Source organism: Lampropedia hyalina DSM 16112 (assembly GCF_900129055.1).
GTDB lineage: Bacteria > Pseudomonadota > Gammaproteobacteria > Burkholderiales > Burkholderiaceae_C > Lampropedia > Lampropedia hyalina.
The window spans coordinates 1-82,042 of sequence record NZ_FQUZ01000013.1; the positions used below are offsets into that span (position 1 = coordinate 1).

Annotated in this window: 74 protein-coding genes, 1 tRNA gene and 1 pseudogene; 44 read left to right on the forward strand and 32 right to left on the reverse strand. The window is 62.1% G+C overall.

Translation table 11 applies throughout. The annotated features are described in order from the left end of the window. The 8 genes from BUE21_RS06690 to BUE21_RS06725 all read left to right on the forward strand — a co-directional run. Nucleotides 1-327, forward strand: a 327-nt coding sequence (locus BUE21_RS06690) for an integrase core domain-containing protein (RefSeq protein ID WP_234971076.1), incomplete at its 5' end; no start/stop codon positions are given. Between the two features lie 21 nt (nt 328-348). Continuing rightward, nucleotides 349-750, forward strand: coding sequence for a PilV family protein (locus tag BUE21_RS15180; RefSeq protein WP_073355924.1), 402 nt, complete (start codon nt 349-351; stop codon nt 748-750). Beyond that, a complete protein-coding gene (locus BUE21_RS06700) occupies nt 747-1,541 on the forward strand; it encodes a PulJ/GspJ family protein (protein WP_073355925.1) in 795 nt (264 codons plus the stop codon). Before BUE21_RS15180 ends, BUE21_RS06700 begins: the two co-directional genes overlap by 4 nt. A gap of 22 nt (nt 1,542-1,563) precedes the next feature. Then, on the forward strand, nt 1,564-2,457 hold the full coding sequence (locus tag BUE21_RS14685; protein WP_073355926.1) for a pilus assembly PilX family protein: 894 nt from the start codon (nt 1,564-1,566) through the stop codon (nt 2,455-2,457). Between the two features lie 73 nt (nt 2,458-2,530). Further along, a complete protein-coding gene (locus BUE21_RS14180) occupies nt 2,531-5,983 on the forward strand; it encodes a PilC/PilY family type IV pilus protein (protein ID WP_159435819.1) in 3,453 nt (1,150 codons plus the stop codon). After that, a complete protein-coding gene (locus BUE21_RS06715; RefSeq protein ID WP_327068578.1) occupies nt 5,983-6,429 on the forward strand; it encodes a type IV pilin protein in 447 nt (148 codons plus the stop codon). Before BUE21_RS14180 ends, BUE21_RS06715 begins: the two co-directional genes overlap by 1 nt. 285 nt (nt 6,430-6,714) lie before the next feature. Further along, nucleotides 6,715-10,737 (forward strand): phosphoribosylformylglycinamidine synthase, encoded by a 4,023-nt coding sequence (gene purL / locus BUE21_RS06720; protein ID WP_073355984.1) that lies wholly within the window; start codon nt 6,715-6,717, stop codon nt 10,735-10,737. Between the two features lie 133 nt (nt 10,738-10,870). Then, a tRNA-Leu gene (locus BUE21_RS06725) sits at nt 10,871-10,955 on the forward strand. Between the two features lie 141 nt (nt 10,956-11,096). Here BUE21_RS06725 and recQ read toward each other — a convergent pair. The 3 genes from recQ to BUE21_RS06740 form a co-directional block, all read right to left on the reverse strand. After that, nucleotides 11,097-13,004, reverse strand: a complete 1,908-nt coding sequence (recQ, locus tag BUE21_RS06730) for a DNA helicase RecQ (RefSeq protein ID WP_073355929.1) — start codon at nt 13,002-13,004, stop codon at nt 11,097-11,099. Between the two features lie 122 nt (nt 13,005-13,126). After that, entirely contained in the window at nt 13,127-13,450 is a 324-nt protein-coding gene (locus BUE21_RS06735; protein WP_073355985.1) for a BON domain-containing protein, read from the reverse strand. 150 nt (nt 13,451-13,600) lie between these two features. Then, entirely contained in the window at nt 13,601-14,083 is a 483-nt protein-coding gene (locus BUE21_RS06740; protein WP_234971077.1) for a hypothetical protein, read from the reverse strand. Nucleotides 14,084-14,622: 539 nt separating this feature from the next. Here BUE21_RS06740 and BUE21_RS06745 point away from each other — a divergent pair. The 4 genes from BUE21_RS06745 (at nt 14,623) to BUE21_RS06760 (ending at nt 17,837) form a co-directional block, all read left to right on the forward strand. After that, nucleotides 14,623-15,624 carry an ABC transporter substrate-binding protein gene (locus tag BUE21_RS06745; RefSeq protein WP_073355930.1) on the forward strand — a complete coding sequence of 334 codons (1,002 nt, stop codon included), beginning with the start codon at nt 14,623-14,625 and terminating at the stop codon, nt 15,622-15,624. A 90-nt stretch (nt 15,625-15,714) separates the two neighbouring features. Further along, nucleotides 15,715-16,599, forward strand: a complete 885-nt coding sequence (locus BUE21_RS06750) for an ABC transporter permease (RefSeq protein ID WP_073355931.1) — start codon at nt 15,715-15,717, stop codon at nt 16,597-16,599. 64 nt (nt 16,600-16,663) lie between these two features. Beyond that, nucleotides 16,664-17,458 carry an ABC transporter ATP-binding protein gene (locus BUE21_RS06755; protein ID WP_073355932.1) on the forward strand — a complete coding sequence of 265 codons (795 nt, stop codon included), beginning with the start codon at nt 16,664-16,666 and terminating at the stop codon, nt 17,456-17,458. Nucleotides 17,459-17,564: 106 nt separating this feature from the next. Further along, nucleotides 17,565-17,837, forward strand: a complete 273-nt coding sequence (locus BUE21_RS06760; protein WP_073355933.1) for a helix-turn-helix domain-containing protein — start codon at nt 17,565-17,567, stop codon at nt 17,835-17,837. A gap of 19 nt (nt 17,838-17,856) precedes the next feature. Here BUE21_RS06760 and mrdA read toward each other — a convergent pair whose 3' ends face one another. From mrdA to BUE21_RS06785, 5 genes are all read right to left on the reverse strand, one after another. After that, nucleotides 17,857-19,818 (reverse strand): penicillin-binding protein 2, encoded by a 1,962-nt coding sequence (gene mrdA / locus BUE21_RS06765; protein WP_073355934.1) that lies wholly within the window; start codon nt 19,816-19,818, stop codon nt 17,857-17,859. Then, the gene (mreD, locus tag BUE21_RS06770; RefSeq protein ID WP_073355935.1) at nt 19,815-20,333 is read right to left on the reverse strand and encodes a rod shape-determining protein MreD; all 519 of its coding nucleotides are present in this window, start codon (nt 20,331-20,333) and stop codon (nt 19,815-19,817) included. Before mreD ends, mrdA begins: the two co-directional genes overlap by 4 nt. Further along, the gene (gene mreC / locus BUE21_RS06775) at nt 20,330-21,250 is read right to left on the reverse strand and encodes a rod shape-determining protein MreC (protein ID WP_073355936.1); all 921 of its coding nucleotides are present in this window, start codon (nt 21,248-21,250) and stop codon (nt 20,330-20,332) included. Before mreC ends, mreD begins: the two co-directional genes overlap by 4 nt. 69 nt (nt 21,251-21,319) lie before the next feature. Continuing rightward, nucleotides 21,320-22,360: a rod shape-determining protein gene (locus BUE21_RS06780; RefSeq protein ID WP_073355937.1), complete on the reverse strand. Its 1,041-nt coding sequence runs from the start codon at nt 22,358-22,360 to the stop codon at nt 21,320-21,322. A gap of 13 nt (nt 22,361-22,373) precedes the next feature. Then, nucleotides 22,374-22,598, reverse strand: a complete 225-nt coding sequence (locus BUE21_RS06785; protein ID WP_073355938.1) for a hypothetical protein — start codon at nt 22,596-22,598, stop codon at nt 22,374-22,376. 133 nt (nt 22,599-22,731) lie between these two features. On the opposite strand from BUE21_RS06785, the gene gatC reads away from it, so the two are divergent. From gatC to BUE21_RS06810, 5 genes are all read left to right on the forward strand, one after another. Further along, entirely contained in the window at nt 22,732-23,031 is a 300-nt protein-coding gene (gene gatC, locus BUE21_RS06790; RefSeq protein WP_073355939.1) for an Asp-tRNA(Asn)/Glu-tRNA(Gln) amidotransferase subunit GatC, read from the forward strand. Next, nucleotides 23,031-24,536: an Asp-tRNA(Asn)/Glu-tRNA(Gln) amidotransferase subunit GatA gene (gatA, locus tag BUE21_RS06795; RefSeq protein WP_073355940.1), complete on the forward strand. Its 1,506-nt coding sequence runs from the start codon at nt 23,031-23,033 to the stop codon at nt 24,534-24,536. Before gatC ends, gatA begins: the two co-directional genes overlap by 1 nt. 46 nt (nt 24,537-24,582) lie before the next feature. Then, complete coding sequence (locus tag BUE21_RS06800; RefSeq protein ID WP_073355941.1) at nt 24,583-24,963, forward strand: hypothetical protein; 381 nt, start codon at nt 24,583-24,585, stop codon at nt 24,961-24,963. A gap of 32 nt (nt 24,964-24,995) precedes the next feature. Further along, the gene (gene gatB, locus BUE21_RS06805; protein ID WP_073355942.1) at nt 24,996-26,444 is read left to right on the forward strand and encodes an Asp-tRNA(Asn)/Glu-tRNA(Gln) amidotransferase subunit GatB; all 1,449 of its coding nucleotides are present in this window, start codon (nt 24,996-24,998) and stop codon (nt 26,442-26,444) included. Between the two features lie 73 nt (nt 26,445-26,517). Beyond that, complete coding sequence (locus tag BUE21_RS06810; protein WP_073355943.1) at nt 26,518-27,432, forward strand: TIGR01777 family oxidoreductase; 915 nt, start codon at nt 26,518-26,520, stop codon at nt 27,430-27,432. Between the two features lie 10 nt (nt 27,433-27,442). On the opposite strand, the gene BUE21_RS06815 is transcribed toward BUE21_RS06810, so the two are convergent. The 4 genes from BUE21_RS06815 to BUE21_RS06830 all read right to left on the reverse strand — a co-directional run bounded on the left by BUE21_RS06815 (nt 27,443) and on the right by BUE21_RS06830 (nt 30,484). After that, entirely contained in the window at nt 27,443-28,099 is a 657-nt protein-coding gene (locus tag BUE21_RS06815; protein WP_073355944.1) for a DUF6806 family protein, read from the reverse strand. 155 nt (nt 28,100-28,254) lie between these two features. Continuing rightward, complete coding sequence (rfbC, locus tag BUE21_RS06820) at nt 28,255-28,812, reverse strand: dTDP-4-dehydrorhamnose 3,5-epimerase (RefSeq protein ID WP_073355945.1); 558 nt, start codon at nt 28,810-28,812, stop codon at nt 28,255-28,257. 55 nt (nt 28,813-28,867) lie between these two features. Then, a complete protein-coding gene (murI, locus tag BUE21_RS06825; protein ID WP_073355946.1) occupies nt 28,868-29,674 on the reverse strand; it encodes a glutamate racemase in 807 nt (268 codons plus the stop codon). 54 nt (nt 29,675-29,728) lie between these two features. Next, nucleotides 29,729-30,484 (reverse strand): PP2C family protein-serine/threonine phosphatase, encoded by a 756-nt coding sequence (locus BUE21_RS06830; RefSeq protein WP_073355947.1) that lies wholly within the window; start codon nt 30,482-30,484, stop codon nt 29,729-29,731. Between the two features lie 162 nt (nt 30,485-30,646). Here BUE21_RS06830 and BUE21_RS06835 point away from each other — a divergent pair, with 162 nt between their 5' ends. Then, the gene (locus tag BUE21_RS06835) at nt 30,647-32,689 is read left to right on the forward strand and encodes a DNA repair helicase YoaA (protein ID WP_073355948.1); all 2,043 of its coding nucleotides are present in this window, start codon (nt 30,647-30,649) and stop codon (nt 32,687-32,689) included. Between the two features lie 28 nt (nt 32,690-32,717). On the opposite strand, the gene BUE21_RS06840 is transcribed toward BUE21_RS06835, so the two are convergent. From BUE21_RS06840 to rlmD, 3 genes are all read right to left on the reverse strand, one after another. Then, nucleotides 32,718-33,362 (reverse strand): LOG family protein, encoded by a 645-nt coding sequence (locus tag BUE21_RS06840; protein WP_073355949.1) that lies wholly within the window; start codon nt 33,360-33,362, stop codon nt 32,718-32,720. 11 nt (nt 33,363-33,373) lie between these two features. After that, entirely contained in the window at nt 33,374-33,751 is a 378-nt protein-coding gene (locus tag BUE21_RS06845) for a diacylglycerol kinase (RefSeq protein ID WP_073355950.1), read from the reverse strand. A 123-nt stretch (nt 33,752-33,874) separates the two neighbouring features. After that, nucleotides 33,875-35,371, reverse strand: coding sequence for a 23S rRNA (uracil(1939)-C(5))-methyltransferase RlmD (gene rlmD / locus BUE21_RS06850; protein WP_084522989.1), 1,497 nt, complete (start codon nt 35,369-35,371; stop codon nt 33,875-33,877). Nucleotides 35,372-35,715: 344 nt separating this feature from the next. On the opposite strand from rlmD, the gene BUE21_RS06855 reads away from it, so the two are divergent. The 7 genes and pseudogenes from BUE21_RS06855 (at nt 35,716) to BUE21_RS06885 (ending at nt 42,386) form a co-directional block, all read left to right on the forward strand. Continuing rightward, nucleotides 35,716-35,943 carry a zinc-finger domain-containing protein gene (locus BUE21_RS06855; RefSeq protein WP_073355951.1) on the forward strand — a complete coding sequence of 76 codons (228 nt, stop codon included), beginning with the start codon at nt 35,716-35,718 and terminating at the stop codon, nt 35,941-35,943. A 167-nt stretch (nt 35,944-36,110) separates the two neighbouring features. Continuing rightward, on the forward strand, nt 36,111-36,914 hold the full coding sequence (locus BUE21_RS06860; RefSeq protein WP_073355952.1) for a glycosyltransferase family 2 protein: 804 nt from the start codon (nt 36,111-36,113) through the stop codon (nt 36,912-36,914). Between the two features lie 549 nt (nt 36,915-37,463). Beyond that, nucleotides 37,464-37,955: pseudogene (locus BUE21_RS14965) on the forward strand (O-antigen ligase family protein); the annotation flags it as partial. Nucleotides 37,956-38,246: 291 nt separating this feature from the next. Beyond that, complete coding sequence (locus BUE21_RS14970) at nt 38,247-39,395, forward strand: glycosyltransferase family 4 protein (protein ID WP_073355988.1); 1,149 nt, start codon at nt 38,247-38,249, stop codon at nt 39,393-39,395. Next, nucleotides 39,392-40,441 carry a glycosyltransferase family 2 protein gene (locus tag BUE21_RS06875; protein WP_073355953.1) on the forward strand — a complete coding sequence of 350 codons (1,050 nt, stop codon included), beginning with the start codon at nt 39,392-39,394 and terminating at the stop codon, nt 40,439-40,441. The genes BUE21_RS14970 and BUE21_RS06875 overlap by 4 nt, the downstream gene beginning before the upstream one ends. Further along, a complete protein-coding gene (locus BUE21_RS06880; RefSeq protein WP_073355954.1) occupies nt 40,438-41,418 on the forward strand; it encodes a glycosyltransferase family 32 protein in 981 nt (326 codons plus the stop codon). The genes BUE21_RS06875 and BUE21_RS06880 overlap by 4 nt, the downstream gene beginning before the upstream one ends. Then, nucleotides 41,415-42,386 carry a glycosyltransferase family 32 protein gene (locus BUE21_RS06885; protein WP_073355955.1) on the forward strand — a complete coding sequence of 324 codons (972 nt, stop codon included), beginning with the start codon at nt 41,415-41,417 and terminating at the stop codon, nt 42,384-42,386. The genes BUE21_RS06880 and BUE21_RS06885 overlap by 4 nt, the downstream gene beginning before the upstream one ends. Before the next feature lie 90 nt (nt 42,387-42,476). Here BUE21_RS06885 and BUE21_RS06890 read toward each other — a convergent pair whose 3' ends face one another. Then, nucleotides 42,477-43,673 (reverse strand): amino acid aminotransferase, encoded by a 1,197-nt coding sequence (locus BUE21_RS06890; protein WP_073355956.1) that lies wholly within the window; start codon nt 43,671-43,673, stop codon nt 42,477-42,479. A gap of 190 nt (nt 43,674-43,863) precedes the next feature. Here BUE21_RS06890 and msuE point away from each other — a divergent pair, with 190 nt between their 5' ends. From msuE to purF, 8 genes are all read left to right on the forward strand, one after another. Further along, entirely contained in the window at nt 43,864-44,466 is a 603-nt protein-coding gene (msuE, locus tag BUE21_RS06895) for an FMN reductase (RefSeq protein ID WP_073355957.1), read from the forward strand. A 72-nt stretch (nt 44,467-44,538) separates the two neighbouring features. Then, nucleotides 44,539-45,375, forward strand: coding sequence for a posphoenolpyruvate synthetase regulatory kinase/phosphorylase PpsR (gene ppsR / locus BUE21_RS06900; RefSeq protein WP_073355958.1), 837 nt, complete (start codon nt 44,539-44,541; stop codon nt 45,373-45,375). A 6-nt stretch (nt 45,376-45,381) separates the two neighbouring features. Then, nucleotides 45,382-46,197, forward strand: coding sequence for an adenosylcobinamide-GDP ribazoletransferase (locus BUE21_RS06905; protein ID WP_073355959.1), 816 nt, complete (start codon nt 45,382-45,384; stop codon nt 46,195-46,197). Then, nucleotides 46,194-46,781, forward strand: a complete 588-nt coding sequence (locus BUE21_RS06910; protein WP_073355960.1) for a histidine phosphatase family protein — start codon at nt 46,194-46,196, stop codon at nt 46,779-46,781. Before BUE21_RS06905 ends, BUE21_RS06910 begins: the two co-directional genes overlap by 4 nt. A 122-nt stretch (nt 46,782-46,903) precedes the next feature. Then, the gene (gene folC / locus BUE21_RS06915; RefSeq protein WP_084522994.1) at nt 46,904-48,286 is read left to right on the forward strand and encodes a bifunctional tetrahydrofolate synthase/dihydrofolate synthase; all 1,383 of its coding nucleotides are present in this window, start codon (nt 46,904-46,906) and stop codon (nt 48,284-48,286) included. A gap of 110 nt (nt 48,287-48,396) precedes the next feature. Next, nucleotides 48,397-49,383, forward strand: a complete 987-nt coding sequence (locus BUE21_RS06920) for an SPOR domain-containing protein (protein WP_073355961.1) — start codon at nt 48,397-48,399, stop codon at nt 49,381-49,383. Nucleotides 49,384-49,514: 131 nt separating this feature from the next. Then, nucleotides 49,515-50,057, forward strand: coding sequence for a CvpA family protein (locus BUE21_RS06925; protein ID WP_073355962.1), 543 nt, complete (start codon nt 49,515-49,517; stop codon nt 50,055-50,057). Nucleotides 50,058-50,120: 63 nt separating this feature from the next. Beyond that, on the forward strand, nt 50,121-51,641 hold the full coding sequence (gene purF, locus BUE21_RS06930) for an amidophosphoribosyltransferase (protein ID WP_073355963.1): 1,521 nt from the start codon (nt 50,121-50,123) through the stop codon (nt 51,639-51,641). Nucleotides 51,642-51,704: 63 nt separating this feature from the next. Here purF and BUE21_RS06935 read toward each other — a convergent pair whose 3' ends face one another. The 4 genes from BUE21_RS06935 to BUE21_RS06950 are packed head-to-tail and all read right to left on the reverse strand — an operon-like array spanning nt 51,705 to nt 57,736. Beyond that, complete coding sequence (locus BUE21_RS06935; RefSeq protein WP_073355964.1) at nt 51,705-52,541, reverse strand: alpha/beta fold hydrolase; 837 nt, start codon at nt 52,539-52,541, stop codon at nt 51,705-51,707. Between the two features lie 14 nt (nt 52,542-52,555). Continuing rightward, nucleotides 52,556-53,848 carry an acetate/propionate family kinase gene (locus BUE21_RS06940; RefSeq protein ID WP_084522996.1) on the reverse strand — a complete coding sequence of 431 codons (1,293 nt, stop codon included), beginning with the start codon at nt 53,846-53,848 and terminating at the stop codon, nt 52,556-52,558. Then, nucleotides 53,845-55,239: a bifunctional enoyl-CoA hydratase/phosphate acetyltransferase gene (locus BUE21_RS06945; protein WP_073355965.1), complete on the reverse strand. Its 1,395-nt coding sequence runs from the start codon at nt 55,237-55,239 to the stop codon at nt 53,845-53,847. Before BUE21_RS06945 ends, BUE21_RS06940 begins: the two co-directional genes overlap by 4 nt. Before the next feature lies 1 nt (nt 55,240). After that, nucleotides 55,241-57,736: a DUF3141 domain-containing protein gene (locus BUE21_RS06950; protein ID WP_084522998.1), complete on the reverse strand. Its 2,496-nt coding sequence runs from the start codon at nt 57,734-57,736 to the stop codon at nt 55,241-55,243. Between the two features lie 362 nt (nt 57,737-58,098). Here BUE21_RS06950 and BUE21_RS06955 point away from each other — a divergent pair, with 362 nt between their 5' ends. Continuing rightward, the gene (locus tag BUE21_RS06955; RefSeq protein ID WP_073355966.1) at nt 58,099-59,094 is read left to right on the forward strand and encodes an alpha/beta hydrolase; all 996 of its coding nucleotides are present in this window, start codon (nt 58,099-58,101) and stop codon (nt 59,092-59,094) included. Between the two features lie 263 nt (nt 59,095-59,357). Beyond that, nucleotides 59,358-59,627, forward strand: coding sequence for an SWIB/MDM2 domain-containing protein (locus BUE21_RS06960; RefSeq protein WP_073355967.1), 270 nt, complete (start codon nt 59,358-59,360; stop codon nt 59,625-59,627). 121 nt (nt 59,628-59,748) lie between these two features. Here the strand turns inward: BUE21_RS06960 and BUE21_RS06965 are convergent, their stop codons facing one another. From BUE21_RS06965 to BUE21_RS07020, 12 genes are all read right to left on the reverse strand, one after another. Beyond that, complete coding sequence (locus BUE21_RS06965; protein ID WP_073355968.1) at nt 59,749-60,996, reverse strand: SfnB family sulfur acquisition oxidoreductase; 1,248 nt, start codon at nt 60,994-60,996, stop codon at nt 59,749-59,751. Between the two features lie 168 nt (nt 60,997-61,164). After that, nucleotides 61,165-62,325 carry a sigma-54 interaction domain-containing protein gene (locus tag BUE21_RS06970; RefSeq protein WP_073355969.1) on the reverse strand — a complete coding sequence of 387 codons (1,161 nt, stop codon included), beginning with the start codon at nt 62,323-62,325 and terminating at the stop codon, nt 61,165-61,167. Nucleotides 62,326-62,431: 106 nt separating this feature from the next. Further along, nucleotides 62,432-63,574 (reverse strand): FMNH2-dependent alkanesulfonate monooxygenase, encoded by a 1,143-nt coding sequence (gene ssuD, locus BUE21_RS06975; RefSeq protein WP_073355970.1) that lies wholly within the window; start codon nt 63,572-63,574, stop codon nt 62,432-62,434. An 87-nt stretch (nt 63,575-63,661) separates the two neighbouring features. Further along, nucleotides 63,662-64,837 (reverse strand): sigma-54 interaction domain-containing protein, encoded by a 1,176-nt coding sequence (locus tag BUE21_RS06980; protein ID WP_073355971.1) that lies wholly within the window; start codon nt 64,835-64,837, stop codon nt 63,662-63,664. A gap of 12 nt (nt 64,838-64,849) precedes the next feature. Next, nucleotides 64,850-66,088, reverse strand: a complete 1,239-nt coding sequence (locus BUE21_RS06985; RefSeq protein WP_084523000.1) for an acyl-CoA dehydrogenase family protein — start codon at nt 66,086-66,088, stop codon at nt 64,850-64,852. Continuing rightward, nucleotides 66,085-66,684, reverse strand: coding sequence for an NAD(P)H-dependent oxidoreductase (locus BUE21_RS06990; protein ID WP_073355972.1), 600 nt, complete (start codon nt 66,682-66,684; stop codon nt 66,085-66,087). The genes BUE21_RS06985 and BUE21_RS06990 overlap by 4 nt, the downstream gene beginning before the upstream one ends. A gap of 284 nt (nt 66,685-66,968) precedes the next feature. Then, nucleotides 66,969-67,727, reverse strand: coding sequence for an ABC transporter ATP-binding protein (locus BUE21_RS06995; protein ID WP_073355973.1), 759 nt, complete (start codon nt 67,725-67,727; stop codon nt 66,969-66,971). 52 nt (nt 67,728-67,779) lie between these two features. Beyond that, the gene (locus BUE21_RS07000; RefSeq protein ID WP_073355974.1) at nt 67,780-69,117 is read right to left on the reverse strand and encodes an ABC transporter substrate-binding protein; all 1,338 of its coding nucleotides are present in this window, start codon (nt 69,115-69,117) and stop codon (nt 67,780-67,782) included. 81 nt (nt 69,118-69,198) lie between these two features. After that, nucleotides 69,199-70,266: a branched-chain amino acid ABC transporter permease gene (locus BUE21_RS07005; RefSeq protein ID WP_073355975.1), complete on the reverse strand. Its 1,068-nt coding sequence runs from the start codon at nt 70,264-70,266 to the stop codon at nt 69,199-69,201. 47 nt (nt 70,267-70,313) lie between these two features. After that, on the reverse strand, nt 70,314-71,195 hold the full coding sequence (locus BUE21_RS07010) for a branched-chain amino acid ABC transporter permease (RefSeq protein ID WP_073355976.1): 882 nt from the start codon (nt 71,193-71,195) through the stop codon (nt 70,314-70,316). A gap of 25 nt (nt 71,196-71,220) precedes the next feature. Then, on the reverse strand, nt 71,221-72,039 hold the full coding sequence (locus BUE21_RS07015) for an ABC transporter ATP-binding protein (RefSeq protein ID WP_073355977.1): 819 nt from the start codon (nt 72,037-72,039) through the stop codon (nt 71,221-71,223). A gap of 5 nt (nt 72,040-72,044) precedes the next feature. Then, entirely contained in the window at nt 72,045-73,226 is a 1,182-nt protein-coding gene (locus tag BUE21_RS07020; RefSeq protein ID WP_073355978.1) for an AMP-binding protein, read from the reverse strand. A gap of 348 nt (nt 73,227-73,574) precedes the next feature. Here BUE21_RS07020 and BUE21_RS07030 point away from each other — a divergent pair, with 348 nt between their 5' ends. The 9 genes from BUE21_RS07030 to BUE21_RS07070 all read left to right on the forward strand — a co-directional run. Further along, nucleotides 73,575-74,993 (forward strand): LLM class flavin-dependent oxidoreductase, encoded by a 1,419-nt coding sequence (locus BUE21_RS07030; RefSeq protein ID WP_073355980.1) that lies wholly within the window; start codon nt 73,575-73,577, stop codon nt 74,991-74,993. A gap of 110 nt (nt 74,994-75,103) precedes the next feature. Continuing rightward, entirely contained in the window at nt 75,104-76,366 is a 1,263-nt protein-coding gene (locus BUE21_RS07035; protein ID WP_073355981.1) for an acyl-CoA dehydrogenase family protein, read from the forward strand. Between the two features lie 142 nt (nt 76,367-76,508). After that, entirely contained in the window at nt 76,509-77,591 is a 1,083-nt protein-coding gene (locus tag BUE21_RS07040) for a siderophore ABC transporter substrate-binding protein (RefSeq protein ID WP_159435821.1), read from the forward strand. Nucleotides 77,592-77,684: 93 nt separating this feature from the next. Next, complete coding sequence (locus tag BUE21_RS07045) at nt 77,685-78,710, forward strand: ABC transporter permease (protein WP_084523004.1); 1,026 nt, start codon at nt 77,685-77,687, stop codon at nt 78,708-78,710. A 19-nt stretch (nt 78,711-78,729) separates the two neighbouring features. Then, complete coding sequence (locus BUE21_RS07050; protein ID WP_084523008.1) at nt 78,730-79,752, forward strand: iron chelate uptake ABC transporter family permease subunit; 1,023 nt, start codon at nt 78,730-78,732, stop codon at nt 79,750-79,752. 21 nt (nt 79,753-79,773) lie between these two features. Further along, on the forward strand, nt 79,774-80,535 hold the full coding sequence (locus tag BUE21_RS07055) for an iron ABC transporter ATP-binding protein (protein WP_073355982.1): 762 nt from the start codon (nt 79,774-79,776) through the stop codon (nt 80,533-80,535). A gap of 191 nt (nt 80,536-80,726) precedes the next feature. Further along, on the forward strand, nt 80,727-81,002 hold the full coding sequence (locus tag BUE21_RS07060; RefSeq protein ID WP_073355996.1) for a hypothetical protein: 276 nt from the start codon (nt 80,727-80,729) through the stop codon (nt 81,000-81,002). After that, a complete protein-coding gene (locus tag BUE21_RS07065; protein ID WP_073355983.1) occupies nt 81,002-81,418 on the forward strand; it encodes a type II toxin-antitoxin system VapC family toxin in 417 nt (138 codons plus the stop codon). Before BUE21_RS07060 ends, BUE21_RS07065 begins: the two co-directional genes overlap by 1 nt. A gap of 325 nt (nt 81,419-81,743) precedes the next feature. Continuing rightward, nucleotides 81,744-82,042: helix-turn-helix domain-containing protein (locus BUE21_RS07070; protein ID WP_234971027.1), on the forward strand; the 299-nt coding region annotated here is incomplete at its 3' end.

The window sequence follows — 82,042 nt, forward strand, 5'->3', positions numbered from 1 at the left end:
AGCTTGGCGTTTGGCCAGCGTTGCAAAGAAATGAAGGTAACGCCCTCCATGGGGACGGTGGGTGATGCCTACGACAACGCCATGGCTGAGAGCTTTTTTGCGAGTCTGGAATGTGAGTTGATTGACAGGAGAAGTTGGCCAACAAAGGCAGGAGCCAAGCGCGACATCTTTAGCTGGATCGAGGGCTGGTACAACCCGCACCGGCTGCATTCAGGCATCGGTTACCTGTCGCCTGTAGAGTTTGAAAAAAGGAGGAAAGGCAGCAAGAAATCTGTTTCCAAACCAACGCCAGAAATGGCCGATCCAGTGTTCTATACCCTCCGGTAATGTGGGGGAACTTCAACTTCAGTGCGCATCATCGAAGACCTGGCAGAGCGCATCAAAAGCAACCCCGGTGGCTTCGACCGCCTGAGCGACTACACGAATACAGCTTGGGCAGCCGTGCCGTCTGCACCATCCTCAGGCTGCGACACCAACAGTTGCACTGCCACCCAACTGGCCCAGTGGGATGCAAATCAGTGGTTCAGCCAGATATCTCAGCTCATCCCTGGTGGGCAGGCCCGTACCTTTCTCTCTGCGGACGAAGCCGTTGGCAACCGGCGGCAACTCGGTGTCATGCTGGCCTGGCCTTTGCAGCAGAGGGCGGTATCTGCATTTGGAACGCCTGAAAAGGTGACAACCGGAAGTGGGGCCAATGCTGTGGCTTGCCCCGATGAGCATATTTGCCACCTTCTCTACATTCAGCCATGACCGCTTGCCTGACTATCCACAACGCCGCAAAGCCCGTGCCTGCATCCGGTGGCCATCGCAGTGCCCAGGGTGGTTTCACCCTGCTGGAATTGCTGGTGGGCATGTTCATCGGCCTCATCATCACCGGGGTTGCGCTGGGCACCCTCATGCTCACCCGCGCCACCAGCAGCACCATCAGCGAAGTTGCCCAGCTCCAGCAACAGGCCGCCTATGCCCTGCAAATCATGGGCAACCACATCCGGCAAACCGGTTCCTACGAACTGCAACCGGCATTGAACAGCACCACAGCCTTCACCTTCACCGACTATCCGACGGGATTCACACGCTTTGGTGGAAGCAACGGCACTGGCTCCAAGCCCGATACCTTCACCATTGGCACACAAACCCCGATTGCAGGAGTACGCGACTGCAAGGGGGCGGAAGTTACTGCCACAGCGTATACCACCATCTTCAGCCTCACTAAGGCAGATGGTAATTTACGGTGCAACAGCAGTGTCAAGAACGAAGCACAAGCAATCATCGAAAACGTCACCGACTTTCAGGTCTGGTACCGCAATTACGAGATTGACGCAGTAGGCAACTACAGCTTCCAACGGCAAGAAGCCCCCCGCCCACTCACGGCCACCCGGGGCGTGGCCGCCATTGAAATCTGCCTTGAACTGACAGGCAGCGAAAAATTGCCGAAAACCGACACCAAGTACACCAACTGCCAGGGGGAAGAAAAGGAAATTGGCGAAAACCTGCGGCGTGTCTTCCGCAACGTGTACAGCGTTCGCGTCACTGCCTTCTGACCTTCCATAAAAAACCGCGCCCATGCAGACCATGCCCGCCACCGACCCCACCCGTTGCCAGCCAGCCTTCAGCCCTTGCAGGCCATGCACATTCGCACCGGCACAGCAAGGCATTGTGCTGTTCATCGTCATGATTGTTGTGCTCATCACCAGCCTGCTGGTCATCTGGGCATCGCGCAGTTCCTTCTTCAACGAAATTGTCACCGGCAATGAAGCCGACTACCAGCGCGCCTTCGAGGCCGCTCAGGCCATGCTGCGCGATGCCGAACTGGACATCATGGAAACCCGCACCGATGGCACTGCCATTGCGCGTTGCGGTGAACCGAATGCGTTGCCATCGTGCCGCCCCAAAGCATTGCCTGCCAACTTTGTCAGCAAAGGGGCGAATGAAGATAAAAGAGCCTATTTCCCTTCCAGCTACAGCCTGGATGATGATGACGGTGGCGACCTGATGGTGCTGGAAGGCTTGTTGGCTGATTTCAAGTTCAGCAGCAAGGTGCGGGGTAACGAAGTCGGTTGTCTGGCGGCCATCTGCGTGGGCGGTATCACCCGCATTGATGACCCCGCCCCTGCCGATCCAGAAAAACCAGTTCTGAACCCGTTCTGGAGCAACGCCACACTGCTGGACGAGATGAAGAAAACTGCTGCCAGCTATGGCCAATACACCGGCGCAGAATCGGGAAGCTCTGCCAACCCCCTGTTGAGCGACCGTGCATGGTACTGGGTGGAGCCTTTGGTTTACCAGGCCAATCTGGCGCATGAAGCTGCCAGCCGCTTTGCACCGCGCGGCGGATATATCGGCAACACCCCCGGCATTGTTTACCGCATTACCGCCTATGCCGAAGGTCGAAAACCAGGCACGCGGGTGGTCTTGCAAAGCATTCATGTCAGGCAGGAACAGAAAACAGCCCAATGAATGGCAGGGTCTCTGCACCTGCGTTCGATTGCGCAGATTCCCGAATCACCGGAAAAATACAGGAACATTTGCCATGAAATACATCCAGTCCATTCCTTTTTCCCCAGGAATTATTTGCGTAGCGATTGCCGCTGCCATGACTCCCGGCCATGCCGATGAACTGAACCTCAGCTACGCACCAGCCACCAACACCCATAAGCCACCTGCGCCCAATGTGATTATTTCGGTGGATGATTCGGGGAGTATGGCAACTAAAGATGTAGGCAATAAAACCAGAATGAAAGTCTTGCAGGATGCATTGAATGAGACTTTTAAAGCTGAAAATGTACCGAATAACAGTATCCGCCTGGGCTGGATGAGTATGAATGCGAAAAATAGCAATGGTACTTTTCCAGGATCCTCGCCGACCATAAAAATTCTTGATAAAGCGGTTCGGGATGATTTTTTACAATGGATTAATGACCTGAAGGCAGAAGGAGGAACGCCTGCTCATCGCATGTTATATCGCGCTGGTGAATACTTGAAAAATAATACTGCTCCCTGGGCTACATACCCAAATGGAAGTATTCCAGTCGGTCAAACACAGCAATATCTTGGGTGCCGTCGATCATACAATGTATTCTTGACAGACGGTTCATGGAATTTTCCAGATATGGACAATGGCTCTAACTTAAATAAATATGGTCCAAGCTGGTTAAGGCAAGTCGCCAGTCTTGCAGACCTGGAATCTATAGGGAATGCCGATGGAAAAAATCAAACCTTCCCAGATGGGAAGTCATATAATTATTCATCCGATCAGGCAAGAATATACAGCGACAAATATGGTAAAACCAGTGCTACTGTATCATTCAGTGGTGCTTCTACTCCAATATCTACATGGGCTACCAATCGCATCAGTAAACCAACCACGTCCCGTGCCTATGAAGACCAAGAGGATATTTATGGATCCATTTATCAGTGCAATGAGGAAAGCAGAACAACGGGTTCTGGAAGGAATCGTAAAACCGAATATAGATGGACCTGCACAGAGCGAGTGCTAACATTTACAAGCTATCCAACCCTTTCGGATTTGGCATTTCATTATTGGGCTACAGACCTTCAGCCTCAAATTGCGGCGGCCAATGGTGGGAAATTCACCCTGAAACCACAAATCAGACACAGTGGATCAGAGACGATTACTGTATCTGGCAAAACATTGTCTTTGCAGGAGTACTGGAACCCAAGAAACAACCCTGCAACATGGCCACATATGACCATGTTCACGGTAGGTTTTGGCCCTGGGGCTTCAATCAGTAAGCCCGATTTTGGTTCTGACACATGGACAGGTGGTGATTATAAAAATCTCTTGCTAGGTAGCTCAACAACGGCTGGTGATAAAAAATGGGGAGACCCTGAGCTTTCCATAAGCACCAGTGGTGGTCATGATGGGGTTGGTAGGCGCGCAGAGCTCTGGCATGCCGCCATCAATAGCCGGGGTACTTTTGTACCTGTATCCAAGGCAGAAGACCTTGTAGCCACGTTCAAAACCATCTTGAACCAGATCATTGCTGAAAATACCTTGCCAATGACATCAGTCACGCTGACAGCCAGCACGCTGCGGCGCGATTCCAATATGTTTGTCAGCAGCTACGAACCTTCCAACTGGACTGGATCGGTCACGGCCTATGCCGTGGAGGCAGAAACCGGCAATGTATCCAAAGAGCCTGTCTGGGATAGTGCGAAAAAAATGGACGCTATTTCAAATTACCATCAAATCAGAAAAGTTTTTTCTCATAATGGAGATGATGGAATTGTATTCGGCTGGGGTAATTTGAGCTCCATACAAAAAACCTTAATATCCAACAACAATCAAACATTGGGCGTGGAGAGAATTGATTTTATCAAGGGTAAAAAGGTCACCAATTATCGCCAGCGCAATTCCATTCATGGAGATATAGTCAATTCAAAGGCCTGGTACCACAATGGTGATGCTGCTTATCTGAGCAAAACAGGCAAGGAAAAAGACCTGAGTAAGCAGACGCGAAAAATCGTCTATGTTGGAGCCAACGATGGCATGCTCCATGCCTTCAATGCCAGTAACGGTGTGGAGGCGTTTGCCTATATTCCCCAAGGGCTTTACGCAAAGTTGCCGGAATTGACGAAAACCGATTACGTTCACCAATATTATGTGGATGGTTCGCCTTTTGTCTCGGAGGTCAAGATTGGGGCTGATTGGAAAGATTATCTGGTCGGTACGCTGGGTGCAGGTGGCAAGGGCTATTTCATTCTCGATGTCACCAATCCGGCCAGTTTTTCTGCCTCTGATGTGAAGTTGGATGTAACCGGTACTGCCGATGCCGATATTGGCTATATTTTCGGTGAGCCTACTGCCGACCAGGCCAGTCCCACCCGAGCCACACAATTGACCCAGTTGAACGATGGCCGCTGGGCTTTTGTCACTGGCAATGGCTATAACAGTACCAACCAAAATTCAGTGTTGCTCATTCAGTATCTGGATGGCACACTGAAAAAACTCACGGCTACGCCATCCAGCAAGGCTGTGGGTAATGGCCTTTCCGCACCACGCCTGATCGACCTTTCGGGTGATGGCATTCCCGATGTCGCCTATGCCGGGGATTTGAGCGGCAATCTCTGGAAGTTTGACCTGACTTGCGCACTGGATGGCAGTGGCAAGGCCAAGGAAGGCAATGCTTGCTCCAACGATTACAAAGTGGCATTCAGCGGGAAGCCGTTGTTCACGGCCAAGGACACGCTCAACCAGGCACAGCCCATTACCACGGCTCCGGCATTCATCCGGCACACTTCAGCACCGGGGCTGATACTCACCTTTGGCACGGGCCAGAACCTGACCAATGATGACCGCACCACCAACTACCAGCAGACTTTGTATGGCATTCACGACCGTACGGGCTGGACGGTATCTACCAGTGGCACGGTGTCATGGACGACACCGGAAAAGGATGATGCAGAGCGGGCCTATCAAACCAGTGAATATCCCATCAAGCACACGGAACTACAGACCATGAGCCTGACCCGGACGACCGAGGAAAACGATGATGGCGAACGGGTGGCAGCATGGAAGGTCACAGGTGAGGTGCCTTACTTCAACCAATCTTCCGGTTCTTCTACCTTCAAAAAAGGCTGGGCTTTGAACCTGCCGGTGAACAAGTCTCGGGTACTTGGCAATATCGAATGGGTGTCGGGTGAGTTGTTCCGTGTCCGGTTCATGGTTCCTGCCGAAGGGGGAGCAGGAGGCACCACCGACCTGATCGAAACCTGCGAAGCGGTGTACAGCGAGCGGGAAGATTATGTCGGGCTGTTCAATGCCATTTCCGGCAAGTCCTACAAGAGCAACAGCACGGATTATTTTGGTTTTGGTGAAGACCCGTCACAGGGCTTGTCCGTATTCCTCAGCACGGGAGATGGCGGCTTGAAATCCGTTACCCCACCGGGTGTGGAGAAGGGCGAAGATTTCGCAGCTCCTGGCATGATTGGCTTGAAACCCAACTGGCGGCAGGTGAATTGATGATGTATTGCACTTTATCAACAACCGGAAAACGCCAGCGTGGCTTCACGCTGATCGAGATCATGATTGTGGTGGCGATCATCGGCATTCTGGCGGCGATTGCTTTCCCCAACTACACCGAGTATGTGCGCAAGGGCCGCCGTGCCGAGGCACGCACGGCCTTGCTGAAAGTCTCCCAGTGGATGGAGCGGTCGTCTGTTTCCACAGGGTTGTATCCAAGCAGTTTGAATGGAGCACCCACGACCGTGGAATCTGGTGGGTACAGGATTGATTTTGCCAAGGATGGCGATGGAAAAGATTTGCGCGATGGCAGAAGTTACACCCTGCAAGCCACCCGCCAGAATGCCCAAACGGGGGATAAATGCGGCGATTACCGGCTGACGCATACTGGTGAGAGACAAATTGTCAATCAACAATCTGGTGTGACGGTAGGCCAGTGCTGGTAGTGTGTTGTGTAGCGCAGCCCCGGTAGGGCGGGAATAACCTTTTTATTGATCGTTCCTGCGCTCCTGCGTGGGAACGGGGTATCGGGACGCTCCAGCGTCCATGGCATGCCGCTGGAGCGGCGGGGAGGCGTTCCAGCGCGGGAGCGCAGGAACGATCACACCCTCCTTACAGCCTACTGCTTACAGCTAAAATGACGGTTTTATCCACCATGCCGTTGCCTGCCGTCGCCGATGCTGTCGTGTGCCGGGGCATGGTTTTCCCGGCTGCCATTTTCTGGACTGTCTGTGTCTCTTACCATCACCTTGCTGGAGGGCGGCAACGCCCTCAGTGCGTTCCGTGCGCAAAAGCTCCTGCCGCTGTTGCAGGCCGTTCACCCGAAGATCGAAGGCGTTGCCGCCCGCTACCTGCACCTGGTGGCGACCGAATCGGCTCCCGATGCCGCATTGTCTGCACAATTGGCCAGGCTGCTGGACTATGGCGAGCCGTTTGCTGCCAATGCGCAGGATGCGGCTGCCGTGGTGCTGGTCACGCCGCGCGTGGGCACGGTGAGTCCCTGGGCTTCCAAGGCCACCGATATTGCCCATAACTGCGCATTGGCGGTGCGGCGCATCGAGCGCGCCGTGGAGTATCGCATCCACCTGAAGAAGGGCCTGTTCGGCAAGACCGACACTTTGGATGCTGCGCAATGGCAACAGCTTGCCGCGCTGCTGCACGACCGCATGACCGAGTCCGCGCTGGCCAGCCGCGAGCAGGTGCAGGCCTTGTTCGATGCCCTGCTTGCCGCGCCCATCGAGACCGTGGATGTCCTCGGCGGTGGCCGTGCCGCGCTGGAAGCGAGCAACCGCGCCTGGGGGCTGGCACTGGCCGATGACGAAATCGACTATCTGGTGCAGGCATTCACGCAGTTGCAGCGCAACCCTACCGATGTGGAGCTGATGATGTTCGCGCAGGCCAACAGCGAACACTGCCGCCACAAGATTTTCAATGCCGATTTCACCATCGACGGAGCCAGGCAGGACAAGAGCCTGTTTGCGATGATTCGCAACACCCACCAGTTGCGCCCCGAGCACACGGTGGTGGCATATTCCGACAACGCCTCGGTCATGGAAGGCCACCGCATCGAACGCTTTGCGGCGCGTGCCACGGCCACCCAAAATCCGCGCCATTACAGCCGTGACGAGGCCCTGCACCATATTCTGATGAAGGTGGAAACGCACAACCACCCCACGGCCATTTCGCCGTTCCCCGGTGCATCGACGGGCGCGGGCGGAGAAATCCGTGACGAAGGTGCGACCGGGCGCGGCTCCAAACCCAAGGCCGGGCTGACGGGCTTCACCGTTTCCAGGCTGTGGGATGGTCTTTCCGACCAGATCGGCGGCAAGCCCGAACACATTGCCAGTCCGTTGCAAATCATGATCGAGGGGCCTCTGGGCGGCGCGGCTTTCAACAACGAGTTTGGCCGTCCCAACCTGATCGGCTATTTCCGCGAGTACGAGCAGGAAGTGGCCGGGGTGCAGCGCGGTTTCCACAAGCCCATCATGATTGCGGGCGGTCTGGGGCAGATCGATGCCACGCAGACGCAGAAGATCGAATTTCCGGCAGGTACGTTGCTGATTCAACTGGGCGGCCCCGGCATGCGCATCGGCATGGGCGGTGGCGCGGCTTCCTCGCTGGCCACCGGCACGAATGCGGCCAATCTGGACTTTGATTCGGTGCAGCGCGGCAACCCGGAAATCGAACGCCGGGCGCAGGAGGTCATCAACCAGTGCTGGCAGCAAGGCACTGCAAACCCGATTCTGGCCATCCACGATGTGGGCGCGGGCGGTCTCTCCAACGCCTTCCCGGAACTGACCAACGATGCAGGCCGGGGTGCGCGCTTCGATCTGCGCAAAGTGCCGCTGGAGGAATCCGGCCTGTCGCCCAGGGAAATCTGGAGCAACGAAAGCCAGGAACGCTATGTGCTGGCGATTGTGCCCGAGTCGCTGGAGAATTTCCAGACCTTGTGCGAGCGCGAGCGTTGCCCGTTCGCCGTCATTGGGGTGGCCACCGAAGAACGCCACCTCGAACTGGTGGACGGTCAGAACCCGCAGGCTCCCCAACCCGTCGATATGCCCATGAACGTGCTGCTGGGCAAGCCGCCCAAAATGCACCGCGACGTACAGACCGTGCAGCGCGAGGTGCCGCCGCTGGACGTGGACGGTGTGGATTTGCAGCAAAGCATCATCCAAGTTTTGAGCCACCCGACTGTGGCCAGCAAGCGTTTTCTGATTACGATTGGCGACCGCGCCGTGGGCGGGCTGACGCACCGTGACCAGATGGTGGGGCCGTGGCAGGTTCCGGTGGCGGACGTGGCGGTGACGCTGGCCGACTACCAGGGGCTGGCAGGCGAGGCCATGAGCATGGGCGAGCGCAGCCCGATTGCTGCCATCAACGCGCCCGCATCGGGGCGCATGGCGATTGCCGAGTCCATCACCAACCTGCTGGCCGCGCCCATCGAACTGGGGCGGGTCAAGCTATCGGCCAACTGGATGGCGGCCACCGGCGAGCCGGGCGAGGACGCTGACCTGTACCGCACGGTGCAGGCCGTGGGCATGGAGCTGTGCCCTGCACTGGGCGTATCCATTCCGGTGGGCAAGGACAGCCTGTCGATGCGCAGCGTCTGGCAGCACGAGGGCGAGGCGAAGAAAGTGACATCACCCGTCACCTTGATCGCCACCGCCTTCTGCACCCTGGCGGATGTACGCGGCACACTCACTGCGCAACTCGACCGCAACGAAGTGGACAGCACGCTTATTCTGATCGACTTGGGCAAGGGCCAGCACCGCATGGGCGGCTCCATGCTGGCACAGATCCTGGGGCAGGGCGGTGGCGACACCCCCGATCTGGACGATGCGCAAGACCTCATCCACCTTGTCAATGCCGTCAATCAGCTGCGCAGTGAAGGCCGCATTCTGGCCTACCACGACCGCAGTGACGGTGGCTTGCTGGCGACTGTGGCCGAAATGGCCTTTGCCGGACAGGTGGGCGTGGCCCTGAACATCGACATGCTGATTACCGAAGGCGATGGCATCAGCGACAGCCGTGCCGAGTATGGCGATGCCAAGAACTGGGCGCAGCAAATCAGCGCACGGCGCGAGGAGCTGACCCTGCGTGCCCTGTTCAACGAGGAGCTGGGCGTGGTGCTGCAAGTGCGCACCAGCGAACGCAACGACATCATGCAGATTCTGCGCGAGCATGGCCTGGCCAAGTGCAGTCACTTCATCGGCAAGACCCGCCCGCAGCACGCGCCGCTGGACGTGGGCAAAGGCCAGTTGCAAATCTGGCGAGACACCAAGAATGTCTTCAGTGCCGACCTGTTCGACCTGTTCCAGGTTTGGGACAGCGTGAGCTGGAAAATTGCGCGTGAGCGCGACAACCCGGAATGCGCCGACCAGGAACACGCCGCAGCCGGTCTGCCCGATGACCCCGGCCTGCACGTTCACCTCACGTTCGATGCGGCAGAGGACGTGGCCGCACCGTTCATCGGCAAGGCCAGGCCCAAGGTAGCCATCTTGCGCGAGCAGGGCGTGAACTCGCATGTGGAAATGGCTTACGCCTTCAGCGAGGCCGGTTTCGATGCCGTGGATGTGCACATGAGCGATCTGCAAAGTGGCCGCGAACAACTGGCCGATTTCAAGGGCATCGTGGCCTGTGGCGGCTTCAGCTACGGTGACACGCTGGGCGCAGGCGTGGGCTGGGCGCGTTCCATCACATTCAACCCGCGCCTGTCGGACGCATTCCAGCAGTTCTTCGCTCGCACCGACACATTTGGGCTGGGCGTGTGCAACGGCTGCCAGATGTTCGCCGAACTCGCTTCCATCATCCCCGGTGCGCAGCACTGGCCACGCTTCACCACCAACCGCAGCGAACGCTTCGAGGCGCGGCTGTCGCTGGTGGAAGTGCTGGAGTCGCCCAGCCTGTTCCTGCAAGGCATGGCGGGCAGCCGCCTGCCGATTGCGGTGGCGCATGGCGAAGGTTTGGCCAACTTCGGCCGTCAGGGCGATGCGGGCGAGGTGCTGGCGGCACTGCGCTACGTCGATCACCACGGCCAGCCCACCGAGCAATACCCGCTCAACCCCAATGGCAGCGCAGCTGGCCTGACCGGCGTGACCACTGCCGATGGCCGCTTCACGGCCATGATGCCGCACCCGGAGCGCGTGTTCCGCAATGTGCAGATGAGCTGGACGGATTGGGCCGCCACCGGTGGCGTGGAAGCGAAAAGCCCGTGGATGCGCATCTGGCGCAACGCCCGCAAATGGGTGGGGTGAACATGGCAAATATGCTGGATTTTTTGCACTAAACGGGCCAGAAACAGCAAAACCTGTCTGAATTTTCCTTCAAAATGGAAAATCCACGCTAGAATGCTGTTTTATTCAGAGCGAAAAAACTGAATCATAAAAAGCCGTCGTGGTGAAATTGGTAGACACGCTATCTTGAGGGGGTAGTGGCGAAAGCTGTGCGAGTTCGAGTCTCGCCGACGGCACCAAGTGACAATGTCAAGTTGTCCCAAAACATCCCAATAACCCGCTGTTTTCATAGGAGACAGCGGGTTTTTTGTTTTTCTGTCGTTGCCTTTTCAGCATGGCAGTGGCCCGAGATGGTGGTTCAACGGGCGCAGGAAGGAAACCTATGCACCTTCCGCATCGGCACGCTGGCACACGCGCAGGACTTCCTCTCCATACGCCATCAGTTTTTTCTGGCCGATGCCGCTGATCTGTGCCAGTGCCTCGGGCGTGGGCGGGTTGTGGTGAGCAATGTCGCGCAGGGTGGAGTCGTGGAAGATGACGAATGCGGGCAGATTGTGCTGCTGTGCCACCTTGCCGCGCCAGACTCTGAGCGCGTGAAAACGCTGGATGCTGGCGGCATCCAGATCGGCCAGGGCTGCGGTTTTGGCCAGACTGGCTTCTGCCGTGCGGCTCGCCGGGCTGCGGCGTGTTCGGGCTGGGCGTTCATGGGTGCGCAGGGTCAGGGTTTGCGCGCCTTGCAGTATGTCGCGTGATTGCGGGGTCATTTGCAGCGTGTTGAATGCCGATGCGTCGGTGCGCAACGCACCCATTGCCAGCAGTTGCCGTACCACACTGCGCCACTGAATCTCGCTCAGGTCGCTGCCGATGCCAAAGGTGCTGAGCGTTTCGTGCCCGAACTGTGCCATCTTGTCGGTGGATTTGCCGCGCAGAATATCGATCAGGTGGCCTGCACCAAAAGTAATGCCGCTCATTTTCTGCACCCGGTAAATGCAGCTCAGCAGTTTCTGGGCGGCTTGCGTGGCATCCCAGGTACTGGGTGGGTGCAGGCAGTTGTCACAGTTGCCGCAAGGCTCGGAGGCTTCGCCGAAGTAGGCCAGCAGTCGCTGGCGACGGCAGTCGGCAGCTTCGGCCAGTGCCAGCAGGGCATCGAGTTTGCCACGCATGACCTGCTTGTAGTCCTCGCTGGCCGGGCTTTCGTCAATCATGCGCCGCTGGTTGATGACATCGGCCAGCCCATAGGCCATCCACGCATCGGCGGCTTCGCCATCGCGCCCGGCGCGGCCGGTTTCCTGGTAATAGCCTTCGATGTTCTTGGGCAAGTCCAGATGGGCAACAAAGCGCACATCGGGCTTGTCGATGCCCATGCCGAAGGCAATCGTGGCGGTCATGACCAGACCATCTTCGCGCAGAAAGCGTTCCTGGTGCTGTTGGCGCGTGGCGGCGGGCAGACCGGCGTGGTAAGGCAGGGCATCGATGCCCTGCATGCACAGCCATTCGGCGGTGTCTTCCACCTTTTTGCGGCTCTGGCAATAGATGATGCCCGCCTCTCCCTCGTGTTCCTGGCCGATGAATTGCAGCAATTGCTTGCGAGCGTCGTTTTTCTCAACGATCTGGTAGCGGATGTTGGGGCGGTCAAAGCTGCTGACAAACAGCCGTGCTTCCTGCAAATGCAGGCGTTCGATGATGTCGGCGCGGGTCAGAGCATCGGCCGTGGCGGTCAGCGCAATGCGCGGTACGCTGTGATAGCGTTGGTGCAGCAGCGTGAGCTGGCGGTATTCGGGGCGGAAGTCGTGGCCCCACTGGCTGACGCAATGCGCCTCGTCAATCGCAAACAGGGCCAGCCGGTTCTGCGCGTACAGATCGTCGAGCAGTTCCAGAAACCGGGCGGTGTTCACCCGCTCGGGCGCGGCATACAGCAGGCAGGTATCGCCCTGGCGCACGCGCCGCTCCACGGCACGGGTTTCATCGAGATTCTGCGAGGAGTTGAGGAAGTCGGCGGCCACGCCCACTTCGTGCAGGGCGCGTACCTGGTCGTGCATCAGTGCGATCAGGGGCGAGATCACCAGCGTGATGCCGCCGCTTTGCTGCTGGCGCACGAGAGCCGGAATCTGGTAGCACAGGGATTTGCCGCCCCCGGTGGGCATGAGCACCAGTGCGTCGTCACCGGCGATCACATGGTTCACGATGTCCTGTTGCAGCCCCCGAAAGCGCGGGTAGCCGAAGGTTTCTTGCAGAACGCGCGTGGCTGCATCGGCAGAGGAGAACACCGTGAAGAACTTTCTGAGCATGGGGAGGTGATGCCATTGCGCAGGCGGACTGCGCGAAAAAAATCACACCGGCAATGGCAAGCCGGTGTGACAGAGATGTCTGCACAGACCGGTATTTTGCATTCACCCCGGTCAGGCAAGAATTATGGACGCACGACGATGTTGTTCTTCACCTTGCGCACGTTCGAGACTTCGGCAGCGATTTCAGCGGCGCGGGCTTTTTCGGCATTCGATTTGGCAAAGCCCGAGAGCTGCACTTCGCCGTTGAGCGTTTCCACATTGATGGCAATCGCCGAAGTGGCGGGGTTGTCCAGCAGGCGGGCCTTGACGGCGGTGGTGATGGCCGCATCGTCGATGTAGGAGCCTACCGTTTGCTGGTCGCGTGCCACAGCGCAGCCGGTGGCCGTCACGGCGGTAATGCCCAGTGCACAAGCCAGGGTCACGGCCTGAAAAATTCTGGTTTTCATCATTTATCTCCATCGTTGTGGTTGATATGCGTGCAGGGCATCCGCCAGGTGGGCCGGTGAATGCTTGCTGCACGATGCCGTGCATGGCAAAGCCATGCAACTGGTCATTCTGAACAAGGGTTGTGCCAATCCGATCTGTCTGGCGGCGTATCAGCGACGTCCGCCGCGATTGAGCAGCAGGGCCACGAAGGCACCGGCAGCAGCGGCCAGCAACAGGGCCTTGCCGGGTTTTTCCTGTACATAGCGGTGGGTGGCATCACTGACTTCCACCACTTTCTGGCGGGTACGCTCACTGGCATCGGCTGCCAGGTTGATGCTTTTGGTGGCCAGGTCCAGGGCCTTGTGGGCCAGTTCGTCGATGGCAGGGTCGGCGTGGTTGTGCAGCGACTGGATGGCCTGCTCGGCCTTTTCCAAGCCCGAATTGGCGGCTCTGCGGGTGCTGCCGATGGCCGCTTCGGCACTGCTCAGGGCTTTTTCTGTCACGCTGTGAGCGACGCCGGCGGCCTTGTCCAGACCTTTTTCGAGTTTGTCCACACCGGCAGAAACCGCATCGTGTGCTTTTTGCTCTGCGTCCTGTACGACTTCCTCGACTGCGTTTTCCAGTTTTTCGGCTTTTTCGGATACGGATGCCATCGTTTTACTCCTCTGAAATAGTATGTGACAACACAAGGCCATTGCCTCAAGAGAATGGCAGCTCTGGTACAGCGTTCGATGCGAACAGTCCGTGCCTGATAGAGCCTGCTGGTGATTTTTATCAGATTTGGGGCTGATATGCGACTTTACAGTGCAATAAACCCTAAAAACAGGAATTCTGCCATGCGATTCGCTCCAGCCCTTGAGATATGCCCCCTGAGGGAGTTCAACTCTCTGTAAAATCCAGCGCAGGACTGCGATAACCAAGCAGTTCTGCCATTTCGATCAATTTTGGCCGCCGGACTGGCGGTGTCAGCCCGTGGAGAAGCTGTAAGTCCTGTGTCTTTTTGAGGCATCGGCTGGGTTCTGTGAAACGGGAATCTCCTGCCTTTAGGCAGGAGAGGATGTCAAGCAATTGCCACAAATTGGGGAAAGCAAGCCCTGTGCAGGGGGCGAAATCAGGTACGATTTGTGCTTGCACGTGTGCAGTCTTGAGGCTGCACCACCCACTTCCTGTACTGTCCCCCAAGGAGAAACACATGTCCCCCCAAACGACTGGCATTGGCCGCCGTCCTTTTGTTGTGAAAAGCCTGGCTGCGGCGGCGTTGCTCGCTGGCATGGTGGCCGGTTCGGCCGCCTGGGCGCAGAAAACCCCTTCGGTGGCGGTGACGGCCATCGTGGAGCATCCTGCCCTGAATTCGGTGCGCGATGGTGTGAAAGAAGGACTGGAAGCGGCTGGCTTCAAGGAAGGTGAAAACCTGAAATGGGAGTTCCAGAGCGCGCAGGGCAACCCTGGCACTGCCGCCACCATTGCCCGCAAGTTCATCGGTGACAAGTCCGATGTGATCGTGGCGATTGCCACTCCTTCGGCCCAGGCCGTGGTGGCCGCGACCAAGGACATTCCCACCGTGTATTCGGCAGTGACCGATCCGGTGGCCGCGCAACTGGTGAAGGACTGGAAGGCTTCCGGCACGAATGTCACAGGGGTTTCCGATTTGCTGGAGCTGGAAAAGCAACTGAACCTGATTCTGCAGATCGTGCCCGATGCCAAGCGTGTGGGCATGGTGTACAACCCCGGTGAAGCCAATTCGGTGGTGGTGGTCGAGGGGCTGAAAAAGCTGCTCGCCAGCAAGGGACTGCAACTGGTGGAGGCCACTGCACCGCGTACCGTGGACATCACCGCAGCCGCCCGCAATCTGGTGGGCAAGGTCGATGCCATCTATACGAACACCGACAACAATGTGGTGTCTGCCTACGAAGCCCTGGTGAAGGTGGCCAACGATGCGAAGATTCCGCTGATCGCCTCGGATACCGACAGTGTCAAGCGCGGCGCGATTGCTGCCGTGGGCATCGATTACCGCGATCTGGGGCGGCAGACCGGTGCCATCGTTGCGCGCATTCTCAAGGGTGAAAAGGCGGGCGATATTCCCTCGGAAACCACCCAGAACCTGCAATTGTTCGTCAATCCCAAGGCCGCAGCGGCCCAGGGTGTGACGCTCAGCGAAGCATTCATCCAGTCGGCCACTGAGGTGATCAAGTAATCCGGTAGCCGACTTTTTCTGGCCATTGCAGCACCGGTCGATGCGGGCGGTGCGCATGGCCTTTTTTGATTTTTCGTCCGCAGCAAAACGATGACGTTCTACTCTTTCATGGGGGCCATGGAAATCGGGCTGATTTTTGGCCTGGTCGCTCTGGGCGTACTGATTTCCTTCAGAATCCTGAATTTCCCCGATTTGACCGTGGATGGCTCCTTTCCGCTCGGTGGAGCGGTGGCGGCCACGCTGATTGCCACAGGGGTCAATCCCTTCATTGCCACCGCCGTGGCCACGGCAGCGGGTGCGCTGGCCGGTGTGCTGACCGGATGGCTCAACGTCAGCCTGAAAATCATGGATTTGCTGGCGGGCATTCTGGTGATGACCGCGCTTTACTCCATCAACCTGCGCATCATGGGCAAGCCCAATGTGCCGCTGATTTTCGAGCCGACGGTTTTTTCCGTGCTCATGCCCGGCAGTCTTCCGGATTACATCGAAAAACCTTTGATTCTGCTGGTGATCGTGGTGATTGCCAAGTGGCTGCTGGACTGGTATTTCAGCTCCGAAAGCGGGCTGGCGATGCGTGCCACCGGGGCCAACCCGCGCATGGCACGCGCCCAGGGCGTGGCCACGGGCTGGATGAAGCTGGTCGGGTTGGCCATCTCCAACGCGCTGGTGGCCCTGGGGGGCGCGCTGTTTGCACAAAGTCAGGGCGGAGCCGATATTTCGATGGGCATCGGTACGATCGTCATCGGCCTGGCTGCCGTCATCATTGGCGAGAATGTGCTGCCCTCGCGGCGCATCCTGTGGGCCACGCTGGCCGTGGTGGTGGGGGCGGTGCTGTACCGGCTGTTCATTGCCCTGGCCCTCAACAGCGAGTGGATTGGCCTTCAGTCGCAAGACCTGAACCTGATTTCCTCGGTGCTGGTGGTGCTGGTGCTGGTCGCGCCGGTGCTCAAACGCCGCCTCACGCCCAACCGATGACCCCCTGCGCCGACCGGCTGGTTTTTTCTCCAGCCGGTTCCGTTCCTGTTTCCCTGATGCCGCCATGCTCAAAGCCAGCCAACTGAAAATCACCTTCAACCCCGGAACGCCGATCGAGAATCCGGCCCTGCGTGGGGCCAGTCTGGAAATTCCCAGCGGTCAGTTTGTGTCGGTGATCGGCTCCAACGGGGCCGGCAAATCGACGTTCCTGAATGCCATTTCGGGGGACTTGCTGGTGGATTCCGGCTCGATTGAGGTCGATGGAGTCGATGTCACGCGCAAACATGCCTGGCAACGTGCCAATCTGGTGGCGCGGGTGTTTCAGGATCCGATGGCGGGAACCTGTGAGGCCCTGACCATCGAGGAGAACATGGCACTGGCGATGGCACGCGGGCGCAAACGTCGTTTTGCCTTCGCGCTGAACCGCCAGAACCGGGAGTTGTTCCGGGAAAAGCTGGCCATCCTGAACCTGGGGCTGGAAAAACGCCTGGCCGACCGCATTGGCCTGCTCTCCGGTGGCCAACGCCAGGCCGTGAGCCTGCTGATGGCCTCGCTGCAACCTTCGCGTATTCTGCTGCTGGATGAACACACTGCCGCGCTGGACCCCAAGACCGCCGCATTCGTGCTGGAGCTGACGCGCCGCATCGTGGAGCAGAACCAGCTCACCACCATGATGGTGACGCACAGCATGCGCCAGGCACTGGACTACGGCAGTCGCACCGTGATGCTGCACCAGGGCAAGGTGGTGCTGGATGTCAGCGGGGCAGAGCGCGCCCGCATGGATGTGACCGATCTATTGCAAATGTTCGAGAAGACCCGGGGGGAGCAGGTCAGCGACGACGCGCTGCTGCTGGGGTAAAACCCAGTGTGAGAAACACTGCTGCCGCGCAGCATTCGTGATATTTTGTCAAAACCGTGAATCAAAATCCGTCGATTTGCAGGTACCCCGTCACCATCATGAGGCAATGTCTGCAAAACCTTCTGCCCCCTCTCATCTGCCTGACAGCACCCAAGCCCGTGATATGCTGGCATTCTGGGTGCGCCTGCACCGCGTCCAGAAGGGCTGGTCGCAGGAGCGACTGGCACTGGAGTGCGAACTCGACAGAACGTACATTTCCGGGCTGGAGCGTTCCCGCTGGAATGTCTCGCTGGCCAATATCGAACGCATTGCCCAGGCTCTGGGCGTGGAGGTCTGGACGTTGCTGAAACCACCTTCGGTACAGGATCTGCCTGCCTGATGGCCTCTCTGGATGGGCCTCATTCGTTGCCGTTGTTGCGCAACTCCTGCACTGGCAGCACGATGTCTTCCACGCGCCGTGGCGCACCGATTGGAGCCGAAGCCTGTCCTCTTTGCAGTGCGGCGATGTCGGCTTCGCTGGGATACTGCCCCATCAGCCAGTAGTCGATGACGCGCCGTGCAATCGGTGCGGCATGGGTGGCTCCAAAACCGGCGTTCTCTACGATGACGGCCACCGCAATGCGTGGCTGGTCGGCGGGCGCGAACGCAATATAAAGCGAGTGGTCGCGTTGGTGCTCGGCCAGCTTGGCGGCGTTGTAGCGTTCCCGTTGGCCCACGGTGCTGGCCTGTGCCGTACCGGTTTTGCCGGCAGAGCGGTAGGCTGCACCGGCAAAGATGCGCCGCGACGTACCTTCCAGCGTCACGCCCACCATGCCGTCGTGAATCACCTTGATGTGCTCGGGTGCGTAACCCAGCGGCACCGCAGTCGGCTGCGACAGTGGATGGGCCAGCTTGCTGACGGCATCGATGCGGCTTTGGCCAATGTGCGGGCGGTGGCTGGTGCCACCATTGGCGACCGTGGCGGTGGCCTGGGCGAGTTGCAGCATCGTGAAGCTGTTGTAGCCCTGGCCGATGCCCAGCGAAACCGTCTCACCCGGAATCCAGCGTTGGCGTGCCGGGTCACGGAAGGCGTTGCGCTTCCATTCCCGGCTGGGCAGGATGCCGCGTGCCTCACCCTGGATGTCGATGCCGGTGAGCTGGCCAAAGCCCAGTGGCTTCATGAAGTCGTGGATGGCATCCACGCCCATCTGGTAGGCCAGCGAGTAGTAGTACACGTTGCTGGACTTGACGATGCTGCGGCGCATGTTCACAGGCCCGATGGCATAGCCACCTCGGTAATTGTGGCCGCCCAGCGTCCACACGCCAGTGTCGCGGATGACGGTATGGGCTGTGCGCGCGCCTGTTTCCAGCGCGGCCAGTGCCATGAAGGGTTTGTAGGTGGAGCCAGGCGGATATGTGCCACGCAGGGCACGGTTGAACAACGGCCGGTCGGTGGATTCGTTCAGGGCCTGCCAGGTTTCGTGGTCGATGCCCTCTACGAACAGGTTCGGGTCGAAAGTCGGCATGCTGACCATGGCCAGAATCTCGCCGTTGTTGGGGTCGATGGCCACCAGCGCACCACGCCGCTGACCGTAGATTTCTTCCACCATGCGCTGGAGTTTGATGTCCAGTGTGAGCTGGATGCTGTCGCCACTGCGCGGCTCGGAACTGCCCAGGGTACGGATGGGGGTGCCGCCGGAGGATTTTTCCAGTTGCTCCACTCCGGCAATGCCATGCAGTTCGCGTTCGTAACTGACCTCGATGCCCTGCTTGCCGATGTGGGTGGTGCCCCGGTAATTGGCCTCGTCGGGGCTGTCCTTGAGTTCTTCCTGTTCTTTCTGGTTGATGCGGCCAATATAGCCAATCGCATGGCTGGCCGTGCTGCCCATCGGGTAGGTGCGAAACAACCGCGCTTCCACTTGAACCCCCGGAAAACGGAACTGCTGTGCGGCAAAACGCGCCACTTCCTCGTCACTCAGTTGCACCCGGATCGGCACGGAGTCGTAACGGCCCAGTTCCGAGCGGGCACGCTCGAAGCGGCGGCGGTGAATGGGCTGGATATCGACGATTTTCGCCAGTTCCTGAATCGTCTGTTCCAGATTGGGAACCCGTGCCGGGGTGATCTCCAGTGTGTAGGCTGAATAGTTGGTGGCCAGCAGCACCCCGTTGCGATCCACGATATGCCCCCGGTATGGCACGATGGGAACGACAGCCGTGCGGTTGGACTCGGCCCGCAGGGCGTAATCATCATGGCGCACCACCTGAAGGTAGTACATGCGCCAGGCCAGCAGACCGAACCCCAGCAGCACCACCACGGCCATCACCCATGCCCTGTGCCGGAAACGCCGCATCTCCAGGCGTGAGTCGTCCAGCTCGGTCATAGGCGGCGGATCTGGTCGTAGTCACGCCCCTGCATTTGCGGCAACAGCAGTGCCAGTCGCAGCAGCGGCCAGACCAGGGTTTGCAGCAATGGTACCCACAGCACCTGCATGGGCGGCACGACCTGCGTGTGCAGGTAGCCGGGGATGAACAGCAGCAGTTGCAGCAACATGAACAGCGGCCACAGGTATACGGCCTGAATCACGCCACTGTTGTGCCAGAGCAGGTGATTGCGCGCCTGCTGGGCCAGGAACATGCAGACGGCATAGGCCAGTGCGTGTTGCCCCAGCAGGCTGGCGGCCTGCACGTCCATCAGCACACCGAAGCCAAAAGCCGCTGCCAGACCGATGCGGCGCGGCTGGTGGATGCCCCAGAACAGCAGCACCATCAGCAACAGATCGGGTGCCCAGGTGCGCAGCCCCAGCGGCATCAGTTCGCTACAGAATGCGAGCCAGACCGTGCCCCAGATGAAACCGGAGCGTGCCGGTTGCAGTTCCTGCTCTCCACGGAACGTCATGGTGCACCGACCTTTCGTGCCGCAGGGCCTGTGGCGGTGTCTTCTGCGTCCGTTTCTTCGTGTTCAGGTGACAGCCCGGTGGGGGTGACCACCAGCACATGGCGCACCCGCGAGACTTGTGCCGAGGGCTGCACGGCAATGCGCAGGAACGGCGCGTCGTGCTGGGCATCCACCTGTGCCACCACGCCCACGGGCAGACCGGCAGGATAGTAACCGTCGATGCCGCTGGTCACCAGCAGGTCGCCCTGCTGCATATCGGTTCCCACCGGAACATAGCGCACCTCCATGCCACCGCTGGGGCGGGCCACGGCCTCGCCAAAGGCCAGCATGCGCAGGCCGGTGCGGGTGTTCATGACCGGCACGGCATGCTGGCGATCCGAGACCAGACGCACCTCGCTGCTGTGCAGGTACACGCGCGTCACCTGACCCAGCACCCCATTGGCATCCAGCACGGGGGCACCTTCCTGTACGCCGTCACTGCGGCCCTTGTTGATCGTGAGGCGGTTGGTGTAGGGGTCAGGGGTTTCGTAGATGATTTCAGCGGTCAGCGTCACCGATGCCACGCGTTCGCGCAACCCCAGCAGCGCACGCAACTGGGTGTTTTCCATTTTCAGGAACTGCGCTTCGTGGGCGGTCTGGGCCAGGGCCAGCACCTGGGTCTGCACTTCGGCTTCCTGCTGCTGCATGGTCTTGACCTGTGCCACATATTGGCTGGCATGGCGGTGCAACAGCACAGGCTGCAACATCAGCCACTGCAAGGGGTAAATCGCCGTGGCAATCGCCTCGCGCACGGGCCGCACCACATGAAAGCGGCTGTCGGCCACCATCAGGAAAATGGCCAATGCCGCACACACCATCAGGCGGCTGGCAGGCGATGGGCCGTGTTCAAACAGCCGGGGCGTGGTTCTTTCAAACATCGCGCTCGATCAATGCCGTTGGTGCCAAGGCCTTCCCTGGAGCGCGGTGGTAATGGTGCCCAGTCGCGTTCATTCATCCGCAAGAATGCTGCCGTGCTGGTCGATGTGGTTCAGGGCCAGACCACAGCCACGCACCACGCAGGTCAGCGGATTTTCTGCCACCAGCACCGGCAGACCTGTTTCCTCGGCCAGCAGGCGATCAAGATCGCGCAACAGTGCGCCCCCACCGGTCAGCATCATGCCGCGTTCGGCAATGTCGGCTCCCAGCTCTGGGGGCATGCGTTCCGGGGCAGCTTTCACGGCAGCAACAATCTGCCCCAATGGCTCTGCCAGTGCCTCCAGCACCTCATTGCTGGAGATGGTAAAGCTGCGCGGAATGCCTTCGGTGATGTTGCGCCCCTTGACTTCCATCTCGCGCACCTCTCCGCCAGGGAAAGCCGAGCCGATGGTGGTCTTGATGAGTTCGGCCGTCGGGTCGCCAATCAGGATGCCGTAATTGCGGCGGATGTAATGGATGATGGCCTCGTCGAACTTGTCGCCTCCCACCCGCACGCTGCCCTTGTACACCATGCCGCCCAGCGAAATCACGCCCACTTCGGTGGTGCCACCGCCAATGTCCACGACCATGGAGCCATTGGCATCGGAGACGGGCAGGCCTGCGCCGAGTGCGGCGGCCATCGGCTCGTCGATCAGATAGACCCTGGAGGCACCGGCCTTCATGGCCGCATCCTTGATGGCACGGCGTTCCACCGGCGTGGAACCGCAGGGCACGCAGATGACGATGCGGGGAGATGTCATGAAGGAGCGGGTCGTGACCGTGCGGATGAAATGCTTGATCATCTGCTCGGTAATCACGAAGTCGGCAATCACCCCGTCCTTCATCGGGCGGATGGCCTCGATGTTGTCGGGTACACGCCCCAGCATGGCCTTGGCTTCGCGCCCCACCGCATGAATCACCTTCTTGCCATGCGCACCACCTTCATGCCGAATTGCCACTACCGATGGTTCATCCAGCACCACCCCCTTGTCGCGTGCAAAAATCAGGGTATTGGCAGTTCCGAGATCGATGGCCAGATCGGTGGAAAACAGACTGCGCAAAATTCCGATCATTTGAAAAACTCCCTCATGATTGCAAAAACTCTTCGTACACCATAGTTGGGAAATTCATTTCAACCGCACAAGCGCATTTACAGCCCAGATGCTGGTTTTCACCTGCCTGAAAAAACACGAACATGCGGGTTTTCGATTGATTTCCCAAAAGCGCAGATAATACCGCATCCGCTGAGAACAGCAGGATAATCGGGTCGGCCTGGCATCGTATCAGTGTGGAATATTTTCTTTGCATCATGCTTTGGAGACTTCTCTCAAATCATTGAATAAAAAGATTTTTTCCATTGCACCTTGTCTGCCGGCCACGCTTTTTCTGCCTTCTCGGCACTTCGTCTCGCATACACAACTGTTCCATCAGTTTCACCACTCCCATGGCACTGACCCTTGAAGACATCTCCCGCATCGCCCATCTGGCCCGGCTGGAACTCTCCCCTTCGGACAGCGAAAAAATGCTGTCGCAGATCAACGGCTTCTTCGGCATCGTCGAAAAAATGGAAGCCATCGACACCGACGGCGTGGAGCCACTGTTCCACCCGGTCTCGGCCATCGAAGACATCACCCTGCGCCTGCGCGACGACATCGCCAGCGAACCCAGCAACCGCAGTGGCAATATGCAGAACGCCCCGGCTGCCGAAGAAGGTCTTTTCCTCGTCCCCAAGGTGATCGAATAATGAGCAGCACTCCCTCCAGCAAGCCCCTGCACCACCAGAGCGTGCGGGAACTGACCACCGCCCTGCACACCCGGCAGATCTCTGCTGTCGAACTGGCGCAGCACTTTCTGCAACGCAGCCAGCAGCATCGGCACCTTGGCAGTTTTGTGGCCCAGGACGAAGCCGTCACCCTCACGCAGGCGCAAGCCGCCGATGCCCGCATTGCCGACGGCACGGCCAGGCCACTCGATGGCCTGCCACTGGCCCACAAGGACATCTTCGTCACCCAGGACTTCCCCAGCACCGCCGCCTCGAAAATGCTGGCAGGCTACCGCTCGCCCTTCAATGCCACCGTGGTGCAGAAACTCGCCGATGCAGGCGTGGTCACGCTGGGCAAGGTGAGCTGCGACGAATTCGCCATGGGATCGGCCAACGAAAACACCGCCATTGCCCCGCTGGGCTTCGATGCGCCCGCGCCGGTGCGCAACCCGTGGAACACCGCCCACGTTCCGGGCGGCTCCTCGGGAGGCAGTGCAGCGGCCATTGCCGCAGGCCTTGCTCCCGCCGCCACCGGCACAGACACCGGCGGCTCCATCCGCCAGCCCGCCGCGTTCTGCGGCATTACCGGCATCAAGCCCACCTATGGCCGTGTTTCGCGCCATGGCATGATCGCCTTTGCCTCCAGCCTCGACCAGGCTGGCCCGATGGCCCGCACCGCCGAAGACTGCGCGCTGTTGCTCACCCACATGGTCGGTGCAGACCCCGACCGCGATTCCACCTCGCTGGAACGCTCCGCCGAAGACTACAGCCAGAACCTGAACCAGGGCATCGAAGGCCTGCGCATCGGTATCCCGAAAGAGTTCTTTGGCGATGGACTGGCCGACGACGTGCGCCACAACGTGGAAGCCGCCCTCAAGGAATACGAAAAGCTCGGGGCGACGCTGGTTCCGATCTCGCTGCCGCTGACGGAACTGTCCATTCCCGTCTATTACATCATTGCCCCGGCCGAAGCCAGCTCCAACCTCAGCCGTTTCGATGGCGTGAAGTTTGGCTTCCGCGCCCGCGAATATGCCGACTTGCAGGACATGTACCTCAAGACCCGCAGCGAGGGCTTCGGCGAGGAAGTACAACGCCGCATCATGATCGGCACCTATGTGCTCTCGCACGGCTACTACGATGCCTACTACCTCAAGGCCCTGAAGCTGCGCCGCCTGATTGCCAATGACTTCCAGAACGCCTTCCGGGAATGCGACCTGATTGCCGGCCCGGTCGCCCCGACCACCGCATGGCAGATCGGCGATGACCAGCGCGACCCACTCACCAACTACCTGGCCGACATCTTCACGCTGCCCGCTTCGCTGGCCGGACTGCCCGGCATGAGCCTGCCCGCAGGCTTTGGTGCGAATGGCCTGCCCGTGGGGCTGCAACTGATCGGCAACTACTTTGCCGAGGCCCGGCTGCTCAACGCCGCGCACCGCTTCCAGCAGGCCACCGACTTCCACCAGCACGTGGCTAAAGGCTTCTGAAGCCACCACGCCCGCCAATGCCCGCCCACTGCCACCCGTTCCTGCAATGAAAAAAGTCAATATCATCTTCATCATTGCCGCGATCCTGGCCTTTGCCGCTGCGGCCGCGTGGCCGGTGCTGACATCAAAGCCATTTCCCATTCAGGGCATGCGCCCGATGGTAGAGCAAAGCAGCGATGCCAGCCGCGTGCTGCAAGCCGTGCTGGTCGCTGCCTGCGGCCTGTGGCTGCTGGTGCAGCCCCTGCAGAAAAGCCAGCCATCGCTGCGTTTTTTCCAGGGCATTGCGGTGGCTCTGGCCGTGTTCGGCTTTGTCCGTCTTGGCATTCCATTCGGAGCCATATTCTGCGGATTCTTTCTCGTGGCCATGCAGTTGCGCGTGCATATTCAACGCCGTGCCTGCCCGCCTGTGGAATCCCCCTGCGAGTGATGGCCCTCCCTCTCTGTTCCAGATTACGTTCTATGACTGCCCCCCAACTCATCCACGGCTATGAAGTCGTCATCGGCTTTGAAACCCACGCCCAACTGGCCACCCACAGCAAAATCTTCAGCCGCGCCCCGCTGGGCTTCGGGGCCGAACCCAACACCCAGACCAGCGCGCTGGACTGCGCCTTGCCCGGTACCCTGCCGGTGATGAACCGCCAGGCCGTGGAACACGCCATCCGCCTGGGCCTTGCACTGGGCAGCCACATTGCGCCGCGCAGCATCTTTGCGCGCAAGAACTACTTCTATCCCGATCTGCCCAAGGGCTACCAGATCAGCCAGTTCGAGATTCCCGTCGTGCAGGGCGGCGAAGTCGGCTTCTATCTGGGCGATGAAAAGAAAACCGTGCGCCTGGTGCGTGCCCACCTGGAAGAAGACGCAGGCAAATCAATCCACGATCAGTTCCCGACCGAATCGGGCATCGACCTGAACCGCGCGGGTACACCGCTGCTGGAAATCGTCACCGAGCCGGACATCCGCTCGACCGAGGAAGCCGTGGCCTACGCCAAGGAACTGCACAAGATCGTCACCTGGATCGGCATCTGCGACGGCAACATGCAGGAAGGCAATTTCCGCTGCGATGCCAACGTCTCGGTGCGCAAACCCGGTCAGCCGCTGGGCACACGCCGCGAAATCAAGAACCTCAACAGCTTCCGCAACATGCAGATTGCCATCGACTTCGAGATTCGCTGGCAGATCGAGCAGATCGAGGACGGCCACGCCATCCAGCAGGCCACCGTGCTGTTCAACCCCGATACGGGCGAGACCCGCGCCATGCGCACCAAGGAAGACTCTGCCGACTACCGCTACTTCCCCGACCCCGACCTGCCCCCACTGGTGATCGCCCCCGAATGGGTGGCACAGGTGCAGGCCGACATGCCGGAGCTGCCGCGCCACATGGCCGAACGCTTCGTCAGCGACTACGGCCTGCCCGAATACGATGCCACCACACTGACGCAAAGCCGCGAAATGGGCGCGTACTTCGAGGAAGCGGCCAAAGCCTGCGGCCAGCCCAAACTGGCCAGCAACTGGATCATGGGCGAAATCTCAAGACGTCTGAACCACGAGGAAATCGGCATCGGTGCCGCACCCGTCCAGCCTGCATCACTGGCTGCACTGATTGGCCGCATCCACGACGGCACCATCTCCAACAATGCCGCCAAGCAGGTGTTTGAAACCCTGTGGACGGGCGAAGGCCATGAGGTTGATGCCATCATTGAAGCCAAGGGCCTGAAACAGATGAACGACACCGGTGCGCTGGAGAAAATCATCGACGAGGTGATCGCCGCCAACCCTGCCAACGTCGAGCAGTACCGCGCTGGCAAGGAAAAAGCCTTCAATGCCCTGGTTGGCCAGGTGATGAAGGCCAGCAAGGGCAAGGCCAATCCGCAGCAGGTGAATGCGGTGCTGAAGGAGCGGCTGGGGTAAATTCCACAGGGCAGACCTTCCCTGGCGATACGGCATTCCCCAATGGGATTCTGTGCAACACGAGGAGAAAGCGATGCGGGTGATTCTGACGGGTGGCAGTGGTTTTCTGGGGCAGGCACTGACGCGGCGGTTGCTGGCGCAGGGTGCGCAGGTGGCGTGGTTGTCGCACCGCCCGGCGGCTGTGGGGCAGGGTGCACCAGCCGGGGTCTCCGTGCGTGGCTATGCCGACTTGCAGCCAGATGAAGCCTGGGATGCTGTGGTCAATCTGGCGGGTGCACCGATTGCCGACCGGCGTTGGAGCGATGCCCGCAAGCAGTTGCTGCTGGACAGCCGTCTGCACCCCACACAGGCATTGCTGGACTGGCTGCTGGTGGCACGGCGCAAGCCGCGTGTGCTGCTCAGCGGTTCCGCAACCGGTTGGTATGGCAATCAGGGCGATGCGGTGCTGGACGAGGACAGCGGTTTTCACGATGAGTTTGCCCACCAGCTCTGCGCCCGCTGGGAAAGGCTGGCATGGCGGGCGCAAATGGATGCGGGCGTTCCCGTGGTGCTGCTGCGCACCGGCGTGGTGTTGCACCCGTCCGGGGGAATGCTGGCGCGTTTGTCCCTGCCGTTTCGTCTTGGGCTGGGCGGGCGTTTGGGCAGCGGCACACAGTACATGAGCTGGATCGCGCTGGACGACTGGGTGCGGGCAGTGGGCTGGCTGTTGCAGGCCCACCTGGGTGGCAGCGTCGGCAAGGCATGGAGTGGGCCGGTGAATCTGACCGCTCTGCAGCCGGTGACAAATGCCGAATTCACCCGTGCCTATGCGGCATCGTTGAAGCGACCGGCAGTTTTGGCGGTGCCTGCACCGGTGTTGCGCTGGGGGCTGGGGGAGATGGCCACGCTGTTGCTCGATGGCCAGCGGGTCGTGCCTAGGCGGCTGGAGGCGGCAGGGTTTTCATTCCGCCATGCCACGCTGGAGCAGGCTTTGCGTCAGACCGAGTGACCCAACATCATTAATGCAGATAGCGCGGCCGTCTGCCACTGCCGCCGTGGCCTGAAGGGCCTGAGCCACCGGAGCCGCCACTGCGGGGAGGCTTGCCCAGTTCCAGCGAGCTGACGAGGTCGTCGAAGCGGCGGTTGAAGAGTTTGTCCACTTCCTGGACTACCCCTTGCAGTTCGGAGGCATCGAAGTGCCGCTCCATCATGCTCACCAAATCCTGTACCAGCAGGTCACGCTGAACCTGCATGATGGCAGCGGGGGTGGGGCCGATGAACAGCAGGAAGAAGTCGTCGCGCGATTCGCCTTCGTGGATGGGGGTGTCTTCCTCGTCTTCCATGTCGTCGAATTCGCGGTCGTAGAAGGTGACTTCGAGGACGCAACCCCGGTCGGACAATTCGTTGAGTCCCATGCAGACGTCATCGAGCGACTGGCGGAAGTCTTCGTCGCCGCGCACCGTCCAACACAGTTGCACGGCGTTCTCGCGCGCATCGAACTGGATGCCGGGTTCTTCTTCGTAGGCACTGACGGCTCCCTGGGCGAAGGAGCTGGCCCCGGCATAGAGCCACAGCGGGCGCAGGGCTTCCTGGACTTCGTTGAAGCGGACGTCGTTGCGGAGAAAAATCTGACCGTGGACGTGAATCTCAAGGGGGGCATCGTGATAGCGGGTCATTTCTTACTCCTTGGGGCGGGTGGCCTGGTGGCTGCACAGGCACAGTGCCCTTCCTGTTGGCTTTTCTTGGGGTGCAGCAAAGGTTCTCTACTATAGCGTGGTCGGCTGCGTTCTGGCGACAACGCGGGACAACGCATTGGGGGGAAGGCGGCGATTCAGGCGAAGACTTCGGCTTCGGCCAGTGCAACGGCGGCCTGATCCTTGGCGGACAGCAGGGGCTGCTTGATGCCGTGCGCCGCCAGCGGCCAGTCGATGCCGATGGCCGGGTCGTTCCAGGCGATGGAGCGTTCAAACTGCGGGGCGTAGTAGTCGGTGGTCTTGTAGAGAAAGTCTGCGCTGTCGCTGAGAACGACGAAGCCGTGGGCGAATCCGGCGGGAACCCAGAGCTGGCGGTGGTTGCGGTCGTTCAGTTCCGCTCCGACCCACTGGCCGAATGTGGGGGAACTGCGGCGTACATCCACGGCCACGTCGAAGACGGCACCCTGGGTGACGCGCACCAGTTTGCCTTGCGCCTGCTGAATCTGGTAGTGCAGGCCCCGCAGCACGCCTTTGGCACTGCGGCTGTGGTTGTCCTGCACGAACGGCACTGCCAGTCCGGTGTGTTGCGCGAATTGTTGCTGGTTGAAGCTTTCCATGAAAAAGCCTCGGGCATCACCAAAGACTTTGGGTTCCAGAATGAGGACATCGGGGATGGCGGTAGGGATGACTTGCATACGATCAGGGTTCAATGGGGGAAAGAGAAAGGCGCAGAGGATAGCCTGTGCGCGCTCATTCTGCCGGGGTCTGGAGGTGGCGTCTGGCCATTTCCTGCAATGCGAGGGCATCACCGCTGCTGTGCAACTCCAGCAGCGGGTGTGCCGGGGATGGCGTGCCTGGGTGGAGCAGTTGTGCCTGTTCCAGGCGGCGGCGCGTGTGCAGGGCAACGGGCAGGCCTGTTTCCACATAATGGATGTCTGCGCCGGTGACGCGCTGCATGGCGGCTCTGGCGAACGGGTAATGGGTGCAGCCCAGCACGATGGTGTCGATGTGGCCGCTGGCATGGCCGAAGGGCAGGGTGCCCAGATAGCGTTGGCACAGGGCTTCGATGCGGCTGCCGTGGTCTTGCTCGATGGCATCGGCCAGACCGCTGCATGCGACAACGTGAAACTGCGCCTGGTGCCGCAGGCTCTGGTGCAGTTGCCGAAAGCGCGGGCTGCTGACGGTGGCGGCGGTTCCCAGCACGGCAATCTGGCCGGTCTGGCTCAGGCGAATGGCCGGTTTGAGGGCCGGTTCCACGCCGATCAGGATCAGATCGGGGTGCTCCTGGCGCAGGGATTCGATGGCCACGGCCGTGGCGGTGTTGCAGGCGACCACCAGTGCCTTGACGTGGCAGTCGTGCAGGAGCATCTGGGTGATGCGGCGGCTGCGCTCGAGCACATATTCGGCACTGCGCTCGCCATACGGGGCATGGGCCGAGTCGGCGAAGTAGAGGAAGCGTTCGGCTGGCATCTGCTGGCGCAGGGCGTTGAGAATGCTCAGTCCGCCAACCCCGCTGTCGAAGACTCCGATGGGCTGTTCAGGATAATACCGGGACATGGTGCAGCAGGGGCATGGACGAAATGACAAGGCAGACAGGTGTGACCATGCCGATCACAGCGGGTCTATCTTGATGAGCACCAGCGAGAGGTTGTCGCCCCGGCCATCGGCGCGTTCGCGGGCAGTGTCGATCAGCGACAGCGCGGCTTCCCTGGTACTGAGAAACTGCACGGTGTGGGCGATTTCCTCCGGGTGGAAGTAGGCCCACAGGCCATCGCTGCACGCCAGAAAGGCATCGCCCACCTTGACCTGGCGGATGCTGCGGGTGGTGGCCGGTGGGTCGCGCTCGGTGCCCAGGCAACCGAGCAGCAGATTGCCGTGCGGATGGCCAATGGCTTCTTCCTCGGTGATTTCGCCGCTGTCGATCAGGCTTTGCACATAGGAGTGATCCACGGTGCGAAACACCATGCGGCCATTGTGAAAGTGGTAGATGCGTGAATCGCCCGCATGTACCCAGTGGCACGAGCCACGCGGCGTGAGCATGAAGGCGGCCAGGGTGCTGTGCGGCTCCTGTTCGGATGAGGTGGCGGTGAGCCGGATGATGAGGTGGGCTTCCTTGGCAATGTTCTGCAGAAAATCCACCGGATTGTCGGTTTCCGGGTCGAAGCGTTCCAGCAACTGCCGCGCCGACAGGATGACCTGATCCGATGCCTTGCGCCCGCCGCTGCGCCCGCCCATGCCATCGGCCACCACTGCCAGCACGCAGGCGGGCTGGCGTGGGTGTTGGAGCAACGCAACCTGATCCTGCTGATAGGTGCGATCTCCCTTGTGCAGTCCGGTGGCGGCATGAAGGCGGTAGTTGATCTGCATGGTGAGCGTAACGCTGTGGTGGGGGATGATGGAACGGTTTTGTGGGGACAGGCGCGTTACACTGCCCGTTTTTCATGCCCGTACATGATGTCCCGGCTGCCGCACATTGTAAATCCAGCGGGCACGCCCTGGAACTGCTTCAAAGGAACGAAAAGAGTGCCCATGCAGTTGCATGAAACCATTCAGGAGGTATTTGGCTCGGCTGGCGCGCTGGCGCGGCAGGATGGCAGCTTCAGACCCCGCGCGGGCCAGACCCAGATGGCCGTGGCAGTGGCGCAGACCCTGGAGCACGGCGGTGCGCTGGTGGTGGAGGCGGGCACGGGCGTGGGCAAGACCTTTGCCTATCTGGTGCCGGCCTTGCTCAGTGGCGAGCGGGTGCTGGTGTCCACGGCCACCAAGGCATTGCAAGACCAGATTTTTGCCCGCGATCTGCCCATTCTGCGCAAGGCCCTGGGCATATCGCTGCACGCGGCCTTGCTCAAGGGGCGTTCCAGTTACCTTTGCCCTTACCGACTGGAGCTGGCGCAGGCCGATGAAACGCTGGCACAGCACCCTGCCCAGTGGCGGCAACTGGAGCGCGTGCGCCAGTGGGCACAGGCGACGGATTCGGGCGACATCACCGACATGCCCGGCTACCAGGAGCGGTCGCCGCTGTTGCCGCTGGTGACATCCACGCGCGAGAACTGTCTGGGGTCGCAGTGCCCGCAGTTCAGTGGCTGCTTTGTGAACAAGGCGCGACGGCAGGCCCTGGCGGCCGATCTGGTCGTCATCAACCACCACCTGTTCTTTGCCGACATGCAGGTGCGCGAATCGGGCATGGCCGAATTGCTGCCCACGGTGCGGGCCGTGATCGTCGATGAGGCCCACCAGTTCAACGAAACCGGCGTGCAGTTCCTGGGCCAGCAGTTGGGGAGCCAGCAACTGGTCGATTTTGCCCGCGACCTGCTCAAGACCGGCACGCGCATGGCACGCGGCATGGCCAACTGGCAGGTGCTGGCGCATGACCTGGACACGGCCACCAGACAGTGGCGCAAGCTGGCAGAAGCCGTGCCCCCCGGTGCGCGGCTGAACTGGCAGGGGCAGGCCCCGGAGCGGCTTGATGCCAGCCGCTGGCAGACCGCGCTGCAAGAGCTGCAAGCCCCCTTGCTGGCCGTCGAGCAAGCCCTGCGTACCGTGCAAAGTGGCGAGCCGGAACTGCAACGCATGCTGGAGCGGTGCCTGGGCCTGCACCAGCGGCTGGTGCTGTTCATGCAGCCGCCGGTGGCTGGCATGGTACGCTGGCTGGAGGCCGGATTGCAGATCAAGGTGCTGGAGAGTCCGCTGGACATTGCCGAGGCCATGCAGCCCCATTGGGGGCCACGTTTACCCACGGAGCAGGCCGCCTTGTCCGACCACCACGAACAGGCACTGTCACCCGAGCCGGAGCGGGCCTGGATTTTCACCTCTGCCACATTGGGTGCGGATGCCAGCCTGCGCCTGTTCACCCAGGCTTGCGGGCTGGAGCAGGCACAGGTTCTGCAAGTGGCCAGCCCGTTCGATTATGCGCAGCAGGCCGCCCTGTACATTCCGCCCCATTTGCCCAAGCCTGCCGACCCCGGCCATACCGAAGCCCTGGCGCGTTTCAGTCAGCAAGCCATTGCGCGTCTGGGTGGACGCACCCTGGTGCTCACCACTACCTTGAAGGCCCTGCGCCAGATGGCCCAAAGCCTGCGCACCGCGTTGGCGCACCGCGACGACATCACCATTCTGGTGCAGGGGGAAGGCTCCAAGCAGCAACTGATGGAACGCTTCCGGCAGGGCAGCAGCATGGGCGATGCAGGCTGTGTGCTGGTCGCATCGGCCAGCTTCTGGGAAGGCTTTGATGCGCCGGGGGATGCGCTGCAACTGGTCGTCATCGACAAACTGCCGTTCCCGCCGCCCCACGACCCCTTGATGCAGGCACGCAGCCGCCGCATCGAGGCCCAGGGCGGACAGGCATTCCAGGAGTTGTTCGTTCCCGAAGCGGCGGTGGCACTCAAGCAGGGAGCCGGGCGGCTGATCCGGCGCGAAACCGACCGGGGCATCCTCGTGATTGGCGACACCCGCCTGCTGCACATGTCCTACGGCCGCCGCCTGCTCGCCAGCCTGCCGCCGATGCGCCGGCTGGCATCCGAGGCGCAGTTCCAGCAGGCACTGGAGCAGTTGAACCGTCCGCCTGCCGGATGAATGTGTGTACCGCCTGCGCTACAGCACGTTACAGATTTTCCCGCAACAGGGCATTGCTTTCGGCATTGCTGCCTGCCAGGTTCAGCAGCAGCGGCAGCAGTTCACCGGCATCGGGGGCACTGTGCAGCAGGGTCATCTGCCATTCATCCATGAAACCGGCTTGCACGCACTGTTGCAGAAATGCCAGCAGGCTGTCGTAATACCCGTTGGCATTGAGCAGCCCGATGGGCTTGTTGTGGTAGCCAATCTGTTTCCAGGTCCAGATTTCGAACAGTTCCTCGAAGGTGCCGATGCCACCGGGCAGTGCCAGAAACGCATCGCTGTGCTCGGCCATCAGGGCCTTGCGCTGGTGCATGGTTTCGACCACGATCAGCTCGTCGCAGTCCTGATTGGCCATTTCCTTGTCCACCAGGGCCGTGGGGATGATGCCCAGTACCCTGCCGCCTGCCTCACGGGTGGCTCGGGCCACCGTGCCCATCAGCCCGTTCTTGCCACCGCCATAGACCAGTTGCCCATGGTGCGAACCAATCCATTGCCCCACCTGTTGGGCCAGCGCAGTGAAATGGGCACTGCGGCCATCGCGCGAGCCGCAATACACGCAAACCGAGAATGCGGCCTGCGGTGGGTTGGGGATGATTGCAGAGGGCGTGGATGTGGAGGTAGGGTGGTTCATGCGTCAATCAATCAGGCCAGTCGTTCCCAGAGGGCCCAGGCCCAGACGCTGCTGCACAGCAGCAGGCACAGCAGCACGGCGGCACTGCCCAGGTCCTTGGCGGCCTTGGAGTAGGTGTTCCATTCGGGGCCGATGCGATCGACCACGGCCTCGATGGCGGTGTTGAGGATTTCCGTCACCAGCACCAGTACGACCAGTGTGCAGAGCATGGCGGTTTCCAGCCAGCTTTGCCCCACCCAGAAGGAGGCTGGAAGCAGCACCACGGCCAGCACGGTTTCCTGCCGGAAGGCGGGTTCGCGCCAGACCGAGATGAAACCGGCCAGAGAGTTGTGAAAGGCACTGACGACACGGCGCAGGCCTTTTTGCGGGGCAGGAACTTGCGGACTCATGACATGCTGGACAGAAAACCGGATTCGACCGGCGAATGAATCGACCGGCCATGATAGCAGGCCGATATGACACCCATGCTGCAACGCATCACGCCCTGGGTTTCTCAGAACGTGTTCATGATCTCAACCGCGTTCGAACACGGCCATGCTTTCCACATGGGCGGTGTGCGGGAACATGTTTACGATGCCTGCTGCCGTGCAGCGGTAACCGGCCTGGTGTACCAGCAGACCGGCATCGCGGGCCAGGGTGGCCGGGTTGCAACTGACATAGACGATGCGTTGCGGTGGCTGCCAGGCCGGGTTGAGCAGGGATGCAGCAGTTTCGGGGTTGGGATGCAGGCGGGCCTGTTCGATTTCGGCCAATGCCTTGGAGAGGGCGAACGCACCTTCGCGCGGGGGATCCACCAGCCATTTCTCGGCCACGCCGTCGGCCATGAGCATGTCGGGGGTCATGTCGAACAGGTTGCGGGCGACGAATTGCACGGGGGCCAGCGCAGCATTGGCGGGCCGCTGGCTCTGGTTGGCCGCATAGTTGGCATGGGCGCGTTCCACCAGCGCGTCACTGCCTTCGATGCCCAGCACTTCGCGTGCCTGGGTGGTCAGGGGCAGGGTGAAGTTGCCCAGTCCGCAGAACCAGTCGATGACGCGTTCGTGGGGCTGCACTTGCAGCAGTTGCAGGGCGCGGGAGACCAGGGCGCGGTTGATGTGCGGATTCACCTGGGTGAAGTCGGTGGGCTTGAAGGGCATGCGCAGGCCAAACGCGGGCAGGCTGTAGGCCAGCTCGGGGCTGGTATCGGATGGGTCTGGCAGCCGGTGCACGGTGTTGGGGCCTTTGGGTTGCAGCCACCATTGCAGACCGTGGGCGGCATGCTGGTGGGCGAAGTCGCGCAGGCGTTGGCCATCGACATCGGAGAGCGGCTCCAGATGGCGCAGCACCAGTGCGGTGACACCGTCGCCACAGGCCAGCTCGATTTGCGGGCAGGTGTCGCGGGCATCGAGCGAGGCAATGAGTTCGCGCAGTGGCAGCAGCAATGCACTGACGTGCGGCGGCAGGATGGCACAGCTTTGCATGTCGGCAATGTAGCGGCTTTTGCGCTCGTGAAAGCCCACCAGCACTACGCCTTTCTTGGCGACATGGCGCACGGCCAGGCGGGCGCGCCAGCGGTAGCCCCAGTCCGGCCCCTGCATGGGGCGCAGAATGCGCTCGGCCTTGACCTTGCCCAGATGCCAGAGGTTGTCTTCCAGCACACGCTGCTTGATGGCCACCTGTGCGCTGGGGTTGAGGTGCTGCATCTTGCAGCCGCCACACGCGCCGGTGTGCAGGCCAAAGTGCGGGCAGCTAGGGGTGGTGCGCTGGGAGGAGGGGTGCAGGATGGCCTCGACCGTGCCTTGTTCCCAGTTGTTTTTCCTGCGTCCGATGCGGGCGGTGACGACTTCGCCCACCAGCGCGCCTTCCACGAAGACGACCTTGCCATCGGGTTTGTGGGCCACGCCCTGGGCTTCCATGTCCAGTGCGGTGATGGTCAGGCTGTTTTCCGGCCAGGGACTGGCGGACTGTGGAGAGACTTCGGATGCTGCGGCAATCGCATCGTTGTTTTTTTGCGGGGTATCGTGGCTCATTGTGGTGGGGGTGCGATTTTCAGGGTGTCAGAATATCGCACAATTTTTTGCACTCGGGTATGGCCGCAATGGGGTCTTTTGGTATGGAGTGCCACCTTGTATCGGTGCGGCTGGGTACGGGCGCAGGTTTGGCTTCTATAATTCCCTGCATCCTACAATCCAAGGGAAGGTCTGCAAAACTCGTTGCGCCGCCCGCATCCCGCCACTGGGCGCATCGCGGCGTTGGCCTTTGTGGTCAATAGCCCCGCTATTGACCACAAAATCCGCCTTGCGCTGCATCCCATTGGCGGGCGCGGGCTTGCCGCAAGAGTTTTACAGACCTTCCCAAGAATCTCCCACCGAATATGACCACTTCTATTCCTTCCAGTCCCGATTCAGCCGTCGAACTGCTGGCGCGCGAACTCAATGAAAACGGTGGGGTGTTCTGTCCCAGTCCGAAGGCGGGGATGGAGTTGTGGAATACCCACCCGCGTGTTTTTCTGGATGTGGCCCATACGGGGAGCGTGCGCTGTCCTTATTGTGGTACCCAGTATCGCCTCAAGGCAGGCGAGCAGGTGCGTTCAGGCCATTGATCCGAAACCGGGGTGCGGCACGGCAGTGACTGTTTGTTGTGGTACTCCATTGCAATAACAAGGGGCGAATGACGGCGCAGGAGTGTGCATCGTTTCGCAGGGTGAAGCGATAGGCATGTGGGCCTGGCCACAGCGTTCTTTTTTCTGAAAAAACAAAACTGCTCAGCATGAGTACCAAGCTCCGCGAGGAGACTCGCCCGCGCCTGTCGATTGCCATACTGGCCTTCAATGAAGAAAAATTGATTGCACAGTGCATCTGCAGCGCGTCTTTTGCCGATGAAGTGGTGGTGGTGGATGCGGGCAGCACGGATCGCACGGTGGAGATTGCCCGCAGCCTGGGTGCCAGCGTGTATGGGTATCCCGACTGGCGCGGGTTTGCCGTGCAGCGCAATCGCCTGCTGGATCATGTGCAGGGGGATTTCATCTTCTTTCTGGATGCCGACGAGGTGATGTCCGAGGCATTCCGCGATGAATTGCTGGAGACGGTGAACCGGGCCGAATCGGATACAGTCTGGCGCATTCGCTGGCGACTGGTGGCATTTGGCCGCTTCCTGCCGCGCACCATGTCGCAAACCACGGTGGAGCGTTTGTTTCCCCGCCATCTGCTGGATCATTTCGAGGGGGTGGTGCACGAGGAGGCCATCCTCACCCGCAAGAATGTGCAGCGCAAGACCATGCAGACCTTGTTGCTGCACCATACCAACACGAGTGTGCATGCCAGTCTGGCCAAGATGGTGCAGTACGCCATGCTGGGGGCCACCAAGCGCAAGCAGCAGCACAAGAAGGGCGGAATCTGGCGTGGTCTGGCATCGGGCACAGCGGCCTTCATTCGTTTTTATTTTCTGCGGCTGGGATTCCTGGGAGGCGGCAGTGGCTTTCTGTATTGCCTGTGCAAGGCACTGGAGAGCTTCTTTCGCTATGCCGCGTTGCGCTATGACTACGATTCCCTGAACGACAAGATACAACGCTGACGATCCATGTTCGCAAAATCAGGATGGCCCATGCCCACCGCCCAGCCTGCCAGCCCGGCTGGCGCACCACTGGTGCAGTCAATCAGCACATTGGCCGCGTTTGCGATTCCGGCCTTGGCGTTGTGGCTGCCTTCGGGTTACTCGTGGGGGGCCGTGTTGCTGGCCCTGGCGGCCTTGGCGATGCTGTGGCGATGGGTGCGCGTGCCGGTCGATGCGGGCACCTGGTGGCTGGTGGGCAGCATGCTGGTCATGGCCGTGCTGTGGGCCTTGCAGTCGGACCCTGCAATGGGCACGTCCCGCTGGGAAAAGCCCGCCAAGTGCGTGCTGGCTGCGTTGTGTGTTTTCTATGTGGCGGCCTACCCGCCTCGACCCTGGGCACTGGTGGCCGGATGGGTGGCGGGATGCCTGGGAGCCGCCGGCATGGCATGCTGGCAGGTGTATGGGCAGGGTTCCGACCGGGCATTCGGCTATACGAATGCCATCCAATTTGGCAATATCGCACTGTGGATGGCCGTGGCCGTGGCGGTTTGCATGGTGTGTCTGTATCGCATGGCGCATCGGCGTGGCTGGCTGCTTGGGGGGGCGGTGGCCGTGCTGGCGGGTTTGTGGGCTTCGGTGCTGTCGCTTTCGCGGGGGGGCTGGCTGGCCTTGCTGTTGGCGGCATTGGTGGCTGCGGTGCTGGCGCGCAAGACTGGGCGCGGGTTGCTGTTGCGCGTGGTTGCGGGCCTGGCGGTCGCGGCGGTATTGGTGGCCGGGGTGAATTTTTCCACTTTGCAGGAGCGGATGGGGCGGCTGGATCGGGAGCTGGCCCAATACAGCGACCGGGGGCAGGCCGAGACCTCGGTGGGTCATCGTCTGGAGCACTGGCGCATGGCCTGGCAGATGGGCAGCGAGAAGCCCCTCTGGGGCTGGGGCGAGCAGGGCTACCAGAGCCGCAAGCAGGAACTGGTGGCCGCTGGTGCCTACGACCCCGAAGTGCTGGAATATGGCCACGCCCACAATGAAGTGCTGGATACCTATGCCAAGAGCGGCTTGGCAGGAGTGGCCGCGCTATGCTTGTTCTATGGCGTGCCGCTGTACCTGTTCTGGCCGTCGCCCCGGCGCAGGCAACCGGGGGCTGTACCGGCACCTCTCGTACCACCGGAAACGGCGGCCATGATGCTGGCCCTGCGCCTGGCGGGGTTGGCACTGGTTTTGCTTTACATCGGTTTTGGCCTGACCCAGGTCTTTTTTGCCCACAACAGTGGGTTGTTGTTTTATGTATTCATGGTGATGTTGCTGTGGGGTGCGCTGCGGGGTCTGGAGAGGTCGCTGGATAAAGGGGCGTGGCCGTTGGCGGCCCATGATGATTTCCCGAACGCAGCCCACCGACCCAGGGTGCTGCATTTTGTGACCGGGGGATTTTCCGGGGCCACCCAGGTGGCACTGGACCTCGTCAAGGCCCATCGGCACAGCGGTGCCTATGAACCCCTGCTGGTGTTGCGCAAGAAGCGGCAGACCCGGCCCGACCGGGTGGCGGCCTTGCGCGGGCAGGGCATTCCGGTGGAACTGGTGGCGGGCTGGAGCCATGCCGCCACCATTGAACAACTGGCGCAACTGTGTCGCCGGTTCCAGCCCGATATTGTGGTGGCGCATGGCTTCAGCGAGCACCTGTGGGGCAGGTACGCCGCGCTGAAGGCACAGGTTCCACACATGGTGCATGTGGAGCACAATTCGCGCGAACGCTACACCCCCGGTCGTCTGAAGCAGGCACTGTGGCTGGCCGAGCGCACCGATGCCATCGTCGGTTGTTCGCAGGGCGTGAAGCAGGTGTTGCTGGAATTGGGTTTTCCGGCACACAAGGTCACGGCCATTCCCAACGGCATCCGGCTGGAGCCGTTCGCTCAGGCCGACCAGCACCCGTTGTTGCAGCGTGAGGCGGGCATTGTGATGGCTGCGCGCTTTGCCCGCCAGAAAGACCATGCCACTTTGCTCCATGCGATCGCCCTGCTGCGCCAGCGTGGCCTGCGCCCGCCGGTGTTTCTGGCCGGTAGCGGCAAGTGGCGTTACCAGTTTGCCGTCCGGCGGCTGATTCGCCGTCTGAATCTGGGCGATCAGGTGCAGGTGCTGGGTTTTTACAGCGAGGTTCCGGCGTTGCTGATGCGCCAGCAAATCTGTGTGCTGGCCAGCCATTACGAAGGCATGCCGCTGTCGCTGATCGAAGGCATGGCAGCAGGCAGTGCAGTGGTGGGCAGCCGGGTGCCGGGAATTCAGGAAATTGTCGAACACCAGCACAATGGCCTGCTGGCCGAGCATGGCAGTGCCGAGTCCATGGCAGATGCGCTGGAATATCTGCTGCGCAACCCGCAGGAAGCCGCCCGCATGGCCGCGCAGGCCCGGCACGATGCCCTGAGCCATTACGGCCTGGAACGCATGGGCCAGCAGTATGAAGCTTTGTTTGCCGGGTTCCAGCGGCCTGCCGTGTCGGATCCATCCGTATGACCATCAGGCTGAGCATTCTGCTGCCGGTGTACAACGCCGAGCCGTTTCTGTTGGAATGCCTGGATGCCCTGCTGCCGCAGTGCAGCGAAGGCGTGGAAGTGCTGGTGCTGGACGATTGTTCCACGGATGGCTCCTGGGCCACCTTGCAGGCCGTGGCGGCGACGCATGCGGGCCGGGTGAAGTTGTTGCGGCATTCGCAGAATCAAGGTGTCAGCGCGGCACGCAACAGCCTGCTGGAGGCAGCAACAGGAGAATACATCTGGTTTCTGGATGCCGACGATCAGCTGGTTTCCACGGCAGTGGCCACGGTGCTGGCAGGGCTGGCGGCCTTCTCCCCCGACTGGCTGCTGTTTGATTTTCAGGTGCTGCGCCAGAGCCAGAGCCTCAAGCACCACCTGCGTGGCGAACACCACCGCAAGACCTTCATCGGCCCTTCCAACACCTTGATTCACGATACGGCGACCTTGCTCGAAGGCCTGTTTCTGGCCGGGCAGTTTCATCCGTGGAGCAAGGTGTCGCGTCGTACCCTCTGGGATGAAGGGGCTTGTGGGCCATTGCGCTTCCCGGTGGGCTGGCTTTTTGCCGAGGACATGGCCACTTTCAGCCGTCTGGCCTTGCGGGCGCAGACCGCCGCATACCTGAACGTGCCTTTGGTGCGGTATCGCCAGCATGCTGGCAATGTCATGCTGTGCATGACATTGCCGAAGATACAGGGGCTTTCTGCCGCACTGGAGGGCTTCAGCCACGATCTGGCCGCCACACCCGCACTCCAGCATCGCCTGCGGCAGACAGCGTCGCTGGCATTCGCCATCAGCCACCTCAGTGCCAGAAACTACATGGCTGCCATGCGCTTTCTGGCCGCTCACCCGGAGCTGGAACATGCGGCAGACGCTGCGCGTGCTTTTGCCCGCCATTACCGGCACAGCAGCCCGCTGACACCCGAGGAGTTGCTGCAAGCGTACTGGCGGCGTGGCTGGTGGGCGCGTTATTTTCGGGCGCGCCGCTGGCTGCGCCATGTCCCGACCCTGCAAGAGAGTATCGGATGACTCTACAGGCCAAGCCCGTCAGTTGGAGACTGCGTGGTGAGCTGGCGATTGCGCAATGTTTGCGGCAATACCACCGGTGGCGACCCCGCGCATTGCCGCCCTGTCCCTGGCCTGCTCCCAGGCTGCTGGAGTGGGGTGATGCCAGCCCCCGGCAGGGTGCGATCCCGCCCATCATCTGGGCGTACTGGAACAGCCCACAGCGGCCTTTGCTGGTGCAGCGGTGTCTTGAAAACTGGCATCGTTACAATCCCGATTACCAGATTCGGGTGCTCGATGACAGCAGCCTGGCACATTTTGTGGGCGATTTGCCGCCCAGTTGGCCTCGCCTGAGCGTGCAGCAGCGTTCCGACTGGCTGCGTCTGGAGTTATTGCGCCGTCATGGCGGCATCTGGATGGATGCCAGCACCATCCTGACGCGCTCGCTGCACTGGGTGTTGCAGGAGCAGCAACGCAGCCAGTGCGATCTGGTGGGTTTTTACATCCAGCGGTTCACGGCCTTGCCTGCTTATCCGGTGGTGGAAAACTGGTTCATGGCCGCACCGCCCGGCAGTGCCTTCATTGCCGACCTGCAAGCCGAATTCACCACGCAGGTGCTGGAGCCGGGCAGTGCCGAGTACCTTGCATCGCTGAAGCGGCATGGCCTCTACGATGCCGTGGTGCAGCGCATCGAAAGCCCCGAATATCTGAGCATGCACGTGGCGATCCAGCGGGTGCTGCAAGACCGGCGGGCACATTACCGTATGGCACTCTGGTGTGCCGAACACACGGCGTTTGCCTACCACGAACAGGCGCGCTGGGATCGTGCCCGGCTCAAGCTGCGGCTGTTCTTCATGCAGCAAGGGCAGGCCAGCGTGCCTTTTCTGGTGAAACTGCGCGGGCCGGATCGCCGCAAGCTCGATCACTATCTCGAACAAGGTTTGTACTTGCCAGACAGCATCGTGGGTCGGCATCTGGCAGAAGAAGGAGCAGGCTCGTGAGCAATGGCGCGTGGATGATGGCCGTGGTGGTTGCCCTGGTCGCACTGGGGGCGTGGTGGGTCTGGCGCAACCGCAGCCTGCCGCTGTCTTCGGCTGCGCTGGATCTGCTCTGGCAGTCGCCGCAGGCGCAAGGCACGGCAGAGAGAGCATCCCTCATGAACGAGGGCATTCCCCCGGTCATCTGGACTTACTGGCACAGTCCCGGCTTGCCGCTGGTGGTGCAGCGTTGCGTGGACAACTGGCGGCGGCACAATCCAGGCTATGCCATTCATGTGCTGCATCAGGGCAATCTGCACGAATACCTTGACGATATTCCCCAGCGGCTGGCTGCCGTGGGCATTCCCAAGCAGACCGACTGGATTCGCCTCGCGCTGCTGCATCGGCATGGTGGCTTCTGGCTGGATGCCTCCACCATTCTGACGCAATCGCTGGATTGGGCCGTGCAGCGGCAGGCCGCCAGCCGGGCGCAATTGCTGGGCTTCTATCTGGAGGGCTTTACCACCCAGCCGGCCTATCCGGTGGTGGAAAGCTGGTTTCTGGCCGCTCCCGCAGGCAGTGCCTTTGTGGCGGACTGGCTGGCCCTGTTTCGCGAGCAGGCCATCGATGGCGAAACGCAGGACTATCTGCAAGGCTTGCGCCAGCGGGGGGTGTTCCAGGCATATACCCAGCGCATTGGCGACCCGGCCTACCATACCATCCACGTCACCGCCCAGCACCTGATGCAGAGCCATCCTCTGCATGATTACCGGCTGGAATTGTTGCGTGCCGAAGACGGCCCCTATCTTTACCACCAGCAAAGCGGCTGGAAGCGGCGCAGCTTGTACTGGCGGCTGCTCTGGAATGGGCAGCGGGATGACTGTCCGCCCCTCATCAAGCTGCGTGGCGGTGAACGCCGCAAGCTGGAGCCGTATCTGCGCCACGGCTGGTATCGCCAGGGCAGTCTGGTGGGGCGGCAATTGCGCCCATGAAAAAAGCGGGTGTCACAGACGCCCGCTTGGTGGATGGGAGCGATGGCCGGGCTTGCCGCCATCCATCGCTCTAATCGCTCTACCAGACCATCAGATCACCTGGGCAATCGCCTTGGCCACATAGTCCACGTTCTTGCTGTTCAGCGCGGCCACGCAGATGCGGCCGCTGTCGGTGCCGTACACGCCGAATTCATTGCGCAGGCGCACCATCTGGTCTTTGTTCAGGCCAGAGTAGCTGAACATGCCCACCTGGGTGGTGATGAACGACTGATCCTGGGTCACGCCTGCGGCCTTCAGGCCCTCGACCAGTTGCTGGCGCATGGCCTTGATGCGGGTGCGCATTTCGCCCAGTTCCTGTTCCCACAGGGCGCGCAGTTCGGGGTTGCCCAACACATAGGCCACCACGGCACCGCCGTGGGTGGGTGGGTTGGAGTAGTTGGTGCGGATGACGATCTTCAACTGGCTGAGCACGCGCGCGGCTTCTTCCTTGCTGGCCGTGACCACCGAGAGTGCGCCCACGCGTTCGCCGTACAGGCTGAAGCTCTTGGAAAAGGAGGTCGATACCAGGAATTCCAGACCGGCTGCCACGAACTTGCCCACCACTGCGCCGTCTTCGGCCAGACCCTGCGAGAAGCCTTGGTAGGCCATGTCCAGGAAGGGGGTCAGGTTGCGGGCCTTCACCACCTCGATCACCTGATCCCACTGGGCCGGGGTCAGGTCGTAGCCGGTGGGGTTGTGACAGCAGGCGTGCAGCACGACCACGGTTTTTTCGGCAGCGGCGTTCAGGTCGGCCAGCAGTGCGTCGAAGTCGATGCCACGCTGGGCCGCATCGTAGTAGGCGTAGGTGCCGACTTCAAACCCGGCGTTGTTGAAGATGGCGCGGTGGTTTTCCCAACTGGGGTTGGAGATCAGCACCTTGGCATCGGGACTGAGCTTCTTCAGGAAGTCTGCGCCCACTTTCAGGCCGCCGGTGCCGCCCAGGGCCTGAATGGTGGCCACGCGGCCCGATGCCACAGGCTCCGATTCCTTGCCGAACACCAGTTCCTTCACGGCCTGGTCGTAGGCGGGCAGGCCGTCGATGGGCAGGTAGCCGCGTGCCTTGGGTTCGGCTTGCAGGGCTTCTTCGGCCTTGCGCACGGCTGCCAGCAGGGGCAGCTTGCCGTTCTCGTCAAAATAAACACCAACGCCCAGATTGACTTTCTGAGGGTTGGTGTCAGCGGCGAATTGCTCGTTCAGACCCAGGATAGGGTCGCGGGGTGCCAGTTCTACGGCGGTAAACAGCGACATGAAAAGTCCTTTTTTTGGTGTGAGATGGTGTGAGAAATTCTCAAACGGCCATTATTCTAGAACCGTTCACCGCACGACAGAAGCAGCTGGTGAGCAACCAGATTGGTCTTTGGGTTTCTGCGCCTGCCTGTAGGGTTGGGCCAGCTCGCGTATGCTGTAGCCTTTTTGCGCCCAGACACGGAACCATTGAATGTCCCAAGCCCTGTTTCCAGCCTCTTATCCCGCCCTGAAAACCGTTGTGCTCAATGGCAGCCTGCACAAGCCCTCGCGCACCCAGGTGCTGCTCGACCATGTGGGCGACGCATTGGCGCGGCATGTGGCACTGGATCGCCAGTCGATTGAACTGGCCGACATTGCCACCGAAGTGGGCAGCGCGCTTTACCCGCAGCAACTGCCGGCGCGTGCCCGCGAGGCAGTGGCGGCCATCGAGGCAGCCGAGTTCCTGATTGTGGGCAGTCCGGTGTACCGGGGCAGTGTGCCGGGCTTGTTCAAGCACTTGCTGGATTTGATTGGCATGGAGTCGCTGGTGGGCAAGCCCGTGCTGCTGGCCGCGACTGGTGGCAGCCCGCGCCACTCGCTGGTGCTCGACCACCAGTTGCGTCCGCTGTTTGCGTTCTTTCAGACACTGACCTTGCCCATTGGGGTGTACAGCGTGTCGCAGGACATCGACAACGGCCAGATCGTCGATGCCGCCTTGCGCGAGCGCGTGGAGCTGGCGGCGACCCTGGCGGCTCCTGCCTTGCAGGGGCTGGTGCAGCGCAAGGCGGGCCTGCCGCCATCCGCAGCAGTGTGAGCCGGTGAGGGCGTGCCGGGGTGCGTCACAATACGGTTTTCCCGGCCCACTCAAAAAACAAGGAATACGCCCATGCACTCCAGAACCGCTTTTTTTGTGTCCGACGGCACTGGCATCACCGCTGAAGCGTTCGGCAATGCCATTCTGGCGCAGTTCGACCTCAGCATCCGTGGCATTCGCCTGCCTTTTGTGGACACCATCGACAAGGCGCACCAGGCCATCCGGCAAATCAACCACACCCACGAGGTGGAAGGCAAGAAGCCGATTGTGTTCACCACGCTGGTCAATCCCGCGCTCCAGGAACTGCTGCGCAGCCATTGCAAGGGCATGGTGATGGACATGTTCGGCACCTTCGTGCATCCGCTGGAAGGGGAGCTGGGGGTGAAGTCGCACCACCGGGTGGGGCGGTTCACCGACATCAGCAAGAGCAAGGCCTATTCCAACCGCATGGAGGCCATCAACTACACGCTGCTGCACGACGATGGCCAGTCCAACCGCGACCTCAGCGGCGCGGATGTGATTCTGATCGGGGTCAGCCGCAGCGGCAAAACGCCCACCAGCCTCTATCTGGCCATGCAGCATGGCCTGAAGGTGGCCAACTATCCGCTGATTCCCGAAGACTTTGACCGCAAGCGTCTGCCACCTGCGCTGGACGATCACCGCAAAAAGCTGTTTGGCCTCACCATCCAGCCCGAACGCCTGAGCGAGATTCGCAACGAACGCCGCCCCGACTCCAGATACGCCAGTTTGGAGAACTGCCGCTATGAGGTGGCAGAGGCCGAGGCCATGATGCGTCGCGCTGGGGTGCGCTGGCTCTCCACCACCACCAAGTCCATCGAGGAAATCTCCACCACCATCCTCAGCGATCTGCGGCCCCAGAACCTGCAAAACCTCTCCAGCTTCAGCTGATTGCGCATGGCCCGGTGGATTCGCCATTACCTGCTGGCCGTGCAGTTTTTCACGCGTATCCCGATCACCGGCGCGCTGGCGCAGTGGGTGGGCTTCAGCCCTGCCATGTTGCAGCGTTCGCTCGTGCATCTGCCGGGCGTGGGCTGGCTGGTGGGGGCGGCCTGCGCGGCCGTGTTTGGGCTGTTGTGGTGGCTGTTGCCGCCGGTGGCGGCCGCGCCGTGGGTAGCGGCCATTGCCAGCACGGCCTTCGGCATCGGCCTGACCGGGGCTTTCCATGAAGACGGTCTGGCCGACCTGACCGATGGCCTGGGCGGTTCCTACGACCGCGAACGGGCACTGGACATCATGAAGGATTCGCGCATCGGCTCGTTTGGCGCGGTGGCCCTGGTGCTGGTGCTGCTGGCCAAGGTGGCCCTGCTGGCCTTGCTGGCGCAGGCCCTGGACGACTGGAGCGTGCTGGCAGCCTTGTGGCTGGGGCATGTCTGGTCGCGCTGGATGCCACTGTTCGTCACCTGGCGGATGCCGCATGTGGGCGATACCTTGCGTTCCAAGTCCAAGCCGATTGCCACGGATATTGGCCTGTCGGGCCTCGCCGTGGGCACGGCCTGGTGCCTGCTGGCACTGGTGCTGGCGTATGGGCTGTGGCCTGCCTTGCCGTGGGGCTGGGGCGTGCCCGGAGCCTTGCTGGGCGGGGCCGCCGTCATGTGGCGGTTGCGGCAGCGTCTGCAGGGCTTCACCGGCGACGGCCTCGGAGCCGTGCAGCAACTCGGCGAAGTCGGTTTTTACCTGGGGCTGGCCATCGGCCTGCCCGCAGCGGCATGACGGTGTGGCTGATGCGCCATCCGCGTGTGCAATTGCCACGCCCGCTCTGCTATGGTCGCAGCGATGTGCCGCTGGACGAAGCCCATGTGCGGCAATGCGTAGAGGCACTGGCGCAGTCACTGCCGCCCCATACCCGTATCGTCACGTCCGAGCGTGAACGCACCCGGTGCGTCGCCCGGCAGTTGGGTGCGTTGCGCCCCGATCTGCGCAACTGGCAGGTGGATGCCAAGCTCAACGAAATGGACTTCGGCCAGTGGGAAATGGTGGCCTGGGCCGATATTCCGCAGGCAGCCGTCGATGCCTGGGTGGCCGACTTTGCACAGCACCGCTTCGGCGGCGTGGAATCGGTGCAGGATGTGCTGGAGCGGGCGCGCCAAGTGCTGCAAGGCCACCGGCAAAACATGCTGGGTGCAGCAGAAAACACCCTGTGGATCACCCACGCCGGGATGATTCGCGCCTTGCAGTTCTGGCAACAGCATCCCGAAGGCCGCATCCAATCGGCACAGGATTGGCCGCAGACCGTGCCTGAATTTGGCGCGGTACAGGTCTGTGCCCCCGATTTTTTGTGCCAAGCAGCAAGGTGAAGCCCGGTCTCATTGCCAAGAAGGGCGACAATAGCCCCTTTCGCATGGTCTGCTGATCCTGCATGACACTCTTGTTCTGGAACCAGCCCCGGCTTTTCAAGGCCACTGTCCGCTGAGCACCAATGCCCGAAATCACCTTTTCCCCTGAATTTTCCTTGCCGCCGTCGCGTTTTGCCGATCTGCCCGAGTGGCTGGCCCATTGCGAGCGCATTCATCCCGCCACCATTGAGCTGGGGCTGGAGCGCGTGCGGGCGGTGGCGCACGCGCTGCAACTGCGCTTTGCCTGCCCCGTCATCACCGTGGCAGGCACCAATGGCAAGGGTTCCACCTGTGCCATGCTGGAGGCCATCCTGCAACAGTCCGGCTACCGCAGCGGGGTGTACACCTCGCCGCATCTGGTGCATTTCGAGGAGCGTTGCCGCATCGGTGCGCAGATTGCCACGGCCGCGCAGCTTCTGCCGCATTTCGAGGCCGTGGAGCAGGCACGCCAGCATGCGGGTGAGGGCGGCCAGCCGGTGTCGCTGACCTATTTCGAGTTCACCACACTGGCGATTCTGCGGCTGCTGGCCAGTGCGCGGCTGGATGTGGTAGTGCTGGAAGTGGGGCTGGGAGGCCGACTGGATGCCACCAACATCATCGATACCGACTGCGCCATCATCACCAGCATCGATCTGGATCACACCGAGTTTCTGGGCACCGACCGCGAGGCGATTGGCCGTGAGAAGGCGGGCATCATGCGTGCGGGCAAACCCGCCATCGTTTCCGACCCACTGCCCCCGGACTCGGTGATCGCCCATGCCGAACAGTTGGGCGCAGACCTGTGGCTGGCCGGGCGCGACTTCAACTATTCCGGCGACCGCCAGCAATGGAACTGGGCCGGGCGTGGCAAACGGTATGCCGGGCTGGCCTATCCGGCCCTGCGCGGGGCGAACCAGCTGGTGAATGCGTCCGGCGTGCTGGCGGCATTGCAGGCATTGCGCCCGGTATTGCCCATCACCGCCCAGTCGATTCGCGAAGGTCTGGCCCTGGTGGATGTGCCGGGGCGGTTCCAGATTGTTCCGGGACAGCCCACGCTGGTGCTGGATGTGGCGCACAACCCGCATTCGGTGGCGGCATTGACGGCCAATCTGGATGCCATGGGCTTTTTCCCGGTCACTCATGCGGTTTTCGGGGCGATGGCAGACAAGGACCTGGCCGCAGTGTTCCAGAAAATCGCCCCGCTGGTGGATCGCTGGTACTTTACCGACCTGCCCCTGCCCAGGGCAGAGAAGGCCACGAACCTGCAAAAACGCTGGCAGGCCCTGCAACTGGTGGCGCAGCGACCCCGGCAGGTGTTCAGCAATGTGTACGCCAATCCCCAGGCGGCACTCGATGCCGCAGTGGCACAGGCGGAACCGGCTGATAGAATCATTGTCTTTGGCTCTTTCTTTACCGTGGGCGGTGTGTTGCAGCACGGCATTCCGCGCCTGCAAGGCAAGCATCTGTCCGAGGCCGACGGCGCGTAAGCCGGTTTCGCTGTGTGATGCCATGCCCGACGACGCACCGCCTTTTCACCGTCCCCCTGTGCCTGCCGTGTATGCGCAGCATCTGGACTTGACCGAATCAACACACTCCTATGGCTCTTTTTGGTTCCCGTAAAACGGCAGATTCCGCTCCCGGGGAAAGCAAGCGCAGTGTCCGGGGGCGCAGCAGCAGCGATACCGTGGAAGACATGCGCCGCCGCGCGCGCCACCGTCTCATCGGCGCGTGTGTGCTGGTACTCGCTGGCGTGGTGGTGTTCCCCATGCTGTTTGACACGCAGCCGCGCCCCATTCCAGTGGTCGCCCAGGTGGAGATTCCCGGCGTGGAATCGGCCGCACCGCTGGTCGTGCCCAGTGCGGTGGCCGATGGCGCACCGGCAGCATCGCCCACATCTGACAGTGCGGCACTGCCGCCCAGTGTAGTGGTCGCCGCTGCACCGGCTGTGGTCACGGCCGTGGCATCTGCCACCCAGGCCGGGCGCACCGAATCGGTGGCGCAGAGCGCGGCCCGCAATGCGCAGCGCACCGAAGCGGCACCGGCACCGGCTCCCAAACCGCCTGCCCCGGCCCCAACGCCGAAACCCACACCCAAACCAGAACCCAAGCCTGCGCCCAAGCCCGAACCGCGTGCCACCACGCAGCCTGCGGCACCCAAGCCAGCACCGGCCAAACCGGCAGAAAAACCGGTGGCCGCTCCCAAGCCTGCCGCCACACCGCCTGCTCCGGTTGCGGCCCCGGTGGTGCAGCCGCCCCCGGTCAAGCCCGCTTCGGTGCGCAATGACGAAGCCGCCCGTGCCAGGGCCTTGCTGGAAGGCCGCCCCTCCGAGCCGCCACGCCAGAACCGTGCCGACCAGGGTCGATTCATCGTGCAGGTGGGAGCCTACACCGATGCTGCCAAGGCACAGGAAGTGCGCGCACAGATCGAGATGCTGGGCCTGCGCACCTACACCCAGGTGGCGCAAACGCCCACCGGGCGGGCCACCCGTGTGCGGGTGGGGCCGTTCAACAGCCGCGCCGATGCCGACAAGGCCGCTGCCCGCATCAGTGGCGCGAAACTGCCCAGCGTGATCCTGACGCTTTGATGTTCTGATATTGCCTGCCGCCACTGCACCGTGCCATTGCGATCCTGCCGCCAGTCCCCATCTGGCGTGCTGTGCGGTGGGCAGCATGACAGTGACTTGCCCGCCCCCGCCTTTGCCAACCCCTTTCTCTGATGAACTGGCTTGATCTGACCTTTTTGCTGCTGGCGTTGCTCTCGGTGGTCGTGGGCGCGTGGCGCGGCTTCGTCTTCGAGTGCATCAGTCTGGCCGGGTGGATCGCGGGCTTCTGGGTGGCCCTGCACTGGGGGCCGGTCTGGGGCAGCCAGATTCCGTGGGACGGAATCGGCGAGCAGCCCAAGCGGGTGGCTGGCATGGTGCTGGCCTTCGTGCTGGCCATGTTCGCCTCCTCGCTGCTGGCCTCGTGGACGCGCAAGTTCATTCGTGCCATCGGTATGCGGGCGGCAGACCGGGCGGTGGGAGCCGGTTTCGGGCTGGTGCGCGTGCTGCTGGTGGGCGTGGGGCTGGCCGTGGTGCTGCATGCCATGCAGTGGAACGAGCAGCCCTGGTGGCAGCAGGCCAGTGTCTCCATGCCATTTGATACGGCCCGGCTGGAACTGATGGAATGGTTCCCGCAGTGGAAGATTCTGCAACCGCCTGAACAGCCGCCGGTCATCGTGCCATCGGCTGCGCAGGCAGAGTTGTTTTTGAGACGATGAAAGGCGCACCCCGGCAGCGCAAACAATGCCGGATCAGCAAATGCCAAAACAGGAGTTCAATCCATGTGTGGAATAGTCGGTGTGGTCAGTACCAGCCCAGTCAATCAGTTGCTCTACGATGCCCTGCTGCTGTTGCAGCACCGGGGCCAGGATGCCGCCGGCATCGTCACCCAGGAGGAGCGCAAATTCTTCATGCACAAGGCCAAGGGCATGGTGCGGGACGTGTTCCGCACCCGCAACATGCGTGCCCTGCCAGGTTCGGTCGGGCTGGGGCAGGTGCGCTACCCCACGGCGGGCAATGCCCACAGTGAGGAGGAAGCCCAGCCCTTCTATGTGAATGCGCCCTTTGGCATCGTCATGGTGCACAACGGCAACATTACCAATGCCAAGGCCCTGCGCAGCGAGCTGTTCAGTGCCGACCACCGCCACACCAACACCGACAGCGACTCGGAAGTGCTGCTGAATGTGCTGGCACACGAGATCGACCGTGCTACGGTGGGAACAGACCTGGGGCTGGAGAACATATTTGCCGCCGTGGCATCCGTGCACCGCCGGGTGCGGGGTTCGTATTCGGTCATTGCGATGATTGCCGGTTTTGGCGTGCTGGCGTTCCGCGACCCCCACGGCATCCGCCCGCTGTGTCTGGGGCGTGGTGCGGATGGCACGGTCATGGTCGCCAGCGAGTCCGTATCACTCGAGGGCACCGGGCATGAGCTGGAGCGTTCCATCGACCCCGGCGAAGCCGTGCTCATCACGCTTGATGGCACCGTCCATGCCCGCCAATGTGCCGATGCGCAGCGCGTCCACCACCAGCCCTGCATCTTCGAATTCATCTATCTGGCCCGGCCCGACTCGGTGCTCGACGGCATTTCCGTCTATCAGGCACGCCTGAACATGGGCGAAACACTGGCCAAGCGACTGGTATCGATGGTGCCGCCTAATGAAATCGACGTGGTCATCCCGATTCCCGAGTCCAGCCGCCCCAGTGCCATGCAGTTGGCACACCGCATCGGCAAGCCCTACCGCGAAGGCTTCGTGAAAAACCGCTATGTGGGCCGCACCTTCATCATGCCGGGCCAGAGTGTGCGCAAGAAATCGGTGCGCCAGAAGCTCAATGCCATCGGCAGCGAATTCCAGGGCCGCAACGTGCTGCTGGTGGACGACTCCATCGTGCGCGGAACCACCTCGCGCGAAATCGTGCAGATGGCGCGTGAAGCCGGAGCCAGCAAGGTCTATCTGGCCAGTGCCGCGCCGCCCGTGCGTTTCCCTAACGTCTATGGCATCGACATGCCCACCAAGGAAGAACTGGTGGCACACAATCGCAGCATCGAGGAAATCCGCGCCATCATCGGTTGCGACGCGCTGATCTACCAGGATGTGGATGCCATGAAGCAGGCCGTGCATTCCCTCAATCCCGCGCTGGAAGGCTTCGATGCCTCGTGCTTCGACGGCATCTACGTCACCGGCGACATCACCGAAGCCTCGATTGCCAGCCTCAATGCCGGTCGCAACCAGGGCGCGGAAGAACCGATGGAAGACACCTCACGCCTGTCCCTGCCCAATTCCCAGGCACAGGAAGCCTGAGGGTGTGTGAAACCTTGCCTGAAGGGTATGGCCACAGTCCAGTGCCCTTCAGGTAAACCTTCCCTAAAAAGTATCCACCAGCCGATCCAGCCAGGTGCGGATGGCGGCGAGGGATTCGGGTTCGTCCAGGAAGGGGACGTGGCCGCGTTGGGGGATGTTTGCCCGGATCAGGTCAGGGCGGCGTGCCTGCATGGCATCGGCGGTTTCGAGTGACAGCACGTCCGAATTGGCGGCGCGTATCAGTGCCAGCGGGATGTGGGCGCAGGCATCGAACAGGTTCCAGATGGCAGCCAGAGGCTGGCTCATGGCGCGGTCGAATGACTCGCGCAAGGCGGGGTCGTAGGGCAGGGCCACGCCATCGGCGGTCTGGATGTAATGGCGTATGGTTTCTTCGGCCCAGCGCATGGCGGAGACCGCCTCAAAGCCCGGCATGGCCTTGGGCATGCGGTCGGCAATTTCTTCAAGGGTGGCAATGGCCGGCTGAATGCCGATGTAGGCACCGATGCGCTCCAGCCCTGACCGCTCCAGCACCGGCCCTACGTCGTTGAAACACAGTCCGGCAATGCGCGTCGGGGCGGTGGCGACCATGACCATGCCCAGCAGGCCACCGCGCGACGAGCCGATGATGGCGACTTTCTCCAGTTGCAGGTGGTCGAGGAGAGTCATGGCATCCTGTGCTTCCTGCGCAACCGTGTAGGTTTGCGACGGTGCCCATTCGGAGTGGCCACGCCCCCGGCTGTCCAGCCGGATGAGGCGGACTTTGGAGAGGTGCCGCGCCAGATAGTCAAAATCACGGCCATCGCGTGTCAGCCCGGCCAGGGCCAGCAAGGGCAGACCCTGACCTTCGTCGCGGAAGGCCAGCCGGGTGCCGTCTTCAACCTGAAAGTATTGGATGCCCATGGCCTTCGACAAGACTACAGGTCGGGCAGCACCGGTGGGGTGCTGGAGGTGGCATCGTCCTGCGCGCTGGGCACACCAGCGGCTGCACGGGCGGCACGCGCAATCACCAGGTCTTCGCGGGTGCGCACGATCATGACCGTGGTGCGGGCGAACTCGGACGAGATGATGGTGGCACTTTCGGCATTGCGGCCGTGGTCGATCTCGATGCCCATCCAGCCCAGGCGTTCGCAGACGCGGCGGCGCACCACGCGCGAGTTTTCGCCGATGCCGCCGCAGAACACGAGTGCGTCGATGCCGCCCATGACAGCGGCCATGGCCCCGAGTTCACGCTGGACGCGGAACACGAAGTAATCGATGGCACGGTGCGAGGCGGCGTTGTCGGCAGCTTCGAGGGTGCGCATGTCGTTGGAGAGGCCACCCGACAGACCCAGCAGGCCCGATTCGTTGTAGAGAATCTGGCGAATCTGCGAGGAGTTGAGCTTTTCCTGGTCGAGCATGTACAGCAGCACACCGGGATCGACCTGACCGCAGCGCGTGCCCATGGGCAGGCCATCGAGGGCCGAGAAACCCATCGAGGAAGCAACGGACTTGCCCTTGTAGATGGCGCACATGGACGCGCCATTGCCCAGGTGGGCGATGACGACCCGCCCGGACATCAGGTGTGGGGCAATGCGGGCGAGTTCGCTGGTGACGTAGTCGTAGCTCAGGCCGTGGAAGCCGTAGCGGCGCACACCGCTTTCGTAATAGCGGTGCGGCAGGGCGAACGTGTCGTTCACGAACGGCTGGCCCCGGTGGAAGGCGGTATCGAAGCAGGCCACCTGGGGGATGCCGGGGAAGGCTTCCTGGGCGGCGCGGATGCCGGCGACGTTGTGCGGCTGGTGCAGCGGGGCGAAGGGCGAGAGGGCGGTGAGCTTGTCCAGCACTTCGGGGGTGATGACCACCGGGGCGGTGAATTCGGCTCCCCCATGCACCACGCGGTGGCCCACGGCGGCAATGTGCAGGTTCGGGAATGCCTGCCGCAGGGTGGCGAGCACCAGATCGAGCGCGCTTTCGTGGTTGCCCAGGCTGCCGCCTTCGGCCAATGGCAATGGCTGGCCGCTGGCATCCTTGAGCACCAGTGTGCCTTCGGGGCCGATGCGGTCGGCCTGCCCAGTCACCAGCGGGTCTGCACCTTCGGCAGGGAACAGGGCCACCTTGAGCGAGGACGAACCGGCATTGAGGGCCAGAAAGCCCGCGTGTTGCCAGGATGCCTCGCCCTCGGGGGCGGCTGCGGTTTCTTCCACTGGCAGGGTGTGCAGTTCGGTCATTGGTTTGCTCCAGTCGTGCCTGTCGTGGCATTGTGGTGCAGCGCGGCGACGGCGCAGGAGGCCAGCCGCGACATGGGGCTGTCCGAACGCGAATTGAGGATGACGGGCACGCGCGCACCCAGCACCAGCCCGGCACTTTCCGCATGGCTGATGAAGGTCAGTTGCTTGGCCAGCATGTTGCCAGCGTCGATGCCGGGCACAACCAGAATGTTGGCCTGTCCGGCCACGCCACCCTTGAGGCTCTTGGTGCGGGCCGCGCCCAGATCGACGGCATTGTCCATGGCCAGCGGGCCATCGACCAGTCCACCACGAATCTGGCCGCGCTCGGCCATCTTGGAGAGCAGGGCCGCATCGATGGAGGACTGAATGGCGGGATTGACGGTCTCCACCGCCGACAGCACGCCCACGCGCGGCTCCACGCCCAGCGAGAGGGCCAGGTCGATGGCGTTCTGCACGATATCGACCTTGGTGGCGAGGTCCGGGGCGATGTTGATGGCCGCGTCGGTGACCATCACGGGTTCGGGCCGTCCCGGCACGTCCATCAGGAAGACGTGCGTGAAGCGGCGGCCGATGCGCAGGCCATGCACCTTGTCGAGCATGGGGCGCAGCAGGTCGTCGGTGTGCATATGCCCCTTCATGACGGTGGCCGCACGCCCTTCGTGTACCAGCTTGCAGGCGGTCAGGGCCGCTGCGGCATCGCCCTGGATGTCGATGATCTCGATGCCATCCAGCGAGGCTCCCAGTTGGGCCGCTGCGGCTTCGATGCCGCTTTTCTGGCCGATGAGAATGGGCACGATGATGCCTTCGCGGGCCGCCAGCAATGCGCCGCCCAGCGAGTTGGCATCGTCGGGGCAGACCACGGCAACCGGTACGGCGGGCAGGGGGCGTGCCCTCTCCAGCAGGGCCTGAAAGTGGCGGTGGCGTTGCACCAGCAGGCCGGGCACTTCGATGTCGTCGCGCTCGAACTTCTGGGTGGGGGCAATGACTTCGGCTTCACCCGAGAGGATGAGCGCGTCGTCCTTGGGGCGCACGATTTCGGTTTGCAGGCGCACGGTGCCATCGTCGCGCTTGTCCAGCACGGTGACGCGGCACAGCAGTTCGTCGCCAGCGTGGGCACGGGTGTGGAAATCGACGCTCTGGCGGCGATAGAGGGTGCCGGGGCCTGGCAGCAGCGTGCCCAGCACGGCGGAGATCAGCGAGGCCACGAACATGCCGGGGGCAATGTTCTCGGGAACGCCGTCCCCGTCCACATCCTGACCGGGCAGGTGCATGGGGTTGTAGTTGCCGGAGGAGGCGGCGAACACATACAGGTCGTCCGGGGTGACCAGACGGTGCAGCTCGGCTGTTTCGCCCGGCATGATTTCGCTGAAGGTGCGATTGACAATGCGCATGTCAGGCTTCCTTGTGGTTCGCGGTTTTCGCGGGCTGGCGGCGTGCCGCTGTGGCGGCCTTGGCGGTCTCGGCATTGGCCTGTGCGGTATCTGCCACGGCTTCGACGGCCGCCGGGGTTTCCAGCGGGTCGCTCAGCACATCCTCGGTGACGGTGGGCAGGCCCAGCACCTGCTGGAAGCGTTGCAGCAGGGCGACGGTGTTGTCGGACATTTCGCTGATGGCACCGGGGATGTAGCGCACGATTTCCACGGCCAGCGCGCGTTCGGCGGCATCGGGCAGCAGCGAAGGCAGGGTTTCGATGGCGCGTTCGCGTTCGTAGGTCACGATCAGGGTCTGTTCGTGAATGATCATGGCGCGGCGTTCGGCTCCCAGCGACTTGAATGGCTCGTCCTGGGTCAGCACCTTGCTGGAGCGTTCCAGGCGGTCGCGGCGCACACCGCCACGGTTTTCGGCCAGCAGAATCAGCATGCGGATGACGGCCTCGACGAAGCCACCGCGCTCGATGTTGAACAGGGCCGCTGCCACTTCGGGCAGGCTGCGCAGTTCATCATTGTTCTTGAGGGTGCGGCGTGCCTCGTGGGTGCGGCCAAAGGCGCGTGTCCAGGGCGTGCCCCACAGGCTGAAGAAGCTCAGTTCGTAGGCCATGTCGCGGCTGTCGCGCCAGAAGTCGATGGCCTGCGTGGTGGCATTGACCCAGAGCTGTTCCCAGGCCAGGAAGGGGTTGCTGGCAGCGGCCTTGTTGCGGGCGGTGCGCACGCCTTCGGCCAGCGAGGCTACCTGACCCATGACCGGGTTGCGCGAGGAGGCCAGGGCGCGGGTCAGACGCTGCGGGTGCAGGGCGCGGCTCATTTCGGCAGAGCTGTCGGTGACCATGGCCTTGACGAACGGGCGTGCCAGTGCGTCATACAGTTGCGCCTGCACTTCGGAGAAGCGGGCCACGGCGGCAAAGGGACGCTCGTCGGCGTAGCCGTCGTCCAGGGCGCGGATGTCGTCCAGCGTGCGCTCCACGAAGCCGACGGTGAAGTGCTTGCGGCCATTCTTTTCTTCCACGTCTTCGATGCGCATCTCGTACAGGCCGGGGGCCAGTGCCTCGATGGTTTGCAGCGTGGACGTGACTTCGGCGTGTTCCTTGCGGGCGATCTGCGAGGACACGAAGATGCCCAGGTGGCCCACCTGCTCATGCACCATGTAAACGATGCGCTGGCCCCGGATGCGGATTTCCTGCACGTCGGCGTAGGTTTCGGCAATCCAGTTGAGGGCCTGCTGGGGCGGGGTGATGTTGTCGCCGTGGCTGGCGAAGGCGATGATCGGGGCGCGGATGGCCTTCAGATCGACCGGGCGGCCAGGTTCGATGCGGGCCTCGTTCTTGGCCAGGCGGTTGCCGACGAACAGTTGCTCGACGACCCAGCGGATTTCCGGCTCGGTGAGCAGGAAGAAGCCGCCCCACCATTTCTCGAACTCCAGGAAGACCTTGTCGCCCTTGTCGATGTCGCGGAACAGGTCGGTGTACTTGCGGAACAGCGTGCGCGAGGGGTTGAGCAGCTCGAAGTTGCCCACCAGGTGCGCGCCGTCGAAGATGCCGCCGCCCAGGTCGGAGACGAACATTGGAATCCAGGTGCCACCCAGCACGCCACCGTTGTAGCGCATCGGGTTCTCACCGACCTTGCCTGCCCATGGGGCCACGGGTGCGCCGTTGATGACGATGGGGCCGGTCAGGTCGGGGTTGGTGGCGGCCAGCAGCAGCGTGGCCCAGCCACCCTGGCAGTTGCCGGTGACGACAGGCTTGGATGCCTTGGGGTGGCGGCGCATGACTTCGCGCACGAAGGCGGCTTCGGCACGGGTGACGTAGGAGAGGTACTGTCCCGGCTCGGGGCGGCTGCGGAAGGCCACGAAGTACACCGGATGGCCTTCGCGCAGGGCCACGCCCACCTGGCTGTCGGGCTTGAAGCCGCCGATGCCGGGGCCGTGTCCGGCGCGTGGGTCGATGATGATGTAGGGGCGGCGCGTGTCGTCCACCGTCACGCCTTCGGGCGGCACGATGCGCAGCAGGATGTAGTTGCAGGGGAAGGGCAGATCCTTGCCGTCCATGATGATCTCGTAGTCATAGATCAGCACGGGGGGGCAGTTGGCGGCTTCGTGTTCCAGGAAGATGTCGCCGCGCTTGCGCAGGGTGTCGGCCGTGAGGATGGCGCGTTCGGTGGCATCGCGCAGGTATTCCTGCCAGGCCTGGGGCAGCTCGCCGCCACTTTGCTGAAGTTGCTGCACCAGCTTCTGGCCATCTTCCAGCAGGCTGCGCAGTTGGGCCGAATGCTCTTTCAGGATGCGTTCGCTGTGGCGCGAGGCAGCGCGGCTGAGAATGTCGCGGGTTTGCGAGTTGGCTTCCACTTCGTTGCGGAACTGTTCGGATTGCAGGCGCATGGCGTGCACCGCGTCGGTATCCGGGCGCAGGGGCACAGATTGTTGGCGGGGATCGAAAAGGTCAAAAATACTGGTCATGATTGCGTTGCTTCCGAGTTTTCAACAGGTCGGTCGAACCACACACGCCACCACCATGGTGAACGTGCAGCCGATGACATCAACAATGGCAGGCTGTGGAACATGGGTTGGGCCATTTTCCATGCGTGTTTGCCCCTGAAAAGAAAAAGTGACCAAGCCATGGTAGCTGCCCAAAAAGACAATGCGGTTACACAAAGGCCATTTGAAACATGTTGTGATGCAAGTCAAATGATACTACGTTGCACTGCAACATAAACAACAATTCCAAACCGCTGAAAAGCCACCAAAACCCCGTGCCGTGCGCATGGGTGGTGAATTCACTATGATGCCAATCTGTGTGCTTTCTGCATCATCCCGTGACCATGTCTTCTTCTCTCCATTCCGAACCACCCCTCTGGCTGCCCCGGCTGACCCCTGCCATGCGCCAGGTGGTGGAGCGCATTGCGCGTGCCCGCCACACCCCCATGCAAGAGCTGGGTGCGGTGCAGGCGCGTCGGGCCTATGCCATGGGTTCGCAGACGCTGGAGTTGCCGGCCCTGGTTCTGGCCCAGGGAACCGAGCAGACCATTGTGGCGCGTGATGGCACGCCGCTGCGCGCACGCCTCTATTGGCCATCCCCCAGCACGGAGCGGGCGACAGCGGCGGTGGCCCCGTTGCCTGTCGTGCTGTACCTGCATGGTGGGGGGTTCACCATCGGCAGTGTCGAGACGCACGACATTCTCTGCCGACGCATGGCCAGCCTGTCGGGGGCGGCCGTGGTGTCGCTGGATTACCGACTGGCTCCCGAGCGGCGTTTTCCGTGCGCGGTGCACGATGCCTTTGATGCACTGTGCTGGCTGGGGTCGCAGGGGCATGAATGGGGGCTGGATGGCCGACGGCTGGCCGTGGCGGGCGACAGTGCCGGTGGCACGCTGGCAGCCGTGGCGGCCATTCAGGCACGCGATGCCGGCATCGCCCTGGCCGCCCAGGTGCTGATCTACCCCGGCACCACCGCCCACCAGGACACCGAGTCCCACCACTTCTATGCAACCGGCCCGGTGCTGAACAAACCGCTGATCGACTGGTTCTTCCGGCAGTACATCGACTGGGACGAGCGCACCGACTGGCGGTTCGCGCCCTTGCTGGCCCCGGAGCTGGAAGCCGTGGCCCCTGCACTGCTGGTGCTGGCCGAATGCGATCCGCTGGTGGATGAGGGCCTGGCCTATGCCGACCGGCTGCGGCTGGCCGGGGTGGACGTGGAACTGGAGTTGTATCGGGGCGTGGCCCACGAATTCATCAAAATGGGACATGCCTTGCCCGAAGCCATGCAGGCGCACCGCGCGATTGCGGCCTGGCTCCAACGGGCCTTTTCACTCTGAAGCCGCTGCGAAGAACCCCGAAAAACCGGTGCAAATCCGTGCCCGAATGCGAACCAGAGCCATTGGCTACATTCAGCAACAGATATTTGCAGGATTGCCCACCGGAAATCAGACCTTTGGTAGGTGTTTGGATTCTGCAAACCCATTTTTTCGCTACGATTGACGGCTGATTTGGGGGGTGTCTCTGACACGGCAGGTACAGCAGGTGTTGGCACACTATGGCCCCGATTGTTTTGCAACTTTATTCCTGAAGGAAACCATTCATGGCAACTGCCTCCAAACGCGCACCCAACCCCGCATTCATGAAACCCCTCCAACCCAATGCGGCATTGGCTGCCGTGGTGGGTCAGGAGCCGTTGCCCCGCACCGAAATCGTCAAGAAACTCTGGGACTACATCAAGGCCCACAATCTTCAGGACCCGCAGAACAAGCGCAACATCAATGCCGATGACACGCTGCGCCCCATTTTCGGCAAGGATCAGGTCACGATGTTTGAACTGCCCGGCCTGATTGGCAAGCACGTCAAGTCCTGAGGACACCGTTGCCCCGGCATTCCTGCCATACCGGATAAAAGCAGGAGACACACGAGAAAAGCCCCGGCACACCCAAGTGCCGGGGCTTTTCTCGTTGTGATGCGGGGAAAATGCGGGGAAATCAGTTCCAGGCGTTGCGGGGCGGATTCACGCCGTTGAGGTAGTAGTTGCCAATGTGGAAGTATTTCCAGCGCACCGGGTCGTGCAGGGTATGGACGCGGGCATTGCGCCAGTAGCGGTCCAGTTGGTGCTGCTGGAGGGTGGAGCGGGTGCCTGCCAGCTCGAACAGGCGGTTGGTGGCTTCGATGGCGATCTGGGTGGTCAGCACCTTGGCTTCTGCGGTGGCGGTGGTGGCGGTTGCCACGCTGGCTTCGCCGGGGGCTGCAACGGCCTTGTCGATCAGGTCGCCGGCGCGCTCCAGCAGGGCTTCGGCGGCGTGCAGCTTGATTTTCAGGTCGCCAATGGCCTGGATGGTGAAAACGTCTTCGGCTGCGGTGGGCTTGTCGCTGTCGATCCACGGACGGCTTTTCGTCTGCACGAAATCAATCGTTTCGTCGATGGCCTGGCGGGCAATGCCTGCGTCGATGGCGGCCTGGATGATTTGCGAGATGGCACCGGCGGCCGTGTGGTTGTGGAAGGCATCGATGATGACCACGCGGCTTTTGGGAACGCGCACCTGCTCGATCTGCACGCGACCGGATGCCGTGGTGCGCTGGCCGAAGCTCGACCAGTTGTTGGTGACGGTCAGGCCAGGGGCATCGCGCTGGGCGAATACCAGCGCGGCCTGGCCCTGGTCATTGACGGCGACGATGGGGACGAGGTGTGCCAGCAGCGCGCCGGTGGTGTAGAACTTCTCACCCTGCACGATGACGTGGTCGCCATCATCGACAAAGCGCGTCTCGAAGGCGGCGACGTTCTTGCTGTTCAACTCGGAGAAGGCATTGCCGAAACGCCAGCCATCGAGCACCAGTCCGAACAGTTCCTTTTTCTGCTCCTCGGTGCCATCGAGTGCGATATGGGCCACCAGCGTGAGGTGGTTGTGGGCGATCTGGGCGATGCTGGAGTCGGCAGCGGCAATGATGGACGATACCCAGGCCACCGTGGAGTAGGAGGCTCCAACACCACCGTATTCCTTGGGTACGGTCAGCCCCCACAGGCCACTTTGCGAGTAGGCATCCAGCTCTTCAACGGGCAGATAGCCTTCACGGTCGCGCTCGGCAGCTCCGGTCAGGAATTGCGCCGCGAGTTGGCGGGCGATTTCCACGGCTTCGGCCTCGCTTTGCAGGCGATGCGCAGCAGTGGCAGGGATGGGGCGCGGGCTGAATGGCTCCGCAGAATTGACACGGGGACGGTGGCTGGATTGGGTCATGGCAGTCCTTTGCAAAAAAGAGAGGAAATGAAATGTTGTCTATGCCATTGCATTTCCTGTGCCATATTTTTATGGTTATAAATCAGTTGTTTGCGGCTTATTTGACAGGTCGGCTGGTGCAGGGTGGGCAGTTTGTGGAAGCACTGTTGCTGTGGCAGCAGCAGGCGATCAGTTCCAGCCCAGTGCCACGGGGTGCAGGGGCTTGCGCGGTTCCGCTGGACGGGAGGGGGCACTGGCGGTCGGGGCGTTGCCAACCCGCCGGTTCACGACCAGCTCGCCCAGTTCGATCAGGCGACTGCGCAACACGTTGCGGCTGATGCCCAGCAGGTCAGCGGTGTGAACCTGATTGTGGTGGCAGAACTGGTAGGCGGTGCGCAGCAGCGTGGCATTGACGGCTTCGTGCAGGTCGGGTGTGCCGTGTTCCAGCAGGTGTTGCAGGGTGTGCGCCAGTTGCTGCATCGGGTCGGTGGCCGTGTGGCTGCGTCGTGGCTCCTGGTGGGGGTCGGGGTGGTTGAAGCGTGGCAGGGTGGCTGCCAGGTGCAGGTCGTTCGCGCCGATGCGGTTGCCGTGCCGCACCAGCAGCAGGGTGTGGTGGATGGCGTTTTCCAGTTCGCGGATGTTGCCGTGCCAGGGGTGGTCGCGCAGTTTCTGCTGGGCGGATTCGTCCAGCATGACAGGGCCTCTGCCCAGGCGGCGGCTGTAGCTGTCGATGAAGTGGCGTGCCAGCGGCAGGATGTCGCCGGGGCGTTCGCGCAGGGGCAGCAGGTTCAGGCTGACGACGTTGAGGCGGTAGAACAGGTCTTCGCGGAAGTTGCCGGCGGCAATGGCCTGCTCCAGTTGCACGTTGGTGGCGGCAATGACGCGCACGTCCAGACCAATGGGGCGGCGTGAACCCAGCCGCACCACTTCGCGCTCCTGCAACACCCGCAGCAGCTTCACCTGAATGGACAGGGGCAGGTCGCCGATTTCATCAAGGAACAGCGTGCCGCCATTGGCTTCCTCGAACCAGCCTGCCTTGGCCGAGACTGCGCCGGTGAACGCGCCTTTCTCATGGCCGAACAGTTCGGCTTCCACCAGCGATTCGGAAAACGCCCCGCAATTGACGGCCAGGAAGGGCTTGTGGGCGCGGTGGCTGAGGGCGTGAATGTGACGCGCCAACAGTTCCTTGCCGGTGCCGGTCTCGCCGATGATGAGCACGCTGGCATCGCTGGGAGCGACCTGTTCGGTGTGGGCCAGCAGACGTTGGGACTGCGGGTCGCTGAACACCAGTGCGGTGGCGCGGATGGAGGTGGCCAGTGCCGGTGAGGGAGGAAGCGTGAGCAATTGCATGGTGGAGGGTCATCAGGCAAAAGAGGGGGAAGCCCATGCCCCGGCCATCGGGTGATGACCGCAAGCAGTGGCAGCGGAAGTGGGGCTGGCGGGTGAAATGCCGGGTTCAGGACGTGGCAGCGACCTTGCCCTGCTGCACGCCGCGCACGTCGAACGCACCGCCGGTCTGGGCGCGGTCGCTGACGGTGACGGCTTTCTTGCCGATCAGCGGGAACACCAGTTCGGCAAAGCGGATGGATTCCTCCAGGTGCGGGTAGCCTGACAGCACGAAGGTATCCACGCCCAGGTCGGCGTATTCTTGCAAGCGCGCCGCGACGGTGGCCGCATCGCCCACCAGTGCCGTGCCCGCGCCGCCGCGCACCAGGCCCACGCCGGCCCAGAGGTTGGGGGAGACTTCCAGCCGGTCGCGCCGACCGCCGTGCAGTGCGGCCATGCGGGCCTGTCCCACCGAATCCATGTGGGCGTAGTTCTGCTGGGCCTTGGCAATGTCGTCGTCGCTCAGCTTGCTGATGAGGCGTTCGGCATCGGCCCAGGCTTCTTCATTGGTTTCGCGCACGATGACGTGCAGGCGCACGCCAAAGCGCACGCTGCGGCCCTGTTTTTCGGCCCGCTGGCGCACATCGGCGATTTTTTCGGCCACGGCGGCGGGTGGTTCGCCCCAGGTGAGGTAGGCGTCGACCTGTTTGGCGGCCAGTTCGTGCGCGGCATCGGACGAGCCGCCGAAGTACAGCGGTGGATAGGGCTTCTGCACAGGCGCGAAGAAGTTCTTGGCGTTATTCACCTTGAAGTACTGGCCGTCGTAGTCCACGGTCTGGCCTTCCAGCAGTTGCCGCCAGATGGTCAGGAATTCGTCGGCATAGCGGTAGCGTTCATCGTGGTCGAGAAAGATGCCATCGGCGGCCAGCTCGGTGGCATCGCCGCCGGGCACGACGTTGAGCAGCAGCCGTCCGTGCAGGGCCTGATCCAGCGAGGCGGCCTGCCGCGCGCTGGAGACCGGCGCGCCCAGCGAGGTGCGCAGGGCCACCAGCAGCTTGATGCGGTGCGTTACCGGTATCAGGCTGGCCGCCACCACCCACGGGTCGAGGCAGGAGCTGCCGGTGGGAATCAGCAGGCCGTCGTAGCCCAGGTTTTCGCTGGTGACGGCAATGCTGCGCAGGTATTCGTTGCTGGGGGCACGGCCAAAGTCGGAGGTGCCCAGGTAGCGGGTGTCGCCCGAGGTGGGCAGAAACCAGAAAACGTCAAAGCTCATGGTAAAGGACTCCAGGAAAGAAAAAGGGATGAAATGCACTGGCGGGAGAGACCCGGCCATCGACAGGCTGCGGTGCAGGCCGGGTGGTCACTGGCCGGTGGCGGGGCCGGCCGATGGGCTACAGGGAGGGCCATCCGGGGTCGGGGCAATGGCTTCGCCGCTGGGAGAGAGCTGCCCCAGCCGCAACAGGCGGGTGCGCACCACGCTGCGGCTCAGGCCCAGTTGCCGCGCGGTCTGTACCTGGTTGAGACGGTTGCGCTGCCACACCTTGAGCAGCAGTGCGTTCTGCAACAGGGCTTCCAGCCCTTCGCTGTACTGGTCGCACAGGCTTTCCAGGGCTTCGTCGAGCAACTGGTTGGCCGCCAGCACGGCCTGGGGATGCTGGGGTGCACTGTCGTCGGATGAGGGCGCAGGCGGGGGCAGACCCGCTTGGGCACTGGCAGGCAGGCGCAGTTCGTCGGCCCGGATGCGGATGCCGCGCGAAAGCAGCAGGGTGCGGTGGATGACGTTTTCCAGCTCGCGCACATTGCCCGGCCAGGGGTAGGCCAGCAGCAGGGCGATGGCCTCGCGCGAGAGTTCGATGGGCGCGTGGTTCATGCGGCGGCTGTAGAGGCCGATGAAGTGCTCGGCCAGCGGCAGGATGTCGCCCGGTCGCTGGCGCAGGGGCGGTACGTCCAGCGTGACGACGTTGAGCGCGTAGTACAGGTCTTCGCGGAACCGGCGGGCCGCCACCTGCTGCTCCAGTCGGCGCGGCGTGGCGGCAATCACCCGCACGTCGATGGTGGTGCGCTGGCTGGCTCCCAGCCGCTGCACACTGCGCTCGTGCAGCACGCGCAGCAGCTTGTTCTGCATGGAAGGCGGCAGGTCGTCGATTTCGTCCAGCAGCAGCGTGCCCTGGTGCGCGTCCTCGAAACGGCCCGCCACGCTGCCGAAGGCCCCGGCGAACGCGCCGTTCTCGTAGCCGAACAGTTCGGAATTGACCAGCACTTCGGACAGTGCCCCGCAATTGACGCTGACGAACGGGCCATTGCGACGCGGGCTGTGCTGGTGGATGTAGCGGGCAATCGCTTCCTTCTCGGTGCCGCTTTCCCCCTGGATCAGGATGCTGGCCTGGCTGGGGGCGACCTGGTGGATGGTCTCCAGCAGGCTCTGGGAGCGGGGGTCTTCAAATACCCAGCCTTCGGCGGGGCGGGCGGTGCCGGTGGCATCCGGTTCGCCAGCCGTTGAGGCAGAGGGCAGGGGCCAGCGGGGTAGGTTGCTCACGCCAGATGCCCCTCAGGAATAGAACGTGGGCGTGGGGTAGTGCTCGTTGAGCACCCAGTCGCCCAGTTCCTTGAGTTTGTAGTGCAGCGGATCGTGCAGGGTCTGGGTGCGCAGGTTGCGCCAGAAGCGGTCGAAGCGCAGCGCGGCATGGGTGGCACGCGCGCCGGTGACTTCAAACAGACGGCTGCTGATGTCCAGCCCGGTGCGCGAGGTGATGACCTTGGCGGCGGCCACGGCCACGGCCACCTGGCCCCGCCCGGCTTCGTCCAGGGCACCGCCGCGCTGCCATGCGGCATCGAACACTTCGGCGGCATGGCGGGTGGTCAGGCGGGCAGCCTCCAGCGCGGCCCAGAATTCGCCGTAGGTGGCCTGGATGTAGGGGTCGTCACCGGCGGCTTCGACCCCGGAGCGGAACCACGGGGCCGATTCGTGCACGGTGTAGCGGCGGGCCTGCGCGAAAGCACCTTGCGCCACGCCCAGAAACACATGCGCGAAGATCAGTTGCGCCAGCAGCGGGCGCAGGCTGGAGAAGGGCGTGGACAGCGGGCCGGGGTTGAGCAGCAATTCGCCCTGTTCCACCCGCACGCGCTCGAACAGCGCGGAGCCGCTGTCGGTCTGGCGTTGGCCGATGTTGTTCCAGTCGTGATAGAGGGTGATGCCGCCGCGTTCGCTGGGAATGGCGGCGATCAGCAGCTTGCCGGTCTGCGCATCCAGTGCCGAGGCCAGCAGCATCTGCGAATCGAGCGCGCCGGAGGTGAAGCTTTTCTTGCCGGAAAACTCCCACCAGCCACCGGGGTTCTGCGTGGCAATGGTGCGTTTGTCCAGCGGGTTCAGGGTGTTGCCCCAGAACCATTGCTTGCGGGCGGTCTGCTCGAACCAGGGTTCCCATTGCGACGGCTCGCCAAACAGGCGCACGCTGGCCAGCAGCAGGTGCTGGAATCCATAGACGTGGGCCAGCGAACTGTCGGCAGTGGCGATTTCGCGCACGGTGTCCAGCGTCTCGACCCAGTTGGCTCCCAGGCCGCCGTACTGGGTGGGGATGGACAGGGCCAGCAGGCCGCTGGCGCGCAGGGCATCGCGTTCGGCCTTGGGGGTGCCGCCTTGCGTGTCGCGGGCGGCGGCGGTCTGGGCGAACTGTTCTGCCAGGCCGTGGGCAATGGCGGCAGGGCTGCCACCGGGCTGCCGGTAGGACGGTGCGTCGGATTCGCTGGTGGCCGCCGCAACGGCAGGCTGGCTGTGGGTCAGGCTCATGCCGCTTGCTCCTCCAGCGGGGCATCGGTCCGCACGGTGGTGGCCTGTTTGCGCTGGGCCAGGTCTCGCAGGGTGGGCAGGGCCAGTTGGGCGGTGAGTTGGATGCGGCTGCGCAGGGCATCGTCCACGATGCGGCCACCATCGATTTCCTGTTGCGTGCCATAGACGCCAATCGGCAGGATCAGGCTCTGGAAGAACGCTAACAGCGGGCGCAACTGGTGGTCGATCACCAGCGAATGTCGCTGGCTGCCGCCGGTAGCCGCCAGCAGCACGGGCTTGCCCACCAGGGCTTCGAGCTGGATCAGGTCGAACAGGTGCTTGAGCAGGCCGGGAATGCTGCCGCGAAACACCGGGCTGCCGACGATCAGGAAGTCGGCTTCTTCAATGGCGGCAATCGCCTGCTGTGCCTGGGGGTGCAGGTTCTGCGTGGACAGGGCCGTGCCAATGTGCGGCACCAGATCGACCAGCTCGATGAACTGGGTCTCCAGTGGCAGGTATTCGTTCAACGCGCCGTGGACGGAATGCAGCAGCACCTGGGTGCGCGAGGGCTTGTGCAGGCTGCCATTGAGGACGACGGTTCGGAGGGAGTGGCTCATGAAAATGCTTTCGTGGATAACGTGGCGGCAAAGGGCGATGGGGTGCGCATGGGAAGGGGCACGCCATGCCAGTCCTTGTGGCCGTTATTAAAGAACCGAAAGCATGGGTTGCAAAAGATATTTATGTCATGTGTTTATAAGCCATTATATTTCATGCAATTCATTGATAAAAAAGGAATTTTTTATTTTTCAGGATATGCAAATATGGTTTTTTGAATAATCGCAGCGGCTTCTTGCACGAAAAACATGCCGCAAAGGCACTGTGTACAGCGATTGTCGCCACATCAACCCAGATGCACGGCCTGCCCCAGATACAGCGCGTCGATGTCTTCGCGCTGCTTCAGTTCCTGGGCCGTGCCATGCCCGACGACCCTGCCGCTTTCCAGGATGTAGCCCCGGTGGGCGTATTCCAGCGTGAGGTGGATGTTCTGCTCGGCCACCAGAAAGGCCACGCCTTCCTGCTGGTTGAGGCGGGCGACGATGTCGAAGATTTCCTCGACGATCTGCGGGGCCAGCCCCATCGAGGGTTCGTCCAGCAGCACGAGTCTGGGGTCGGCAATCAGTGCGCGGCCAATGGCCACCATCTGCTGTTCGCCGCCGGATGTGTAGCCGGTCAGGCTTTTGCGGCGTTCCTTCAGGCGCGGAAAGTACTGGTAGATGCGCTCCAGCGACTGGCGCAGTTGCGCCCGCGAGGGCTTGCGTGCGAATGCACCCAACAGCAGGTTTTCTTCCACGCTCAGGTGCGCAAAGCAGTGCCTGCCTTCCAGCACCTGTACCAGTCCGCCCTGCACCAGCGTGTGGGCCGGGGCATGGGTGATGTCCTGCCCCTGGTAGAAGATGCGGCCCCTGGCAATCTCGCCCCGCTGTGCCCGCACCAGGCTGGAGATGGCCTTGAGCGTGCTGCTCTTGCCCGCGCCGTTGGCTCCGAGCAGGGCGACGATTTCGCCCTGGGCAAGGTGCAGCGAGACATCGCGCACGGCCAGGATGACCTGGTCGTACAGCACTTCGATCTGTTCGAGGCGCAGGATTTCAGGATGGGACATGGCGGTGACGGCAATGGCAGGGTGGAGGGCGGGGCGGGCAGGCGAAGGGCAATCAGCCTTCCTTGCTGCAATCGCGCGGGGTGATGCCTTTTTCCTGAGCGTATTTGCGGGCCGATGCCTCGATGATGGGGCGCAGGAAGGCGCGGTCGGCCTGCACCCAGTCGCTGATGAGGTTCCACTTCTGGCCATCCCACTGCTGGAAGCGGATGGCTCCACCGCCTTCATGGTCGGCGCAGGAGAGCTTGAGCTGCTGCACCAGCCCTTCTGCCCCCAGCTCCTTCAGGCGGGCGGCATCGATGTGGATGTTCTCGAAGCCCCAGCGCACCTGTTCGCCTGTCAGGGGCTTGTGGCCGAATTTCTTCTGCGCCACCAGCACGGCTTCCACGTTCAGGATGCCATTGACCACGCCCAGGTTGTAGTTCACCGTGCCGAACTGCTTGGCATCGGCCAGATCGCTCTGTCCCTTGTCGAACACGTCGCGCCGGATGCCTTGCAGCACCGGGAAGCTGTCGCCCGAGGGGTGCGTGGTGATGGAGATGAAGCCCTTGGCGGCATCGCCTGCCGGAATCACGTCTTCCTCGGAGTTCGCCCAGATGTTGCCGACGATGCGATCGACCGGATAGCCCACGCGCTGGGCGGCGCGGATGGCCACCGGGTTCATCACGCCAAAGCCGCGCAGAATCACCCAGTCGGGCTTGATGCGGCGCACGTTCAGCCATTGCGACTGCTGCTCGTTGCCGGGGTGCGGCACTTCGATCTGGGTGACTTCAAACCCCAGCTCTTTGGAGAGGGTCTCGACGATGTTGTGGGTTTCCTTGCCGTAGGGCGAGCCGTGGTAGAGCACGACGATCTTCTTGCCCTTGAGCTGGGCCTTGCCGCCTTCCTTCTCGCCGATCCAGTTCAGGATGGCCGACACTTCCGAGAAGGGGTTGAGTTGCAGCGGGAACACATACGGGAAGACGCTGCCGTCGGTGGAATCGGTGCGGCCGTGGTTGATGGTAATCAGCGGCAGCTTGTCGGCGGTGGAGCGATCCAGCGTGGCGTAGGCAATGCCCACCGACAGCGGATTGGTGGCGGTGGCGGGTGCGCCGTTGAGGCCTTTTTTCAGGCGTTCGTAGCATTCCACACCTTTTTCCACCACATACTCGGTCTCGCACTCGCTCCAGGTGAATTTCACCCCGTTCGCGCCGCCGTTGGCGTTGATGTATTTCAGGTAATCGATGAAGCCACCGTAAAAGCCGGTGCCGGAAGCGGCATAGGGGCCGACGCGGTAGCTTTGCAGCGGAAAGTATTGCTCGTTGCCGGTCTGGGCATGGGCGGCAGGCACGGTGGCAGCGGCCAGCAGGGCCAGCGACAGGCTGACCGAGAGCAGGGATTTCTTCAATGGCATGGTGAGGGTTCCTTGTGTGAGGAGATAACGGGATGGATGAAAAAGCGGGGGCTGGCGCAGGTGGCGCAGGTGGCGCAGGCCTCAGTAACGCAGTGGCCAGATGCGCAGCCGGGTGCGCAGGCGTTGCCACAACTGCGCCAGGCCTTGCGGCTCCTTGATGAGAAAGGCGATGATGAGCAGCCCGAAGATGACTTTTTGCAGGTTCTCGACCTGCCCGGAGTCCAGCAGGCCCGCAGGCAGATAGCCCGCCAGATGCGAGAGCAGCACCGGAAACAGCACGATGAAGGCCGCCCCCAGAAAATTGCCCACAATGCTGCCCAGCCCACCGATGATGATGATGAACAGAATCTGGAACGAGCGGCCCAGATCGAAGCCGTGCGGCTCCACGGTGCCCAGGTAGGCAAACGCCCACAGGCACCCGGCCACGCCGAGGTAAAAGCCGCTGATGGCAAAGGCCAGCAGCTTGGTGCCCAGCAGCGGAATGCCGATGACCGAGGCGGCGGTGTCCATGTCGCGCACGGCCATCCAGCTGCGCCCCAGATCGCTGCACACCAGGTTCTTGCCCAGCCAGAACAGCGCGACCACCACACCCAGCGTCAGCAGGTAACGCCCTTGCGGTGAACCCAGGTCGAAACCCAGCCAGTGCAGCGGCGGGGCGGTGATGACCCCGGAAGTGTTGTGGTTGGTGAACCAGCTGTATTTCACCAGCAGCCAGGGCACGAAGAACTGCGCGGCCAGGGTGGAAACCAGCAGGTAAAAGCCCTTGATGCGCAGGCTGGGCAGGCCAAACAGCACCGCCACCAGTGCGGCCACCCCACCGCCCAGCGCGAAGGCCAGCAGCAGCGGAAACCCTGGAATGCGCACCAGAAAGTTGTAGGCCGCAAAGGCCCCCACGGCCATGAAGGCCGCAGACCCCAGCGACAGTTGCCCGGCATAGCCCGTCAGCAGGTTCAGCCCCAGCCCGGCCAGCGACAGCACCAGGAACGGCACCAGAATGGCATTGAACCAGTAGTCATTGCCCAGCAGCGGCACGGCGACAAAGGCGAACACCAGCGCAAGCCACAGGGCCACACGGTCCTGACGCAGGCGGAACACGCGCCGGTCTTCGCGGTAATGGCGGCTGAACTGGCCGGATTCGGTAAACAGCATGGTGCGGCTCCACTCGTCGTTAATCGGTCACAGGAAAAAAGAGGCAGTCACACCCGGTCGATGCTGCGCTCGCCGAACAGCCCGGCCGGGCGCACCAGCAGGAACAGCAGGGCCAGCACATACGGGAACCAGTTCTCCAGCCCGCTGCCCAGCACCGGCCCCAGGTAAATCTCGGCCAGTTTTTCGGACGCTCCCACGATCAGGCCGCCGACAATCGCGCCACTGATGGAGGAAAAGCCGCCGATGATGAGCACCGGCAGGGCCTTCAGCACCACCAGCGACAGCGAGAACTGCACCCCCAGCCGCGCACCCCACAGCAGCCCGGCCACCAGGGCCACGAAGCCTGCCACCGCCCACACCACCGCCCAGATGACGGGCAGGCGAATGCCCACCGCCTGCGCGGCCAGCGGGTCATCGGCCACGGCCCGCAGCGACAGCCCCAGCCGGGTCTTGCCGAACAGCAGCGACAGCACCACCACCAGCACTGCCGCCACGCCTGCCGCGAACAGATCGAACGGGGAAAGCAGCAGCCCGGCCAGTTCCATCGGCGCGTCGCTGATGCCCAGGTCCAGCCCGTGTACCTTGGTGCCCCAGATGAACTGCGCACCGCCTTCAATCACATAGGCCAGCCCCAGCGTGGCCATGAACAGCGTGATCTGCGAGCGGTTCACCAGCGGACGCAGCAGCACCCGTTCAATCGCCAGCGCGAGTGCCACCATCGCCGCCAGCGTGACCAGCAGCGACAGCCAGAACGGCAGGCCGCGCTCCAACAGGCTCACGAAGGTCAGTGCCGCGAACAGCACGGTGGCCCCCTGTGCGAAGTTGAAGACTCCGCTGGCCTTGTAGATCAGCACAAAGCCGATGGCGACCAGCGAATACATCGTGCCGGCCAGCAGACCGCCCAGCAGCACTTCCAGAAAAAACGCCATGATGTCGATGTCCTTTGCAAACGGGTTATCCGGGGGGCACACCTTGGCGGTGCGGCGCGGTATGGCGCGTTCCCAGGTAGGCGCGCAGCACCTGCGGGTCGTTGCGCACCGCTTCCGGGCTGCCGTCACCGATTTTGCGGCCGTAGTCCAGCACCACCACATGGTGGGACAGGCCCAGCACCACGCCAATGTCGTGCTCGATCAGCACCACCGTCGTGCCCAGTTCGCGGTTGATGTCGCGGATGAACAGGCTCATCTCCTGCTTTTCCTGCGCGTTCATGCCCGCCATTGGCTCATCCAGCAGCAGCAGGCGCGGTTGCGCTGCCAGTGCCCGCCCCAGTTCCACGCGCTTTTGCAGGCCGTAGGGCAGGGTGCCCACCGGCGTGTGCCGCCAGGGCTGGATGCGCAGAAAGGCCAGCACGCGCTCGGCCTGCTCCCGCTGCACGTCGTCGTCGTGGCGGGCGCGGGGCAGGCGCAGTGCCTGCTCCAGCCAGGTGCTGCGGCGGTGCAGCCTGCGCCCGGTCAGGATGTTGTCCAGCACGCTCATGCCCTTGAACAGCGCGATGTTCTGAAAGGTGCGGGCAATGCCGCGCCGGGCGGCATCGTGCGGATTCATGCGCTGGCGCACCACACCATCGAAACGGATGCTGCCCTGCTGCGGCTGATAGACCCCGTTGATGACGTTCAGCAGCGAACTCTTGCCCGCGCCATTGGGGCCGATGAGTGCGCAGATTTCACCGGGCTGCACCGCAAACCCGATGTCGCTGATGGCCTTGACCGCCTGGAATGACAGGGTGATGCCCGACAGCTCCAGCAGGGGCGCGGGTGCATGGCTCTGGCTCATGCTCGTCACTCCTGTGGGGCGACTGTATCTACTGCGTCGCCAGCTTCGCGCCAGCCGCCCACCGGGCGCACCTGCACTGCGCCATCCGCCGAGACTGGGGGCTGTGGCGCAAGCTGTTGCATGTCTGGCCAGTGGCGGATCGGAATCTGCAACTGCTCGAAAAACCGCCATACATCATTCGGCAGTGGCTCGCCCAGCAGCAGCGGCAGGCGCACGCGGCTGAAGCCGATCACGTCGCGCAGCGGGCGCGTCACCAGCCCATGCCCCAGACTGCGCCGCAGCCATCCGCCCTGTGGCTGCAAAGACCAGTCCACCAGACGGCGCAGGCGGCTGCCTGGCTCCGGCAGGCGTTGCTGGAGCAGGTGGTACAGGCGTGTGTAGGTGTCGCGCGTGCCAGCGACCAGCGTGGGGCCGAGTTCGCGCCGGTCGTCATCGCGGCTGGCCTGGTTTTCCGGGAAGTTCAGGCTGAAGCCTGCCAGCAGCCAGGGGGCCAGCAGATAGCGCAGTTGCGCGCTGGTGGCAAAGGCACGCGCGGCGAATGCGGTTTCGTGGCTGCCGATGCGTTCGGCAGATACCAGATGGTGGCCTTCGCGCACCGCTTCGGCATGGGAGACGGACTGCTGCACCGCCCCCTGCGGCGGGCTGTATCGCCAGAAAGAGAAGGCTGCCTCATCGGCATGTGCCTGTACCTCTGGCCCGGCGGGGCTGCCGGAGGACAGCAGTTCGGCATACGATTGCAGGAAAGGCTGCTGCTGGCGATCGAACCCGCGTGCATCCAGATACACCAGCCGATGCGGAACCTGCGGAAGGGCCAGTACGCCACGCGCCTGCTCCAGCGATTCGGCAAACACGAATTCGGCGTGCAGATGGCGCAGCAGGGCCGACTGGTCGGTGGCGGATGAATCGGGTTCCAGCAAGGTGGCCACACCGCCCAGCCAGGTGGCCGCCAGGGCCAGCAGCAGCGCGTGGGGCGAGGGGTGGCTGAGAATCAGCAGGCGTTCACGGCGGCCAAACCCCTGCCGGTTCAGGGCAGAGGCAAGGCTGGCGGTGTCGTCGGCAATCTGCTGCCAGGTTTTTTCCTGCCAGATGCCCAGGTGCTTGTGGCGCAAGGCCACACCGTGCGGACGCTGGCGGGCATTGTGGCGCAACAGGCTGACCAGAGTGGGGGCGGTGTCGTCGTGGCTCATGGGCGATGGAAACAGGCAAATGGCATGGATGGCCTACAGCAGAAACAATGCCATCCCATCAATCCATTGAATTTCAATGACTTGAACTGCATGGGCCGTGGCAGACAGCCGCCAGTGCTGTGTTTCCGACAGCACTTTTGCTGAACGGCTGTTGCTGGAGAGGCAGCCATTCCCTTGGCCATGCGGGCTGTTGGCCGGCCAACAGTGCGTTGGCAAAGTGTTGCTGCCGCAACAGAAAACCACCGAATGATTTACTTAAATTATTGAAATGAAATGATTTTCTGCGTGGCATGAATTGTGCAGAACAGTGCCCATTGATTTGCACAACATCCAAGGAGTTCTTCCATCATGGCTTCCCCCTCCCGCATCATCCTCAATGCCTTCGACATGACCTGTGTGAGCCACCAGGCCGCAGGCACCTGGCGGCATCCCGACAGCCAGGCGTGGAAGTACAAGGACCTGGATTACTGGGTCGATCTGGCCAAATTGCTGGAAAGCGGCTTTTTCGATTCGCTGTTCATTGCCGACGTGGTGGGCGTGTACGACGTGTACCGTGGCTCGGTGGAGACCTCGCTGATCGATGCCGATCAGGTTCCCGTCAATGACCCGTTCTTTCAGGTTCCCGCAATGGCACTGGCCACCAAGCACCTGGGCTTTGGCGTGACATCGGCGCTGACCTATGAGCTGCCCTACGCACTGGCGCGCAAGTTTTCCACCCTCGATCACCTCACCAAGGGGCGGGTGGCGTGGAATGTTGTCACCTCCTACCTGAACAGCGCGGCCGTGAACCTGGGGCTGCGCCAGCAGATTTCGCACGACGAGCGTTACGATCTGGCCGACGAGTTTCTGGAAGTCAGCTACAAGCTCTGGGAAGGCTCCTGGGATGAAGACGCGGTGTTGCGCGACCGCGAGAAAGGCATCTTCACCGACCCCACCAAGGTGCATCCCATCGGGCACAAGGGCAAGTATTTTGAAGTGCCGGGCATTCACCTCTCGGAGCCGTCGCCGCAGCGCACACCGGTGATCTTCCAGGCGGGTGCGTCCAGCCGGGGCCGGGCCTTTGCCGCCAAGCACGCCGAAGGCGTATTCATTGCGCCCGCCACCGTGGCGCAGGCGCGGGTCGTTGCCGATGACATCCGCGACCGTGCCGAAAAGGAAGGCCGCCGCCGCGATTCCCTGAAAGTCTTCGCCCTGCTGACGGTGATTACCGCCGAGACCGACGAAGCGGCACAGGCCAAGTTCGAGGAATATCTGGGCTACGCCAACGGCGAGGGCATGTTGTCGTTCTACGGTGGCTGGACGGGCGTGGACTTTTCGGAATACGACCCGGATCAGCCGCTGGAAGCCATCGACAACGACAGCATCCGCTCGGTGCTGGAACTGCTCTCCACCGCCGACCCCAATCGCAAGTGGACACCGCGCGATGTCATCAAGTATCGCAGCATTGGCGGCCTGGGGCCGGTGCTGGTCGGTGGTGTGCAGAAAGTGGCCGATGAGCTGGAACGCTGGGTGGACGAAGGCGGCATCGACGGCTTCAACCTCGCCTACGCCATCACCCCCGGCACGTTCGAGGACTTCATCCGCCTGATCGTGCCCGAACTGCAAAAGCGCGGCAGGGTGCGCACCTCCTACGAACACGACACCCTGCGCGAGAACCTGCTGGACCGTTCCGGCAGCTACACGGCCGAGGATCACCCCGCCAGCCAGTACCGGGGCGCGTTCCGCAATGGCGAAAACGCCACTGCCCACACTAGGGCGCGTCAGTGAAGTGGCGCAATCGTTGCAGGCCGAAGGTGCGGCACTGGAACGCACCTGACACTGTTCTGAAAACCACCTGCCCGCCGTATTCCCGTCACTTTTTTCCTATTCATCCGACCATGAGCGAATCCATCCAAACCCTTGCCAATCCCCTGGCCACCGGAACCGACTACGAGGCACTGGCCGCACGCTTTCGCCCGATTTTTGCGCGCATTGCCGAAGGCGCAGAGCAGCGCGAACGCGAACGCATCCTGCCCGCCGAAGCCATTGGCTGGCTCAAGCAGGCCGGTTTCGGTGCCGTGCGCGTGCCGGTGGAATACGGCGGAGCCGGAGCCTCTTTGCCGCAACTCATCCAGTTGTGGATCGAGCTGGCCACCGCCGATTCCAATCTGGTGCAGGCCCTGCGCGGGCATTTCGCCTTCGTCGAAGACAAGCTCAATGCCCCGCCCAGCGCGCACCGTGAAGTGTGGTTGCGCCGCTTCGTGGCCGGTGAACTGGTGGGCAATGGCTGGACGGAAGTGGGTGCAGTGAAAATTGGTGATGTCATCACCAAGGTCGCCCCCAGCGAAGACGGCAGCCACTGGTTGCTCAACGGCACCAAGTACTACAGCACCGGCAGCATCTTTGCCGACTGGATCGATGTCTATGCCCAGCGCAGCGACACCGGCGGCGCAGTGATTGCCGCCGTCAGCACCCACCAGGATGGCGTGCAGCAAAGCGACGACTGGGACGGCTTTGGCCAGCGCACCACCGGCAGCGGCACTTCGGTGTTCCAGAATGCCAGGGTGGAACAGGAGGAAGTCATCGACTTTGCCGAACGCTTCCGCTACCAGACCGCGCTCTACCAGCTCAACCTGCTGGCCGTGCTGGCGGGCATCGGCAAGGCCATCGAACGCGATGTGGCCGCCCAGGTCGGCAAGCGCACCCGCATCTACAGCCACGGCAACGCCCCCAGGGTGAGCGAGGACGCGCAGATTCTCCAGGTCGTCGGCCATATCTCGGCGATTGCCTATGCTGTGGAAGCCACCGTGGTGCGCTCGGCCCAGCCCGCCCAGGCGGCCTACGAGGCACGCTTCGGCCAGGATGCCGAAGTGGAGCGGCAGGCCAATATTGCGGCGGAAATCGAATCCGCCCAGGCGCAGGTCATCGTCTCGGAGCTGGTATTGCGTGCTGCCACCGAACTGTTCAACGCATTGGGCGCATCGGCCGCCAGCGAAAAAATCGCACTCGACCGCCACTGGCGCAATGCCCGCACCGTCTCTTCGCACAACCCGCTGGTGTACAAGGCCCGCATCATTGGCGACTGGGTCACCAACGGCACCGAGCCGCCCTATGTCTGGCAAATCGGCAACACCCCGGATGCAGAAAAACGCGCTGCCTGATCCCGTGTTGCGCCACCCATCACCACCATCCTGCGGGTGGGTTTTGACAGTGCATATATCAGGACTTTGAACGGGGACAAGCCGTTGCATCGTACAATCAAAATCCTGACAATCATTCGCATTTGTTATGCAGGCGGCGCACATGTTTTCTTCGGCTTCTCAGACCCGTTTCTCCCGTTGGCCTTCTCTGGTCTCCCGCAGTGCCACGGGCCTGGTGGCGGCCTTGCTGGTGGCGCATGGCAGTGTCCATGCGGCCGACGCGCCAGCCGCAACCTCGGCTGCCACCGCACAGGCAGGGCAGGGGGCCGATGCCACTCCTGCCGTGGCGCAGTTGCAGCGCGACGGTGACCAGGTGGTGGTGCGCCATGCCAAGGGGCAAGCGCGTTTCGCGCACAACCCGCAAACCGTGGTGGTGTTCGATCTGGCCACGCTGGACATTCTGCACGCGCTGGGGGTGGAAGCCGTGAAGGGCGTACCCGCCTTCAAGATGCCCGACTCCCTCAAGCAGTACGAAGGCGAAGCCTATACGCGCGTGGGCAGCCTGTTCGAGCCGGACTACGAAGCCATCCGTGCCCTCCAGCCCGATGTCATCCTGATTGGCCGCCGTTCCGAATCGCGTTTCGATGACCTGAACAAGCTGGCTCCCACCGTCGGCATGGCCATCGACGAAAGCAGGCCCGTCGAAAGCATTTTCACGAATGTGCGCACACTGGGCGCATTGTTCGACCGGCAGGAGCAGGCCGAAGCCCTGATTGCACAGACCCGCCAATCCATTGCAGAACTCAAGGCCATCGCTCCGCAGGCCGGGCGCACCCTGCTGCTGTTGAGCAGTGGTGGACGCATCAACAGCTATGGGCCGGGGTCGCGTTTCGGCATGGTGTTCGATGAATTCGGCTTTGTGCCGGTGCGCGAAGACTTCTCGGCGGCACGGCATGGCCAGTCGATCTCGTTTGAGTACATTCTTCAGGCCAACCCGGACTGGCTGCTGGTCATGGACCGCGATTCCGCGATTGGCCGCGAAGGCGAAGCCGCTCGGCGTTTGCTGGACAACGCGCTCATCCATGCCACCAACGCTTCCCGCAAAAAGCAGATCGTGTACCTGAACGCCGTGAACTGGTATGTGCTGGACGGTGCAGGCATCCGCGCCTTGCAGGACAATGTCGCCCAGTTGCGCAACGCACTGACCGCAGGCGTGAAGTCCAGCAACACCGCTGGCGCACGCTGATCGTTCATTCCCAGGCAGCAGGGCAGGGCATCTGCTGCGCTCTGGCAGAGTTCCCCTGGCCCATGCCATTGGCCTGCCTCATTCTGTTTTTTCATGGCGACTTCCTCCCTTTCCTCCCTCCCCGCAGCCACGCCTGCCCCGGCATGGTGGCGTGGCTCCGGCGGCCTGGTTCTGCTGGTACTGGTCTTGCTGGCCCTCTCGCTGTGCAGCATCATGGTAGGAGCCAGCCAGATCAAGCTGGCGAATGTGTTCAATGCCGATTCTGACGATTTGGTCTCCAAGGTGCTGTTCACCAGCCGCGTGCCGCGCACACTGGCCCTGATTCTGGCCGGGGCCAGCATGGCCGTAGCCGGGATGATTATGCAGATGATTGCACGCAACCGCTTCGTGGAGCCATCCACCGTCGGCACCGTCGGCTCTGCCAGCCTTGGTATGCTGGCCGTTGCTCTGGTCGCTCCCGGTCTGCCCATGCTGGGCAAGATGGGTGTGGCTGCGGTTTTCGCGCTGGTGGGCACGGCCGTGTTCATGCTGATTCTGCGCCGCCTGCCGGTGCGCAATGCCTTGCTGGTGCCGCTGGTGGGGCTGGTCTTTGCCGGCATGATCGAGGCGGCCACCGCCTTCTTTGCCTACCGCTTCGAGATGTTGCAAGCCATCCGCGCCTGGACCACCGGGGATTTTTCCGCCATCCTGAAAGGGCGTTACGAACTGCTGTGGATTTCGCTGGGCCTGACTGTGGCCGCCTGGTTTGCCGCCGACCGCTTCACCGTCATCGGCATGGGCGAAGACGTATCCGCCAATCTGGGCGTGAACTATGGCCGCTGGATGGCCGTGGGGCTGGTCATCATTGCGATGGTGACCGCCTCGATTGTGGTCACTGCCGGGGTGATTCCATTCCTGGGGCTGATCGTCCCCAACCTGGTCAGCATGGTCATGGGCGACTGGATGCGCCGTTCGGTCATCTGGGTGGCCCTGTGCGGCGCAGTGCTGATGCTGGCCTGCGACGTGCTGGGGCGGCTGGTGATCTATCCGTACGAAATCCCGATAGGTACCATTATGGGAGTGCTCGGCAGCCTGCTGTTCCTGGGCTTTCTGTGGCACAAGCGCGCACAGCTTGGATGATTTTGGTGAAGAAAGGCAGATGCAATTGAATTCCCCGGCTTCTCTGCACCATGCTCATCCCATAGCGGTGGCATCGCCTGGCCGCTGGAGCGGGCAGGCATGGCGGCTGCTGGCTCTGGGGCTGCTGGCCCTCGTCTGCTGCGGCCTGTTCATGACGCTGGGCGTGAAAACCGACTGGGCGTTTGTGCTGGAGTTTCGCGGCACCAAGCTGGCCGCCATGATCCTCGTGGCCTGGGCGGTGGGTGTCTCCACCGTGCTGTTCCATACCATCACGCACAACAAGATTCTGACGCCTGCCATCATGGGCTTCGACTCGCTGTACCTGCTCATTCAGACCACTGGCGCATTCGTGCTGGGCATGAATGTCGTGACCGCCATCGATCCCACGCTGAAATTCGTGGGTGAAACCGCCCTGATGGTGCTGTTCGCCTGGCTGCTTTTCCGGCTGCTGTTCTCCGGCGCGGTGCGCAGCCTGCACCTGATGCTGCTGGTGGGCGTGGTCATGGGCGTGTTGTTCAAGTCCATGACCAGCCTGATGCTGCGGCTGATCGACCCCAACCAGTTCGGCTCGCTGCAAGACCGTTTCTTTGCCAGCTTCAACCTCGTGGCCACGCACCTGGTCGTGGCCGCTGCGGTGGTGGTGCTGGCGGTCAGTGCGTATTTGTGGTGGTTGCGCCGCAGCTTCGATGTCATCAACCTCGGGCGCGACATGGCCATCAACCTGGGCGTGGATTATCCGAAGGTGGTGATGCGGGTGCTCGTCTGCGTGGCCATTCTCGTATCGGTTTCCACCGCGCTGGTCGGACCGGTGACATTCTTCGGGTTGCTGATTGCCAATCTGGCCTACCAGATCATGGGCACGTCGCGCCACCGCTGGACGCTGCCTGCGGCCGTCATCCTGGGCGTGGTGGCACTCGTGGGCGGGCAGATGGTGCTCGAGCGCGTGTTCGCCTTTAACTCCGCACTGAGCATCGTGATCGAGTTCCTGGGTGGAATGGTATTCATCGCACTGCTGCTGCGCAAAAATGGCCGCACGGCATAACAGAAAAACAAGGTCAAGGGCATGATTCAGGCGCAAGCAGTCAGCAAGCAATACGGCAATGCCGTGGTGGTGGACAATGTCTCGCTCACCATTCCGCGCGGGGGCTTCACCTCCATCATCGGCCCCAATGGAGCGGGCAAATCCACCATGCTGTCCATCATCAGCCGCCTGCTGCCCATGAGCAGCGGCACCGTCACCATCGACGGGCTGGATGTCACCCGCACCCCCAGTGACGTACTGGCCCGCAAGATGGCCATTCTGCGCCAGGACAACACCATGTCGCTGCGCCTGACGGTACGCGATCTGGTGGCCTTTGGCCGTTTTCCACACTCGCAGGGCCGCTTGACTCCGGCCGACGTGGCCAAGATCGAAGAATCGCTGGCCTACCTGAACCTTCAGGAACTGGGACATCGTTACCTCGACGAAATTTCTGGCGGGCAACGCCAGCGCGCCTTCGTGGCGATGGTCATGTGCCAGGACACCGACTATGTGCTGCTGGACGAACCACTGAACAACCTCGACATGCACCACGCCGTGGCCATGATGCAACTGCTGCGGCGACTGGTGGACGACCACGGCAAAACCGTGGTGGTGGTGGTTCACGACATCAACTTTGCCTCCACCTACTCAGACCACATCATCGCCATGCGCCAGGGTAAGCTGGCCTACCAGGGCACACCCGACGAACTCATCACCGAAACCGTGCTGCAAGACCTCTACCAGATGACCCTCAAAGTCCACACTATCGAAGGCCAGCGCATCTGCGTATATTACCGCCACTGATTCCATGCAAGCAGACTGCATCGGAAAATTCATCCAATGTCATTGTGCTGTCAAAAACGGAGAAGCAAGCCAGTGGCTAACGCTTAAAACACCCCATCAGGCCCTGTGCTTGATAGGGATTCTTATGTGTGATTGCCAGAATGGTATCATTGTCATGACATACAAGCATATTTTGGAAGATGGAGGTGAGAATGACTATCCGTACTTTTTCAAGCCGTGAATTCACACGCGATGTCAGTGCTGCAAAGAGAGCTGCGATTGAAGGGCCAGTTTTCATCACAGATCGTGGCAAGCCACGTTTTGTATTGCTTACCATAGAAAATTACTTTGCCCAATCCGGTGCGCAAGAACCGTCTTTTCTGGAGATGATGGATTCCATTGATGGGGGCGGTGATGACATCGACTTTGAAGTGCCACGTCTTTCCATGACCTTGAGGCCCGTGCATCTGGAAGATGGTGAAATTTGATGTATTTGCTTGATACGAACACTGTGTCGGAGTTGCGATCAGGCAAGCGTGGCCAGTCCGAAGCTGTGCGTGCATGGGCAGCGCAAGTTCGTCCGAACCAGCTATTCTTGAGTTCGATTACGGTGTTAGAGATTGAGATTGGGATCCAGCTTTTGGAAAATCGGCATCCTCCACAAGGTCAGGCCATCAGGACTTGGTTTGAAAATGTACGCCGCAGTTTTGCTGGGAGGATACTGGCGTTCTCTGAAGATACGGCAGTTGTCTGTGCCAGGCTGCATGTTCCTGATCCCCGGTCATCCTATGACAGCATGATTGCTGCTACCGCGATAGAGCATGGCTTCACCGTTGTCACGCGCAATGTCAAGGACTTTGAGAGAACAGGCGTTCAGTTGCTCAATCCTTGGAGTTTTGTGTGAGAACATGATTCCTCGTCCATTTTTTTTGGAAATTTTGGAGATCATCATGGCAAACCCAGGCACAAGCACCCGAGTATTTCAATTTGCACACCAGCGGAATCGGATACCTTAATCGAGTCAGTTATCGGGTAGAGCCAGAGCCTGTGCTGTTGCGTCCCAAGCTGCCACAGTTGCCCCCTGGTGATGAGGCAGGCAAAGCCGTGCAGGTCTCGCCACTGGCGATGGAGTTCATGCAATGGCTGCAAGAATCATTGGTGAGTCGGGAGGTTATAGATCCGGGCCATAAATAAAAAGAACTTATAGTCATCCACGTTGTCCTATGAGCATGGACAAAGATGACGCACGCCGACTCAGCCCGGCAGAGCAACATGAACGTCGCCGGCAGGTGATTCGTAGCTTCAAACGTGGCACCAACAAACGGCAAATTGGTCGAGATATTGGCCTGAGCTACTCGGCCGTGTGCACCACCATTGAACGCTACGAAACCGGTGGCGCAAAGTCCCTGGCCCCGCGCCAACGCGGGCGCAAGGTCGGCGAGCAGCGCAGCTTGAGTGCCCAGCAAGAGGCGCACCTCCAACGGCTGATTTGCGAGCGTCGGCCCGAGCAGTTGAAGATGGACTTTGC

What these genes read in the sequence shown, in the direction of transcription:
- BUE21_RS07050 (WP_084523008.1), top strand. Translation starts at nt 78,730, where the DNA reads ATGCAATTGAATTCCCCGGCTTCTCTGCACCATGCTCATCCCATAGCG.
- BUE21_RS14685 (WP_073355926.1), top strand. Translation starts at nt 1,564, where the DNA reads ATGCAGACCATGCCCGCCACCGACCCCACCCGTTGCCAGCCAGCCTTC.
- BUE21_RS07020 (WP_073355978.1), bottom strand. Translation starts at nt 73,226, where the DNA reads ATGAGCCACGACGACACCGCCCCCACTCTGGTCAGCCTGTTGCGCCAC.
- BUE21_RS07010 (WP_073355976.1), bottom strand. Translation starts at nt 71,195, where the DNA reads ATGGCGTTTTTTCTGGAAGTGCTGCTGGGCGGTCTGCTGGCCGGCACG.
- BUE21_RS07065 (WP_073355983.1), top strand. Translation starts at nt 81,002, where the DNA reads ATGTATTTGCTTGATACGAACACTGTGTCGGAGTTGCGATCAGGCAAG.
- rlmD (WP_084522989.1), bottom strand. Translation starts at nt 35,371, where the DNA reads ATGAGCCACGATACCCCGCAAAAAAACAACGATGCGATTGCCGCAGCA.
- BUE21_RS06855 (WP_073355951.1), top strand. Translation starts at nt 35,716, where the DNA reads ATGACCACTTCTATTCCTTCCAGTCCCGATTCAGCCGTCGAACTGCTG.
- mrdA (WP_073355934.1), bottom strand. Translation starts at nt 19,818, where the DNA reads ATGACCGAGCTGGACGACTCACGCCTGGAGATGCGGCGTTTCCGGCAC.
- gatA (WP_073355940.1), top strand. Translation starts at nt 23,031, where the DNA reads ATGAGCAGCACTCCCTCCAGCAAGCCCCTGCACCACCAGAGCGTGCGG.
- BUE21_RS06960 (WP_073355967.1), top strand. Translation starts at nt 59,358, where the DNA reads ATGGCAACTGCCTCCAAACGCGCACCCAACCCCGCATTCATGAAACCC.
- BUE21_RS06970 (WP_073355969.1), bottom strand. Translation starts at nt 62,325, where the DNA reads ATGCAATTGCTCACGCTTCCTCCCTCACCGGCACTGGCCACCTCCATC.
- BUE21_RS06935 (WP_073355964.1), bottom strand. Translation starts at nt 52,541, where the DNA reads ATGGGCATCCAATACTTTCAGGTTGAAGACGGCACCCGGCTGGCCTTC.
- BUE21_RS14180 (WP_159435819.1), top strand. Translation starts at nt 2,531, where the DNA reads ATGAAATACATCCAGTCCATTCCTTTTTCCCCAGGAATTATTTGCGTA.
- BUE21_RS06760 (WP_073355933.1), top strand. Translation starts at nt 17,565, where the DNA reads ATGTCTGCAAAACCTTCTGCCCCCTCTCATCTGCCTGACAGCACCCAA.
- ssuD (WP_073355970.1), bottom strand. Translation starts at nt 63,574, where the DNA reads ATGAGCTTTGACGTTTTCTGGTTTCTGCCCACCTCGGGCGACACCCGC.
- BUE21_RS06860 (WP_073355952.1), top strand. Translation starts at nt 36,111, where the DNA reads ATGAGTACCAAGCTCCGCGAGGAGACTCGCCCGCGCCTGTCGATTGCC.
- BUE21_RS07045 (WP_084523004.1), top strand. Translation starts at nt 77,685, where the DNA reads ATGGCGACTTCCTCCCTTTCCTCCCTCCCCGCAGCCACGCCTGCCCCG.
- gatB (WP_073355942.1), top strand. Translation starts at nt 24,996, where the DNA reads ATGACTGCCCCCCAACTCATCCACGGCTATGAAGTCGTCATCGGCTTT.
- mreD (WP_073355935.1), bottom strand. Translation starts at nt 20,333, where the DNA reads ATGACGTTCCGTGGAGAGCAGGAACTGCAACCGGCACGCTCCGGTTTC.
- folC (WP_084522994.1), top strand. Translation starts at nt 46,904, where the DNA reads ATGCCCGAAATCACCTTTTCCCCTGAATTTTCCTTGCCGCCGTCGCGT.
- BUE21_RS06880 (WP_073355954.1), top strand. Translation starts at nt 40,438, where the DNA reads ATGACTCTACAGGCCAAGCCCGTCAGTTGGAGACTGCGTGGTGAGCTG.
- BUE21_RS06965 (WP_073355968.1), bottom strand. Translation starts at nt 60,996, where the DNA reads ATGACCCAATCCAGCCACCGTCCCCGTGTCAATTCTGCGGAGCCATTC.
- murI (WP_073355946.1), bottom strand. Translation starts at nt 29,674, where the DNA reads ATGTCCCGGTATTATCCTGAACAGCCCATCGGAGTCTTCGACAGCGGG.
- BUE21_RS06745 (WP_073355930.1), top strand. Translation starts at nt 14,623, where the DNA reads ATGTCCCCCCAAACGACTGGCATTGGCCGCCGTCCTTTTGTTGTGAAA.
- recQ (WP_073355929.1), bottom strand. Translation starts at nt 13,004, where the DNA reads ATGCTCAGAAAGTTCTTCACGGTGTTCTCCTCTGCCGATGCAGCCACG.
- BUE21_RS06910 (WP_073355960.1), top strand. Translation starts at nt 46,194, where the DNA reads ATGACGGTGTGGCTGATGCGCCATCCGCGTGTGCAATTGCCACGCCCG.
- BUE21_RS06995 (WP_073355973.1), bottom strand. Translation starts at nt 67,727, where the DNA reads ATGTCCCATCCTGAAATCCTGCGCCTCGAACAGATCGAAGTGCTGTAC.
- BUE21_RS07030 (WP_073355980.1), top strand. Translation starts at nt 73,575, where the DNA reads ATGGCTTCCCCCTCCCGCATCATCCTCAATGCCTTCGACATGACCTGT.
- BUE21_RS06785 (WP_073355938.1), bottom strand. Translation starts at nt 22,598, where the DNA reads ATGATGCAAAGAAAATATTCCACACTGATACGATGCCAGGCCGACCCG.
- BUE21_RS06950 (WP_084522998.1), bottom strand. Translation starts at nt 57,736, where the DNA reads ATGACCAGTATTTTTGACCTTTTCGATCCCCGCCAACAATCTGTGCCC.
- BUE21_RS07000 (WP_073355974.1), bottom strand. Translation starts at nt 69,117, where the DNA reads ATGCCATTGAAGAAATCCCTGCTCTCGGTCAGCCTGTCGCTGGCCCTG.
- BUE21_RS06990 (WP_073355972.1), bottom strand. Translation starts at nt 66,684, where the DNA reads ATGAGCCACTCCCTCCGAACCGTCGTCCTCAATGGCAGCCTGCACAAG.
- BUE21_RS06800 (WP_073355941.1), top strand. Translation starts at nt 24,583, where the DNA reads ATGAAAAAAGTCAATATCATCTTCATCATTGCCGCGATCCTGGCCTTT.
- BUE21_RS06905 (WP_073355959.1), top strand. Translation starts at nt 45,382, where the DNA reads ATGGCCCGGTGGATTCGCCATTACCTGCTGGCCGTGCAGTTTTTCACG.
- mreC (WP_073355936.1), bottom strand. Translation starts at nt 21,250, where the DNA reads ATGTTTGAAAGAACCACGCCCCGGCTGTTTGAACACGGCCCATCGCCT.
- BUE21_RS07035 (WP_073355981.1), top strand. Translation starts at nt 75,104, where the DNA reads ATGAGCGAATCCATCCAAACCCTTGCCAATCCCCTGGCCACCGGAACC.
- BUE21_RS06700 (WP_073355925.1), top strand. Translation starts at nt 747, where the DNA reads ATGACCGCTTGCCTGACTATCCACAACGCCGCAAAGCCCGTGCCTGCA.
- msuE (WP_073355957.1), top strand. Translation starts at nt 43,864, where the DNA reads ATGTCCCAAGCCCTGTTTCCAGCCTCTTATCCCGCCCTGAAAACCGTT.
- BUE21_RS06755 (WP_073355932.1), top strand. Translation starts at nt 16,664, where the DNA reads ATGCTCAAAGCCAGCCAACTGAAAATCACCTTCAACCCCGGAACGCCG.
- BUE21_RS07055 (WP_073355982.1), top strand. Translation starts at nt 79,774, where the DNA reads ATGATTCAGGCGCAAGCAGTCAGCAAGCAATACGGCAATGCCGTGGTG.
- BUE21_RS06815 (WP_073355944.1), bottom strand. Translation starts at nt 28,099, where the DNA reads ATGACCCGCTATCACGATGCCCCCCTTGAGATTCACGTCCACGGTCAG.
- BUE21_RS06890 (WP_073355956.1), bottom strand. Translation starts at nt 43,673, where the DNA reads ATGTCGCTGTTTACCGCCGTAGAACTGGCACCCCGCGACCCTATCCTG.
- ppsR (WP_073355958.1), top strand. Translation starts at nt 44,539, where the DNA reads ATGCACTCCAGAACCGCTTTTTTTGTGTCCGACGGCACTGGCATCACC.
- BUE21_RS06735 (WP_073355985.1), bottom strand. Translation starts at nt 13,450, where the DNA reads ATGAAAACCAGAATTTTTCAGGCCGTGACCCTGGCTTGTGCACTGGGC.
- BUE21_RS06925 (WP_073355962.1), top strand. Translation starts at nt 49,515, where the DNA reads ATGAACTGGCTTGATCTGACCTTTTTGCTGCTGGCGTTGCTCTCGGTG.
- BUE21_RS06940 (WP_084522996.1), bottom strand. Translation starts at nt 53,848, where the DNA reads ATGACCGAACTGCACACCCTGCCAGTGGAAGAAACCGCAGCCGCCCCC.
- gatC (WP_073355939.1), top strand. Translation starts at nt 22,732, where the DNA reads ATGGCACTGACCCTTGAAGACATCTCCCGCATCGCCCATCTGGCCCGG.
- BUE21_RS06715 (WP_327068578.1), top strand. Translation starts at nt 5,983, where the DNA reads ATGATGTATTGCACTTTATCAACAACCGGAAAACGCCAGCGTGGCTTC.
- BUE21_RS07060 (WP_073355996.1), top strand. Translation starts at nt 80,727, where the DNA reads ATGACTATCCGTACTTTTTCAAGCCGTGAATTCACACGCGATGTCAGT.
- purF (WP_073355963.1), top strand. Translation starts at nt 50,121, where the DNA reads ATGTGTGGAATAGTCGGTGTGGTCAGTACCAGCCCAGTCAATCAGTTG.
- BUE21_RS06750 (WP_073355931.1), top strand. Translation starts at nt 15,715, where the DNA reads ATGACGTTCTACTCTTTCATGGGGGCCATGGAAATCGGGCTGATTTTT.
- BUE21_RS07015 (WP_073355977.1), bottom strand. Translation starts at nt 72,039, where the DNA reads ATGAGCCAGAGCCATGCACCCGCGCCCCTGCTGGAGCTGTCGGGCATC.
- BUE21_RS07005 (WP_073355975.1), bottom strand. Translation starts at nt 70,266, where the DNA reads ATGCTGTTTACCGAATCCGGCCAGTTCAGCCGCCATTACCGCGAAGAC.
- BUE21_RS06945 (WP_073355965.1), bottom strand. Translation starts at nt 55,239, where the DNA reads ATGCGCATTGTCAATCGCACCTTCAGCGAAATCATGCCGGGCGAAACA.
- BUE21_RS06810 (WP_073355943.1), top strand. Translation starts at nt 26,518, where the DNA reads ATGCGGGTGATTCTGACGGGTGGCAGTGGTTTTCTGGGGCAGGCACTG.
- BUE21_RS06780 (WP_073355937.1), bottom strand. Translation starts at nt 22,360, where the DNA reads ATGATCGGAATTTTGCGCAGTCTGTTTTCCACCGATCTGGCCATCGAT.
- BUE21_RS06920 (WP_073355961.1), top strand. Translation starts at nt 48,397, where the DNA reads ATGGCTCTTTTTGGTTCCCGTAAAACGGCAGATTCCGCTCCCGGGGAA.
- BUE21_RS06845 (WP_073355950.1), bottom strand. Translation starts at nt 33,751, where the DNA reads ATGAGTCCGCAAGTTCCTGCCCCGCAAAAAGGCCTGCGCCGTGTCGTC.
- BUE21_RS06840 (WP_073355949.1), bottom strand. Translation starts at nt 33,362, where the DNA reads ATGAACCACCCTACCTCCACATCCACGCCCTCTGCAATCATCCCCAAC.
- BUE21_RS06830 (WP_073355947.1), bottom strand. Translation starts at nt 30,484, where the DNA reads ATGCAGATCAACTACCGCCTTCATGCCGCCACCGGACTGCACAAGGGA.
- rfbC (WP_073355945.1), bottom strand. Translation starts at nt 28,812, where the DNA reads ATGCAAGTCATCCCTACCGCCATCCCCGATGTCCTCATTCTGGAACCC.
- BUE21_RS06740 (WP_234971077.1), bottom strand. Translation starts at nt 14,083, where the DNA reads ATGGCATCCGTATCCGAAAAAGCCGAAAAACTGGAAAACGCAGTCGAG.
- BUE21_RS07040 (WP_159435821.1), top strand. Translation starts at nt 76,509, where the DNA reads ATGTTTTCTTCGGCTTCTCAGACCCGTTTCTCCCGTTGGCCTTCTCTG.
- BUE21_RS06985 (WP_084523000.1), bottom strand. Translation starts at nt 66,088, where the DNA reads ATGAGCCTGACCCACAGCCAGCCTGCCGTTGCGGCGGCCACCAGCGAA.
- BUE21_RS06875 (WP_073355953.1), top strand. Translation starts at nt 39,392, where the DNA reads ATGACCATCAGGCTGAGCATTCTGCTGCCGGTGTACAACGCCGAGCCG.
- BUE21_RS06955 (WP_073355966.1), top strand. Translation starts at nt 58,099, where the DNA reads ATGTCTTCTTCTCTCCATTCCGAACCACCCCTCTGGCTGCCCCGGCTG.
- BUE21_RS06835 (WP_073355948.1), top strand. Translation starts at nt 30,647, where the DNA reads ATGCAGTTGCATGAAACCATTCAGGAGGTATTTGGCTCGGCTGGCGCG.